We start from the raw sequence: 113003 nt of genomic DNA, 5'->3' as shown, positions 1-113003 counted from the left end.
ATCCGGTCCTGCGCGTCCCTGACGAGAATGAACGCGCAGCGGTGGCGCAGTCCGCGCACATACGCCTCGCCGCGCGGGGCCTGGCCGGTGACCTCGTCGTTCTCGTCCACGATGTCCAGGATTTCGTCAGTGGCAGTCATGCCTCCATCCAAGCAGCGGTCGTGATGGCCGTAACTGTTGACTAGTTACTGGTGCGTACCGAAGATCGGATCCATCGCAGTCCGGCCCGCTCCCCGACCGAGGATGGAACCCATGGCGTACGACGCTGACGTGATCGTGATCGGGGCGGGGCTCGCGGGCCTCGTGGCCACGGCTGAGCTGGTGGACGCCGGGCGCAAGGTCATCCTGCTCGACCAGGAGCCCGAGCAGTCGATCGGCGGGCAGGCGCACTGGTCCTTCGGCGGGCTGTTCTTCGTCGACTCGCCCGAACAGCGCCGGATGCGGATCAAGGACAGCCGGGAACTGGCCCTCCAGGACTGGTTCGGCACGGCGGGCTTCGACCGGGAGGAGGACCGCCGGCCGCGCGAGTGGGCCGAGGCGTACGTCGACTTCGCGTCCGGCGAGAAGCGGGCCTGGCTGCACGCGCAGGGGATGCGGTTCTTCCCGGTGGTGGGCTGGGCCGAGCGCGGCGGTTACGACGCGAGGGGCCACGGCAACTCCGTACCGCGCTTCCACATCACCTGGGGGACGGGGCCCGGGGTTGTCGCGCCCTTCGAACGGCGGGTGCGGGAAGGCGTCGCACGCGGCCTGGTCCAGCTGAAGTTCCGGCACCGGGTCACCGGCCTGACCGGCAGCGCGGGCGCGCTGGACACGGTGAACGGCGAGATACTCGAACCGTCCGGCGCCGAGCGCGGCACCGCCAGCAGCCGCGAGGTGGCCGGGGCCTTCGAGTTCCGGGCGCAGGCGGTGATCGTCACCTCGGGCGGCATCGGGGGCAACCACGACCTCGTACGGGCACAGTGGCCCGAGCGGCTCGGCACCCCGCCGGAGAAGATGCTTTCCGGGGTTCCCGCGCACGTCGACGGGCTGATGCTCGGCATCGCGGAGGCGGCGGGCGCGAGCCATATCAACCGCGACCGGATGTGGCACTACACCGAGGGCATCGAGAACTGGAACCCGATCTGGGCGAGGCACGGCATCCGCATCCTGCCTGGGCCGTCCTCGCTCTGGCTGGACGCGCGGGGCAAGCGGCTGCCCGTCCCGCTCTTCCCCGGCTTCGACACGCTCGGCACGCTCGAACACATCATGCACTCCGGCTACGACTACACGTGGTTCGTGCTCGACCAGAAGATCATCGGCAAGGAGTTCGCGCTGTCCGGCTCCGAGCAGAACCCGGATCTGACGGGCAAGTCGATCCGCGACGTGATCGGGCGCGCGCGGGCGGACGTGCCGGGGCCGGTGAAGGCGTTCATGGACAACGGCGTGGATTTTGTGGTGGAGAACGATCTGAGCGCGCTGGTGCGGGGCATGAACGCGCTCACGAAGGAGCCGCTGATCGACGAGGCGGAACTCCGGCGCGAGATCACCGCGCGGGACCGGGAGATCGCGAACCCGTTCACGAAGGACCTCCAGGTCACGGCGGTCCGCGGCGCGCGCAAGTACTTGGGCGACAAGCTGATCCGTACCGCGACGCCGCACCGCATCCTCGACCCGAAAGCGGGTCCGCTCATCGCGGTACGGCTGAACATTCTCACGCGCAAGTCGCTGGGCGGGCTGGAGACGGATCTTTCGTCGCGGGTCCTGGGGGCGGACGGGGAGCCGTTGGGGGGTCTGTACGCGGCGGGGGAGGCGGCGGGGTTCGGGGGCGGAGGGGTGCATGGGTACAGGTCGCTGGAGGGAACGTTTCTCGGGGGGTGCGTGTTCTCGGGGAGAGCGGCGGGGAGAGCGGCGGCCCGAGCGGTGGGGTAGCCGCTGCGCGGGGCCTGTTCCCCACCCCGCCTCTTCCCGAACTGGGGCTCCGCCCCAGACCCGTACCGCCCTTCGGGCGGTGTCCTCAAACGCCGGACGGGCTGGATTCTCCAGCCCCGCCGGCAAAAACCAGCCCCTCCGGCGATTGAGGAGCTGGGGGTCCCCCCACGCTCGCCAGGGCGTAGGGGGCGGGTTCGGGGGGGCAGCGCCCCCCGACAAGGGCCCGACAGATCAAGCCCCTCCGGCGATTGAGGAGCGGGATTCGGAGGCAGCGCCCCGACAAGGGCCCGAGGCCGCGCCCCTGACAAGGACCCGCACGCAGGTGTGACGGAATTCTGACGCCCACCCCCTCCCACTGGCATCCCGCACCGCCAAGTGTTCGAATCGGACCGTGACTCCACCCCACCCCGACACGGACGGCACCGGCGCCCCCATCGGCCGCCGCCTTGTTCTCTCCATGCTCGGGCTCGGCGCCGCCGGGCTCGTTGCCGCGCCGGCCCTTCAGCGCGGGCTCGAATCCTTCCTTGGCGCCGCCTCGGACAACGACCCCACCGGTCTGACCGGGCTCCTCCCCAACGGGGGCGGCTTCCGGTACTACTCGGTCACCTCCTCCGTACCGCACAAGAACGCGCAGAACTACCGCCTGACCGTCGACGGACTGGTCGACCGCCCGGCCACGTACACCCTCGACGCCCTGCGCAAGCTGCCGCAGACCCGCATCGTGCGAGATGTCCAGTGCGTCACCGGCTGGCGGGTCCCCGACACCCCCTTCGAGGGGGTCAAGCTGTCGCTGCTGCTGGACGCCGCAGGCGTACGCCCCGGAGCCAAGGCCATCCGCTTCACCTGCTTCGACGGCACGTACACCGAGAGCCTCACCCTCCAGCAGGCGCGCCGTGACGACATGCTGGTCGCCCTGCGGATGCAGGACAAGCCGGTCAGCCACTCCCACGGTGGGCCGGTGCGGCTCTATGCCGCGCCGATGTACTTCTACAAATCGGCGAAATGGCTCTCCGGGATTTCCGTCACCTCCGACGTCCAGCCCGGCTACTGGGAGGAGCGGGGATATGACATCGACGCATGGGTCGGCCGGTCCAACGGCCGCAGCGACACACCCACGGTCTGAACCACCTGCCCGCGTAAGCCGGTTCAGCCGCGGCGAGCGCTGGGTGCACCGTTCCACCGCCGCGCTCACGCTGCTGTGCGTGGCGACCGCCGCGGCGCTCTACGTACCGCAGTTCGCCGAACTCGTCGGCCGCCGCTATCTCGTCGTCACCCTCCACGAGTGGTCGGGGCTGCTGATACCGGCGCCGTTCCTCCTCGGGCTCGCCTCGCGCGCCTTCCGGGCCGATCTGCGCCTGCTGAACCGCTTCGGGCCGCACGACCGGACGTGGCTGCGCGCGGCCCGGCGGCGCGATCGGCGGCCCGAGTCGCGGCCCGCGGGCAAGTTCAACGCCGGGCAGAAGGTTCACTCGGGCTGGATCGCGGGCGCGGTGCTGGTGATGCTGGGGACCGGGCTGATGATGTGGTTCACCCACCTCACCCCCCTGGTGTGGCGGACCAGCGCGACCTTCGTCCACGACTGGCTGTCGCTCGCCGTCGGCATCGTGCTGGCCGGGCACATAGGAATGGCGCTCGCCGACCCGGAGGCACGCAGGGGCATGCGCACCGGATCGGTCGAGCGCCCGTGGGCGGAGCGGGAGCACCCGCTCTGGCTGAAGGAGCCGAAGGAGCCTAAGGAGCTGAAGGAGCCTAAGGAGCCGAAGGACTGAGCTCTCAGGAGCGCTCAAGTCGGCGCAGCGCGGCGACGGCTCGTTCGGTGATCTCTTCGGGCGTTCCGGACACATCGACGGCGACCCCCGCCTCGTCGTCCCCCAGCGGCTGCAACGTCGCGAACTGCGAGTCCAGCAGCGCGGTCGGCATGAAGTGGCCCTTGCGCTCGGCCATCCGCTGCTCGATGAGCGCCCGGTCGCCGGTGAGATGCAGAAAGACGGCATCGGGCGCGGCGGCGCGCAGGCGGTCGCGGTAGCTCCGCTTGAGCGCGGAACTGGAGACCACTCCGCCCAGTTCCGCCCGGCTGTGCGCCCACCGCCCGATCGCGTCCAGCCAGGGCAGGCGGTCGGCGTCGTCCAGGGGAGTGCCGGCCGACATCTTGGCGATGTTCGCCGGGGGATGGAAATCGTCGCCCTCGGCGTACGGGACGCCCAGTGCGGCGGCGAGCAGGGGACCGATCGTGGTCTTGCCGGTCCCTGCGACGCCCATCACCACAACGACGTGGGGGGTGCTCATGAGATGCCTCGCTGTCTTCGGTGTCGGCGTCTTCGCCGACATCGGTCCGTCGCGCTACTGAAACCCATTAGATACGACATATTCAAGAGCTGTCGCCATAAACGTCATACTTTTCGTTCCCTGGAGCGGCACCGTACGCTTAGCCCATGACCACAGAGGGCCAGGGGCTCCATACGCAAGTGCTGGACGCCCTCGGCCTCGCGATCACCGCCGGCGCGTACCCGCAGGGCAGCGTGGTGCGTACCGACGAGGTGGCGCGGCGCTTCGACGTCTCGCGGACCGTCGTACGAGAAGTGGTCCGCGTCCTGGAGTCGATGCACCTGGTGGAGTCCCGGCGCCGGGTCGGCGTCACCGTGCGCCCCACCGAGGAGTGGAACGTCTATGACCCGCGGGTCATCCGCTGGCGGCTGGCCGGCGCCGACCGCCCGCGCCAGCTGCGCTCACTGACCGTGCTGCGCTCGGCCGTCGAACCGGTCGCCGCGGGCCTGGCCGCCAAGAACGCCACCGCCGAGCAGTGCGCCGCCCTCACCGAGTGCGCTCTCGGAATGGTCGCCTCCTCGCGCGGTCACCAGCTGGAGCGGTACCTGGAACACGACATCGCTTTCCACCGTGTGGTGCTCGACGCGTCCGGCAACGAGATGTTCGCGCGGCTCGGCGATGTGGTCGCCGAGATCCTCGCGGGCCGTACGCACCACCAGGTGATGTTCGACGACCCCGATCCGGCGGCCGTGACCCTGCACGTCCAGGTGGCCGAGGCGGTCCGCGAGGGCGACGCGGACCGGGCGGAGAGGATCACCCGCGAGATCGCGGTCGGCGCGCTCGCCGAGCTGGACGTACTGGCGCCCTGAGCAGACCCGCGAACGTAGGGCCCCCGCGGGAGCGGGAGCCCCTACGTTCGCTTAAGCGTGGTGCGGGCCGTGGCCCGTTCCGTGGTCGAACTTCTTCCAGCCCTGCTCGTTCGGCGGGAGGGGGATCTTCCTGTTCGGGTCGTACGACACCGGCGTACGGGTGCCGCCGAGCGCCGGGTCGAAGCCGCCGACCTGGTACGCCTCCCGTGCCACCACCTGGAAGTCCGCCAAGTGGATGTGCATCGGATGGGTCGGACCGCCCAGGCTCAGGAAGGACCACACCTCGTAGTCGCCCTCGCCGACGGTGATGCCCAGCCCGTCGTTGAAGGTGCGCGACGTACGCCGGTAGGTCTGCAGCTTGCCGTCCGGGCCACGGAGCTGGATCACGCCCTCCGTCGGCACCTGGACGTCAACGCCCTTGAGCTCCGCCATCTCCCAGATCTCCGGGTGGCCGCCGCCCCCGACCGTCCCGGGTGACGTCAGCACGATCAGCCGGTGCCCGTGGCCGATGTGGTCGTGGTCGTAGCGCCAGAAGGACCCGGAGAGGGAGTTCCGGGGTGATCTGGCCGGAAAACCCCGTACGTCCGTTGATCGGCACGGCAAACCGGCCATGGCGGCGCGCGCCGCCGTGACGGTACATAGTGGTGTCACTTCAGGTGCGAAGAAGGGCAGGTTCTCGATGTCGCAGCAGGTGCAAGGCGTGGTCGCGCCCGGCAAGAACAAGCAGGTCAGGGTTGAGACGATCATCATCCCCGACCCGGGGCCCGGTGAGGCCGTGGTGAGGGTGCAGGCGTGCGGCGTCTGCCACACCGATCTCCACTACAAGCAGGGCGGGATCAACGACGACTTCCCGTTCCTTCTCGGCCATGAGGCCGCGGGCGTGGTCGAGTCGGTCGGCGCGGGGGTCACCGAGGTTGTGCCCGGGGACTTCGTCGTACTGAACTGGCGTGCCGTCTGCGGACGCTGCCGCGCCTGTCGGCGTGGGCGACCCCAGTACTGCTTCGACACCCACAACGCCCGCCAGAAGATGACCCTGACCGACGGAACCGAGCTCTCCCCGGCGCTCGGCATCGGCGCTTTCGCCGAGAAGACCCTGGTCGCGGCCGGTCAGTGCACGAAGGTCGACCCTGCCGTCTCCCCGGCCGTCGCGGGCCTGCTGGGCTGCGGCGTCATGGCGGGCATCGGCGCCGCCATCAACACCGGACAGGTCGGGCGCGGCGACTCCGTCGCCGTCATCGGCTGCGGCGGCGTGGGCGACGCGGCGATCGTCGGCGCGCGTCTTGCGGGCGCGGCGAAGATCATCGCCGTCGACATCGACGACCGCAAGCTGCGGACGGCGACGACGATGGGGGCGACGCACACCGTCAACTCCCGCTCCACCGACCCCGTCGAGGCGATCCGGGAGCTCACCGGCGGCTTCGGCGCGGACGTCGTCATCGAGGCGGTCGGCCGCCCGGAGACGTACAAACAGGCCTTCTACGCCCGCGACCTGGCCGGGACGGTCGTCCTCGTCGGCGTGCCGACGCCCGACATGCGGCTGGAACTGCCGCTCCTGGACGTCTTCGGCCGCGGCGGCGCGCTCAAGTCCTCCTGGTACGGGGACTGCCTGCCGTCCCGCGACTTCCCCATGCTCATCGACCTGCACCAGCAGGGCCGTATCGACCTCGCCTCGTTCGTCACCGAGACCATCGGACTCGGCGACATCGAGAAGGCCTTCGCCCGGATGCACGAGGGCGACGTACTGCGTTCGGTGGTGGTGCTGTGATGACCGCCGCCGCCCGCATCGACCACCTCGTCACCTCCGGCACCTTCTCGCTCGACGGCGGGACCTGGGACGTCGACAACAACGTCTGGATCGTCGGCGACGACAGCGAGGCGATCGTCATCGACGCGGCCCATGACGCCGCCGCGATCCTTGCCGCGCTCGGCGGCCGTACGCTGCGCGCGATCGTCTGCACCCACGCCCACAACGACCACATCGACGCCGCCCCGGAGCTCGCCGCCGCCACGGGCGCGCCCATCCTGCTCCACCCCGACGACCTGCCGTTGTGGAAGCAGACCCACCCCGACCGTGCCCCGGACGGCGAACTGTCCGACGGCCAGGAACTGACCGTGGCCGGGACCCGGCTGCGCGTGCTGCACACCCCCGGGCACGCGCCCGGCGCGGTCTGCCTCTACGCGCCCGAGCTGGCCACGGTCTTCACCGGGGACACCCTGTTCCGGGGCGGCCCGGGGGCCACCGGCCGGTCCTTCTCACACTTCCCGACGATCATCGACTCGATCCGGGGCCGGCTGCTCACGCTGCCGCCGCAGACGGTCGTCCGTACGGGACACGGTGACGCGAGCGCGATCGGCGAGGAGTCGCCGCACCTGGAGGAGTGGATTCAGCGGGGCCACTGAGCCAGCCGCAGCCGGCTCTCGAAGCGGTACGCCACCCCTGTCACCGGATCGGTGAACCGCAACACCTTCGCGAGGAGCTGAAGGGGCCGCGAGTAGTCGTCGGCCCCTTCAGCTCTTTCAGCCTGGACGACGGGATAGAGCGGGTCGTCCAGGATCGGCAGACCCAGCCCGCTCATATGGACCCGCAGCTGATGAGTACGCCCGGTGGTCGGCATCAGCCGGTACCGCCCCAGGCCGCCGCGGTGCTCCAGCAGCTCGATCCTGCTCTCGCTGTTCGGCTCCCCCGGCTCCTCACGGGCGGCGGGCACCCCGCGCTCCTTCACGATCCGGCTGCGTACGGTCCGGGGCAGCGCCACCGCCGGGTCGTACGGGGCCACCGCCTCGTACTCCTTGCGTACCAGCCGGTCCCGGAACAGCGACTGGTACGCGCCGCGGTCCCCGGGCCGTACGACGAAGAGCACGAGCCCCGCCGTCAGCCGGTCCAGCCGGTGCGCGGGCTGCAACTCCGGCAGCGCCAGCTCGCGGCGCAGCCGGGCGAGCGCGGTCTCGGTGATGTGCCGGCCGCGCGGGGTGGTGGCGAGGAAGTGCGGCTTGTCGGCGATCACCAGCCGCTCGTCCCGGTGGACGATCCCGACCTCGAAGGGCACGCGCTCCTCGGGCGCGAAGTCCCGGTGGAACCAGAGATGGCGCCCCGCGGTGTACGGCTCGTCGGCGTCCACGGGCCCCTCCAAGGAGGCGACGCGCCCCTCCCGGAACATCGCGTCGACGGCCCCGGCGCCGATGGCATGGCCGTACCGCGAGACGAGATGATCGCGCACCGTGGCCCAGACTCCGTCCGGATCGACGGGCAGCCGCAGCCGCACCGGGTCGATTCCGTCGCGCTGGGGGAGCGGCGCGGGCGGGGTCTTCTGTCTGCGTCTCACCGGCGTGACTGTATGGCACAGCAGGGCACGGGGCCGCTCCCGCCCGGTCAACTCGACGCTCGTGCTCCCGCACACCGATTCGGTGAACCTCCACCAGCGTTTGCGCTGGTCGGAAATGCCACCCGCGTCCTGCTGTCCTGGCCCGGGGCTGTGCCGCCGCCAGGTCCTTCTAGGGTCCGGTTCATGAGCATCCCCACCGAGCCGATCGGCAGCATCCCCCGGCCGCCCGCCCTGCAGACCGCCCTCGCCGAACACGCCGAGGGACGGCTGACCGATGTCGAGGTGACGACCCTTCAGGAGCAGGCCACGGCCGACACACTGGCCAGGCTGGAACAGCTGGGCTGTCCCGTCCTGGTGGACGGGGAACAGGCCAAGCCCAGCTTCGCCACCTACCCCGTCACGGGGCTTGCCACCCTCGACCCGCACGGCGCCGTCATCCCGTTCGCCGACGGCCACACCCGGCAGCTGCCCCGGCTGACCTCGGGGCCGTTCCGCTACCAGGTCCGTGCGGAAACCTACCTGCGCACTGCCCGGCGCCACACCGACCGGCCGGTCAAGCAGGCGGTCATCGCGCCGTCCGCCCTCAGCCTGCTCTACCCGGGCGAACCCATCGACGGCTACCCCCGCGAAGCCTTCCTGCGCGAGCTCGCGGACGAGGCCGAGGCCGACATCCGCGGCTGTCTGGAGGCGGGCGCCCACCGTGTGCAGCTGGACTTCACCGAAGGGCGGCTGTCTCTCAAGCTGGACCCGGCCGGGGGCCTGCTCGACGACTTCATCGCCCTCAACAATGAAGTGCTCGGCCGGTTCGGCGAGGCGGAACGGGATCGCCTCGGAGTGCACACCTGCCCCGGAGGGGACCACGACTCCACCCACAGCCTCGACGTCGACTACGCCGGTCTGCTGCCCAAGCTCTTCCAGCTGAAGGTCGGAAACTTCTACGTCCAGCTGGCCAGCGAGACCGAGCCCGAGCAGGTGCTCCGTATCATCGCTGGCCAACTGCGTCCGGGCATCCGGGTGTTCATCGGCGTGACCGACCCGATCTCCTCCACCGTCGAGACGCCGGAGGAGGTACGCGACCGGGTACTGCTCGCGGCCAGGTACATCCCGGTCGACCAGCTGGGCACCTGCGACGACTGCGGATTCTCGCCCTTCGCCGACGACACCTCCACCTCGCGCGACCTCGCCTTCGCCAAGATCGACGCACGGGTACGGGGAACCGCCCTGGCCTCCCAGGCCCTCGGTCTCTGAACGTTCAGAGGGCGCCGGCGAGGGCGACGTTGACCGCCGTGCCGCTGAGGATGGACAGCGTCACGTTGCGCCGCCACAGGTGCAGGGCCACGGTGAAGGCGAGAGCCAGGACGGTCGGCCATGCCGTTTCGGGGACGTACGGGCTGAAGGCGCGCAGCGTGTAGACGGTGAGGATGACCATCACGCCGACCGGCATCGACGCGTTGAGACAGGCGATCAGCGGGCTGGAGCGCAGCGGCGCGAGCGCGGCGAGGGGCAGGGCGCGCAGGGCCCAGGTGACCGCGACGGCGGTGGCGACCGCGGTGAGCAGATAGCCGGTGTCAGGCATGGGCGGTTCTCTTCCGTGTGGCGACGTAGCGCGTCATCAGGCCGGTGGTGAACATCAGGAAGGCGGCCAACAGCAGTTGGCCGGGGAAGACGAAGCGCGCGAGCAGCGCGCAGCCGAGGGCGAGGACGGCGGTGGGGATGTCGCGGCGCGCCCGGACGGCGTCGATGGCCAGGACTGTGAACAGCGCGGTCACGGCGAAGTCCAGACCGGTGATCCGGGCGGGGACGACCGAGCCGAGCAGAGCGCCGGTTGTCGCGCCGCCCGCCCAGTAGAGGTGGATGAACACCTGTAGCCACAGGATGCGGCGGCCGGAGAAGGACTGCGCCGCCGGTCCTGTGGTGACCGCGTACGCCTCGTCGGAGAGCGCGAAGGTGCTGTACGTCTTCGCTGCCCGGCCCTTGACCTGGTGCAGGGGGAAGGACAGCGCGTAGAACACGTGCCGGAAGTTCACCAGGAACGAGGTCAGGGCGATCTGGGCGAGGGGCGCGGTGGCCAGGACGAGGCCGAGGAAGAGGAACTCCAGTGACCCGGCGTAGATGAGGCTGGAGAAGACGCTCGCCCACCACCAGTCCAGTCCGGAGTGGACGACCAGGACGCCGAAGGCGGCGCCCATCGGGAAGGCGCCGAGCCCGACCGACCCGGAGTCCTTCAGCGCCCGCGTCATGTCGGACCGCAGCCTTTCGGCCAGAGGGGTTGCCATAGGGGCAATTCTAGGAAGAATTCCTCCTTATATGGTTTCGAAATATGACCCTAGAATCGCGGTATGGGCAATGAACGGGCACTGGATCAGGTAGATCGCGACATCTTGTTTCATCTCCAGCAGGACGGTCGGCTGACCAATGTCGAGCTGGCCAGACGGGTCGGCCTGACGCCTCCTCCGTGCCTGCGGCGGGTGAAGCGGCTGGAGGACTCCGGGGTCATCACCGGCTACCGGGCCCGCATCAATCCCGCGGCGGCCGGGCTGGGACTGGAGGTCATGGTCTCCATCGAGGTCTCCGTGAGCGACCTCAAGACCCTGGAAGGGCTGGAGACCACCATCGCCGCCTACGAGGAAGTCATCGAGCTCCGCCGCCTGTTCGGCACTCCCGATTACCACCTGCGTGTCCTGGTCGCCGACTACGCCGCGTACGAGACCTTCCAGACCAGCAAGATCATCGGCATCCCCGGCGTCGCACGCGTGATCTCCCAGCCCACGATGAAAAAGATCAAGGTCACCGACTGAGGGCCGCATCGAGGGCCTTGGCCGGAGCGGTGTCGTCGGTGTCGGCGATCAGTCGGGTTGACGACGCCGGGGTCTTGACAATCAGGCGGCGAAGAACCTAGATATATACTTGTCGTCCCGGAGTTCGCCTTTTGCCAACTTGGCTCAATGTCGGCGACATTCATACCGCAGCGGCATCGTCCGCTGCGGTTGCGCGTGGTGACGGGCCGTGGATTTCCCAGCCCGGGTGACGCCGTGATGGCCAGATTCCATGACGGTGATCACGCGCCAGATGAACCTCTTCTGCCTGGGCCACATCCACCGCCGGGCCCTGCCCGAGGATGAGCTGGACAGGCCGGCCTCAGCAGCTTCGCCCGGCCGCCGCCGATGGGTTACGTCGATCCTCGACGTGGGCGGTGGCTCGGGTATCCACTCGGCCAGCTGGCTGGAGCGCAACCCCGCGGCCCGCCCTTCCCGCTGATCCGCGCCTCGGAAATGCTGCTCAAGAGTGCACGGCCTGGGACGTGGTGACGGGCCGACGGGCCGACTGTCAGGCCCGGCTCGCCAAGGCCGGCTTCGAGACGCCTTGTTCCAGCCCGCTCCTGATTCAAACGGACGGCAAGATCTACGCTTGGAGGAAGAATGTCGGAAAATGCTGAGTTGGCAAGTCTTTACTCGGCCATTGAGGAATCAGCTGGGCTGCTGGACATAGCCTGCTCGCGGGCCAGGGTCTGGCCCATCCTGACCGCGTACGGGGATGCGGTCCCGAGGGCCATGATCGCATTCAGAGTGGCCACTGACGCGCGCCATGAAAAAGAGTTCGACTGCCGCATCTCGCTTCCCAAGGATATCGATCCATACTCCCGCGCGCTGTCGGAGGGCCTCATCACGGAGACCGGCCATCCCGTCGGCGCCCTGCTCTCGGACATCCAGGAACGATGCCCCATCGACAGTTATGGCATTGACTTCGGGGTCGTTGGCGGATTCAAGAAGATCTGGGTGTTCTTCCCGGAGGATGACCTCCAGAAGCTGGCAAGCCTTGTCGGCATCCCGTCGATGCCCCGTAGCCTGGAGGAGAATGCCGGTTTTTTCGCCCGTCACGGCTTGGAGGACCGAGTGGGCTTGATCGGGATCGACTACCACGCCAGAACGGTGAATGTGTACTTCGGCGATTTGCCCGGTGCATGCCTTGAGCCGAAGTCCATCCTGTCGATGCACCGCGACATCGGACTGCCGGATCCGAGCGAGCAGATGCTGAAGTTCTGTGAGCAGGCGTTCGGCATCTACACCACCTTGAGCTGGGATTCTCCGAAGATCAAGCGGATCTCGTTCAGCGTCATAACCCCGGATCCGATGGCGCTTCCCGCTCGACTCGGCCCAAAGATCGAGCAATTCGTGCGGAGTGTTCCGTACGGCGCTGACGACCCCAAGATGGTCCACGCCGCCGTGACGTCGACCGGCGAGGAATACTACAAACTCCAGTCGTACTATCGCTGGCGGCCTCGCAAGGTGAACCTGATGTCGTCGGTCGACTCCGCCAAGGACCCCGCATAGCACGTCGGGTTTCCCGCACGTTTCACGCTCGCGCCCGGCTCATCGGGCGGTGACCGCGCACGTCGTGGATCCGCACCAACCGGACCCGGGCAAGCCCTGTACGAGTGGGCGGCCGGCCTCGCCCCGCGCGCGGACACACCCCCGGTACGCGCCCGGTTCTCCGCCGAGATACTCGCCGAGGCACGGCGGGGGGGCACATGCCGGCCCGGCCCACGCGGGAAGTGCGCGCACTGGCGAACGCCGCGGCTGCGAACGGCCTGCCGTACCGTCGCGGCGACGTGCTCGCACTACCGGCCATCGAGCCGCGGCTGCTCACTCTCCAGGTCGTCGCCCGGCTGCACCCGCGCGCCGCGGACGGCGCCCGGCTGGGTTTCGCCACCGACCTGTGGCCGCTGATCGCCAAGGCGCGGGCAGCAGCGCGAACCCTCCCGCGCAGGCGCCCGCCGAGCCCACCCCCTCATCTCAAAGGCGGTCGCCTGCCGCGAGTTCGCTACCGGGCGAAGACCAATGCGGCCGGCGACGCTGTGGGCTGGAACGAGACGTCGTCGAAGCCCGCCTTGGCGAGCCAGGCGCGGTAGTCGGCGCGCCGCCAGGTCCCTCCTTGCTTGCTCTTGAGCAGCATCTCCGCGGCGAACATCAGCGGGAAGGGCGGGCCGCTGCGGTCGTCGTCCACGATGTAGTCACAGATGACCAGTGTGCCGCCGGGCTTGAGAGCGCTCCGGATCTTGGCGAAGATCGCTACGTTGTCCTCCGGCCCTTCCTGGTGCGCGATGTGGGAGTACACCACGATGTCGTGAGCGGAGGTGCCGAAGTCGGTGGTGTGGAAGTCGCCGTCGATACGGCTGAACCGGTCAGCCAGCCCTCGCTCGGCGAGCAGCCGGTAGGCGATCGCGTTGATTGGTCCCCAGTCGGCCTGGGTCGAGCGGGCGGCGGGGTTGCGCTCGAGCCAGACGGCCGAGTAGATGCCCGATCCGCCTCCTATGTCGAGGATCGAGATCTCCCCGGCATCCGCCAGCCGCAGCGTGTCGGCTGCGATCTCCGCCACGGGAGCCGACTGCGCGGCGAGGGCCTGGACCAACTCCTCCCAGTGAGGGTTGTCGGCCACCTCCACCGTCGCATCCGCCAACGGCCCCCCGGCGCGGACGACATCAGGAAGGCCTGCCATGGCCTCCATGTGAGCCAGCTTGAGTTGGGCGAAGCCGCTCAAGCACGTGGACCGGCCTTCCACCAGGAAGGTGGATGCTTCGGCGGTGTTGCGGTAATGACCGTCGCGCAGCTCAACCAAGCCGAGGCTGACGAGACCGTCAAGGAGGGTTTGCGCGCCCCGCTGCGAGATCCCGGCGCGGGCGGCCAGTTGGTCGGCGGAGGTCGCGCCGTCCTCGAGGTGGGTGAACAACGAGTGGCTCGCCGCCGCGCCCAGGGTGCCGGTGGCCCAGTAGCCAGTGATGAGCCCCATGATTCGATCCGACGTTGGTTGGCCGCTATTCATGCTGTTCCTCCCGGGATCCTTGCACTCGTCCTCGACAGGAGGGGTGCGAAATTTCGCTTCACATAGGGCGCCGATGCGCCCGGCTAAGCCGGTGTCGCGCACGGCGTCGTCATCGGGTTGGTAGCGCAGCTCGCATGAGACGATCAAGACATTGCTCTCAGGGTGCGCCATGCATAAATCGTGGGCGCGGTTGATCGCCGCTCGTCTTTTCAATAGGGCTGGACAATGTGCCGTTACCGCACTCCTGTGTTCTGTTTCAGTCGAAGTGCCGGCGGCAGCTGTAACGCCTGCCACCCCAGGGTGTACGCCCCGTAATTTCCCTCATCTCGCTTGCGACCGGCTTGGTGTCGACTTGGCCTCCGGTGGCCACAATGCCCGGCTGCCGGGCGGCGGCAGGGCCCAGACCTGTGCCGGAGCGGATCATCACCAGGCGATACGCCCTGGATAAACCGGTGAAATGCAGAGGAGTTCAAAGATGACGATCGAGGAAACCAACTACGACACGATAGTTGCCGGCGTCGGCGCCGGGACAGGCGGCAGCCGCAGGATGCAGATCGTTCGTGCGCAACGGCCGGGAGGCAGTACTGGGGATGCGCGGCGCATCGCTGAACTGGAGCACGAAGTGCGGGAGCTCCGGCGCGCAAATGAGACATTGAAGATATATTTCGCGAAGGCTCTCGAACTCGACCTCAGACCTTCGCCCTCCGATATTGGTGTCGATACAACAAGCGACAGGAATAACGCACAAGTTGCTGCGACCTCACATCGCATTCCGCCGGGTCCTAGCCGATGGACCGCGGCACAGCCGCTGGAGATTCCGGGTACGCCACAGCCCATGGCGGAGTTCCGGGTGCTGGGTCCGGTAGAGGCAACGGTCGCCGGCCGACGGGTAGATCTGGGAGCGCCGAAGCAGCGTGCGTCGCTTGCGCTGTTGGTCGGCCGGGTTGGTCAACCGGTGTCGGTCGACGCGATGCTGGAGGAGTTGTGGAAAGGATGTCCGCCGCCGTCGGCGATAACCTCGCTGCACGCGTATATAGCCAATTTGCGGAGGGTGCTGGAACCGAATCGGGCGCCACGGACGCCGGCGACGGTGTTGCGCACTCGCGGCCGGAGCTACCTGCTGGACAGTCGCGTTGTCGAGGTCGATGTTCAGCGCTTCGGTGAACGCGCGACGTCCGGGTGGCAGGCACTGGATCGGCGTGATCCGCAGCGGGCGCTGAGCGAGTTCGAAGAGGGGCTGGCGTTGTGGCGTGGGCAGGCCTATACGGAGGTGGCCGATGCCACGCATGTGGCGCCGGAGGTGGTGCGGCTGGAGGAGTTGCGGCTCTCGGTGGTTGAGGGGCGCTGCGCGGCGCTGATAGCTGTGGGTGCCCACGAGGTGGCAGTGGCCGAATTGGCGGCCTTCACACAGGCCCATCCGCTGCGCGAATACGGCTGTGAGCTGTTGAGCTTGGCGTTGTACCGGGCCGGGCGGCAGGCCGACGCACTGGTGGTGCTGCGGACCAATCAGAAGCGGATGGCAGAGGAGCTGGGAATCGACCCGAGCCCAGCGCTTCGGCACCTTGAGCGCGAGATCCTGAACCAGGCTCCGGCGCTGGACTGACACCCCCGGTCAGGCTCCCCGCCAGATACAGCACGGGTGGTGGCGGTCGGTTCCGGACGGGGACGGGAGCGGCGGAAGTGGCCTGCGGCCCCGGCGTCCTCGCCCGACCGCCACCCTTCATGACAAGGGGCCGCCAAGCCGGCGCCAACTAGTCGCACAGTCCCGGCCAAGGCGTGCGGCGAATGCTGTAGGTGCAGACGTTCAAGATCGACACGTGGAGGGTTCAATGTCCGGATCCGGTGAAGTCGAACGTGTATATTCGGCCATGGAGGAAGCGGCTCGGCTGCTGAATATAACCTGCTCACGTGACAAGATCTGGCCGACCCTGACCGCGTACAAGGACGTACTCGCGGATGCCGTGATTGTTTTCTCCATGGCGAGCGGTCGGCACGCGACGGAGCTTGACTTCAGCATCTCGGTGCCTTCGGGGCACGGTGACCCGTATGCCACTGCTCGATCGAACGGCCTCACCGCGGAGACGGATCATCCTGTCGGCACCTTGCTCTCGGACACCCAGGAGCGGTGCCCCGTTCACATGTACGCCATCGACGGCGAAATCACTGGCGGCTTCAAAAAGACCTACGCGTTCTTCCCTACAGATGACTTGCAGGGGCTGTCAAAGCTTGCCGACATCCCGTCCATGCCGCGCAGTGTGGCTGAGAATGCCGGTCTTTTCGCCCGCTACGGCCTGGACAAAGTGCAGATGACCTCGATCGACTACAAGCGCCGCCAGGTGAATTTGTACTTCGGCGATCTTTCCCCTGAATCCCTCCAACCGGAGGCCGTCCTGTCGATGCTTCGTGAGATGGGACTGCAAGAACCGGATGAGCAGGGGCTGGAGTTCGCAAAGAGGTCGTTCGCAGTTTATCCCACCCTCAGCTGGGATTCTTCGAAGATCGAGCGGATGTGTTTTGCCGTGATAACCACGGATCCTACGATAGTCCCCGCTCGGACCGAACCGGAAATAGCGCAATTCTCGAAATACGCGAATAATGCTCCGTACGCGTACGCCGGTGAGCGGCGTACGCTCGTATACGGCCTCACTCTTTCGCCCAGCGAGGAATACTATAAACTCGGGTCCTACTATCAAATAAGCGATCACCAGCGGAAGCTGTTGAAAGCGTTCGACGCTCTCAAGGATTAGGTCAGTGATCGCCGGTGTTCCCATTTCATGGGAACACTGGCCGAAGCTCAGCGCATAACGATGTCGAGGCCCGCCAGTTCGGCCTGGACGTCGATGGCGGTGATCTTGCCGTCGTCGATGGTGAAGCGGAACACCACGCGCGGTTGGCCGCCTTCGGCCCAGACCAGGCCGGCGGCCCCGTTGATGAGGGCGGGGAGCGGGGCCCAGGCGCGTCCCGCGAAGACGCGGGTGACCGCGTCGGCGCTGCGGATCTCGGCGGCGACACCCATCTGGACGGCGGCCTGATCGGCGCGGAGCACGATATCCGGGTCGAGCATGGCCAGCAGCGCCTCGAAGTTGCCCTCGCGGGAGGCGGCCAGGAAGGCGTGGACGAGGTCGGCCCTGCCCGTCTGGGCGGTGTCTGTGACGTCGTCGTGCGCACTGGCGCCATGAGGGCCGGTGCCTTCGGTGCTCAGGCCTTCGAGCTTCGTGCCTTCGGGGCTCATGTCCGAGCCGGCCTGCTGGACGCGGCGGCGGGCGCGGCTGGCCAACTGGCGGGCCGCGGCGGGGGAGCGGTCCACGATGTGCGCTATCTCCTGGAACGGGACCGCGAACATGTCGTGCAGTACGAACGCCAGCCGCTCGGCAGGCGTGAGGGTGTCCAGGACGACGAGCAGGGCGAGGCCGACCGAATCGGCGAGCAGCGCCTCCTGCTCCGGGTCGACTGTCCGGTCCACGACGCGTGGCTCGCCGGCCTCGGCCGTGTCCAGGAGAGCCTCGCGGCGGGACTTGCGGGACTGGAGCATGTTCAGGGAGATCCGCGCAACGATCGTCGTGAGCCAGCCGCTCAGGTTCTCCACGGCACCGGTGTCCGAGCGGCTCACCCGGATCCAGGTCTCCTGGACGGCGTCGTCTGCCTCGTCCAGTGAGCCGAGCATCCGGTACGCAGCCGCACGCAAGCGGGGGCGATCGGATTCGAATCGTTCGGCCAGCCAGTCGTGTTCGTTCATCTGGTCGCATCCTCTCACCGGCACCTGTCATGCAACTGACCGACGGGAAGCCGCCGATGTGACGATCTCGCCTGCTTGACCCAGCTGTATCCACCTTCGTGGTGGAGGGCCAAGCCGGCGCCAACCCGCTCATCAGTCCCAGGCAAGTCCGTCGGCCGATGCTGGATCACGCAACATCAGGAAAGGGACGCCGTCATGACTCAAGTCGACGGGGCTCACCGGGAGATCCGCTTCCAGGTTGCGGGAGGGGCGGCGCCTGAGGGTAGCCGACGACTCGACCCTGCTCGACAAGTCCTACAGAAGAGTCCACCTACATGGGAATACTAGAGAAGATTCAATGTCCGGAAGAACTGCGGACGCTGGACCCCTCGCAGCTGCCGGACCTGGCAGCCGAAATCCGTGACTTCTTGGTGACCGCGGTATCCAGGACCGGAGGACATATCGGGCCCAACCTCGGAGTTGTCGAGCTGACCATCGCGCTGCATCGGGTATTCGAGTCACCGCGAGACCGGCTGCTCTTCGACACGGGCCACCAGGCCTACGTCCACAAGATGCTGACCGGGCGCCGCGCGGGATTCGACCGGCTGCGCCAGCGTGGTGGCCTGTCCGGATACCCGAGCAGGGCCGAATCCGAGCACGATCTCATCGAGAACTCCCATGCCTCGACCGCGCTCTCCTACGCCGACGGGCTCGCGAAGGCCCGTCAGCTGCGCGACCTCGACGGATGCGTAGTCGCCGTCGTCGGAGACGGCGCACTGACGGGCGGCATGGCGTGGGAGGCGCTGAACAACATCGCGGCATGCCAGGAACGTCCGGTGGTGATCGTCGTCAACGACAACGGCCGGTCCTACTCGCCCACGATCGGTGGCTTCGCCAGTCACCTCTCGTCGCCCCGGCTGGATCCCGGCTACGAGAGCGCATTGAGCTTCGTCGAACGGGTGATGCCGCAGGCACCCGTGGCCGGTGCTGCTGTCTACGAAGCGCTGCACGCGCTGAAGAAGGGGCTCAAGGACGCCGTCACCCCGCAAGCGATGTTCGAGGACCTCGGCCTCACGTACGTAGGGCCGGTTGACGGCCACGACGTGCACAGTCTCGAGGATGCCTTCCGTGCGGCTCGCGCGTACGAACGCCCGGTGATCGTGCACTGCATCACCAAGAAGGGCTACGGATACCCTCCGGCCGAAAGCGACGTCGAGGACTGCCTCCACGGGCCCGGTGCCTTCGATCCGGAGACGGGCAAGCCGCGGGCGGCCTCAACCACCTCCTGGACCAAGGTGTTCGGCTCGGAGCTGGTGAAGATCGGAGCCGAGCGGTCCGACGTCGTGGCGCTGACCGCCGCCATGCTGCACCCGACCGGGCTCGCCGGCTTCTTTGACGCCTACCCGGACCGGGTGTTCGACGTCGGTATCGCGGAACAGCACGCCACCACATCGGCGGCGGGACTGGCGATGGGTGGCCTGCACCCCGTAGTGGCGATGTACGCCACCTTCCTCAACCGGGCGTTCGACCAGGTCCTGATGGATGTCGCGCTGCACCGGCTGCCCGTCACCTTCGTCCTCGATCGCGCGGGCATCACGGGCAGCGACGGGCCGAGCCACAACGGCATGTGGGACCTGTCGATCCTGCAACTGGTACCGGGTCTGCGGATCGCGGCCCCACGGGATGGAACGCGGCTCCGTGAGCTGCTCCGCGAAGCCCTGGATGTGAACGACGGCCCCACAGCGATCCGTTACCCCAAGGGAGCCGTGGGCGACGACATCGACGCCGTCGGCAAGCTCGGCGACATGGACGTGCTGACGCGAGTCGCAGGGCTGTCCCACGTCGACGGCGAACAGGCGGATGTCCTCCTCATCGGGGTGGGGGCCATGGCCGGTGTCTGTGTGGACGCCGGGCGCCTGATCGCGGCCCAGGGCCTCGGCGTCACCGTCGTCGACCCTCGATGGGTCAAACCCCTGGACCCCGCACTCATCGACGCGGCCCGCCGGCACCGGCTGGTCGCGGTCGTCGAAGACAACGGGCGCGTGGGCGCCGTCGGCGACGCGGTGGCCAGGAACCTGCGCGATGCCGGCGTCGCCACACCGGTACGAACCTTCGGCATCCCGCAGGAGTTCCTGGAGCACGCCGGCCGAGCGGAGATCCTGGCCGACCTCGGCCTGACCGCCCAGGACCTGGCCGGCGACATCACGCAGTTCTTCCAGAGCCCCCTCGAAGCCCCCGGTGAAAGCCGGTCCGCCCCCCTCCATGCCTGAGAGGAGACTCATTCGTGTCGAATGTAGACCTCGGGATGCCGCAGTCCCCGCGTCGGCCCATAGCCGAGCGGCGGCGGTCTCGCCCGATGCAGGTGGGATCGGTGGGAGTGGGGGGTGACCACCCCATATCGGTGCAGTCGATGACCACCACCCAGACATCCGACGTCAACGCCACTCTGCAGCAGATCGCCGAACTCACCGCCGCCGGCTGCCAGATCGTGCGGGTCGCGGTGCCCACGCAGGACGACGCCGATGCCCTGCCTCAGATAGCGGGCAAGTCGCAGATCCCGGTCATCGCCGACATCCACTTCCAGCCCAGGTACGTCTTCGCAGCGATCGACGCAGGCTGCGCGGCGGTGCGGGTCAACCCGGGCAACATCAAGAAGTTCGACGACCAGGTCAAGGAGATCGCGGCCGCTGCCGCTGCCGCCGGCACCCCGATCCGGATCGGCGTCAACGCCGGTTCGCTGGACAAGCGGCTGCTGGCCAAGTACGGCAAGGCCACCCCAGAGGCGCTGGTGGAGTCCGCGCTGTGGGAGTGCTCGCTGTTCGAGGAGTACGACTTCCGGGACATCAAGATCTCGGTCAAGCACAACGACCCGGTCGTGATGGTCGCCGCGTACCGTCAGCTCGCCGCCCAGTGCGACTACCCGCTGCACCTCGGCGTCACCGAGGCCGGTCCCGCCTTCCAGGGCACCATCAAGTCCGCCGTCGCCTTCGGCGCGCTGCTCAGCGAGGGCATCGGCGACACCATCCGGGTGTCGCTGTCCGCGCCGCCGGTGGAGGAGATCAAGGTCGGCATGCAGATCCTGGAGTCGCTCGACCTGCGTCAACGGGGCCTGGAGATCGTCTCCTGCCCCTCCTGCGGCCGCGCCCAAGTGGACGTGTACAAGCTGGCCGACGAGGTCAATGCGGCGCTGGCCGGCTTCCCGGCGCCGCTGCGCGTGGCGGTCATGGGCTGCGTCGTCAACGGTCCGGGCGAGGCGCGCGAGGCCGACCTGGGCGTGGCATCGGGCAACGGCAAGGGCCAGATCTTCGTCAGGGGGGAGGTCGTCAAGACCGTGCCGGAGTCGAAGATCGTCGAAACGCTGATCGAAGAGGCCATGCGTATCGCCGAGGAGATGGGGATCGACCCCCTCGGCAGCGAAGCTGCTCCATCCGAAGCGAACTGAGGGGGAACCATGCCGCCTGTCCAAGGCCGAGTCCTGCTCGCCGAGCCGCGCGGCTCCTGCGCCAGTGTGCTCAGGGCCGTTGAAATCGTGGAACGCGCGCTCGAGAAACATGGCGCGCCGGTGTACGTACGCAAGCGGATCGTGCATGACGAGGACACTGTTCGTCAGCTTGAGGCGCGGGGTGCCAGGTTTGTCGATTCGGAGACCGAGATACCGGACGGGGCGGTGTGCGCCCGCGACGAGCGGACGCTGATCCTCGTCGGACACGCCGATCATGAGGAGATCGAGGGCACCTACGGGGAGGCGCCGGACCGTACGGTCATCGTGCGGAACGCGGACGAGGCCAGGCGGCTTGACCTCGCGCCGGGGACGTCCGCCGCCTGTCTCACCCTTCGGGCCACGTTGTCGGTGGACGACACGGCCGAGATTCTGTCCATTCTCCGCGAGCGGTTTCCCGGGCTGGCCGGCCCCGGCGACGAGGACATCCGCTGCGGCGGCCAGAACCGGGAGAACGCGGTGAAGGCGATGGCCGGGCGCAGCGACCTTGTGCTCGTCGTCGGGTCGGCCGACTCGACCAACGCGGCCCGGATGGTGGACGTCGCGCGGGCCGCCGGAGCCCGGGCCCGGCTGCTGCCCGACGCGGACCAACTGGACCCCGAGTGGCTGACCGACGTCCGCACCGTGGGGTTGAGCGCCGGCGCGAGCGTGCCGGATGTGCTGGTCGAGCAGGTCATCGAGCGGCTCGGGACCCTCGGGTTGACCGACATCGAAACCGAGGTGTGCGCCGACGAGAACGTCGTGTTCAGACCGCCGCCGACGCTTGAGCGGTCGGCGCGGGGCGGCACCGGCGACGGAGCTTCCGGCGACGCTTCCGGCGACGATGCCTGCGCCAAGTTGCTCGCCCGGGCCGGCGCGCGCATCGAGGATCTGCTGAGCGCCGAGTGCTCGCGCTGGGGGGCCGTCGACGCCCGCGCGGCGGTGCCGGTCGAGGCGATCGCGGAGCTCGTCGCGGCGGGCGGCAAGCAGCTGCGCCCCACGTTCTGCATCAGCGGGTACCTGGCGGCCGACGGCACGACGGCCGGTACGGCGAGCGAGGACGCGGTCGTCGCCGCGGCCGCCGGGCTGGAACTGCTGCACGTCTTTGCCCTCATCCACGACGACATCCTGGACAACTCACCCACCCGGCGTGGGGTTCCGACCGTGCATGCCAAGTACGCCGGCATCCATGCGGAGCGCGGCTGGACCGGTGAGCCCCGCCGGTACGGGGAGGGCGTCGCCATCCTGGCCGGCGATCTGGCGTTCAGTTACGCCAACAAGCTCACCAGCGGGCTGCCCGGCCCGGCAATGGAGATCTGGACAGACCTCGGCACCGAGATGCTCATCGGCCAGCACCTGGACATGGCCCTTGCCGCAGCGCCGGCGCCGGACCCGGACCTCGCCCGCTGGATCGCCGTCTGCAAGTCCGGTCGCTACACCATCCACCGGCCCCTCGCACTCGGTGCGTCCATTGCCGGGCGGCCCGACCTGCATACGGCGTTCGAGGCGTACGGCGTCTCGGCGGGCGAGGCGTTCCAGCTGCGCGACGACCTGCTCGACGCCTTCGGCGATTCCGCGGCGACCGGCAAGCCGGCCGGCCTGGATGTCAGCGAGCACAAGATGAACCTGGTGCTCGCCCTGGCGGCAACCAGGGACGGCCGGGTGGCCCGCCTGGTGGCGGACGGCCAGAACGGCGGCGACTGGGACCCGGCCGGGCTGCGCGCCGCGTTGCTCGCCTCCGACGTACGCCAGGAGATCGAGCAGCGGATCGATCAGCTCGTCACGACCGCCCGCACGGCGCTCGAGGCAGCGCCGCTGGCGGACGACTGGCAGCAGCGCCTGGGCGAGATGGCGGCGCGGGTGGCCTACCGCGACCGCTGACGGCACACGGGGAACGGGGAGGGACCGGGTGGGCCGGAGGCTGCGGGTCACCGGCACACACGGCCCGATCCACCTGGTCGCGACCCCGCTCGTGGTCGGGGGCCAGGTCAAGAGCGGTGCTGCTGCTGGCCGGAGACGGGAACCGGGCTGCCCAGACGGAGGGGGAAGGTGGTCCGCCGACCAGTCGGGCTCGGTCATCTGTCACATTCCGGCGCCGCGGCCTGTCATATGGGTGAGGCCGCAGGACCGCGACCCGGATGCTCCGCATCCGTCTCAGTGACACGGGAGAGATCATGAGCGGCAAGCTCGATATGTCGTTGATGTACGCGATGCACAACGCGCTGCGGCGCGATCTGGAATTCATCGCCAAGATCACCGCACGCACCGATGACGACCCCCGGCAGATCCTCGCCACCGCCGTTGGCTGGGAGATGTTCAAGAAGGGCCTGCACGTCCACCACAGCGCCGAAGATGAAGCGCTGTGGCCGGTGATGCGCCAGAGCCTGGCCGACCGGCCCGATGACCTGCTCCTGCTGGATGCGATGGAAGCCGAACACGAAGCCATCGACCCGCACATCGAAATGATCAACGCCGCGCTGGCCGACCGGGAGTCCGGACCGGAACGCGTCGCGGCCGCCGCCGAGGCACTGGCCACCACGTTGACCGGGCACCTCAAGCATGAAGAGGACGAGGCGCTGTCACTGATCGATGCGATCGTGACGCCAGAGCAGTGGCAGCACTACGGCCAGGTCCACGCCAGCAAGACCGGCCCCGACGGACCCCGCATGACCGCCTGGCTCTTCGACGGCGCCGACGAAAAGACAACCGCCACGTTTCTCGCGACCCTGCCCGAGCCCGTACGCGTGGCCTACTGGGACGAATGGCAACCCGCCTACGCCGCCCTCGACAGGTGGAACACCAAAGGCTGAGCCGTCCGACCAGCTCGACAGGCAGGTCCGCGCACCCGCGAGGCTCAGGGGTACGGCGCCGGGTGTGAAGAGCTGGACCGAGATCCACCAAGCCCGCGTCAAGTCGCTCAATAGCCATAGTCAAGGTTTGTGGCCAATGCTCGGTGCGTAGATCAGCGGGAGGCGGACACGAATAGTGACACTCCTCTTACTTTCGGCAATACGGCCTAATTTCGAGCAGAACGCTCAAGATCGACACTTGGAGGACGGATGTCCGAGACAACTGAGCTGGCAGGTCTTTACTCGGTCATCGAGGAATCAGCTCGGCTGCTGGATGTGGCCTGCTCGCGCGACAAGGTCTGGCCTATTCTGACCGCGTACGAGGACGTGATCCCGCAGTCCGCGATTGCTTTCCGGGCAGAGACCAGCGCACGCCGCGCAGGAGATTTCAGCTGCCGCTTCACGATGATTCCGAAGGGCGTCGACCCGTATGCCCTCGCTCTGTCGAACGACCTCATCGCCAAGACGGACCATCCCGCCGGCGTCCTGAGCTCGGAAATCGCGAAACGCTGCCCCATCGACAACTACGGTGTTGACTTCGGAGTCATTGGCGGCTTCACGAAGACCTTCCAGTTCTTCCCCCCGGATGACATGCAGCAGCTGTCAAAGCTGGCCGACATCCCGTCGGCGCCGCGCGCCCTGGCGGAGAATGCCAGTTTCTTCGCCCGCCACGGCGTGGACGACAAAGTGTGCCTGACCGGGATCGACTACGAGCACAAAACGACGAACGTGTACTTCAGGACACCGGATGGATATCTCGAACCGAAGACCATCACAGCGATTCTTCGCGAAATCGAGATGCCGGATCCGAGTGAGCAGTTGCTGAAGCTCGGCCAGGAAGCAGGCGGATTCTACGTCACCCTGAACTGGGATTCTCCGAAGATCCAGCGGATCTGTTTCAGCGCAATGACCTCGGATCCGATGGAAATTACCGGCGGCCAGCTCGATCCCAAAATCGAGCAGCTCGCGCGAAACGCTCCGTACAGTGGCGCTGCCGTCGACCGCAAGTTCATATGCTACGTCGCGTCGTCGCCCGCCGGGGAATACTACAAACTCCTGTCGTTCTATCGATCGCAGCCTGAGGTATTGAGCCTCTGGCACTCGTACGAGCGATAATTTTATGCCCGCGACATGAAACAGCTCTTCCCAATTTCAGCCGAGAAGCACCGATGGAAGGGAATCCCTTGTGACCGGCCCAGTGAAGGTCAGTGTCATCTATTACTCCGCGACCGGGACCATCACCGAGCTCGCCCGGACGCTGGCCGCCGAGGCGGAGAAGGCCGGCGCCGAGGTGCGGCTGCGCAAGGTTGCCGAGCTCGCTCCCGACGAGGCCAATCCCAGGTGGCGGGCCAACCTGGACGCCACCCAGGACATCCCCCAGGCAGTCGCGGACGACGTGGTGTGGGCCGACGCGGTGCTGCTCGGCACTCCGACCCGGTGGGGGAACGTCTCCGCGCCGCTCAAGCACTTCATCGAGACCCTGGCAGGCCCCGGGCTGAGGGGCGAGCTGCAGGACAAGGCATTCAGCGGCTTCACCGCCAGCTCCTCGACGCATGGCGGGCAGGAATCCACGCTGCTGGCGCTGTACAACACCGTCCATCACATCGGCGGGATCGTGGTGGCCCCCGGCTACACCGATCCTGCCAAGTACGCCGACGGCAACCCGTACGGCACCAGCCACGTCACTGCGCAGGGGAAGAACCCCGTCGGTGACGTCACCCGCGCGGCCGCGGCGGTGCAGGCCAAGCGCATAGTCCTGGTGGCCGGGGCGCTGCGCGACGGCTTGGCCCGGGGCTGAGGCCCTGGAAGCTCCGCGGGACATCTTGCTCACCCGGGCCTGCTGCGCCGACTGGCCGCAGCAGGCCCGGGTCAGTTGTCATCGCTGCCGCCGGCGGGCGCATGGCCGAGAATCTCGCGCGGCACCCGCTGCTCGCTGACCGACTTCGCGGCCTTGGCACCCGCGAGTTGGGCCAGTGCCGGCAGCCGGGCTCCGGTAGAGGGGAAACCTGCGGCACGTTCCCACGTCGGCCTCGGCGTGGGCGGGGTGCTGCCACCCATCTCGCGGTAGGGGCCTACTCGGCGTTCACCGCCGGGTACTCGTATGTGGACGTCCGCCTCCAGCGCCTGTACCAGCCGGGCGGCCACGACACCGGCGGCGGTGAGCTGCTCGGCCGAGCCGATCTTGATGACCTCTCCGGCATTCGAAGCAGGTTTGCCGCCGTACCCGAGTTGCCGTGTCCCCTGAGCTCGCTGACGTACACCGCGCCGTCCGGGCCGATGCGCACGTTCATCCTCCGGCCATGAACACAGCCGGAGGAATCGTGCGGTCCCCCGTCGCGGGCTGGGCCGGAGCAGTATGGCCGCAGCCCGCGACAGGATGACCGGACAGGCTCAGCCGATCTTGACGACCTCTCCCTCATCCCATCGGCCAGTGGTGCCGGGCGGCCACCAAATCGACTCGTTGGCCACGTAGATGGAGCCGTCGGGACCCGCCAGGAAGCCATGGGGCGCGAACAGCTTCCCCGCTCCCAGGACGGTGCGTGTGCGGTCCTTGCCGATCTGGATGACCACACCCTCGGGGTCGCCGGTCGGCAGGAAGCCGGTGGTGTCGAGTTCGGTCACGTAGAAGTCACCGTTGGCACCGAAGCCGCAGCCGGTGATGGCGCTGAAGCCCTTCTCCCAGACCGCCAGGCGGCCACTCCAGGGCTCGTACCGGTACACGTCGGCCTCAGTGGCCGAGCTGCCGTGTCCCGTGAGCTCGCCGACGTACACCGCACCGTCCGGGCCCATGTCGAGGCAGGTGGGCACGGAGTCCTTGCCGCCCGAGGTGACGGGGAAGCTGGTGAGCACGCGGGCTTTGCCCCGCTTGCCCCGCACATCGATCGAACCCAGCGTGTTCGAAGCCGCGTCCACGTAGTAGAAGCCGCCGCCCGGCTTCGGTGTCAGCGCGTAGGGATTGGCGGTGTCCAAGTCATTGGGCGAGGCATCAGGGTTGTCCTGCACCCACTGGTAGTCGGCCTGACCGGCGTTCGCGACCACCGAGGGGGACCCGTCGGTGACGTCGAGCAGCGCCCCGAGCTGCTTCTTCAGCGTCCTCTTCAGGTCCTTGGGCAGCCACGACGGGACAGCCTGCGGTGCCCCCGCCTGCAGCACGTACAGCTTGCCGTCGACATACGACACGCTGTTGGGCCCGATCATGTCCTGCAGGTTGAGGGCTGACGGCAGCCCCTTGACGATCCGCTTCGGCGTGCCGGAAGAAACGTCCGAGATCGACCCGGTCTTGCCGAAGCACTTCATGTCAAGCGTGATTTCCTCGGAGTAGAAGTTGCACACCGAGGGGGCGGTCACCGGGGGGCTCCCCGTCTCGGCGACCAGCAGGCGGCCGCGCGGTCCCCAGGTCAGGCTCCGCGGTGAATTCAGCCCACTCGCCACGACGGTGACCGGTGAGCTGCTGGTGAGAGTGCCTGACTGAGGGGCCGCCTCGGCCACCGGCCCTGACGGTCCGGCACCTACGCCGACGAGCGCTGTCACCGCCGCGATGGCGAGCAACATCCGACTCCTTCTGAGACGTCGCATCTTCGACTCTCTCCTCCTGTAGTTCGGTGAGCTTCTGGTGCGTGAAAACTCTTCCTTGTGCTCTCTGCGCGAACATGAGCGCGCGGCCGGCGACGGCCGCCGCGGCAAGGGAGGCGTCGACCGGTTCCGCGGTCAACGACTCCCTCTCCGCGACGGGATCACCGGACGGGCTCAGCCGATCTTGACTACCTCTCCGGCATCCCATCGGTTGGTGGTGCCGGCGGGCCACCAAACGGTGTTGCTGGTCACGTAGATGGAGCCGTCGGGACCCGCCAGGAAGCCCTGGGGCGCGAACAGCTTTCCGGCTCCCAGGACGGTGCGTGTGCGGTCCTTGCTGATCTGGATGACCACACCCTCGGGGTCGCCGTCCGGGAGGAAGCCGGAGGTGGAGAACTCGGTCACGTAGAAGTCACCGTTGGCACCGAAGCCGCAGCCGGTGATGGCGCTGAAGCCCTTCTCCCAGACCTTGAGTTCGCCGCTCCAGGGCTCGTACCGGTACACGTTGGCCGCCGTACCCGAGTTGCCGTTTCCGGTGAGCTCGCCGACGTACACCGCGCCGTCCGGGCCCATGTCGAGGCAGGTGGGCACGGAGTCCGTGCCGGCGGGGCTGCGGGGGAACCAGGTGAGTACGTCGACGTTGCCCCGCTTGTCGATCGAACCCAGCGTGTTCGAAGCCGCGTCCACGTAGTAGAAGCCGCCGCCCGGCTTCGGCGTCAGCCCGTAGGGATTGGCGGTGGGCTCATCGGACGTGAGGTCCGGGTTGTCCTTCATCCACTGGTAGTCGGCCTTACCGGGGTTCGCGACCACCGAGGGGGACCCGTCGGTGACGTCGAGCAGCGCACCGTACTGCTTCTTCAGCGTCTTCTGCAGGTCCTTGGGCAGCCACGACGGGACGGCATACGTTACTCCCGCCTCCAGCGCGTACAGCTTGCCATTGACATATGACAGGGAGTTGGGCCCGACTACCTCGGCGTTGTTGACGTTTGACGCCAGTCCCTCGACGATCCGCTTCGGCGTGCCGGAAGAAATGTCCGCGATCGACCCGGTGAGGCCGAAGCACTTCATCGCAAACGGGTCAGCGTTGTCGCACAGCTGGTTGGGGGTCCCCGCCTCGGAGACCAGCAGGTGGCCCTGGGGTCCCCAGACCAGGCCCCGCGGTGAGTGCAGCCCGCCCGCCACGAGGGTGACCGGTGCGTCGCTGGTGAGAGTGCCCGAGTGAGTGGCTGCCTCGGCCACCGGCCCTGACGGTCCGGCACCCACGCCGACGAGCGCTGTCACCGCCGCGATGGCGAGCAACATCCGACTCCTTTTGAGACGTCGCATCTTCGACTTTCTCCTCCGGGTTGGCTGAATGTGTTCTGGAACGGCCCCTCACGGTTGCGACAGGCGCACGCCGCACTGCTCCAGGCACCTGAGGATTGGCTACATGCCTTGACTGGGACTGTTCGGCTGGTTGGCGCCGACTTGGCGGGCCCTCGTCAGGACAGTGATCAGCACCGTGCGCGGGGCGTCGGCGACGCGCTGCCGGAGGCCGACTCGGCACAGGTGCGGCGGTGGACATCCCGGGCGGTCCAGCCGATGGTGCCGGGCCGCGGCCGGCCCGGCGGGCTCGGCATCCCGCCGGCCGGCTTCCCGGGCCGCTGCGGGGCTCACCCGCGCCGCGGACGACGGTGTCGTCCGCGGCGGTACGTGCTGGTGACCGGCGGGCCTGGTAGGACGCGCGTCAGGATCGCGCGGCTTCGGCCTCCTTGGACGGCTCCTTGCCCCAGGCGCCTTCGCGCGGGGGCAGCGGGCCGCGGCGCAGCAGCGCGGTGCAGATGACGGCACCGACCGCGAAGATGCCGCTGCACCACCAGAACGCCGTGGTGTAGCCGTCGATCGCCGCGAGGTTGAGCTGCGACCGTGTCGGCTGCCCCTGTACGTGGTCGTCCAGGTAGCTGGTGGTGGCACCGGTCGCGATCGTGTTGAGCAGCGCGGTGCCGATCGCGCCGCCAAGCTGCTGACCTATTTGGAGACTTGCCGAGGCGATCCCCGCGTCCTGTGGTCCCACGCCGGAGGTGGCGCTTTGGAGCGCCGAGGCGAAGACGAGGCCCATGCCGGCACCGATGACCATGGTCGGCCCGAGCAGGGCCGCCGCGTAGCTGGAATCCGCGCCGATCCCGGTCAGCCAGGCCGTGCCGGCCGAGCCGAGCGCCAGGCCGGCGAAGGCCAGCGGCTTGGGGCCGAACCGCGGCATCAGCACGATGTTGCCCACGTTGGCCCCTACGGCGGTGAGCACCACCATCGGCAGCAGGGCGACGCCCGAGGTGATCGCCGAGTATTCCAGGGTGGTCTGCATGTAGTAGATGACGAACAGGAAGAGGCCCAACATGGCGGCCCCGAGGATCAGCATGCTGAGGTAAGCGCCGCCGCGGTTGCGGTTGAGTACGATCCGGGGCGGCAGCAGCGGCTGCGCGGCGCGCGTCTGCCAGAAGGCGAAAACGATCAGCAGCGCGCCGCCGACGGCGAGGAAGCCCCACGTCGAGGGCGTGTCCCAGCTGTGCGTCGCGGCGTTGGAGAAGCCGTAGACGAGGCAGAACATCCCGCCCGACACCGCCACCACGCCCGGGATGTCCAGCCGGGCGCCCGGCGTCCTGGGCCGTTTGCCCATCGGCAGCGCGGCTCCGAGCATCGCGATTCCGGCGAAGACCAGGTTGATGTACATGCACCACCGCCAGGACAGGCCGGAGGTCAGCGCACCGCCGATGACCAGCCCCAGGCCCGCGCCGCTGGCCGCGACCGCGCCGAAGGCGCCGAAAGCCTTGCCCAGTTCCTTCGGGTCGGTGAACGTCGTGGCCAGCAGGGCCAGGGCGGCCGGCGCCAGCAGCGCGGCGAAGACTCCCTGACCGGCGCGCGCCGCGACCAGCATCTCGAAGCTGGTCGCGGCGCCGGCGACAGCGGAGGCGGCCGCGAAGCCGGCCAGCCCGACGAGGAAGGTCACCTTATGGCCGAACAGGTCGGCCAGCCGCCCGCAGAACAGCAACAGGCTCCCGAAGGACAGCATGTATGCCGTCATGATCCACTGCCTGTCGGCGTTCGTGAATCCCAGATCCTCCTGCGCCGGCGGCAGCGCGAGGTTCATCACGGTCACGTCGAGGACCACCATGAGCTGGGCGACGCAGATGACGGCGAGGATCAGCCACCGCTTCGGGTCCCCGCCCGCCGCACCGGCCGCCCCCGGGTCCGGCCCGGCCGTCGGGGTTGCGCTCCGTGCTGCCACGATCATCTCCTTGTCGCATCGAACGGACGTGAGTCGTCACTCATATGACAAGCACGGCGGTTGGAATGTGACGGACCGTCCGAGCCGGACTGGCCGGACGAGCCCCGCGGATCTAGCTGCTGAAAGCGGCATCCTGGTCAAGGACGAGGGAGATGGCATTTCTCAGAGCGCCCGCTGGATCCTCGCTGCCGCTCATGCTGCGCCATGCCACGTGGTTGTCCGGGCGCACCAGGACGGCGCCCTCGTCGCTTATCTCCCGGACGGCCGCCCAGCTGCCGTCGACGTCGGCGCATTCCGCGCCATTCCCGATGCGGGCCGCGGTGATCGGGATCGAGAACTTCTCCGCGACCTCCGCGGCCGCCTCGCACCACGGCGTCCCTGCCGGGCCGGTGAGCAGCGCGAAGCCGGTCGCGGCGCCGGTCAGGTCGTGGGTTGACAGGCGGTGCCCGTCGCGTTCGATCCAAGCGTGTGGCAGCAGGTGCCCAGGGCGGGTCGTGGGGTGATACACGTTGCCCATGGGCGCGCGGGTTGGCGGCTCGCTGCCGTCAGGGATGACCGCGCCCTCCTCGTAGGCGAAGCCGATCTCCAAGTCGTGCGCCTGGCATTCGGCGCGGTGGGTGCGGAAGATCTCCGCCGCCCGCGCCCGCACGGCCGCGCCGACCGGAGACGGGTCGAAGTACGCGGAAAACGCCGACGCCCGGCGCTGCGGCGGGATGTGCTGGCCGAGGCCGATGGCGGCCTCGGTCATCACCCTGTGGTGGAACCACGTGGACAGTCCCCAGTCGACGTTGTTCTTGCCCAGGGGCCGCCGCTCCGCCTCGTATGTGTCGAGCAGGCTGTCGTGCGCGCGACCGGTGAGCACCGCGGCCAGCTTCCACGCGAGGTTGTGCACATCCTGGATCCCACCGTTCAGACCGAGCCCCGTGGTGGGCGGCTGGCGGTGCGCGGCGTCGCCGACGAGCAGCACCCGTCCTGCCCGGTAGCGCTCGGCGAGCACACCCTCCACGGTCCACTGCGTCACCTTGTGCAGGGTCAGGTCCAAGCCGGGCAGGCCGAGGACCTCACGAATCCTGGAGACGACCGCCTGCTCGTCGGAGCGGTCCGCGTCGCCTGCGACGAAATGCAGGCCCCATTCCTCGCAGGCTTTTCCCCAAGTGGGTCCCATCTCAAGCAGGGTGCTGGAAAGGTCCGGGCGGTATGGGTTGACGAACCACGTCATGATCGTTCCGTCGTGCCACCACGCCGACAGGTCGGCGGAGAAGTACGCGGTCGTGACGTCGACCATCCCAGGCACGCCCTGCATCTCCACGCCGAGAGCGGCACCGATCGTGCGGCCGCCATCGGCTGCGACGAGGTATCGCGCTGCGACCGTGGTGATCTCCCCGGTCTCGGTGTCGCGGACCTCGGCGATGACGCGGTCACCGTCGTCGGAGAAAGCGGCCAGTTCGTGGCCGAACAGGATGCGCCCGGGATTGCGCTGCTCGGCGTGACGGCGCAGGATCGGCTCCAGCCGGAGCTGCGGCAGCTTGGTGGGCAGGATGGGTCCGGCCGCTGCGTACGTCTCGCGCAGCGCACCGCCGCCGAAAGCGTCCATCTCGTGGATCACCCGCGCATCCAGCGGTCCGTCGCCGGTGAGCGAGGTCTTCCAGAGCACCTTCCCGAACTTCTCCAGCGGCGCCGCCTGCTCGGCCACCGCCCCGTCAAGCCCGTGCTGGCGGAAGATCTCCATCGTGCGCTGGTTGAGGTAGTGCGCCTTCGGCACTTTCGACGTGTCCGCGTGCCGTTCTACCAGCAGGTGGCCGACGCCGTGGTCGGACAAGAAATTGGAGGCGGACAGGCCGCATCCGCCGCCGCCCACGATCAGAACCGGAACCTCGATTGCTCCCATGTTCGTCCTTCCAGAGGTAACAGCCCAGAGGCGAGCATCAGGTGGTCTTGGACAGCCCCGGCCGCTTGCCGCCGAGCCGCAGAGAACGGCAACCGAGACCGAGCCGTTGCCACCGAAACTCGACAAACCCGCGCTGGCGTTCCGTCATCGGGATAAGGGGGTGAGGCTGCCGTATCTCCATCCAGACCAGCCACTCCCCGGTATTCGACGGAATGCGTGCACTCCCGCAACCTGGAAGGGGATCTTCCGGATGGTCCCCTCGGCACCGTCATGACGACGTTTCTTTGCCGATGCTGCGTGCACCCAGCATCGGCAGAGGATTTGGCTGGGACTGTTCAGCGGGTTGGCGCCGGCTTGGTGGCGTCCGACCGTCTGAGGCGCAGCCGGGCTTCCTGGACAGCGTCATCGGCCTCGGCCTCGGCGAGCGAGCCGAGCATCCGGACCTGGGACTCAAGCCGATCTACGAGCCCGGAAAACAGCTTGTGCGGGCCGAGGCTCGCCTCGACCCGCACAAGTTGGGGTTATGAGAAGTGTCCGAGGGGGGACTTGAACCCCCACGCCCGATAAAGGGCACTAGCACCTCAAGCTAGCGCGTCTGCCATTCCGCCACCCGGACAAGGTGTTTGTCTCGCGGCCCTGGGCCGTTCCGACGTGGAAAACCATAGCAAACATTCGGCTGTGCCCGATCACGCCCCAATCCGGGTGACGGCCCCACCGCGATGGACGGCCGCCCTTGGGCAGCGGGTCCGATCGCGGGAGGATGGACCGGCAACGACCAGCGGCGACAGTGGGAGGAATCAGCGTGAGCGAGTCGAACAGAGGTGGAAGGGGCAAGCCCGTCTCGGGTGAGGAGGAGGTTGTCGACCTCTGCCGTGAGCTGATCCGGATCGACACGAGCAACTACGGCGACCACTCGGGTCCGGGGGAGCGCGGCGCCGCCGAGTACATCGCGGAGAAGCTCGCCGAGGTCGGGCTCGAACCGCAGATCTTCGAGTCCCACCCGGGCCGCGCCTCCACGGTGGCCCGCATCGAGGGCGAGGACCCCTCCAGGCCCGCGCTGCTCATCCACGGCCATACCGACGTCGTACCGGCGAACGCCGACGACTGGACGCACCACCCCTTCTCCGGCGAGGTCGCCGACGGCTGTGTCTGGGGCCGCGGCGCGGTCGACATGAAGGACATGGACGCGATGACCCTCGCGGTCGTACGGGACCGGATGCGCAGCGGGCGCAAGCCCCCGCGCGACATCGTGCTCGCCTTCCTCGCCGACGAGGAGGCCGGCGGGAAGTACGGGGCGAAGTACCTGGTCGACAAGCACCCGGGTCTCTTCGAGGGCGTGACGGAGGCGATCGGCGAGGTCGGCGGTTTCTCCTTCACCGTCAACGAGAAACTGCGGCTCTATCTCGTCGAGACGGCGGAGAAGGGCATGCACTGGATGCGCCTCACCGTCGACGGCACCGCCGGGCACGGGTCGATGACCAACAACGACAACGCCATCACCGAGCTCTGCGAGGCCGTAGGGCGGCTCGGCCGCCACACCTGGCCTGTCCGTACGACCAAGACCGTACGGTCCTTCCTGGACGAGCTCTCGGACGCGCTCGGCACACCGCTCGACCCCGAGGACATGGAGGCGACGCTCGCCAAACTCGGCGGCATCGCGAAGATGATCGGCGCGACCCTGCGCAACTCAGCCGCGCCCACCATGCTCGGCGCCGGCTACAAGGTGAACGTCATCCCCGGGCAGGCCATCGCCCATGTCGACGGGCGTTTCCTGCCGGGGCACGAGGAGGAGTTCCTGGCCGACCTCGACCGGCTGCTCGGCCCGCGGGTCAAGCGGGAGGACGTACACAGCGACAAGGCCCTGGAGACCAGCTTCGACGGGGACCTGGTCGACGCGATGCAGGTCGCGCTGCGGGCCGAGGACCCGATCGCCCGGGCCGTGCCGTACATGCTCTCCGGCGGCACCGACGCCAAGTCCTTCGACGACCTGGGCATCCGCTGCTTCGGCTTCGCGCCGCTGAAGCTGCCGCCGGAGCTGGACTTCGCGGGCATGTTCCACGGGGTGGACGAGCGCGTGCCGGTCGACGGCCTGAAGTTCGGCGTGCGGGTGCTGGACCGATTCCTCGACGAGTGCTGATCAGCGCCGACCAGCACGAAAGCAGATGAAACGACACTCCAATAATCGCCAGCGTGTGCAACACCTGACTGAGAAGAGTGAAAGGGGTCAGGGGCTCGTAGCCCCTTTGGCTCCCCCTCGTTACAGGTGATGCGGTCCGCGGCTGGGATCGCATTGCCAACGAGGAGGAATAATGATCAAGAAGGTTGTCGCTGCTGCGGCTGCCACCGGCGGTCTGATGCTCGCAGGCGCGGGCGTGGCCGTGGCCGACGCTGGGGGGCACGCTGCTGCTGTCGGCTCCCCCGGCGTCATCTCGGGTAACGCCGTCACGGTGCCGGTCCATGTGCCGGTCCAGGTCTGCGGCAACACGGTCGACATCATCGCGCTGCTGAACCCTGCCTTCGGCAACACCTGCGTCGCCGACTGACGTTGAGGCTCACATCCATAAGGGTCTGAGCCCGTAGGCCCCGGAGCGCGCGCCACGCGCTCCGGGGCTGTCGGGCATTCCTCTCCCGGGCCTCATTGACGCCCGGAATTTCTCAGCTGGAAGGCAGGGAATCAACCTATGCGACAGGTCACTCGCAAGGGCCTGATCACCATGGCGGCTGCGGGCGGCGTACTTGCCCTCGGCGGTGGTTACGCGCACGCGGACGCCGGGGCGAACGGGTTCGCGTCGGATTCGCCGGGCGTCGTGGCCGGAAATTCGGTCCAGGCTCCCGTGCATGTCCCCGTGAACGCGTGCGGGAACACCGTGAACGTCGTCGGACTGCTCAATCCGACCACCGGCAACAACTGTGGCAGCGGGTCGGATACCGGTGAGCAGGGCGGTGGGTCCCAGGCCGATGGACGGACCAGTAACTCTCCTGGCGTCGGCTCCGGCAACAACGTCCAGGCACCCGTCGAGGTCCCCGTGAACGCCTGCGGGAACAGCGTCACCATCGGCGGACTCGGCAACCCCGCCTTCGGCAACAACTGCCGCGACGACTCGGGTGTCGTCACCCAGCCCGAGAAGCCGGACCGGCCCAACGACGGCTCCGCGGATTCCGGCGACCGGGGCGACCGGGGCGAGCCCCGGGATCCCGAAGGGCCCGGCAAGCACGGCAAGCACGCCAAACATGGCAAGCACGCCAAGCCCCACGGGAAGGAGACGGTCTCCCCACGCGAACTGCCGAACACCCCGGGCGCGCAGACCGTCATCCCGTCCAGGGGCACCGACGAGCTCGCGCAGACCGGTGTCGGCTCGGTCGACCTGCTGGCCACGGCCGGCGCCGGGATGCTGCTGGCGGGAGCGGTGGTGTACCGCCGGGCCCGCTCCTCCGCGCAATCGCGGTAACTGCGGTAATCGCGGCAATCGCGGCAATCGCGCGGTCGTGTCCGCACCAAGCGATCACGCTGAGCAGTCATATGAGTACGAAACGGAGCGGGTCCCGTCTGTGCGGGGCCCGCTCCGCCTTGCTCACCCGCTCACCAGGTGGCGCGCACCTGACGGATGATGCGCCGGCGCAGCCGCACTCTTCGGCTGCCGTCCCGGTGCATACTCAGCCGCTCCAACTCCCAGTGTCCGTACTCGGCGTGGTCGGTCAGCAGGCGGGTCGCCTCCTTGCGGGAGACCCCGCGTGCCACGTACAGGTCGACAAATTCGTATTCCGGCATCGCATCTATTGTGCGGGCAGAGGCCAGGTACGGATAGCGTCTGCACTATGTCTGATGCTGCGCAGCCCACCGCTGCCGAGGTACGTGCCGCCGCCGAGGCAGTCAAAGCCGCACTGGACCGTCACCTTGAGGCGGTCGAACACCGCTCGGGCGAGGACGACCCGGCCGTTTATGACGCGTTCAACGCTCTCGCCTCGGCGGCGGAGGCGTACGACGAGCGGCTCTACGACCGCTACGACGAGGTGACTCCCTTCGAGATCCCGGGAGCGGACGATTCGCTTCCGCCCTATGCGGGGCCCGAGGAGCCGAACGCGCTCAGCGTGCTGATCCGTCGGGATTACGCGGTGGTGGAGCCCCAGAGGCTGCTCGCACAGGCACAGCGCATCGCCGACCTGGACCCCGACGACGACCGCCCGGCGAACGGGCCGGTGGTCGGCGCGAGCGTGCACGCGGCGCTCGGGGTGCTCTTCGGCGAGTACGAACCCGATGAGATCGCTTCCCGGCACAAGGAGTTCGGCCTGGAGGAGGGCGATTCCACGCTGTGGGTGTCGGCCGCCGACGAGCTTCCCGAACCGGGTGAGTGGCTGTCCACTCCCTTCGACCAGGCCGATCCGCAGCGGGTCGTCTGCCGCTTCGACGTCAGCTCGGTCTTCGACGAGGACGAGGACGAGCTCACCGAGGAGCTGGACGACCTCGACGAAGTGGAGTCCTGACACCACTGACACCACACCGGACGGACGCGGCCGGGTTTCCGCCTCGATCATGAGGCGGGAACCCGGGCTGTTTTACCGATCTTTACCGATCTCCTTACCGATCCTTACGGAGTCGGGGCGAGCAGCCCTTCGAGCAGTGTCCGTAGCCGCGTGGTCCGGTCCTGCGAGACGACCTCGGCCACCGCGCGAGGCAGCGCCTGGTCCGCGCCGTGCACCACGGACAGATGGCGCTCCCCGCGGCTGAACGCCGTGTACACCCACGGGCGGCTCAGCCCCCGCACCGCGTCCCCCGGCAGCACCACGACCGCCGCGGGCCACCGCATCCCCGCCGCCTGGTGCGCCGTGAGCGCCCAGCCGTGCCGTACGGCCGACTCGACCCGCTCCTTCGGTACGACGACGGGCGTGCCCTCACAGTCGAGGTGCAGGCCCTCCGCGTCCGCCGAGACGACTGTGCCCGGCAGTGTCCGGCCGAGGGCCGGTGTGTAGGCGGCACGGTCGCCCGGGTCGAAGCCGCCGAACCGGCCGGGGCCGGGGTTCAGCCGCTGCTTGAGCGCGGCGTTGAGCGCGCGGGTGCCCGCGGAGCCGCCGTGCCCCACGGCGATCACCTGGGTCTGCTCCGGCTGCACCCCGATCGCCCGCGGCACCGAGTCCGCGACGAGCTGCACCGTACGGTGGACCGCCTCGCCCGCGTCGCGCACCGGGATGATGACGACTTCCTTGCCTGGCGCGTCCACCTGGTTCAGCTCGCCGACGCCGATGCCCGAGACCAGCTCCCCGATGGGGCCGGGATCCGGCGTACGGGAGGCGAGCTGCGGGCACACCCGCGCGGCCAGCACATCGGCGAACACCCGGCCCGCGCCCGCCGAGCTCAGCACACCGGGGTCGCCGCTGAGCACCAGGCGGCTGCTGTCCGGCATCGACTCCACCAGCATCGCGGCGGTCTCCACGTCCAGCTGAGGCGCGTCGAGCACCACCAGAAGGTCGAGCGCGAACGCTCCGTCCGCGTCCCTGCCGGGCCCCTCGGCGCCGGAGAGCAGCCCGGAGACGGTGACCGCGTCGTGCCCAAGCCGCCGCCTGCCGTTCTCGCTGTGGACCGCGACGACCACGCGCAGGCCGAGCGCACCGGCGGCCTCGGCCAGGGTGACCGGCTCGGCGCGGGCCGCCTCGCCGCCCGTGTGCACGACCAGGCCGCTCGCCGCGAGGGCATGGGCGAGCTCGGCGGGCCGCGTCGTCTCCGCCGCTGCCTCCCACCTGGGGTCCGCGCCGGACTTGGCCAGCCGCGCCAAGCCGTCGGCGAGGCTCTCCTCGGCCAGTGCGTACCGGTCGAGCCCCAGCAGCACGGGCACCGCCGCCTGCTGCCCGGCGCCTTCCTCCTCCTCCTCCGCGAGGTCCTCCGCGAGCTCTTCCTCGACGCCGTCCTGGAACACCAGCACCGCGCCCTCGGCGATGGCCTGTTGCAGCGCCTCGTCCGGATCGGGCACGGAGTGCTCGGTCAGCGCCGCGCGCACGGCCGAGGACTCCAGCGCCGTATGGCCCTGGAGCGCCGCGCGCTCCAGCTGCCAGCTCACCAGCGCCGCCGCCCGGCGCTCGTCACCCGGACCGCACTCCGCGCCGAGCAGTGCCCGCGCGAAGCCGTCGGCCTGCTCCGGCCGGACTCCGGGCACGGACAGCAGCTGCCAGGGGTCCTCGCGCAGCAGCTCCGCCGCCTGCTGCCCGAGCACGGCCGCGACCTGCGCCGCGAGCCCTTCGGGTGCGCCACCCTTGGCGAGCACTGTCTGTACGGCTTGTACGGTCGCTCCGGGCGGCGTCGCCGGTGCCTGGTCGGGGGGCGCGAGCCGGTGTCGTACGGGCTCGGTGGCCGGGGGAGCGGGGCGTCGGGGGCCCGGCGTGGTGGAGGACCCCGAAGGGGAGGCGGAGTCGAAGAACGCGGCGGGCTTCTCGCCGCCCTCCACCGCCCGTACTGCCGCGAGTAGATCGGCGGCCGTCCCGCTCAGCTTGGTGCCGCTGTCGATGGGCCCGGCCTTCTCTGCCTTCCGCTGCTCGATCCGGGCCTGCAACTCGCGCTGCGCGGCAAGCTCGGTCTCGGCTTCGGACAGTACGGGGGCCTTCTCGCCCTTTGCACCCTCCGCGGTCTCAGCTTCAGCCGCGGTCTCAGCTTCAGCCTCGGCCTCAGTGGCGACGACAGCCTCGTCCGCCGCGTCGACGTCGACGTCGACGTCGACGGCGCGGTCCTCGGCCGGAGGTCCGGAAGGGACAGTCACAGCGTGCTCCAGTCCTGGTCGGGATAGCGGTGCACGGGCGCCGACACATCGTCGAGCGCCTGGCAGATCTCGTCAGGAAGAGTAAGGGTTTCCACTGACAATGCTGCCGTGAGCTGCTGCGCATTGCGCGCGCCGACGATCGGGGCCACCACCCCGGGCCGGTCCCGCACCCACGCCAGCGCCACCTGGAGCGGTGTTGTGGCGAGCCCGTCCGCCGCCGTCGCCACCGCGTCCACGATCCGGCTCGCGGCCTCGTCCAGATACGGCTCCACGAACGGCGCCCACTGCTCCGAAGCGCCCCGCGAATCCGCCGGAGTCGCATGCCGGTACTTCCCCGTGAGCACTCCGCGCCCCAGAGGCGACGACGGCAGCAGCCCGACCCCCAGGTCGAGCGCGGCCGGCAGCACCTCCCGCTCCACTCCCCGCTGCAACAGCGAGTACTCCATCTGCGTACTGGCCAGCCGCGTCCGCACCCCGGGCGACGCGAGCTGCCAGGTCGCGGCCTTCGCCAGCTGCCAGCCGCAGAAGTTCGACACCCCCGCGTACCGCGCCCGCCCGCTGCTGACCGCGAGGTCCAGCGCCTGCAGCGTCTCCTCCAGCGGGGTCCGCGTATCGAAGGCGTGTACCTGCCACAGATCCACGTAGTCCGTGCCGAGCCGCTCCAGCGAGTCGTCCAGCGCCGCGAGCAGATGCCCCCGCGAGCCGTTGAAGCGCCGGTCCGGATCGGGCACGCTGCCCGCTTTCGTCGCGATGACGAGATCGCGCCGCGGTACGAGGCGCTCGGTCAGCTGTCCCAGCAGATATTCGGCATCCCCGCCCCCGTACACGTCAGCGGTGTCGACGAGTGTCCCGCCCGCCTCCCAGAACGCCTTCAACTGGTCGGCGGCGTCGTGCTCATCGGTGTCCCGCCCCCAGGTCAGGGTGCCGAGCCCGATCCGGGACACGCGCAGGCCGGTACGGCCGAGATGCCTCTGCTCCATGGTGGCTGAGATTACTGGCCAGGGGCCGACCCTGAGCAGGCCAGTGGGCAACCTGCCCCTGACGCGACGTACGAACGCGCGCTAGGCTCCCCGGAACAGTGACGTTACTGATCAGTAAGAGGGAGCGGTTATGCGGCTCGGTATCAACCTCGGCTACTGGGGCGCGGGGATGGACAGCGACAATCTCGCCGTCGCGAAGGAGGCCGACGCCCTCGGCTACGACGTCTGCTGGGCCGCCGAGGCGTACGGATCCGACGCCCCCACCGTGCTCGCCTGGATCGCGGCCCACACCGAACGTATCGACGTCGGCTCCGCGATCATGCAGATCCCGGCCCGCCAGCCCGCCATGACCGCGATGACCGCCGCCACCCTCGACTCGCTCTCCGGCGGACGCTTCCGGCTCGGCCTCGGCGTCTCGGGCCCGCAGGTCTCCGAGGGCTGGTACGGCGTCGCGTTCGACAAGCCGCTCTCCCGCACCCGTGAGTACGTGGAGATCGTCCGCAAGGCGATGTCGCGCGAGCGCCTCAGTTACGAAGGCGAGCACTGGACCCTCCCGCTGCCGGGCGGCCCCGGCAAGCCGATCAAGCTCACCGTCCACCCGGAGCGCGAGCACATCCCGCTCTACATCGCCGCGATCGGCCCGAAGAACCTTGAGCAGACCGGCGAGATCGCCGACGGCGCCCTGCTGATCTTCCCGTCCGCCGACCACATCGAGGACACCGCGATCAAGTATCTGCGGGCGGGCCGTGAGAAGGCCGGAAAGACGATGGAGGGGTTCGACGTCTGTCCGACTCTACCGCTGGCGGTCGGCGGGGACAGCGAGGACGAGGTGCGGCGGCTGGCCGACACGTTCCGTCCGTACACCGCGCTGTACGTCGGCGGCATGGGCAGCCCCAAGCAGAACTTCTACAACCAGCTGGCGCAGCGCATGGGTTACGAGAAGGAAGCCGCCGAGATCCAGGAGAAGTACCTCTCCGGCGACAAGCAGGGTGCGGCTGCCGCCGTCCCGCAGCAGCTGATCGACCAGACCACGCTGCTGGGATCGGTGGAGCGGATCGCCGAGCGGATGCGGGCGTACGCGGTGGCCGGTGTCACCACCCTCACGCTTGCCCCGGCGGGCTTCACGCTCGACGAGCGGCTCGCGGCGCTGCGTACGGGCACCGAGGCGCTGGAGCGTGCCGGGCTCGCGTAGCCACCGCCGCCGACACCGCCACCGGCTCCGACACCGCCTCCGCCGTCCCCCATTCGGCGGAGATTTGCCGCATACAGGTTGCCTCCAACGCCGCGCCGGAATTGACTATTTCTTTGCGACGCTCTCACGGAGGTGGCAGTGATGCTCTCGGCTCGTAGTCTCTTCCAGGAAATCCTTGACGACGACGGTTCCTTCCAGCTCTTCTGCTCCATCGCGGCCAGCGGTGAGGCCCAGGGGGGCTGGGAGAACGCCCGTATCGCCGCTCTCGTGCCCGAGAGCATGCGCGACCTCGCCCCGAAGATCACCCGGCACGGCGCGGACGAGGACAAACACGGCCGGCTCTTCAACGCCCTGCTCAAGAAGCGCGGACTCGCACCGGTCGACGTCCCGCCCGACACCGACTACACGATGCTGCTGGAGCGACAGGGCATCGGCCTCGCCCACGAGAAGCTGCGCCGCGACGAGCCGCTGAGCGAAGAGGACATCGTCGTCTACCTCTCGCACAGCAGGGTCACCGAACAGCGGGCCGCAGGCCAGATGGACATGCTCGTGAAGTACTTCGGCGACCACCCGGAGATCGGCAGGGCCATCACCATGATCTGCGACGACGAGGACAACCACCTGGCGTACTGCCACGAGGAGCTGCTCCGGCTGGCCGCCGAGGGACACGGCCGTACGATCCAGCGGGTCCTGCGCGAGAGCGCGCTCGCCGAGATCAAGGTCTACCGCGATGTGAGCCTCGCCGTGATGGCCCACATGGGGCGGCTGTTGCACTGGCCCAAGGCCAAGTCCGCGGCGCTGGCCGCCGGTATCCACGCCATGTACGCGTACGAGCGGTTCGGCGGCTGGCACCGGATGGTCAGCCTGCGGATGCCGGAGCGCCGGGGCGCCCTCGACGGGCCGGTCACCGAAGCACCCGCGTTCTGATTCGGGTGATCAGAGCCAGCCGCGGCGCTTGAACAGCCGGAAGAGCCCGAAGACGGCGGAGGCCATCAGCGCCAGCAGAGCCGGATACGCCCACGTCCACCCCAACTCCGGCATGTGCTCGAAGTTCATGCCGTAGATTCCCGCGAGCATCGTCGGGACCGCCGCCATGGCCGCCCATGCCGAGATCTTCCGCATGTCGTTGTTCTGCCGCACGCCCATCTGCGCGAGGTGCGCCGACAGGATGTCCGACAGCAGCCGGTCCAGCCCCTCCGCCTGCTCGTTCGCACGCGCCAGATGGTCGCTGACGTCCCGGAAGAACGGCTGCGAGTGCTCATGCACGAACGGCACGCCGTTGCCGGCGAGCCGCTCCATCGGAGCCGACAGCGGCCCGGCGGCGCGGCGGAACTCCAGCACCTGCCGCTTGAAGGTGTAGATCCGCGCCGCGGTGTTGTTCGCGTCGCCGCCGCCGGGTGCGAAGACCTCGGCCTCCAGCTCCTCCAGGTCCACCTGGAGCTCCGCGGCGACATCGATGTAGTGGTCCACGACCGCGTCGCTGATCGCGTACAGCACCGCCGTGGGCCCGTGCTTGAGCACCTCGTGCTCGGCCTCCAGCCGTCCGCGTACGGCGCGCAGTGGCGCGCCCTCCCCGTGCCGGACCGTGACGACGAACGAGTCGCCGATGAAGACCATCAGCTCGCCGGTGGTGACGGTGTCCGATTCCGGTTCGTAGACAACCGGCTTGAGGACCGCGAACAGCGAGTCGTCGTACACCTCCAGCTTGGGGCGCTGATGCGCGGTGAGCGCGTCCTCCACGGCCAGCGGATGCAGCCCGAACTCGCTCGTGACAAGGTCGAACTCCGCCTTCGTCGGCTCGTGCAATCCGATCCAGAGAAACGCGTCACCGTTCGCCCGGGCCTCGTCCAGGGCATCGGAGAAATCGGCGGGGCCGTCGGTGCGGCGCCCGTCTTGGTAAATGGCACAGTCCACGATCACGGCGCGCATTCTTCCCTGCCCGTGGCCCGGGCGCACCCCCCGCCCCCCGGGCCGCTTAGGCTGATCGTCATGGCCACGCTGATCCTCGTACGGCACGGACGTTCCACCGCCAATACCGCGGGGGTGCTCGCAGGCTGGACGCCGGGCGTCTCCCTGGACGAACGCGGCACGGCGCAGGCCGCCGGGCTGCCGGAGCGGCTTGCCGCGGTGCGGATCGCCGCCGCCGTCACCAGCCCGCTGGAGCGCTGTCTGCAGACCATGCGGCCGCTGCTGGACGCGCGGCCGGAGCTTGAGCTGCGGACCGACGAGCGCATCGGCGAGTGCCACTACGGCGACTGGTCGGGGCGCAAGCTCGCGGAGCTCGCCGATGAGCCGCTGATGGAGGTGGTGCAGAGGCATCCGTCCGCGGCGGCGTTCCCCGGCGGGGAGTCGATGCGGGCGATGCAGGCGCGGGCCGTCGACGCCGTACGCGACTGGAACGAGCGCATCGACGCGGCGCACGGCGAGGACGCGGTGTATGTGATGTGCTCGCACGGAGACATCATCAAATCCCTGGTGGCGGACGCACTTGGCATGCACCTCGATCTCTTCCAGCGGATCCACGTGGACCCGTGCTCGGTGACCGTGATCCGTTACACCCGTACCCGCCCGTTTCTGCTGCGCCTCGGTGACACCGGGGACTTCGGCTCGCTGGCGCCGCGTGAGAGCGGCGGGGCCGGGGCGGCGGAGGCGGGGGCGGCCGGGACCGGAGTGGTCGGGGCCGCGGTGGTCGGGGGCGGCGCGGGCGCTTCCTGATCGTTCCGTGATCGCTCCGTGATCGCTCCGCGCAGTAGGGTGGACGGGCCGAAAAACCCGTACACCCGCACGACCACGTCCGTAATCTCAAGGGAGACAGAAACGTGCCCCGTCAGGTGTTCCTCTACGATCCACCGGACCGCTTCGTGGCCGGTACGGTCGGGCTGCCTGGGCGCCGTACGTTCTTCCTGCAGGCCTCGGCGGCGGGGCGGGTCACCAGCGTCGCGCTGGAGAAGACCCAGGTGGCAGCGCTTGCCGAGCGGATTGACGAGCTGCTGGACGAGGTAGTACGCCGTACCGGGGGCAACGCGCCGGTGCCGGCCGTGGCGCCCGGCGACGTGGTGGACACCGCGCCGCTCGACGCGCCGGTCGAGGAGGAGTTCCGGGTCGGGACGATGGCGCTGGCCTGGGACGGCGAGGAACAGCGCATGATCGTCGAGGCGCAGGCGCTCGTGGAGCTGGAGGCGGAGTCCGAGGAGGACCTCGCGGAGGCCGAGGAGAGGCTGCTCCAGGACGAGGAGAACGGTCCGCCGATGCTGCGCGTACGGCTGAGCGGAGCGCAGGCAAGGGCCTTCGCCAAACGCGCGCTGGACGTGGTGAACGCCGGCCGGCCACCGTGCCCGCTGTGCAGCCTGCCGCTCGATCCGGAAGGACATGTATGCCCGCGCCAGAACGGATACCGCCGGGGCGCGTGAGCGCGGCGGCCCCGGTCGACCCTCTGCTGGTGCTGACGGAGGGCCAACTCGCCGTGCGCGGACGGATTCGCGAGGCGTCCAACGCGGTGCTGTACTGCTCCGCCTCGTACGAGGGCGAAGAGGTCCACTGCGTCTACAAGCCGGTCGCGGGGGAGCGACCGCTGTGGGACTTCCCGGACGGGACGCTCGCGCAGCGCGAGGTGGCGGCGTACGAGCTGTCCGAGGCGCTGGGGTGGGGCCTGGTGCCGCCCACGGTGCTGCGGGACGGCCCGTACGGCGAGGGCATGGTCCAGCTCTGGATCGAGACGGACCCGGAGGCGTCGCTGCTGGCTCTTGTGGAGACGGAGGAGCCGGAGGAGGGGTGGAAGGCGATCGGCTTCGCGGAAGTGGGAGAGGGCCGCACGGCGCTGCTGGTCCACGCGGACGACGAGCGGCTGCGGCGGCTGGCGGTACTGGACGCGGTGATCAACAACGGCGACCGCAAGGGCGGGCATCTGCTGCCGACGGCGGCGGGCCGGCTGTACGCGATCGACCACGGGGTCACGTTCAACGTGGCGGACAAGCTGAGGACGCTGCTGTGGGGCTGGGCGGGGGAGCGGCTGCCGGGGGAGGCGACGGAGGCACTGACGGCGCTGACGGCATCGCTGGTGGCCGGCGGCCCGCTGGCCACCCGACTGGGGGAACTGCTGACGCTGGCGGAGGTGGAGGCGGTACGGGGGAGGGTGAAGGCCCTGCTGGAGTCGGGTCGGTATCCGGTGCCGTCGGGGGAGTGGCCGTCGATTCCCTGGCCACCGGTATAAGCCCCGGTCCCGGGGCCTCGGCCCCAGGTTGACGCCCCGCGTCCGTGGGGTGGCGCGCGGATTTGCGGGGTGACGGGGGTACACCTGGCGCGGGCCTCGGGGTGACGGCCCCGGGTCGGCTGGGGTGCGTCGGGGTGGCGGGGGGTCCGCGTGCCCGGGACCTAGGGGGCGTGATGCCCCCGGGCTCCAGTGCTCAGGTTTCGGGGCGTGCTGGGCCCGCGCCCCGTGGGGGCGCCGGCTTCGTGGCGCGTGAGTTTCCGTTCGCCGAGGGATGTTCGGCCCTCGGCGCGAGGATGTCCTGGCGGTGTCGCACCGTCCGTCCCAGGGCCTGCCTGCGGGCGGACAGGCGGTGTCCGGGCCCCGCCCGCCAGACGGACGGGACCCGGCCGTGCGCGCCCCGTGGGTGCGCAGGCTTCGCGGCGCCTGTGTCCGGCGCGGGTTGCGTGATGTTGGGCCCCACGGCGTGTTGGGTCCCGCCCCCGGGCCACGGGTAGGGGAACTCGGGGACTGACGCCCCGCGCCCCGTGGGTGCGTCGGCTTCGCGGTGCGTGAGTTCCCGTTCGCCGAGGGGCGTTCGGCTCCGCAGCGCAGGTGCTCCGCCCTGCGCGAGCCCGTAGCCCCGTGGAGGCGTCTGCCTGCCGGCGAAGCCCGGTGCGCGGCCGGCTGATGTCCCGCCCGGGCCCAGGGCAGGGAGACGCCCGCAGGGCCCGCCTGCGGGCGGACAGGCGCCGCCAAGGGCCCCGGGCGGTGGCAGTCCGCACGAGGCCCCAGCCTGCCCCAGCCGCAGGCGTTACCCGTGGTCCCGGACCGGCGAACCAGCCAAGCGCGTCATCCGGTTCGTATGTGGAACATCCATCCGGTTAGGCTCATGACATGCATGCCTGGCCCGCTTCTGAGGTCCCCGCCCTGCCTGGCAAGGGCCGCGACCTCCAGATCCACGACACCGCGACCGGTCGTCCTGTGACCCTCGACCCCGGTCCCGTCGCCCGTATCTATGTCTGCGGCATCACGCCGTACGACGCGACCCACATCGGTCACGCGGCGACCTACAACGCGTTCGACCTCGTACAGCGCGTGTGGCTCGACACGAAGCGGCAGATTCACTACGTCCAGAACGTCACCGACGTCGACGATCCCCTCCTCGAACGGGCCATCCGCGACGGGCACGACTGGACCGAACTCGCCGAGCGGGAGACCGCTCTCTTCCGCGAGGACATGACCGCTCTGCGGATGCTTCCGCCGCAGCACTACATCGGCGCCGTCGAGGCGATACCCGGCATCGTGCCGCTCGTCGAGCGGCTCCGGGACGCCGGAGCCGCCTACGAGCTCGAAGGCGACGTCTACTTCTCCGTGGAAGCAGACCCGCACTTCGGGGAGGTGTCCAACTACACCACCGAGGTGATGCGCGCCCTGTCCGCCGAGCGCGGCGGCGACCCCGACCGCCCCGGCAAGAAGAACCCCCTCGACCCGATGCTCTGGCAGGCCGCCCGTGAGGGCGAGCCCAGCTGGGACGGCGCCACCCTCGGCCGTGGCCGGCCCGGCTGGCACATCGAGTGCGTGGCCATCGCCCTGGACCACCTGGGGATGGGGTTCGACGTACAGGGCGGCGGCTCCGATCTCATCTTCCCGCACCACGAGATGGGCGCCTCGCACGCCCAGGCGCTCACCGGCGAGCACCCCTTCGCCAAGGCCTACGTCCACGCGGGCATGGTCGCGCTCGACGGCGAGAAGATGTCCAAGTCCAAGGGCAACCTGGTCTTCGTGTCGGCGCTGCGCCGTGACGGGGTCGACCCCGCCGCGATCCGGCTCGCGCTGCTCTCGCACCACTACCGGGCCGACTGGGAGTGGACCGACGCCGTGCTCGAAGAGGCGGTGGAGCGGCTCGGGCGCTGGCGCGCGGCCGTCTCGCGGCCCGACGGGCCGTCAGCCGACGCCCTGGTGGAGGAGATCCGCGGCGCTCTCGCGAACGACCTCGACGCCCCCGCCGCGCTCGCCGCCGTGGACCGCTGGGCCGTACGCCAGCAGACCGCCGGCGGTACGGACGAGGGCGCGCCCGGCCTGGTGTCCCGCGCCGTCGACGCACTGCTGGGCGTAGCGCTGTAACCCATTAACGACCCAACCAACCAACGAAGTCGGGGCGGCGCCCCTGAGGGTGCCGCCCCGACTTCATACCCTCGTACGTCACTCCTCCGATGAATCGTCCTCATCGTCGGTCCCGGCATCGGTCCCAGTCTCCGGCTCCGTGCGCGGCGGCAACGGCGGCCGCGGCCGCCCGCTCGACGTGTCGCGCAGATACGTGCCGCTGCCCTCGCTCCCGTCGGTCGCATGCGGACCGCCGTCGCGCCGCCGCAGATACCGTTCGAATTCGCGCGCGATCGCCTCGCCCGACGCCTCCGGCAGCTCCGCCGTGTCCCGCGCCTCCTCCAGCGTCTGGACGTACTCCGCCACCTCGCTGTCCTCGGCGGCCAGTTGGTCGACACCCAGCTGCCACGCCCGCGCGTCTTCCGCCAGTTCGCCCAGGGGAATGCGCAGCCCGATCAGATCCTCGAGGCGGTTGAGCAGCGCCAGCGTCGCCTTGGGGTTGGGCGGCTGCGACACATAGTGCGGCACCGCGGCCCACAGACTCACCGCGGGCACACCCGCATGGGTGCACGCCTCCTGGAGGATGCCGACGATGCCCGTGGGCCCCTCGTACCGCGTCTCCTCCAGATCCATCGTCCTGGCCAGATCCGGATCCGACGTGATCCCGCTGACCGGCACCGGCCTGGTGTGCGGAGTGTCGCCGAGCAGCGCGCCCAGGATCACCACCATCTCGACGCCCAGTTCATGGGCGAAGCCGAGGATCTCGTTGCAGAACGAGCGCCAGCGCATGGACGGCTCTATGCCGCGGACCAGCACCAGATCGCGCGGCTTGTCGCCGCCGACGCGGACCACGGAGAGCCGGGTCGTGGGCCACGTGATCTTCCGTACCCCGCCGTCCAGCCACACCGTGGGCCGGTTGACCTGGAAGTCGTAGTAGTCCTCGGCGTCGAGCGCCGCGAACACCTCGCCCTTCCATTCCCGGTCCAGGTGAGCGACCGCGGTGGAGGCGGCGTCGCCGGCGTCGTTCCAGCCCTCGAACGCGGCCACCATGACCGGGTCGATCAGCTCGGGTACGGCCTCGAGCTCGATCACCCAGTGCCTCCTTCCGAAGTTCCCTTTCGTACGCCCCAACCTTACGGCTTACCCGGTGTCTCTCCGCAGCCCCCTCGCATGCCCGGGTGAACTTCCGCGCTATCGGGCATACGTCGGACAGCGAACCCACCCAATCGGCGATAGACCCGAGCTGTGGGGATTTTTTTCGTCCGGGCCCTGGACCTTTCCGCGTGTGCGGCGCTATACATGCGGAATACATCGGATGACTAAGAGGTCCGATGTCTTCTGCCGGGGGTGCGTGCATGAGTCAGACGGTGACCGAGTTCGAGGTCCATGATGTCCGGTTTCCCACCTCGGAACAGCTCGACGGCTCGGACGCCATGAACCCCGACCCGGACTACTCGGCCGCCTATGTGGTGTTGCGCGCGGCCGACGGGGCCGAGGGGCACGGCTTCTGCTTCACCATCGGCCGAGGCAACGATGTCACCGCCGCCGCCATCGAGGCGCTGCGCCCCTATGTGATCGGACGCCCCGCGCCCCGTACCGCCGCCGACCTCGCCGCGCTCCACCTCGACCTGACGCATGACTCGCAGCTGCGCTGGCTCGGCCCGGAGAAGGGCGTCATCCACATGGCGGCGGGCGCGGTCATCAACGCCGCCTGGGACCTGGCGGCGAAGCGCGCCGGGCAGCCGGTGTGGGAGTTCCTCGCCGCCATGACCCCCGAAGAGCTCGTCTCGCTCGTCGACTTCCGCTATCTGACGGACGCGCTCACCCCCGAAGAGGCCCTGGCCATCCTGCGTACCGCCGAACCCGGCAGGGCCGAGCGGGCCGCGAACCTGCGCGAGCGGGGCTACCCCGCGTACACCACCTCGCCCGGCTGGCTCGGCTACTCCGACGAGAAACTCGTCAGGCTGGCCAAGGAGGCCGTCGCCGAAGGCTTCACCCAGATCAAACTCAAGGTCGGCGCCGACATGGACGACGATCTGCGCCGGATGAAGCTGGCGCGCGCCGCCGTCGGCCCTTCGATCCGTATCGCCGTGGACGCCAACCAGCGCTGGGACGTGCCCGACGCGCTGCGCTGGATGACGGCACTGGCCCCGTACGAACCGCACTGGATCGAGGAGCCGACCAGCCCCGACGACATCCTCGGCCACGCCGCCGTCCGCGCCGGACAGCCCGTCAAGGTCGCCACCGGCGAGCATGCCGCCAACCGCGTCGTGTTCAAGCAACTGCTCCAGGCCGGGGCCGTCGACTTCGTCCAGATCGACGCCGCGCGCGTCGCCGGCGTCAACGAGAACCTCGCGATCCTGCTGCTCGCCGCCAAATACGGCGTCCCGGTCTGTCCGCACGCGGGCGGGGTAGGACTGTGCGAGCTCGTACAGCACCTGGCCATGTTCGACTACGTCGCAGTCTCCGGCAGTTGGGAGGGGCGGGTCATCGAGTACGTCGACCACCTCCACGAGCACTTCAGCGACCCGGTCGAGATCGAGTACGGGCGCTATGTCGCGCCGCGCGCGCCGGGCTTCTCCGCCCGCATGCTTCCCGAGTCGATCGCGTCCCACGTCTACCCGCACGGGCCCGTCTGGCAGGCCCGCCGTACCACCGAGGAGGCCGCCACATCATGACGGGAACCACGAGGGACCTCAGGGACTTCGATGGGCTGTCCGCCCTGGTGACCGGTGGCGCCTCCGGCATCGGCGCCGCCGTCGCGACGCTCCTGCTCAGCCGCGGCGCGCGGGTCGCCGTACTCGACCTGGAGACCGCGGGCGCGCCCGACGGCGTACTCGCCCTCAAAGCCGACGTCACCGACGACGCGGCGGTACGCGCGGCGGTCGACCGAGCGGCGAACGAGTTCGGCGGACTGCACACCGTCGTCTCCAACGCGGGCATCGGCGCCATCGGCACCGTCGCCGACAACCCCGACGAAGAGTGGCAGCGCGTCCTCGACATCAATGTGCTGGGCATGGTGCGCGTCGCCCGGCACGCCCTGCCGCATCTGCGCCGCGCGGCCACCGAGCGCCCCGGCCAGGTCTCCATCACCCAGACCTGCTCCATCGCCGCCACCGCCGGCCTGCCCCAGCGCGCCCTGTACAGCGCCAGCAAAGGCGCGGTCCTCTCCCTCACCCTCGCCATGGCCGCCGACCACGTACGCGAGGGAATCCGCGTCAACTGCGTCAACCCCGGCACCGCCGACACCCCGTGGATCGGCCGCCTGCTCGACCAGGCGGACGACCCCGCCGCCGAACGCGCGGCCCTCGAAGCCCGCCAGCCAACGGGACGGCTGGTCACGGCGGACGAGGTGGCCGCTGCCGTCGTCTACCTCGCCAGTCCCGCCGCGGCGGCCGTCACGGGCACGGCGCTCGCGGTCGACGGCGGAATGCAGGGACTGCGCCTGCGCCCCACGAACTGAGTTCCCACTGAGTTCCCGCTGAGCCGAGCCGACACCATGAAGGACGGGACCATGAGAGTGCGTACGACAAGTGCCGCGGCGGCGTGCACAGTGCTTCTGGCCGTGACCGCGCTCGCGGGCTGCAACCGCGAGTCGGGCAGCGGGTCCGCCGCCGACCAGGGCAAGGTCGGCATCGATCTGCCGCGCAGCGACACCGACTTCTGGAACTCCTACCAGCAGTACATAGAGAAGGGCGTCAAGAGCGGCGACGTCGACGCGCTGTCCCTGACCAACTCCCAGAACGACATCGGCAAGCTCGTCGCCAACGTCCAGACCTTCACCGACCAGGGCGCCAAGGCCGTCATCATGGCCCCGCAGGACACCGGGGCGGTAGCCGAGTCGCTGCGGACCCTGGAGGAGAAGAAGATCCCGGTCGTCAGCGTCGACACCCGGCCCGACAAGGGCAACGTCTACATGGTGGTCCGGGCCGACAACCGGGCGTACGGCGAGAAGGCCTGCCAGTTCCTGGGCCGGCAGCTCAAGGGCAAGGGCAAGGTCGCGGAGTTCCAGGGCGACCTGGCCTCCATCAACGGCCGCGACCGCTCCGAGGCCTTCAAGTCCTGTATGACCAAGAACTTCCCCGGCATCAGGATCTTTGAGCTCGCCACCGACTGGAAGGGCGATGTCGCCTCCGCCAAACTCCAGTCCACACTGGCCGCCCACCCCGACCTCAACGGCATCTATATGCAGGCCGGCGGCGCCTTCCTGCAGCCCACCCTCGCCCTGCTGGAGCAGAAGAAGCTGCTGAAGGCCCCCGGCGCCCCGGGCCACATCACGATCATCTCCAACGACGGCATCCCCGAGGAACTCGAAGCCATCAAGGCCGGGAAGATCGACGCCACCGTCTCCCAGCCCGCCGACCTGTACGCCAAGTACGCGCTGTACTGGGCCAAGCAGGCGCTGGACGGCAAGACGCCCAAGGCCGGTCCGACCGACCACGAGTCCACCATCATCAAGATCCCGAATGGGTTCGAGGATCAGCTGCCCGCGCCGCTGGTGACCAAGGACAATGTGGACGACCCCAAGCTGTGGGCCAATCAGCTGGAGAAGTAGCCATGGGAACGGCGTCAGTACCCGCGCCCGCCGCCGTACACGCGGAAGGCATCGTCAAACGCTTCGGGCCGACCCTGGCGCTGGACGGCGTACGCCTCACCGTCGCGCCCGGCGAATCGCACGCACTCGTCGGGCGCAACGGCGCGGGCAAGTCCACCCTTGTCAGCGTCCTCACCGGGCTGCACAAACCGGACGGGGGCACCGTCACCTTCAGCGGCGAACCCGCCCCCGCCTTCGGGGACACGGCCGCCTGGCAGTCCAAGGTCGCCTGCGTCTACCAGAAGTCGATGGTCGTCCCCGATCTGACCGTCGCCGAGAACCTCTTCCTGAACCGTTTCGAGGAAGGCAGCCGCTTCATCAGCTGGCGGCAGTTGCGCACGCGCGCCGAGGAACTGCTCGCCGGGTACGGAGTGAGCGTCGACCCCACCGCCCGCGCGAAGGACCTCGCGGTCGAGCAGCGGCAGTTCGTCGAGATCGCGCGAGCGCTCTCGTTCGGGGCGCGGCTGATCATCCTGGACGAGCCGACCGCCCAGCTCGACGCGCGCGGCATCGAGCGGCTGTTCACCAAACTGCGCGAACTGCAGAGCCAGGGAGTGGCGTTCCTGTTCATCTCGCACCATCTGCAGGAGGTGTACGAGCTGTGCACCGCGGTCACCGTCTACCGCGACGCCCGCCATGTGGTCACCGCGCCGGTCGCGGAGCTGTCCAAGGACGACCTGGTCGCGGCGATGACCGGTGAGTCCACGAGCGCTGCCTTTTCCTGGCATGCGGCGGGTGGTGCGGTCCGTGAGGAGGCACCCGTGCTGCGTACGGAAGGCCTCACCGTGGCGGGCGAGTTCGAGCCGCTCGACCTCGAGGTACGCCCCGGCGAGGTGCTGGGCCTGGCCGGGGCCGCGGCCAGCGGCAACACCGCGCTCGGCGAGACCCTGGTCGGCATGCGCAAGGCGAGCGCGGGCCGGATCACCGTACGGGGCACGGTGGTGAAACCCGGCAGCGTCCCGCACGCGCTCGACGCGGGGATCGGCTACATCCCGGAGGACCGCCACCGCCAGGGCCTGGTCACCGGCCGCAGCGTCGCCGAGAACGCCACGCTCACGGTCACCGACCAGCTCGGCCCCTGGGGGACCGTACTGCCGTCTCGTATAAGGGAATTCGCCCAGTCCGTGATTTCCTCACTGGACATCAAGACGCAGGGCCCGGAGCAACTGGTCTCCGGCCTCTCGGGCGGCAATCAGCAGAAGGTCGTGGTCGCCCGAGCCCTGGCCCGCAAACCGAGCGCGCTGGTCGCGGTCCGGCCCACGGCGGGCGTGGATGTGAAGTCCAAGGACGCGCTGCTCGGTGTCGTACGACGGGTGGCGGACGAGGGCAGCGCCGCCGTGATCATCTCGGACGAACTGGACGACCTGCGGGTGTGCGACCGGGTGCTCGCGCTGTTCCACGGGCGGGTGGTCGCGACGTTCGGCAGCGGGTGGACCGACCGCGAACTGGTCGCCGCCATGGAAGGTGTGGGGGAGCAGGAATGACCGGGACACTGCGGCCGCTGACGGCCGACGATCTGAAGGACACGGGCCTGCGCGGCAGCAGGCTGAAGCTGATCCGGTGGAGCGACTTCTCGCTGGTGCCGGTGATTCTGGTGCTGATGGTGATCGGCTTCATCGTCTCGCCGGTGTTTCTTACGTCCAGCAACCTAATCAGCGTGGTCCAGCAGTCCTCCGAGCTCAGCCTGCTGGTGCTCGGCCAGGCGCTGATTCTGATCTGCGGCCGGATGGACCTGTCACTGGAGTCGACGATCGGCATCGCGCCGGTCATCGCGATGTGGCTCGTCCTGCCGACGGAGGGCGGGCGTTTCGCGGGCCTGGAGCTGCTGCCCGGCTGGATGGCGATCCCCATCTGCCTGCTCGTTGGCCTGGCGATCGGTGGGATCAACGGCTTTCTGATGCTGAAACTGCGGGTCAACGGCTTCATCGCGACGCTGGGCATGCTCACGATGCTGCGCGGCCTGCATATCGGGATCACCGAGGGCAAGTCGATCACCGATGTCCCGGAGTCCTTCCGCTACTTGGGCAAAACGGACTGGCTCGGCGCGCCCGCGGCGGTGTGGATCTGTCTGGCGCTCTTCGCGCTGGGCGGCGCGGCGCTGGCGTACCTGCGGCACGGGCGGGCGCTGTACGCGATCGGCGGCAACCCGGAGGCGGCACGGGCGGCGGGCATCCGGGTGGACCGGATCACGTGGATCGTGCTGGCGATCGGGGGCCTGCTGGCGGCGTTCGCGGGGATTCTGTACACGGGGCACTACGGGTCGGTGGCATCGACGCAGGGGAACGGCTGGATCTTCCAGGTGTTCGCGGCGGCGGTGATCGGGGGGATCAGCCTGAAGGGGGGCAGGGGGACGCTGTTCGGGGCGCTGACGGGGGTGCTGACGCTGCAGCTGGTGGTGAATGTGATGACGCTGGGTGGGGTGCCGGCGTTGTGGAACCAGTTCCTGAACGGAGCGATCATTATTGTGGCGCTGGTTATTTCGCGGTTCGCGAGTGGGGAGAAGCAGGACTGAGGGGGGCGGGCGGGCGTGCGGGGTGCGGTGCGGGTTGCGGTGGTGCGGGTGGCGCCTGCGGCGGGCCTTTCCCCACCCCGCCCTTTCCCGTAACTGGGGGCTCCGCCCCCAGACCCTCCCCCTACGCCTAGCGGCGTGGGAGGTACCCCCAAGTCTTCAATCGCCGGACGGGCTGGAATTGCCGGGCCACCGGCAGCCTAAGCCTCGCCGGCAAAAACCAGCCTCGCCGGCGTTTGAGGCGCGGGGGTCTGGGGGCGGAGCCCCGAGGTTTTAAGCCCCTCCGGCGATTGAGGAGCTGGGGGTCCCCCTACGCCCGCCAGGGCGTAGGGGGCGGGTTCGGGGGCAGCGCCCCCGACAAGGGCCGGACGCGTACCGCTAAAGCGACGCGCGGAGCCACTGCTCCACGCTCGCGATATGCACCGTCGCCCACGACCTCGCCGCCTCCCCGTCCCCATCCCGCAGCGCCGACAAGATCGCCCTGTGCTCATGCAGCGTCCGGCTCACCGCGTCCTCCTGCGTCAGGCCCCGCCACACCCTCGCCCGCGTCGTCGGCCCCGACAGCCCGTCCAGCAACGAGCACAGCACCGAATTCCCCGCGGACCGCACGATGCCCCGGTGGAACTCGAGGTCCGTGGCGACCAGCTCCTCCACCGAGGGCTCCGGGCCCAGCGCGTCCAGCTGGGCCGTCAGCGCGTCCAGCTCCGCCTCGGTGATGCGGGCCGCCGCCATCGCCGTGGCCGCGGGCTCCAGGATGCGGCGTACGGCCAGGAACTCCAGCACCGTGTCGTCGCGGTGGAAGTCCACCACGAAGCTCAGCGCCTCCAGCAGCAGCTGCGGATCCAGGCTGGTGACGTAGGTGCCGTCGCCCTGCCGCACGTCCAGGATGCGTATGAGCGACAGCGCCCGTACCGCCTCCCGCAGGGAATTGCGCGACAGGCCGAGCTCGGCGGCGAGCTCGCTCTCCTTGGGAAGGCGGTCGCCGGGGCGCAGCGCGCCCGAGACGATCATTCCCTTGATCTTCTCGATGGCCTCGTCGGTCACGGCCATGGTGTCCCCCTTGTCGCGCGGTCCCGAAGACATCGGAGACATCGGATCTCTGAGCGTACAACGAGGGCGGCCCCCAAAGGGCCGCCCTCAAGGCCGACAACGGTCGGCAACGGTCAACAACCGGTTCAGTCCTCGACGGCGAGCAGCCTCTCCACCCCGCCCCTGACCTCGTCCGTCGCCAGACCTCGGATCGTCAGCGTCGTACGGCGGCGCAGCACATCGTCCGCGGTCTCCGCCCACTCGTGGTCCCGCGCGTACACCACCTGCGCCCAGATCTCCGGGGCGTCGGGGTGTATCCGCCCCGCCAGCGCCGGATCGTCCTCCGCCAGCCGCGCTATGTCGAAGGCGAGCGAACCGTAGTGCGTGGCCAGGTGGCGGGCGGTGTCGGCCGCCATTCGCGGCCCCTCGCCGCCGCCGTCCACCAGCAGCCGGTGCGCGACCGCGTTCGGGTTCGCGAGGCCCGGCAGCGGCATCTTCTTCGGCAGCCGCCCCATCGGCTCCATGTCCCCGGCCAGCGGGCGCCCCGGCAGGGCCGCCAGCTTGTTCATCACCGTACGGCCGATGTGGCGGAAGGTCGTCCACTTGCCGCCGGCCACCGACAGCATGCCCGCGCGCCCCTCGGTGACGACCGTCTCGCGCTTGGCCTTGGAGGTGTTACCGGGCCCGCCCGGCAGCACCCGCAGCCCCGCGAAGGAGTACGTGATCAGATCCCGCGACAGCTGCTGGTCCCGGATGGAGAACGCCGCCTCGTCCAGGATCTGGGTGACGTCCTTGTCGTTGACCGCGACGTCCGCCGGATCGCCCTCGTACTCCTCGTCGGTCGTGCCGAGCAGCAGCATGTCCTCCCAGGGCAGCGCGAAGGTGATGCGGTACTTGTCGATGGGCGTCGCCAGCGCCGCCTTCCACGGCGAGGTGCGCTTGAGCACCAGGTGCGCGCCCTTGGAGAGCCGGATGGACGGTGCCGCTTCCGGGTCCTCCATCCGCCGCAGGTGGTCGACCCACGGCCCGGTGGCGTTGAGGACGAGCCTGGCGCTCACCCCGAACTCCGTACCGTCCCTGCGGTCCTTCAGCTCCGCGCCCGTGACCCGGCCCTTGGTGAAGCGGAGCCCGGTGACCTCGGCGTGGTTGAGGACGGTGGCCCCCGACTGGACGGCCGCGCGCACCGTCATCAGCGCCATGCGGGAGTCGTTCATCTGGTCGTCGCCGTACACGGCGACCGCCTTCAGGTCCTTCGTACGCAGCTCGGGCACATCGCGCTGCGCCTTGGCCGCGCTGATGACATGGCCGACGCCGTCACCGAACGCCGAGAGCGCGGAGTAGGCGAAGACGCCCGCGCCGAGCTTTGCCGCGCCGTGCGGCCCGCCCTTGTACACCGGCAGATAGAAGGTGAGCGGATTGGCCAGGTGGGGAGCCACCTGACGGGAGACCGCACGGCGCTCGAAGTGGTTCTCCGCGACCAGCTTGACCGCGCCGGTCTGCAGATAGCGCAGACCGCCGTGGAGCAGCTTGGAGGAGGCGGAGGAGGTGGCGCCGGCGAAGTCGCCGGCGTCCACCAGGGCCACCCGCAGCCCGGACTGCGCCGCATGCCAGGCGGTGGAGATGCCCAGAATGCCGCCGCCGATCACCAGGAGGTCGTACGTCGCCTTGGAGAGCTGCTCCCGAGTCTCGGCGCGGCTCGAAAGGGAGCCGGAGGCCGGGTGCGTCCCCTGGGGCCGGTGGGCGGGGACGCTCTGCAGGGTGGTCATCTCGAATTACTCCTCGTCAGCTTCGTCTTCGAGCCAGCCCATGGTCCGCTCGACGGCCTTGAGCCAGCTCTTGTACTCACGGTCCCGCTGGGCGGCGTCCATGCGGGGGGTCCACTCGGCGGCCCTGCGCCAGTTGGCGCGCAGCGCGTCGGTGTCGGGCCAGTAGCCGACGGCCAGACCGGCGGCGTAGGCGGCGCCGAGGCAGGTCGTCTCGGCGACCATCGGACGTACCACCGGCGCGTCCAGGAAGTCCGAGAGGGTCTGCATCAGCAGATTGTTGGAGGTCATGCCGCCGTCGACCTTGAGGGCGGTCAGCTCGACGCCGGAGTCCTTGGTCATGGCGTCGCTGATCTCACGGGTCTGCCAGGCGGTGGCCTCCAGCACGGCGCGCGCGATGTGCGCCTTGGTGACATACCGGGTCAGACCGGCGATCACACCGCGGGCGTCGGGACGCCAGTACGGGGCGAAGAGCCCGGAGAAGGCCGGGACGAAGTACGCGCCGCCGTTGTCCTCGACGGAGGAGGCCAGCGTCTCGATCTCCGCCGCGGAGTTGATCAGGCCCATCTGGTCGCGCATCCACTGCACCAGCGCGCCGGTGACGGCGATCGACCCCTCAAGGGCGTACACCGGAGCCTCGTTGCCGATCCGGTAGCCGACGGTCGTCAGCAGTCCGTTGTACGAGTTGACGGGCTCGCTGCCGGTGTTCATCAGCATGAAGGTGCCGGTGCCGTACGTCGACTTGGCCTCGCCCTCGGCGAAACAGGTCTGGCCGAACAGCGCCGCCTGCTGGTCCCCGAGCGCCGAGGCGACCGGGATACCGGCCAGCGCGCCGCTCTTGGCGTGCCCGTACACCTCGGCGGAGGACCGGATCTCGGGCAGCACCGCGGCGGGCACGCCCATCGACTGGAGGATCTTCTCGTCCCACGCCAGGGTGTGCAGGTTCATCAGCATGGTGCGCGAGGCATTGGTGACGTCGGTGACGTGCACGCCGCCGTCGACGCCCCCGGTCAGATTCCAGATGACCCAGGAGTCCATGGTGCCGAAGAGGATGTCGCCGCGCTCGGCGCGCTCGCGCAGGCCCTCGACGTTGTCGAGCATCCAGCGGATCTTGGGGCCCGCGAAGTACGAGGCGAGGGGCAGACCCGTCTCGCGGCGGAAGCGGTCCTGGCCGACGTTGCGGCCGAGCTCCTTGCAGAGCGCGTCGGTGCGGGTGTCCTGCCAGACGATGGCGTTGTGGACGGGTACGCCGGTGTGCTTGTCCCAGAGCAGCGTGGTCTCGCGCTGGTTGGTGATGCCGATGGCCTTGACGTCGGCGGAGGTGATCCCCGCCTTCGCGACGGCGCTGTCGACGACTTCCTGGACGTTGGTCCAGATCTCGGTGGCGTCGTGCTCGACCCAGCCCGGCTTCGGGAAGATCTGCTCGTGTTCCTTCTGGTCGACGGAGACGATCCGGCCGTCCGTGTCGAAGACGATGCAGCGGCTGGAGGTGGTGCCCTGGTCGATGGCCGCGATGAACGGGCCGGTGGTGTGGGTGTCGGTCACGGTGTACTCCCGGTGGTCTGTGGAGGGGCGGCCGTACGGCTCAGAAGGCGAGGTTGTAGATGCCCGCGGCGAGCGCTCCGCCGGCCAGCGGTCCCGCGACCGGTATCCAGGCGTAGCTCCAGTCGGAGCCGCCCTTGTTCGGCAGCGGGAGCAGGGCGTGCACGATGCGCGGGCCCAGGTCGCGGGCCGGGTTGATGGCGTAGCCGGTCGGGCCGCCGAGCGAGAGACCGATGGATACGACGACGAGCGCGACCATCAGCCCGCCGAGGTTGCCGAGACCCTTGCCGCTGTCGTTGAGGCCCTGCGTCAGGACCGCGAGGACGAGCACCGTGGTTCCGATGATCTCGGTGGCCAGGTTCTGCCACACATTGCGGACCTCGGGTCCGGTGGAGAAGATCCCGAGCACTGGTCCGGCCTTCGGGGCGGCCTTCTGGTCGACCAGCCCTTCCTCGTGCGGGGGCGCGGCGGTGATCTCCGGGTCCGTGAGGTGGGCCTGGAACTGTCCGTAGTACGCGATCCACATCAGCGTGGCACCGAGCATGGCGCCGAGCAGCTGACCGGCGAAGTAGACCGGAACGTCGCTCCAGTCCCCGTCCTTGATCGCGATGCCGACGGTGACCGCCGGGTTGAGGTGGGCGCCGGAGAGGCTGCCTGTCATATAGACCGCGGTCAGCACCGCGAAGCCCCACCCGAAGGTAATGGCCAGCCAGCCGGCGTTCTGGGCCTTCGAGCGCTTGAGTACGACCGCGGCGACGACGCCACCGCCGAGCAGAATGAGTACGGCGGTACCAATGATCTCGCCGATGAAGATGTCGGAGCTGGACACCCGCGACTCCTTTGTCCTTCGTCCAGGATGAAGGCGAACCCCGGGTCCCACCGGATGGTCCGCACCCTCAGGTGAGGGCGTTGTCGGCTCCGGCCTGCCACACACTAACGCGTATTGCCGTTAGCTGTTCGGCAATGCCGACCGATGAACGGCAGTTTTGCGTCACGGTTAACAGCACGTCAAGGGTGTGGTGGCCGGAAACCCGATCGTTACCGCGATTTCCGCTCACCCGGGGCCGCCGTGCTGGTCAGAGAGCCGGTCAGAAGCGCCGGGCGCCCAGATCCCGGGAAACGGCGCGGGCACAGTCCCGTACCGCCGCGATCAGCTCGGACCGCAGCTCACCGCCACCGTCGCAGACCCGCTCGACCGCGCCCGTGATGGCGACGGCCCCGACCGGCATCCGCCGCCGGTCGTGGACGGGCGCGGCCACCGAGGCGACGCCCTCCCAGGTCTCCTCCACATCCGCCGCCCAGCCGCGCGCCCGGGTGTGGTCCAGCACCGACTCGAACTCCACCGGGCCCGTCACGGTCCGCGGGGTGAAGACCTTCCGCTCGACCTCCATGACCTCGGTGTGCGCCACCGGGTCGTACGCCGAGAGGACCTTGCCCAGCGCGGTGGAGTGCAGCGGGTGCATGGCCCCCACCTCCAGGACCTGGCGGCTGTCGTCGGGCCGGAAGACATGGTGGACGATCAGTACGCCGTGCTGGTGGAGCACCCCGAGGTGGACGCTCTCGCCGCTGGACCGCGCCAGGTCGTCCGTCCAGACCAGCGCGCGGGCGCGCAGCTCGTGCACGTCCAGATAGCTGTTGCCGAGACGGAGCAGCTCCGCCCCCAGCTGGTAGCGGCCGGACGCCTGGTCCTGTTCGACGAAGCCTTCCGACTGGAGCGTGCGCAGAATGCCGTGGGCGGTGCCCTTGGCCAGCTCCAGCGAGGAGGCGATGTCGGAGAGGCCCAGCCGGCGTTCCCCGCCCGCGAGCAGTCGCAGCATCGCCGCCGCCCGCTCCAGTGACTGGATGTTCTTAGCCATCGGTATCGGCCCTTCTCCCCTACGGTTCGACAATGCCGAACACTAGCGCTCCAATGTCGACCATGGTCACAGCAGCGCGCGAACACGGGAGGCCGTCCGACCCGTGGAACGCCTCCGCCCTCCGGCTGCCCGCCCCGCTACTCTGGCTCCGTGCGCCTTCCATCACGGAGACGCAAAGCCGACAGCCGTCGCACCCCTGGGAGCTCATCCATGGCCTCGTTGCCGACCCCGCCCGCCGATAGCCGGACCCGTATCGACGCCCTCCGCGAGGCCCTCGCCACCCGAGTGGTCGTGGCCGACGGCGCGATGGGCACGATGCTCCAGGCGCAGGATCCGACGCTGGAGGACTTCGAGAACCTCGAAGGCTGCAACGAGATCCTGAACGCGACCCGTCCCGACATCGTCAGGACCGTCCACCAGGAGTACTTCGCGGTCGGCGTCGACTGCGTGGAGACGAACACCTTCGGCGCGAACCTCGCGGCGCTGGGGGAGTACGACATCCCCGAGCGGGTCTTCGAGCTCTCCGAGTCCGGGGCGCGGATCGCCCGCGAGGTCGCGGACGAGTTCACCGCGTCCACCGGGCAGCAGCGCTGGGTGCTCGGCTCCATGGGCCCCGGCACCAAGCTGCCGACCCTGGGCCACGCCCCGTATGTGAAGCTGCGCGACGCCTACCAGCAGAACGCCGAGGGCATGATCGCCGGCGGCGCGGACGCCCTGCTGGTGGAGACCACCCAGGACCTGCTCCAGACCAAGGCCGCTGTCCTGGGCGCCCGCCGCGCGCTGGAGGCGACCGGCGCCAACCTCCCCGTGATCTGCTCCGTGACGGTCGAGACGACCGGGACGATGCTCCTCGGCTCGGAGATCGGCGCCGCGCTCACCGCGCTGGAGCCGCTGGGCATCGACATGATCGGCCTGAACTGCGCGACCGGCCCGGCCGAGATGAGCGAGCACCTGCGCTACCTCGCCCGCCACTCCCGTATCCCGCTGTCCTGCATGCCGAACGCCGGGCTGCCCGTCCTCGGCCGGGACGGCGCGCACTACCCCCTGACGGCAGGCGAGCTCGCCGATGCGCAGGAGACATTCGTACGTGAGTACGGTCTTTCGCTGGTGGGCGGCTGCTGCGGTACGACCCCGGAGCACCTTCGCCAGGTCGTGGAGCGGGTCCGCGGTCTCGTGCCCCCCGCGCGGGACCCGCGTCCCGAGCCCGGCGCCGCCTCGCTCTACCAGACCGTGCCCTTCCGCCAGGACACCGCGTACATGGCCATCGGCGAGCGCACGAACGCCAACGGGTCGAGGAAGTTCCGGGACGCGATGCTGGAGGCGCGCTGGGACGACTGTGTCGAGATCGCCCGCGACCAGATCCGCGAGGGCGCGCACATGCTCGACCTCTGCGTCGACTACGTCGGGCGCGACGGCGTCGCGGACATGGCGGAGCTCGCGGGCCGGTTCGCCACCGCCTCCACCCTCCCCCTGGTGCTGGACTCCACCGAACTGGACGTGCTGCGCGCCGGCCTGGAGAAGCTCGGCGGCCGGGCCGTCATCAACTCCGTCAACTACGAGGACGGGGACGGGCCCGAGTCGCGGTTCGCCAAGGTCACCGAGCTCGCCGTCGAGCACGGCGCCGCGCTGATCGCGCTGACCATCGATGAACAGGGCCAGGCCCGTACGGTCGACCACAAGGTCGCGATCGCCGAGCGGCTCATCGAGGACCTGACCGGCAACTGGGGCGTACAGGAGTCGGACATCCTCATCGACACCCTGACGTTCACCATCTGCACCGGTCAGGAGGAGTCCCGCAAGGACGGCGTCGCCACCATCGAGGCGATCCGCGAACTCAAGCGCCGCCGCCCCGACGTACAGACCACGCTCGGTCTGTCGAACATCTCCTTCGGCCTCAACCCGGCCGCCCGGGTCGTGCTCAACTCCGTCTTCCTGGACGAGTGCGTCAAGGCCGGACTGGACTCGGCGATCGTGCACGCGAGCAAGATCCTGCCCCTCGCACGCCTGGAGGAGGAACAGGTCAAGGTCGCGCTGGATCTCATCTACGACCGCAGGGCCGAGGGCTACGACCCCCTCCAGCGCCTGATGGAACTCTTCGAGGGCGTCAACACCAAGTCGGTGAAGGCGGGCAGGGCCGAGGAACTCCTCGCGCTGCCGCTGGACGAGCGCCTCAAGCGCCGCATCATCGACGGCGAGAAGAACGGCCTGGACGCCGACCTGGCCGAGGCCCTGACGACCCGTCCCGCCCTCGACATCGTCAACGAGACGCTCCTCGACGGCATGAAAGTGGTCGGCGAGCTCTTCGGCTCCGGGCAGATGCAACTGCCGTTCGTGCTCCAGTCCGCCGAGGTGATGAAGAAGGCGGTGGCCTATCTGGAGCCGCACATGGAGAAGACCGACGCCGACGGCAAGGGCACTATCGTCCTTGCGACCGTGCGCGGCGACGTGCACGACATCGGCAAGAACCTGGTCGACATCATCCTCTCCAACAACGGCTACAACGTCGTCAACCTCGGCATCAAGCAGCCGGTGTCGGCGATCCTGGAAGCCGCCGAGGAGCACCGGGCCGATGTCATCGGCATGTCCGGTCTCCTGGTGAAGTCCACGGTGATCATGAAGGAGAACCTCCAGGAGCTCAACCAGCGCAGGATGGCCGCCGACTATCCGGTCATCCTCGGCGGCGCGGCGCTCACCCGTGCGTACGTCGAACAGGACCTGCACGAGATCTACGAGGGCGAGGTCCGCTACGCGCGCGACGCCTTCGAGGGCCTGCGGCTGATGGACGCGCTGATCGCCGTCAAACGCGGCGTCCCCGGAGCCGTACTGCCCGAACTCAAGCAGCGCCGGGTCAGGCCGACCGCCGGCGCGGTGGTCGAGGAGCGCCCCGAAGAGGGCACGGTCCGCTCGGACGTGGCCGTCGACAACCCCATCCCCACCCCGCCGTTCTGGGGTACCCGGGTGATCAAGGGCATCCAGCTGAAGGAGTACGCCTCCTGGCTGGACGAGGGCGCGCTCTTCAAGGGCCAGTGGGGTCTCAAGCAGGCCCGCACCGGCGACGGCCCGACCTACGAGGAGCTCGTGGAGACCGAGGGCAGGCCCCGGCTGCGCGGCTGGCTGGAGCAGCTGCAGACCAGAAACCTGCTGGAGGCGGCCGTGGTCTACGGCTACTTCCCGTGTGTGTCCAAGGGCGACGACCTCATCCTGCTCAACGAGGACGGCTCCGAGCGCACCCGGTTCTCCTTCCCGCGCCAGCGCCGCGGCCGCCGGCTGTGCCTGGCCGACTTCTTCCGCCCCGAGGAGTCCGGCGAGACGGACGTCGTCGGCCTCCAGGTCGTCACCGTCGGCTCGAAGATCGGTGGAGCCACCGCCGAGCTCTTCGAGTCCAACTCCTACCGTGACTATCTGGAACTGCACGGCCTGTCCGTGCAGTTGGCCGAGGCGCTCGCCGAGTACTGGCACGCCCGCGTCCGTTCCGAGCTGGGCTTCGCGGGCGAGGACCCGGCCGACGTCGAGGACATGTTCGCCCTCAAATACCGGGGCGCGCGGTTCTCCCTCGGCTATGGCGCCTGTCCCGATCTGGAAGACCGGGCGAAGATCGCCGACCTGCTGGAGCCCGGCCGGATCGGCGTCGAACTCTCGGAGGAGTTCCAGCTCCACCCCGAGCAGTCCACCGACGCGATCGTGATCCACCACCCCGAGGCGAAGTACTTCAACGCGCGTTAGGGAGCGCTTCAAGGCGCGTTGGCCGGACACGTCGTACACTTGTCGGTCCAGCGCAGGCCGGTCGCCTGTCCTTGCGGGAATGCCGCAAGAACAGGGGACCGGCCTTCTCGTCCCCTACGGAGGTGTGCCGGATGACCAGTACGGTCCCCGTGTCCTTGACCCGTATGGCCGCAGGCTCTGCCCTTCAGGCTGTCCTCCTCGACATGGACGGCACCCTCGTGGACACCGAAGGCTTCTGGTGGGACGCGGAAGTGGAGGTCTTCGCCGACCTCGGCCATCAGCTGGACGAGAGCTGGCGGGACGTGGTGGTCGGCGGCCCCATGACCCGCAGCGCCGGCTATCTCATCGAGGCCACCGGCGCCGACATCACCCTCGCCGAGGTCACCGGGCTGCTCAACGACCGCTTCGAGAAGCGGATCGGGCAGGGCGTGCCCATGATGCCGGGCGCCGCCCGGCTGCTCGCCGAACTCGCCCGGCACGATGTGCCCACCGCCCTGGTCTCCGCCTCGCACCGCCGCATCATCGACCGGATCCTCGACTCGCTCGGCCACCGGCACTTCGCGCTCTCGGTGGCGGGCGACGAAGTGGAACGTACGAAACCGCACCCCGACCCGTATCTGCTGGCCGCGAAGGGGCTGGGCGCCTCCCCCGGGCGCTGCGCCGTCATCGAGGACACCGCTACCGGTGTGGCGGCTGCCGAGGCGGCGGGCTGCCCCGTGGTGGTCGTGCCGTCGGTCGCGCCGATCGCACCCGCCGCGGGCCGCGTAATCGTACGATCACTCGAACAGGTCGACCTGGCGTTCCTGCGCTCGCTCATCACGTCAACGAACTGAGCGCGTACTGTCCGTATTCCTGGTTGATCAGAGCGCAAGAGTTTGGCACGTGACCTTAGTCACCCTAATCCCTCTTGTTATCTCGATTCGGAACGTTTCATGGCCCTGTGTGGGGCTTCGGATGCGCCATTGTGTCCGTATTTGGGGAGCGGTGTGTGAATGATTCCATGCCCTACCCATCTACTCTCCGACATAACTGATCACTGAGCGAATACGCCCAACTCGGGCCCGGTCGAGCCGTTCTGACGCTCCCGACTAACCTCGTCGCGAGAGCTCCGCCGCATCATTGATGCGCCCCGTGCGGCCATCAGCCGGCGTGAACCCGGAACCGATCGTTCTGTTCCGCGGCCCGATCGCACTGCCCCGAACGGGCGGTCGCGGCGGAGTACCTCGCACCACCGCTGTACCCCAGTGACCGTATGAGGGAGAACGTCCACGATGAACCGTAAGACTTTGGTGCTGCCGGCCACGATCGGCCTGCTCGCCTCCGCGCTCGTCGCCTGCGGCGAGTCCGGCGGTGGGTCCGGCGGCGGCGATGCCATCGTCGTGGGCACCACGGACCAGTTCACCGCTACGGAGGATGCCCCCGCGCCCTTCGATCCGGCCTACGCGTACGACACCGGCTCGTGGGCTGTGCTGCGGCAGACCGTCCAGACGCTGACGCGCAACCCGCGCGGCGGCGGCGTGCCGGTGCCCGAGGCCGCCGAGTCCTGCACCTTCACGGACAGCGCGAGCGAGAGCTACCGCTGCAAGCTGCGCAACGGGCTGAAGTTCGCCGACGGCACCCCGATCACCGCCGACGACGTGAAGTTCTCCATTCAGCGTGTCCTGGACATCGACCCGGACAGCGGTACGACCGCCCTCCTGTCGAACATCGACAAGATCGAGGCCAACGGCGCCGAGGTGATCTTCCACCTCAAGACGCCGGACGCGACCTTCCCGTACAAGCTTTCGACGCCTGTCGCCGGCATCGTCAGCAAGAAGAAGTACGAGGGCAAGAAGCTCCGCGAGGGCTTCGAGGCAGAGGGCTCCGGCCCGTACACGATGAAGGCCGAGACCAAGAACGACACCGTTTCGAAGTTCGTCTTCACCAAGAACCCCGAGTACAAGGGCGAGATCAAGCTTCGCAACGACAAGATCGAGCTGCGGTCGTTCCCGGATGCCGCCGCCATGGGGAAGGCGCTGGAGGCCGGTGACATCGACATGATGGCCCGCTCGATGGCGCCCGAGCAGATCAAGGACCTGTCCGAGAACCCCAAGGAAGACATCAAGCTCACCGAAGTACCGGGGCTGGAGATCCGCTACCTGGCCTTCAACACCAACGATCCTTCGGTGAAGGACAAGGCGGTCCGGCAGGCCATGGCCGCGATCATCGACCGTGGCGAGATCGCCGGCCAGGTGTACGGGTCCACGGCCGAGCCGCTCTACTCGCTCATCCCGACGAGCATCGCCGCGCACACCAACTCCTTCTACAACAAGTACGGCGAGCCGAGCCGCACGAAGGCCGCGGACATCCTCGCCGACGCCGACATCACCTCGCCGGTGGCGCTGAAGCTGTACTACACGACCGACCACTACGGCGCGGGTACGGCAAAGGAGTTCGAGGCGCTCAAGGCGCAACTGAACGCCAGCAAGCTCTTCGAGGTCACCATCGAGGGCCTGGAGTGGTCGAAGTTCCGCCCCGCAGGGAAGCGTGGCGACTACGCGGTGTACGGAATGGGCTGGTTCCCCGACTTCCCCGACCCGGACAGCTACATCGCGCCGTTCCTGGACAAGGACAACTTCCTCAACTCCCCGTACGTGAGCACGAAGGCGCGGGAACTCATTCCGCAGTCGCGGCGTTCCGCCGACCGCAGCGCCGCCTCTCCGGCCTTCACGGAGATCCAGGAGATCGTCGCGACCGACGTCCCGGTGCTGCCGCTGTGGCAGGGCAAGCAGTACGTCGCCGCCCGCACCGGTATCACCGGTGCCGAGTGGGTGCTGAACTCCAGCTCGGACCTTCAGCTGTGGGAGCTCGGCCGCGCGTGACCAGCGCGTGACCGGTAAATGACCGAAGCGGTCGGTGGCGGGCCTCAAGCCCACCACCGACCGCTTCGGCGTTCACCGTATTCTCTGCTCACTGAGCGCCGGGGCGCACCAGACCGCTCTCGTACGCGTACACCGCGGCCTGGACGCGGTCGCGCAGACCCAACTTCGTCAGCACATGTCCCACATGCGTCTTGACAGTCGTCTCGCTGACAAACAGATCCGCCGCGATCTCGGCATTGGACAGCCCCCGCGCCACCAGCTTGAGCACCTCCACCTCGCGCTCGGTCAGCGTGTGCAACGCGTCCGGGACCGACTCCTCGCCGGACGGCAGATGGCTCGCGTACTTGTCGAGCAGCCGACGCGTGATACTCGGCGCCAGCATCGCCTCGCCCGCAGCGACCACCCGGATCGCCTGCACCAGCTCATTGGCGGGCGCGTCCTTCAGCAGGAACCCGCTCGCACCGGCGCGCAGCGCCTCCACCACGTACTCATCGAGGTCGAAGGTGGTCAGCACCAGCACCTTCGCCGGACCGTCCCGGCCCGGACCGGTGATCTGCCGGGTCGCCTCGACGCCGTCCATCCGGGGCATCCGGATGTCCATCAGCACCACATCGGGCTGCAGTGCGCGGACCTGATCGATGGCCTGGAGACCGTCCCCGGCCTCGCCGACGACCGCGACGTCCTGTTCGGCCTCCAGGATCATCCGGAAGCCGGTGCGCAGCAGCGGCTGGTCGTCGACCAGTAGGACGCGGATAGCCACAGGTACTCCTTCAGTTAGACCGGGCCCATTCTGCCCTGACCATCCTCTGCCGCCGTGGCCGGGGAGATGCTGAGCGGATATACCGGGGGAGTGCCGCCGAATTCCGGACAGGCCGCCTGGTGGTCGCACCAGCCGCACAGCTTCGTCGGCCGGGGCCGCCAGTCACCCGTCTCGGTCGCCAGCCTGATCGCGTCCCACAGCGACAGGAGCTTGCGCTCCATCCGCTCCAGGTCCGCCGGGACCGGGTCGTACGTCAGCACATCCCCGCTGCCCAGATACACCAGCTGAAGCCGGCGCGGCACCACGTTCTTCAGCCGCCAGATCACCAGCGCGTAGAACTTCATCTGGAACAGCGCGCCCTCGCTGTACTCCGGACGCGGGGCCTTGCCCGTCTTGTAGTCGACAATCCGCACATCCCCGGTGGGGGCCACATCCACCCGGTCGATGACCCCGCGCAGCCGCAGCCCCGACTCCAGCTGCGTCTCCACGAACAGCTCCCGCTCGGCGGGCTCGAGCCGGGTCGGATCCTCCAGCGAGAACCACCGCTCGACCAGCCGCTCCGCCTCCCCCAGCCAGCCGGCCAGCCGCTCACCCTCCGCGTCCCCGGCGAACAGCTCGCCCAGCTCAGGCTTCGTCTCCAGCAGCCGCTCCCACTGACCCGGAACCAGCGCCCTGGCGCGCGGAGCCGTACGCTCAGCGGCCGGGGCGTCGAAGAGCCGCTCCAGCACGGCGTGCACCAGCGTGCCCCGAGTGGCTGCCTCGCTCGGCTTCTCCGGGAGCTTGTCGATCACCCGGAACCGGTAGAGCAGGGGACACTGCATGAAGTCGCTCGCCCGCGACGGTGACAGCGACGTGGGCTGCTGGCTCGTACTCATGACCAAGACCCTACGGCCCACCACTGACAGCGAGCGGAATACCATCAGGCCAGACACATACGCGACGGGACACTTACACAGCGAAGGAAACCCGTGAAGAAGGACGACACCAGCGGTGAGCGCGAGCGACCGCGGTCCGGTACGGGTGGCACGAACCCCGCAGGCAGAAAGCCCCGCCGCTCAGACCGGCCGGGCGGCGGCATCCTCATGGGCCGCCCGTTCGGCGTGCCCGTGTACGTCGCCCCCAGCTGGTTCGTCGTCGCGGCCCTCATCACCTGGGTCTTCGGCGGACAGCTCGACCGCGTCCTCCCCGAACTCGGCGGCGCCCGCTACCTCGTCTCGCTCTTCTTCGCGGTCGCCTTCTACGCCTCCGTACTCGTCCACGAACTGGCCCACACGGTCGCCGCGCTGCGCTTCAAACTGCCGGTGCGCCGCATCCAGCTCCAGTTCTTCGGCGGCGTCTCGGAGATCGAGAAGGAGTCCGAGACCCCCGGCCGCGAATTCATCCTGGCCTTCGTCGGCCCGCTGCTCTCCCTGGTACTCGCCGGCGTCTTCTTCCTCGGCATGCAGGCCGTCGAGCCCGAAACCGTGCCGGGAGTGCTGGTCGCGGGCCTGATGATCTCCAACCTCATCGTCGCCGCGTTCAATCTGCTGCCCGGCCTGCCGCTGGACGGCGGCCGGATGCTGCGCGCGGTCATCTGGAAGCTCACCGGCAGGCCCATGGCGGGCACCATCGCCGCGGCGTGGGTCGGGCGGGCGCTCGCCGTCGCCGTCCTCATCGGGCTGCCGCTTCTCACACACACCGGCGCCCTCGGCAACGCCAGCGAGGACATCGGCGGCATGGAGACCGTCACCGACGCGCTGCTCGCCGCGATCCTCGCCGCGATCATCTGGACCGGCGCGGGCAACAGCCTGCGCATGGCGCGCCTGCGCGAACACCTCCCGGAACTCGCGGCCCGCACACTCACCAGGCGCGCCGTCCCCGTCGAGTCGGACACCCCCCTTTCCGAGGCACTGCGCCGCGCGAACGAGGCCGGCGCCCGCGCGCTCGTCGTGGTCGACGGCCACGGCGAACCGACGGCACTGGTCCGCGAGGCGGCGATTGTGGGCGTCCCGGAACACCGCCGCCCCTGGGTCGCTGTGAGTGGCCTGGCGCAGGACCTCACAGAGGGCATGAGGGTCTCGGTGGAACTGGCGGGAGAGCCGCTCCTGGACAAGCTGAGGGAGTCCCCGGCAACGGAGTACCTGGTGGTGGAGGAGACGGGCGAGATCTACGGCGTACTGTCCGCGGCGGACGTGGAACGAGCGTTTGTGGCGGCGATGGCCCGGCCAGGGGCTTCTTGATTAAGGGCTCGGTTCTCCTCCGGGGCGCCTGAGACGCTGTCGACGGTCGACCGTGCTCGACCCCCTCGTTCCTCGGGGGCCTCCGCGCGCTCTCCACTTTCGACAGCGCCGCGCCCCTTCGGCTCACTCGCCGGCAACTTCAGCCCCGCCGGCGATCGAGGCGCTGGGGGTCCCCCCACGCCGCTAGGCGTAGGAGGAGTAGGGGGCGGGTTCGGGGGCAGCGCCCCCGACAAGGACCCGACACCTTCAGCCTCGCCAGCGATTGAGGCGCGGCTCCGGCTCACTCGCCGCCGCAGCGGCGTACGGGCGGCCCAGGCACCCACCCCGCGGCGGAGCCGCCGGAGCAGGCGGGGCCCGGGGGCGCAGCCCCGGTTACGGGAAAGGGCGGGGCGGGGGAAACGCACGCCGCGCACCACCCCAAGCCGCCGTGGTCCTTGGGATCCGTCAAGCCCGGTACGCTGGTCACATGTCCGAACCGACCGGTGCCGCCCGCCGACGCGGGCCCTTCAAGGTCGGGGACCAGGTCCAGCTCACCGACCCCAAGGGCCGCCACTACACGTTCACGCTCGAAGCCGGGAAGAATTTCCACACCCACAAGGGTTCCTTCCCGCACGACGAGCTGATCGGCGCTCCCGAGGGCACCGTTGTCCGTACCACCGGAAACGTCGCCTATCTCGCGCTGCGCCCCCTGCTCCCCGACTATGTCCTGTCCATGCCCCGCGGCGCCGCCGTGGTCTACCCCAAGGACGCGGGGCAGATCCTCGCCTTCGCCGACATCTTCCCCGGCGCACGCGTCGTCGAGGCGGGCGTGGGCTCCGGCTCCCTCAGCAGCTTCCTGCTGCGCGCCGTCGGCGACCACGGCATGCTGCACTCCTACGAGCGCCGCGAGGACTTCGCCGAGATCGCCCAGCAGAATGTGGAGCGCTACTTCGGCGGCCCGCACCCCGCCTGGCAGCTCACTGTCGGTGACCTCCAGGACAACCTGACCGACGCCGACGTCGACCGCGTCGTCCTGGACATGCTCGCCCCCTGGGAGTGCCTGGAGGCCGTCTCCAAGGCCCTCGTGCCCGGCGGCATCCTCTGCTGCTACGTCGCCACCACCACCCAGCTCGCGCGCACCGTGGAGTCCATCCGAGAGATCGGCTGCTTCGCGGAACCGCAGCCCTGGGAGTCGATGATCCGCAACTGGCACGTCGAAGGCCTGGCAGTCCGCCCGGACCACCGGATGATCGGCCACACCGGCTTCCTCCTCACCGCCCGCCGCCTCGCGGACGGCGTGGAGCCCCCGATGCGCCGCCGCCGCCCCTCCAAGGGCTCGTACGGCGATGACTACGACGGCCCCAACAAGGGCTGACACCCGCCCAGCGCACCCGCCCAGCGCACCCGCCCAGCGCACCCGCCCAGCGCAACCGCACAACGTACCGACGCCGCCGCCGAGTTCCCGTGCCCTCCCCCTGCGCCCACCAAGGCGCAGAGGGAGTACTCCCCACGGAACTCGGCGGCGGCGTCTTCGCGTTGCCCGCCCCGCGACCGGGGTTTACGCCCAGCTCACCCCTGCTGTCTTTACGTCAGCTTTACGGACCCTGCTGTCCCGTACCCCTGTGACGTATGGCACTATGCAGGCCACCTTCCACCGCCGTCACAGGAGACTTCCCGCGTGCAGACCCCTGCCGTCCCGGACCTCGCGCACACCCGGACCCGCCCGGTGCACTGGCTCGCCACGGCGACCGCGATGGCGGCGGTCGTCGCCGCCGCCGGACTGCTCCAGCCCGAGGCGGCCACCGCCTCCCAGGCCGGCGGCCCCCCGGAAACCGCGACCGTGGCCCTCGCACCGGATCCGGCCACCGTGGAGCTGCCGCTGAAGTGCGTCGGCGCGAAGATCCTGGTGACCGAGAAGGCATCGGGCGACCTCGACGGCGACGGCAGCCCCGAGACCGTCGCGGTGGCACGCTGTGACGCCGGCATGGGCACCCCGCCGAACGCCGTCTACGTACTCACCCAGGGTGGAGACGCGGGCGCGCGCGTCGTCGCGACGCTGCTGGAGACCACGGAGGCGATGAACGTCAACGGCCTCGCCCTGAGTGACGGGACGATCACGGCAAAGCTCTTCGGCTACTCCTCGCCCGACGTGCCGCGGAGCAATCCCGACCGGCAGGAGAACGTCAAGTGGCAGTGGAAGGGCGGCAAGTTCGTCCGCACCACCCAGCCCGGAGCGCTCCGTATGTGACCCGTCACTCCCCGTCGCTCAAAGACTCGTTTACTCTTGTTGAAACCTTTACCCGGCGTCGGGTCCGTAGACTTCAACCCTGTCCGAAACTCGACGTACATGGATGCAGTCGCCCGGACACTCCTTCGCCGAGTCGACGACGTCCTTCAGCAGCGGAAGCGGTACGGGCGTTGTGGCGCCCGGGTTCTGGAGCAGTTCGTCACCGGAGCTCTTCACATACGCGAGCCCGTCGATGTCCAGCTCGAAGACCTCGGGGGCGTACTGCGCGCAGATCCCGTCCCCGGTGCACAGATCCTGGTCGATCCAGACCTCCAGGGCTTCCCCGGTGCCTTCAGCGGAGACCTCGTGCCGCACGGTCATATGTCCTGCCGTTTCCCTCGTCGGGTGAAGTAATGTGAAGCAAGTCGTGCCAGCCCTGACGGGTGTTGAACGCTTCGACGATACAGCCGCCGCTTTCCGATGTTGTTGGGTGGGTATTCCCCTGGCGTGAGGGAGAGCGCAAGGGTGAAGATCGGACACACCTCTACCGTCTTTGTGATCTAGGGGTTTCAATCACCACCCACCCAGGTAGGGTCAGGAAGCGTCCAGCTCCCCTTGGAGGAGGTGAGGACCGTGGCAGCCCACGACGACGACATCAACCGCGGCATCCGGCCGGGGCGGGGGTCTGAAGACCCCGCCGGCCAGGTTGCCTATCTCGAGCAGGAAATCGCCGTCCTGCGCCGCAAGCTCGCCGACTCTCCGCGCCACACGAGGATTCTCGAAGAGCGGATCGTCGAGTTGCAGACAAACCTGGCAGGCGTGTCCGCGCAGAACGAGCGGCTCGCCAATACACTCCGTGAGGCCCGCGACCAGATCGTGGCCCTCAAGGAGGAAGTCGACCGGCTTGCCCAGCCACCGGCCGGCTTCGGTGTCTTCCTGCAGGCGAATGAGGACGGCACATGCGACATCTTCACCGGGGGCCGCAAGCTCCGGGTGAACGTCAGCCCCAGCGTCGAGCTCGACGAGCTCCGGCGCGGCCAGGAGGTCATGCTCAACGAGGCGCTCAATGTGGTCGAGGCCATGGAGTACGAGCGCGCCGGGGACATCGTCACCCTCAAGGAGATCCTTGAGGACGGCGAGCGCGCCCTGGTGATCGGGCACACCGACGAGGAACGGGTGGTGCGGCTCGCCGAGCCGCTCCTCGACATCAACATCCGTCCCGGCGACGCCCTGCTGCTCGAACCCCGCTCCGGCTACGTCTACGAAGTGGTGCCAAAGAGCGAGGTCGAAGAGCTCGTCCTCGAAGAAGTCCCCGACGTCGACTACACCAAGATCGGCGGTCTGGGCGGCCAGATCGAGATGATCCGGGACGCGGTGGAGCTCCCGTACCTCTACCCCGACCTCTTCAAAGAGCACGAACTGCGACCGCCGAAGGGCATCCTGCTCTACGGCCCCCCCGGCTGCGGCAAGACACTGATCGCCAAGGCCGTCGCCAACTCCCTTGCCAAGAAGGTTGCCGAGGTGACCGGCCAGCCCGCGGGGAAGAGCTACTTCCTCAACATCAAGGGCCCCGAGCTCCTCAACAAGTACGTCGGTGAGACCGAGCGGCACATCCGCCTCGTCTTCCAGCGTGCCCGGGAGAAGGCGAGCGAGGGCACCCCCGTCATCGTCTTCTTCGACGAGATGGAGTCCCTCTTCCGCACCCGAGGCTCCGGTGTCAGCTCGGACGTGGAGAACACCATCGTCCCGCAGCTGCTCGCCGAGATCGACGGTGTGGAGGGCTTGGAGAACGTCATCGTCATCGGCGCCTCCAACCGCGAGGACATGATCGACCCCGCGATCCTGCGGCCCGGCCGGCTCGACGTCAAGATCAAGATCGAGCGTCCGGACGCGGAGGCCGCGAAGGACATCTTCGCGAAGTACATGACAGCCTCCCTGCCGCTGCACGCGGACGACCTGTCCGAGCACCACGGCTCCAAGGAAGCCGCGGCACACGCGATGATCCAATCGGTCGTCGAGCAGATGTACGCGGAATCCGAGGAGAACCGCTTCCTGGAGGTCACGTACGCCAACGGCGACAAGGAAGTCCTGTATTTCAAGGACTTCAACTCCGGCGCGATGATTCAGAACATCGTCGACCGGGCAAAGAAAATGGCCATCAAGGCCTTCCTCGACCATAACCAGAAGGGCCTTCGGGTCTCCCATCTCCTCCAGGCCTGCGTGGATGAGTTCAAGGAGAACGAGGACCTGCCCAACACCACGAACCCGGACGACTGGGCCCGGATCTCCGGCAAGAAGGGCGAGCGGATTGTTTTCATCCGCACCCTTGTCACCGGAAAACAGGGCGCGGACACCGGCCGTTCCATCGACACGGTGGCAAACACCGGTCAGTACCTGTAGATCGCAGACCGGCTGCGGATGCCCGGTACCGGGCATCCGCAGCCGATTGCTTTCTACGAGGTCAAGCCATACCGGAGCAATGACGAAATTGATCTCCCCAGCAGTGCAGAGGCGTTCTAGGCTCTTCGGTACCACCGAGTCGCCCAGTGCGGGGACGGGCACCGCACAGACACAGGAGACGCAGCGGTACTTGAGCGCCGTTCCCGCAGGGGAGCGCCGCCGGGCAAGGAGGGCCGCATGACCGTACGGCGAGTAATGGGCATCGAGACGGAGTACGGCATCTCCGTCCCGGGCCACCCGAACGCCAATGCCATGCTCACCTCGTCCCAGATCGTCAACGCCTACGCGGCGGCGATGCACAGGGCGCGGCGCGCCCGCTGGGACTTCGAGGAGGAGAACCCGCTGCGGGACGCCCGTGGCTTCGACCTCGCCCGCGAGGCCGCCGACTCCAGCCAGCTCACCGACGAGGACATCGGTCTGGCCAATGTCATCCTCACCAATGGCGCCAGGCTGTACGTCGACCATGCCCATCCCGAGTACAGCTCTCCCGAGGTCACCAACCCGCTCGACGCCGTGCTGTGGGACAAGGCCGGCGAACGCATCATGGCGGAGGCGGCCGAGCGCGCAGCCCAGCTGCCCGGCGCCCAGCCGATCCACCTCTACAAGAACAACACCGACAATAAGGGCGCGTCCTACGGGACGCACGAGAACTACCTGATGAAGCGGGAGACCGCCTTTTCGGACATCGTGCGCCATCTGACGCCGTTCTTCGTATCGCGGCAGGTCGTCACGGGCGCGGGACGGATCGGAATCGGCCAGGACGGCCACGAGCACGGCTTCCAGATCAGCCAGCGCGCCGACTATTTCGAGGTCGAGGTCGGCCTGGAGACGACGCTGAAGCGGCCCATCATCAACACGCGCGACGAACCCCACTCCGACGCCGAGAAGTACCGCAGGCTCCATGTGATCATCGGCGACGCGAATCTGTCGGAGATCTCGACGTACCTGAAACTGGGCACCACAGCCCTGGTCCTGTCGATGATCGAGGACGGCTTCATCGCCGTGGACCTGGCGGTCGACCAGCCGGTGCGCACCCTGCACCAGGTGTCCCACGACCCCACACTGAAGCGACTGGTCACGCTCCGCAGCGGCCGGACACTCACCGCGGTCCAGCTGCAGATGGAGTACTTCGAGCTCGCCCGGAAATACGTCGAGGAGCGCTACGGCGCGGACGCGGACGACCAGACCAAGGACGTTCTGATCCGCTGGGAGGACACTCTCAACCGGCTGGAGAACGACCCGATGAGCCTGTCGGGCGAGCTGGACTGGATCGCCAAGAAGGAGCTCATGGAGGGCTACCGCCGACGCGACAACCTGGAATGGGACGCGCCTCGGCTGCATCTCGTGGACCTCCAGTACGCCGACGTGCGCCCCGAGAAGGGCCTCTACAACCGGCTGGCGGCCCGCGGCAAGATGACGCGGCTGCTGGACGAGAGCGACGTCGAAAGGGCCAGGACGAAGCCTCCGGAGGACACCCGGGCGTACTTCCGCGGTCGCTGCCTGGAGCAGTACGCGGACGATGTGGCAGCGGCCTCCTGGGACTCGGTGATCTTCGATCTGCCGGGCCGGGACTCGCTCCAGCGGGTACCGACACTGGAGCCGCTGCGCGGCACGCGCAACCACGTCAAGGAGCTGCTGGACCGGTGCCGCACCGCGGAAGAGCTGGTCCGGGTGCTGTCGGGGGGCTGAAACGGTTCTCGTCCGGGAATCATGAAGGTGGGCCTCGTACGTTGAACCAAGTGCGGGGCCAATGTCGGACCCCGCTTGTAGGGTCTGATCAAGTGCAGCGAACCGAGCGGGGTGAGGGATATGGCGACCAAGGACACCGGCGGCGGACAGCAGAAGGCCACACGTTCCACTGAGGAGGTCGAGGAGCAGACGCAGGAGGCGCAGGCTTCCGAGGACCTCAAGGAGCGCCAGGAGAAGCTTCAGGACGACGTCGACTCCGTACTGGATGAGATCGATGACGTCCTGGAGGAAAATGCCGAGGATTTCGTGCGTTCATTTGTCCAAAAGGGTGGCGAATAGTTCGCAGATGTCCGAATCGGATCAGGGCAAGAAATGCTCTCGGTGTCAGCGGACGTTGGCACGCGAGGCATTCGCCAGCAATCGTTCGACGCGTGATGGTCTCGCGGCGTACTGCAAGGAGTGCGCCGCTCAGTACTACCGGCAACGCCAAGAAGCGAAGGGCCGCGCGGTGCGGGTGAAGGTTCCCGTACCGCGTGGACACAAGCGATGCCCACAGTGTGGGGAGATCAAAGCTCACTCTGAGTGGGAACTGAACGCGACCACGCCCGACGGCTATGCGAGCTATTGCAAAGTGTGCCGGGCCGCTCGGCTCCAGGAGAACTACTTCAAGAGGAAGTACGGCATCACCATGGCCGAGCGGGACGAGATGATCTCGGCGCAGATGGGTGTCTGCTCGATCTGTCTGGCTGCTCCGGCAGTGCACGTGGATCACTGCCATGAGACGGGTAGGGTCCGTGGCGTACTGTGCTTCAACTGCAATTCGGCCATCGGCGTGTTGGGAGATGATCCCGACATCATTCGTCGTGCTATCGCATACCTGGAGGGAAACGCGTGGAAGCCAACACTCGTAGCACCGGGCGTCTACCAGCTCCCTTCCTGACGCCCGGTTCATCCTCGTTCATGGATTTCCTGGGGCAGCACTCCCCGGACCTGCTGCCCGGCAAGCGCGTGCTGCCGGCCGTGCAGGGTGCCTTCGAGGCGCCTCACGGTACGACCATCATCGCGGCGTCCTTCGTCGGCGGTGTGGTGCTCGCCGGTGACCGGCGGGCCACCATGGGCAACGTGATCGCCCAGCGCGAAATGGAGAAGGTCTTCCCCGCCGACGAGTACTCGGCCGTGGGCATCGCGGGTACCGCGGGCCTCGCGGTGGAGATGGTCAAGCTCTTCCAGCTCGAGCTGGAGCACTTCGAGAAGGTCGAAGGCGCCCAGCTCTCCCTGGAGGGCAAGGCCAACCGGCTCTCCACCATGATCCGCAGCAACCTCAGCATGGCCATGCAGGGCCTGGCCGTGGTGCCGCTCTTCGCGGGGTACGACGTCGACCGCGAGAAGGGCCGCATCTTCTCGTACGACGTGACGGGCGGACGCTTCGAGGAGCGCGGCTTCGCGGCCACCGGCTCCGGGTCCATCTATGCCCGCGGGTCGATGAAGAAGCTCTACCGCGAGGACCAGACGGAGCAGCAGGCCATCACTCTGGTCATCCAGGCGCTGTACGACGCGGCAGACGACGACTCGGCGACCGGCGGACCGGATGTGGCCCGGCGGATCTATCCGATCGTCACCGTGATCACCGACGAGGGCTTCAGGAAGCTCACCGAGGCCGAGGCCTCCGAGGTGGCCCACTCGATACTGGAACGCCGCCTCGAACAGCCCGACGGCCCGCGCGCCGCGCTGCTCTGACGTACTCGGGCACTCACCTCGTGTACTCACCACTGAAGACCACTGACAGAAAGGGACGGATAGCCGGTGTCGACGCCGTTCTATGTCTCACCCCAGCAGGCGATGGCCGACCGGGCGGAGTACGCCCGCAAGGGCATCGCCCGTGGTCGCAGCCTGGTAGTGCTGCAGTACTCCGACGGCATTGTCTTCGTCGGCGAGAACCCGTCCCGTGCGCTGCACAAGTTCAGTGAGATCTACGACCGTATCGGCTTCGCCGCGGCCGGTAAGTACAACGAGTACGAGAACCTCAGGATCGGTGGTGTGCGCTACGCCGACCTGCGGGGATACACCTACGACCGCGGCGATGTGACCGCGCGCGGCCTGGCCAACGTCTACGCGCAGACGCTGGGCACGATCTTCTCCAGCGCGGCCGAGAAGCCGTACGAGGTGGAGCTGGTTGTCGCCGAGGTCGGCGAGACTCCGGAGGGTGACCAGATCTATCGGCTGCCCCACGACGGTTCGATCGTGGACGAGCACGGCTCGGTGGCGGTCGGCGGCAGCTCCGAACAGATCAGCAGCTTCCTCGACCAGCGCCACCGCGAGGGGATGTCGCTCGCCGAGGCGCTGAAGCTGGCCGTGCAGGCGCTGTCGAGAGACACCAACGGCACCGAGCGGGAGATCCCGGCGGACAGGCTTGAGGTGGCGGTCCTGGACCGTACGCGCCCGCAGTCGCGCAAGTTCAAGCGGATCGTCGGCCGCCAGCTGGCGCGGCTGCTGGAGGCGGACGGCGCGGCGTCGACGCCGACGGACGCGCCGTCGGACACCGAAGACGCCGAGTCGACCGAGTCCACCGAGGCGACGGAACAGACGGCCGAGACGGCCGAGGGCGAGGAGTCGGGGGACTAGGGCGTGTTTTAGAAGTCCCGCCTGCCCCGCGACGCCTGGCACGCACACTCGCGGTGTTGTCGGAGTCGCCCAAGTACGTCCAGTACGAGGGCGATCCTCCGCCTTGCGATTGCACGCACCAGACGCCGCAGGGCCCGCCCTACCGGGCGGACGGCGCTACTTCTAAAACACGCCCTAGCCCGCAAGCACGCCCTGCGCCCCGGACCGCATCGCATGGTGCGGGCCGGGGCGTCGGCGTGTCAGCCCGTGGTGTCCGGGGCGGCGGCCGAGGAGTCGCGTACGACCAGACTCACCGGGAGGTCGCCCTCCTCGGGCGTACGGCCGTCGAGCACCGCGAGCAGCGCGGACATGCCGCGCTCGCCCACCCGTTCCGCGGGCAGGCTGACCGTCGTCAGCTCGGGCTCCACGGCGGTGGCGAGCGCGAGGTCGTCGAAGCCGGTCACGGACACGTCCTCGGGCACTCGCAGGCCAAGCCCGCGTACGGCCTTGAGGGCGCCGGCGGCCAGAATGTCGTCGTCGCAGACGAGAGCCGTGGCGCGCGGGCCCGGGCCGGTGAGCGCCCGCTCGGCGGCCTCACGTCCGCCGCGTACGTCCAGGGGCGCGCGGACGGTCCGTACGACCGCGTCGGGAACGCCGCGCAGGGCGTCCTGGAGCGCCCTCGCCCGTACGTCGAAGGTCCACGAGGCCACGGCCGATGCGAGGTGGACGAAGCGGCGGTGGCCCAGCGACAGCAGGTGATCGGTCAGCTGCCGCATGCCGTCCGCCAGGTCGAGGTTGACGCGGGCGGCGGCACCGGGGTCCGCCGGGTCGCTGTCGAGCATCACCAGCGGCAGGTCACTGCCGCGGATGGCGGTCAGCGTCCGGGCGGCCATGGAGGAGGCGATCACCCCGTCGAGCGCGGCCCGCGCCGAGGCGAACGGGTCCCTGGCGGGACCGACGCCCCCGGGAGAGGGGTAGAGGACCACCCCGAAGTCGTGCTCGGCGGCGACGGTGGCCGCGCCGGTGTAGACGCGGGCGAAGAACTCATTGGTGAGCGCGGGAACGACAAGCAGCGCGGTCCTGGTCCGCCCGAGCCGCAGACTCCGAGCGGCGAGATTCGGCCGGTATCCGAGCTCGCGGGCGGCGTCCCGCACCAGCTCGGCGGTGCGCGGGGAGACCCGGCCGCGCCACTTGTCCCCGAGGACGAGCGAGACGGTGGCCTGCGAAACCCCGGCCAGCCGGCCCACATCCCGACTGGTGGGGCGCGCGTCCTCCCGTGGTCGTCGCGAAGGGCCCGCCGCGCCGGTCGGTCGTCCGGGCCCGGGAGCGTCGGCTGCGGTGCCGCCCGGGCGGTCCGGGGCGGATGCGGGGCGTCCCGCCGGGGGGCGTGGCCCGGTACCGCCGGAAGCCGGGTCGGCCGACCCGTCGCGTACGGGCCCATCGGCCCCGGTGGACCGGGTGGAGCCCGCGCCCGCAGCCGGGCCGCCCGCCCGCCCCGCCGTGGGCCCGTCCGGCTCCGCCGGGTGTGCCATGGGTGCCGTCCTCAGCCGTTCGTCCGGAGAGCCCGCGGCAGCTCGGTGGACCCGCGGGCTGTCCACATGGTACGTATGACGCATCCACGTTATACGTAAAACCAGGCCGCGAGCCGAGCCAGAAAAAGGGGGGCGGAACATGGCCGGGGCAACCACAGCGACCACCGGCTACGGGGACATACTGAGGTCGCCGCACGCCGCGCGGCTGCTCACCGGCACCCTCGTGGGCAGGCTGCCGAACGCCACCGCCCACATCGCCATCGTCCTGTTCACCCGCGCCGAGGGCGGCAGCTACACCCTCGCCGGTGCCCTCACCGCCGTGTACGGGCTGGCGACCGCGGTGGGCCAGCCCCTCCTCGGGCGTGCCGTGGACCTGTACGGGCAGCCCCGCGTACAGCTTCCGGCGGCCGTCGTCTCCGCCCTCGGCATGGTCCTCTTCGCGGCCACCGACCCGGGCGGCACGGGCACGGGTACAGGCACGGGCGCCGGCCCGGGCTCGCTCATCGTCGCGTACGCCGCCGTCACCGTCGCCGGGCTCTTCACCCCGCCCCTCGAAGGCGGCCTGCGCGCCCTCTGGCCCAGCGTCCTGTCCCGCGAGGACCAGGTGCACCGCGCCTACGCGATGGACGCCGTCGCGCAGGAGATCATGTTCACCATCGGCCCCCTCCTGGTCACCGTGCTCGTCTCGCTCTGGTCGCCCGGCGCCGCTCTCCTGGTCATCAACGCCATCGGCGTGCTCGGCGCGCTCTCGGTCGTACTGTCCGAGCCGTCCCGCGCCTGGCGCAGCGCACCCCGTGAGGCCCACTGGCTGGGCGCACTGCGCTCTCCCGGCCTGCTCGCGCTCCTGGGGGCGCTCTTCTTCGTCGGCCTCGCTCTCGGCTCGATCACGGTCGCCGGAGTCGCGTACGCCGACGACCACGGCCGCGAGTCGGTGTACGGCTGGCTGATGGCCGCCATCGGCCTCGGCGCGCTCATCGGCGGCACCGTCTACGGCGCCCGCCAGTGGGCCGGAGCCCCCGAGAGCCGCCTGCGGGTCATCGTCGGCCTCCTCGCGCTGGGCTATCTGCCGCTCGCGCTCACGCCCGGCGTGGCCGCCATGACCGCGCTCTGCGCCGTCGCCGGAGTCTTCCTCGCACCCGCGCTGGCCTGCGCCTTCATCGTGGTCGACCGGCACGCCCCGAGAGGCACGGTCACCGAGGCGTTCTCCTGGGTCGTGACGACCTTCGGCGTCGGCACGGCGGTCGGAACCGCCGTCGCCGGCCCGGCCGTCGAGCTCGGCGGGACCGCCTGGAGTTTCGCCGTCGCGGGGGCGGGAGGCGTCGCCGCCTTCCTCGTCCTGATGGCCACTCAGCGGGTCCTCGCAGTTCCCAGCCGTACGAAGGACATTGCGGGCGACATAGCGGGCTCATTGGAAAATGATCGAAACGGTGCAGCCGAACCCGGTTTCAGCACAGGCCTTGAGGCGTAATGTTCAGACATGGACCGCCGCATTTTCGGGCTGGAGAACGAGTACGGCGTCACGTGCACGTTCAGGGGACAGCGCCGACTGTCACCTGACGAAGTGGCGCGCTACCTCTTCCGCCGTGTTGTCTCATGGGGCCGCAGCAGCAATGTCTTCCTGCGGAACGGCGCCCGCCTCTATCTCGACGTGGGTTCGCATCCGGAGTACGCCACTCCTGAATGCGACAATGTGACCGAGCTGGTCACCCACGACAAGGCCGGCGAACGCATTCTCGAAGGCCTGCTCGTCGACGCCGAACGCCGCCTGCACGAGGAGGGAATCGCGGGCGACGTCTATCTGTTCAAGAACAACACCGACTCGGCGGGAAACTCCTACGGCTGCCACGAGAATTATCTCGTCGCCCGCCACGGAGAGTTCTCCCGGCTCGCGGACATCCTCATCCCCTTCCTGGTCACCCGTCAGCTGCTCTGCGGCGCGGGCAAGGTGCTGCAGACCCCGCGCGGCGCGGTCTACTGCGTCAGCCAGCGGGCCGAGCACATCTGGGAAGGCGTCAGCTCCGCCACCACCCGCTCGCGCCCGATCATCAACACCCGCGACGAGCCGCACGCCGACGCGGAGCGTTACCGCCGTCTGCATGTCATCGTCGGCGACTCGAACATGTCCGAGACGACCATGCTGCTGAAGGTCGGCGCGACCGACCTCGTCCTGCGCATGATCGAGGCGGGCACGGTCATGCGCGATCTGACCCTGGAGAACCCCATCCGGGCGATCCGCGAGGTCAGCCACGACATAACAGGTCAGCGCAAGGTGCGCCTGGCCAGCGGGCGGGAGGCCTCCGCCCTCGAAGTGCAGCGCGAGTACTACGAGAAGGCCGTGGACTTCGTCGACCGGCGTGGCATCCGCACCGGCACGGTCGCGCAGGTCCTCGAACTGTGGGGCCGCACGCTGGACGCGATCGACGAGGGAGACCTCGACCGGATCGGCACCGAAATCGACTGGGTGATGAAGTACAAGCTCATCGAGCGGTACCGCGCCAAGCACAACATGACCATGTCGCATCCGCGGGTCGCCCAGATAGACCTCGCGTACCACGACATCCACCGCCGGCGAGGGCTGTACTACCTCCTGGAGCGGAAGGGCCAGGCCACCCGGATCTGCAACGACCTGAAGATCTTCGAGGGCAAGTCCGTGCCCCCGCAGACCACCAGGGCGCGGCTGCGCGGCGACTTCATCCGCCGGGCGCAGGAGCAGCGGAGGGACTTCACCGTCGACTGGGTGCACCTCAAGCTCAATGATCAGGCGCAGCGCACCGTGCTGTGCAAGGACCCGTTCCGTTCGGTCGACGACAGGGTGGAGAAGCTCATCGCCGGGATGTAGCGGAGATGTAGCGGACAGGGGCGGGAAGCAGCCAAACGGCCGGTGTGAACGCCACTCGGGCCCCGCACGTTCCTCGTGTGGGGCCCTTGGCACGCCCTAGAGTGTTGGGAAACTACTGTGCCGTCTGAGATCTGAGGAACACGTGCGCCGACTTGCCGGCCTTCTCGTCGTCCCCTTGCTGCTGTTGTCGACAGTGGCCTGCGGCAGCGACGACAAGGACTCCGACTCCACTTCCGCTTCCACCGCCCCCTCGTCGAAGGGCGGGCTGCCCGCGATCACGGCCGGCGCCAAGTTCGGTGAGAAGCCGACTCTGGCGAAAGGCGCCGGCACCCCGCCCAAGGAGCTGAAGGTCGAGGCGATCAGCGAGGGCAAGGGCGCGGCGCTGAAGAAGGGCGACCCGGTCCAGGTCCACTACCTCGGCCAGACCTGGGACGGGACCAAGCCGTTCGACAACAGCTTCGACCGCAAGCAGCCCTTCGACCTGACGCTCGGCGCCGGTGGTGTCATCCAGGGCTGGGATCAGGGTCTGGTGGGCCAGAAGGTCGGCAGCCGTGTCGAGATGTCGATCCCGCCGGAGCTCGGCTACGGCGCGCAGGACAAGGGTGACATCAAGCCGAATTCCACCCTCGTCTTCGTCATCGACATTCTGAAGGCGACTCCCGTGCCGCTGTCCGCCAAGGGCACCACGGTCGCGCAGGAGAACGCCGACCTGCCGAAGATCGGCGTCAACGCCGACGGCAAGGCTCCCTCGGTCACCTTCCCGAAGAAGAGCGACCCGCCGAAGAAGCTCGTCTCGAACTACGTCCTGGAGGGCACGGGACCCGTGCTCACCGACAAGGACACCGTCGTCGTGAAGTACGAGGCGTTCCTCTGGGCGGGCGGCAAGAAGTTCGACAGCACCTATGACGCGGGGAAGACCCAGTCCTTCCCGTTGGCGCAGGTGACGCTCAAGGGCCTCAAGGACGGTCTCGTCGGCAAGAAGGTCGGCAGCCGTGTGCTGCTGGTCATCCCGCCGGACCAGGCCTTCGGGGCCAAGGAGCAGGAGGGCATCCCGAAGAACTCCACGCTGGTCTTCGCCGTGGACCTGCTGACCAAGGTGTAACACTGTTCCGGTTACGCGTTCATCATTTAAGAGGAGCAGTTCAGTGAGCATCGAGAAGCCCGAGATCGACTTCCCCGGTGGCGAGCCGCCGGCGGAGCTGGAGATCAAGGACATCTGGGAGGGCGACGGACCGGTGGCCAAGGCGGGCGACACCGTCTCCGTCCACTATGTGGGCGTGGCCTTCTCCACCGGCGAGGAGTTCGACTCGTCGTGGAACCGCGGCAATCCGCTGGAGTTCAAGCTCGGTGTCGGCCAGGTCATCTCGGGCTGGGACCAGGGCGTACAGGGCATGAAGGTCGGCGGACGCCGCGAGCTGATCATCCCCGCGAAGCTCGCGTACGGCGATCGTGGCGCCGGTGGCGGCGCCATCGCGCCGGGCGAGACGCTGATCTTCGTCTGCGACCTCGTCGCTGTCTGAGTCTGTTGGCGTCTGTCGGCGTCTGTCGGCGTCTGTCGGGGGTTGCCCCTTCGTAGAGTGACCAAAGCTGACAAGGGCCCATGTCCGGAGAATTCCGGCCATGGGCCCTCCGCTTTTGTCCCGACACCCCGGAGCGGTACGGTCACAGGGCAGAAGTGACTTCGGCTGGAGGGTGTAGGGCGTCCATGGCCATTGCCAAGGCCGAGCGGTTGATGAATCTGGCGTTGTGCCTGCTCGGAACCCGCCGCCCACTCAGCAAGCGCGAGCTGCGCGGGTCCATCGAGGCCTACCTGGAGGCCGGCTCCGACGACTCCTTCAACCGGATGTTCGAGCGCGACAAGGACGATCTACGCGAACTCGGCCTGGTCATCGAGACCGTCGAGAACCTCGAAGGCGACACCGGCTACCTCGCCCGCCGTGACTCCAACCGGCTGCCCCCCATCACCCTGGACGGCGAGGAGGCCGCGGCCCTCGGCCTCGCCGCCAAGGTCTGGCAGCAGGCGCGCCTCGCCGGAGCCGCCAGCGGCGCCCTGCAGAAGCTGCGCGCGGCCGGCATGCCCGAGGCCGAGGATTCGTACGAAGCGCACCACAGCGCGCTGGAGCCCCGCATCCCGGTCCACGAGGCCGCCTTCGAGCCGCTGATGCTCGCCTGCCGCGACCGCCGCCCCATCGTCTTCGACTACCGCAAGGCGACCGCCGCCCGCCCCGAACAGCGGCACGTCGAGCCGTGGACCCTGGAGTGCTGGCGCGGTCACTGGTACCTGGCGGGCTGGGACCGGGACCGGGCCGCCGAGCGCGTCTTCCGGCTCTCCCGCATCACCGGCAAGGTCCGCTCCCGTGCCGGGTCCTTCACCGCGCCCGTGCCCGATGTCGTCACCGTCCGTGAAACCGTCGAGAGCTGGGCGGGCGAGACCGCGACCCGCTCCGCGCTGATCCGGCTGCGGACGGGCTGCGGCTACCCGCTGCGCTCACGCGCCCAGACCGTGCGGGAACTCGGCGACGGCTGGGAAGAGTTGGAGATTCCGTACGGACACGGCCTGGACGCCTGGCTCGTGGAGTTCGGCCCGGACGTGGTCGTACTGGAGCCCGCGGATCTGCGGGCCGATGTGGTCGACCGGCTCCGTGCCGTGGCCAAGGGCTGAGGGGGACTCGTACAACCATGGCCGCCAATGCCATTGACCAGACCAGGCGGATGCTCTCGCTGGTGACCTATCTGCGTGAGCGTCCCGGCGCGCACGTCAGCGATGTCGCCCGCGCCTTCGGGATCACCGAGGACGAGCTGATCTCCGACCTCGACGTGCTGCCGATGTGCGGGACCAGCTTCCGCGGCGGCGATCTGCTCGACATCGACACGGACGGCGACCGCATCTGGTGGCACAACGCGGACGATGTCGCCGAGCCGCTGCGGCTCGCCGCCGACGAGGCGACCGCCCTGCTGGTGGCCGCGCGCGCCGTCGCCACCCTGCCCGGGCTGCGCGAGAGCGACCGGGACGCGCTGCTGCGGGCCACCGCCAAGCTGGAGGCGGCGGCCGGCGAGGCGGCGGGCGCGAGCTCGCGGCTCTCGGTGACCTTCGAGTCCGAGGGCGGCGTCTTCGCCGACGTGGACCGGGCGATCTCGGAGCGGCGGCGGCTGTGGCTGCGCTACTACTCGCCCGCGCGCGACGAGCTCACCGAGCGCGAGGTGGACCCCATCCGCCTGTTCGCCGTGGGACATACGTACATGGAGGCCTGGTGCCGTCTCTCCGAGGCGCGCCGCACGTTCCGCCTCGACCGGGTCGCCGAGATCAAGCTGCTCGACGAGCCCGCCGCGCCGCCGGAGCTCGAACTGCGCGATCTATCGGAGGGGCTGGTGCAGCCCTCGGCCGACGACCCCGAGGTCGAGATCGAGGTGGGCCCCGGCGGGCGCTGGGTCGCCGAGTACTACCCGCACGACAGCGCGGAGGAGCTGCCGGACGGTGGCCTGCGCATCACTCTGCGTACGCCCGCCCCCGCGTCGCTGCGACGGCTGGCGCTGCGGCTGGGGCCGGACGGGCGGATTGTGTCGCCGCAGGATCTGGCGGACAGCGCGCGGCTGGCGGCACGCGAGGCGCTCCTCGCCTACGACGGTCAGGAATAAGGAGATTCAGGGCGAATGTCTCTGGCGTCTGGAATCCCGGCCCCGGTCGGACCGGTCCTCTTCAAGGCGGCGTGCCCCGAGTGCGGCGCCCGCTTCGAGCTCTCGGCGGGGGCGCTGCGGCTGGCGATCGGCGCCAGCCGCCGTACGACCTTCTACTCCTTCACCTGCCCCGAGTGCGAGACGGCCGTCCGCAGGCCCGCGGGGGAGCGCATCATCGAGCTCCTCACCGGCGGCGGGGTACGGACGCTGCGCCTCCACTCCACGGTCTAGGCTCTGCGCATGTTCTGGCCCATGCTCGCCATCGCCCTCGGCTTCCTCGGGATCGCCGTACTCGGCATCCTCGGCATCCGGGTCTTCATCGAGGCCCAGCGCCTGGGCCGCGAGGTGACCCGCACGACGGAGCGGATCAACAGTGCCGCGGAGGAACTGGAGCGGGCGGCGGCGGATCTGGCCCGCACCGGCGAAACCTTGCGGTAGCGGGTAGCGGGTAGCGGGTGGCCGGTGGCCCAAGGCACCCCATAGCTAACCGATAGCCGATCGTGGTCTGATGGCGTGCGTGCCCGGAAGGTACGCTGCTGGCAGCGGCCCAACAGCGAGGTGTCGCCGCCAACGGGAGTATGCACGGGCATTGCCCCGCGTTTACTCCTACAAGTTACGATCGCTGTCAGCATGGTGATCGGGCGCCTGTCCGACCGACCGGGCAGCCCACCCTCCAGCCGCCTCAGTGAGAAGGAAGTCGCACATGATCGGCAATCTGAAGCCCCTAGAGATTCTCCTGATCGTCGTCGTCATCCTGTTGCTGTTCGGTGCCAAGAAGCTTCCCGACATGGCTCGTTCGCTCGGCAAGTCCGCTCGCATTCTCAAGAGCGAGGCCAAGGCGATGAAGAAGGACGACGAGCCGACGGCCGGCACGGCCACCGCGTCGACCACCGCTGAGCAGACCGCGGCCCCGCAGGACGCGCCGCGTACGATCCAGGCCGCCCCCGGTGATGTCACCAGCGGCCGTCCCGTCACTGAGCAGAACCGCAGCGCGCAGGGCTGACCGACCCGGTTCCCGACGAATTCGCAGACGGACTTCGCACGAGACGAGGGAGTGGGTTGCTCAAGTCTGCCCGCAAGCAGGAGAAGGACACCGAGGGACGAATGCCCCTCGGGGAACACCTGCGTGAGTTGCGCAACCGGCTGCTGAAGTCGGTCCTGGCCATCATTGTGGTGACAATCGGCGCTGCCTTCTTCCAGAAGCAGATCTTCGAGTTTCTGATGGAGCCGATCCTCAGCTCGGTCGGCTGTGTGAACGGCGCCACGACGATGGTCAACGGCAAGCCCTGTGCCGAGATGACCACCCAGGGTCTGTTGTCGCCCTTCACCATCGCGTTGAAGGTCGCCCTGATGACGGGTGTTCTGGCGGCCACCCCGGTCTGGCTGTACCAGCTCTGGGCGTTCGTCGCCCCGGGCATGCACACGCACGAGCGGCGCTACGCCCTGAGCTTTGTGGCGGCGGGTGTTCCGCTCTTCCTGCTCGGCGCGTACCTCGCGTACTCGATCCTGCCGCAGACCGCGTCGATTATGCTCGGCTTCACGCCTGAAGGCGCGAAGAACCTGCTGCCGCTCGACGACTATCTGGACCTGATCACGCGGATGGTGATCGTCTTCGGTCTGGCTTTCGAGCTTCCCTTGCTGCTCATCCTGCTCAACCTGACCAATGTGCTGACCGGCAAGCGGATGCTCAGCTGGTGGCGGGGCATGATCATCGGGCTCACCGCGTTCGCCGCGATCGCCACCCCCGGCGGCGAGCCGATCTCGATGCTGCTGCTGGCCGGTCCGCTGGCGATCCTGTACTTCTTCGCGGTCGGTTTCTCGTTCCTCAACGACGCACGGCGGCGCCGCAAGAACCCGGACGCCGAGCTGGACGACGACGAGGCCTCCGACCTTGATCTCGTCCCCGAGGACATCGGCGAGATCGAGCCCCTGCCGGCCGGCCGGGCCGGGCTGCCCGAGCAGGCCAGTGGCGCGGCGGACGGCGGACGTTCGAACCGGCTCAACGGGTACGACGACATCACCTGAGGCGCGGAACAGAGCGGTCAGGACAGGGCAGGGCAGGACAGGGCAGGACAGGATGGGGCGACGCTGCGTGCAGGCGTCGCCCCGCTCCCGTTCGGCCCAGGGCCAGGTGCTCCGGTTGCCTCGGTTGCCCCGGTCAATTAAAGATCGGCTCACTGTCAGAGGCGACGGGTAGGCTCGTATTCAAGATGACCGAGTATCTTTCGCCCGCTGAGCGCTACGCCGCCGCCCGTATACGCGCCGCTGAGGAAGCCACCGCGCTGGCTCCCTTCCGCGCGTTGTACGAATTCGATCTGGATCCGTTCCAGATCGAGGCCTGTCAGGCCCTGGAAGCGGGCAAGGGCGTGCTCGTCGCGGCGCCCACCGGTTCGGGCAAGACCATCGTCGGTGAATTCGCCGTCCACCTGGCCCTGGAGCGGGGCCGCAAATGCTTCTACACCACCCCCATCAAGGCTCTGTCCAACCAGAAGTACGCCGACCTCGCCCGGCGCTACGGTCCGGACAAGGTCGGCCTGCTCACCGGGGACAACACCGTCAACCCCGGCGCGCCGGTGATCGTGATGACCACCGAAGTGCTGCGCAACATGCTCTATGCGGGCTCGCAGGCGCTGCGCGGCCTCGGCTATGTGGTCATGGACGAGGTGCACTACCTCTCCGACCGCTTCCGCGGGGCCGTGTGGGAGGAAGTGATCATCCACCTCCCCCAGTCGGTGACCCTGGTGTCACTGTCGGCGACCGTGTCCAACGCCGAGGAGTTCGGCGACTGGCTGGACACCGTCCGCGGTGACACCGAAGTGATCGTCTCCGAGCACCGGCCCGTGCCGCTGTGGCAGCACGTCCTGGCCGGCCGCCGGATGTACGACCTCTTCGAGGAGGAGACCGACCACGGCGGCCGTGGCACCACCAGGCGTGAGGTCAACCCCGATCTCGTACGCCTGGCGCGGATGGAGAACCAGCGCACGTACAACCCCGCCGACCGCCGCCGCGGCAAGATGATGCGAGAGGCGGACCGGGAGCGCGAGCGCCGCCAGCGCAGCCGCGTCTGGACGCCCACCCGGCCCGAGGTCATCGAACGGCTCGACGCCGAAGGCCTGCTGCCCGCGATCACCTTCATCTTCAGCCGGGCGGGCTGCGAGGCCGCCGTACAGCAGTGCATGTACGCCGGACTGCGGCTCAACGACGAGGAGGGCCGCCGGCAGGTCCGCGAGATCGTGGAGACGCGGACCGAGTCCATCCCCGGCGAGGACCTGCAGGTCCTGGGGTACTACGAGTGGCTGGAAGGCCTGGAGCGGGGCATCGCCGCGCACCACGCGGGCATGCTGCCGACCTTCAAGGAGGTCGTCGAGGAGCTGTTCGTACGCGGTCTGGTGAAGGCTGTCTTCGCCACCGAGACGCTGGCGCTCGGTATCAACATGCCCGCACGCTCCGTGGTCCTGGAGAAGCTCGTCAAGTGGAACGGCGAGCAGCACGCCGACATCACCCCCGGCGAGTACACCCAGCTCACCGGCCGGGCCGGGCGGCGCGGCATCGACGTCGAGGGTCATGCGGTGGTGCTGTGGCAGCGGGCCATGGACCCGGAGGCGCTCGCGGGCCTCGCGGGCACCCGCACGTACCCGCTGCGCTCCAGCTTCAAGCCCTCGTACAACATGGCCGTCAATCTGGTGCAGCAGTTCGGCAGCCACCGCTCGCGCGAGCTGCTGGAGACGTCGTTCGCGCAGTTCCAGGCGGACAAGTCGGTCGTCGGCATCTCCCGCCAGGTGCAGAAGAACGAAGAGGGGCTTGAGGGCTACCGCGAGGGCATGTCCTGCCACTTGGGGGACTTCGAGGACTATGCGCGGATGCGCCGCGAGCTCAAGGACCGTGAGACGGAGCTGGCCAAGCAGGGCGCGGCACAGCGGCGGGTCGCCGCGGCCTCCGCGCTGGAGAAGCTGAAGCCCGGTGATGTCATCCACGTCCCGACAGGCAAGTTCGCGGGTCTGGCGCTGGTGCTGGACCCCGGGATCGCCGCCGGACGCACCAACGGGCACCGCGGATTCGAGCACCACGACGGTCCGCGCCCGCTCGTCCTGACCGCCGAGCGCCAGGTCAAGCGGCTGGCGTCGATCGACTTCCCGGTGCCGGTCGAGGCGCTGGAGCGGATGCGGATCCCGAAGTCGTTCAACCCGCGCTCGCCGCAGTCACGGCGCGATCTGGCGTCGGCGCTGCGGACCAAGGCCGGGCACATCGTGCCCGACCGGCATGGCAAGCAGCGCTCCGCCGCTGCCGACGACCGGGAGATCGCCCGGCTGCGTACGGCGCTGCGCGCGCACCCCTGCCACGGCTGCGACGAACGCGAGGATCACGCGCGGTGGGCGGAGCGCTACCACCGGTTGCAGCGTGACACCCGGCAGTTGGAGCGGCGCATCGAGGGCCGGACGAACACCATCGCCCGTACCTTCGACCGGATCGTGGCGCTGCTGACCGAGCTGGACTATCTGCGCGAGGACGAGGTCACGCAGCACGGCAAGCGGCTCGCGCGGCTGTACGGCGAGCTGGATCTGCTGGCGAGCGAATGCCTGCGCGACCGGGTGTGGGAGGGGCTCAATCCGGCCGAACTGGCCGCGTGCGTCTCGGCGTTGGTGTTCGAGGCGCGACAGTCGGATGACGCGGTCGCGCCCCGGGTCCCGGCGGGGAAGGCGAAGATCGCGCTGGGCGAGATGGTGCACATCTGGGGTCGGCTCGACGCACTGGAGGAGCAGTTCAGGATCAACCAGGCGGAGGGGGTCGGACAGCGTGAGCCCGACTTCGGTTTTGCCTGGATCGCGCATCAGTGGGCCCTGGGCAGAGGGCTCGACGAGGTGTTGCGCGAGGCGGAGATGCCCGCGGGCGACTTCGTACGCTGGTGTAAGCAGGTGATCGATGTGCTGGGGCAGATCGCCGCGGCGGCGCCGCGCGAGAACAGCACGGTCGGGACCAATGCGCGCAAGGCGGTCGATGCGCTGCTGCGGGGTGTGGTGGCGTACAGCTCGGTGGGCTGAGTAAGTCCTGAGTAGGTGGGGAGGCCCTGTTTCACCGGTCGTGGTCGGTGAACAGGGCCTCAGCAGCTGCGTACGGTCAGGCCCAGAACCTGTCCGCCTCGTCGATGTCCTCGTTGCACTCGTCGATGTCGGTGATCTTTCCGCCGACGATCGTGAAGAAGAGCCCCTCGCGTATCTCGATCCCGTGGTCGCCACGGTCGGCGCGGGTCGTGTGGAAAGACATGACATGCCCGCGGCCGTCGGCGAGTACGGCTTCGAGCTGGACCTGCATGGTGCCGTTGGTCAGCTCGCCCAATCGGCGGTACAGCTGGAGCACGGCGTCGCGGCCCTTGTGGTGGCCGGAGATCTGGCTGTTTCCGGGCACGTGGTGGACGACATCCGCCGTCATCAGGGAGGCAAGTGTCTCCATGTCACCTTCGCCGAACGCTACGTATCCCCGGCGGACCAGGGCGCAGTCCGGGTGTTCAGCCATAGCGATTCACACCTTTCATCCGCTCATCCGCAGAACATCCGTATAATCCCGTCTTCTCTCCATCATCTGCCGGGCCCGGAGAGCTGTCCATGCAGGGCCGCGGCTGATGGCTCCGGGTGTTTCGCCGGGCGCTTTGCCGTGCCCGCGCCGCGCAGCAGTACGAGCGAGAACAGGGCGGCTCCCGCCATGACGACGGCCGCGCCGAGAGCGGCGAAGCCCATCCCGTGGGTGAAGGCCTCGCGTGCGGCCGTCAGTACGGTGTCGGCCGTCGCGGCCGGGAGTTGGTCCGCCGACGCTGTCGCGCCGCCCAGGGTCTCGCGTACCGCTTCGGCGTGCGGCAGACCGGTCGGCGGCAGCGCGTCGGTCATGTCCCGGCTGTAGACCGCCGCGCCGATGGAGCCGAGGATCGCCATCCCCAGCGCGCCGCCCAGCTCCTGGCCCGATTCGAGCACGGCCGCGGCCGAGCCCGCGCGCTCCGGCGGGGCCGCGCCGAGAGCGAGTTCATTGGCGAGGGTCATGGCGGCGACCAGGCCGCCCGCGTAGACGGACGCGCCCACGAGGGTGAACCAGAGGGGCGAGTCGGTCCGTATCTGGGTCAGCCAGAGGAATCCGCAGGCGGAGACGGCGAAGCCGCCGCCCATGACGTACGCGCGGTCGGTGCGCTGCGCGAGTGCCGCGCCCGCCGGGGCCATGACCGCCACGCCCGCCGCCGGGACCAGGCTCCACAGTGCGGCCTCGAACGGGCTCATGGAGAGGACCGACTGCAGATACTGGGTGAGGAAAACAGCCATCCCCACGGTGGCGAACATCGCGAGGAGATTGGCGAACACCGGCCCGCCGAAGGCGCGTCGGCGCAGCAGACCGAGATCGATCATCGGGTGCGTGAGGCGCTGCTGACGCCGTACGAACACGAAGCCGAGGACAAGTCCGACGGTGATGGTGAGGGCGGGCAGGGGCGCGTAGCCGTGGCTCGCCAGTTCCTTGATGCCGTGGATGACGGTCAGCAGGGCGGAGAGTGAGAGGGCCGCGCTCAGCAGGTCGAACCGGCCGCTCTGCGGAGACCTGAACTCGGGTACCAGGAATGGCACCAGCGCGAGCAGCAGCACCATCGCGGGCAGGTTGATCAGGAAGACCGAGCCCCACCAGAAGTGTTCGAGGAGCAGCCCGCTCACCACCGGGCCGAGTGAGATGCCCGTGGTCATCACCGCCGTCCACACGGTCACCGCTCGGCCGCGCTGCTTCGCGTCGCGGAAGAGGTTGCGGATCAGGGCGAGGGTCGACGGCATCAGGGCGGCGCCACCGAGCCCGAGCAGCGCGCGTACGGCGATGAGCGTTTCGGCGGAGTGCGCGTACGCGGCGGCGACCGAGGCGGCGCCGAAGACGGCGGCGCCCCCGAGAACCAGCGCGCGCCGGCCGATCCGGTCGCCCAGCGCGCCCATGGTGATGAGCAGTCCGGCGAGGACGAAACCGTACATGTCGAGGATCCAGAGCTGCTGCGTGGCGCTCGGCTCCAGGTCCTGGCTGATGAAGGGAATCGCGAAGTAGAGGACCGAGATGTCCATCGACACGAGCAGTAGCGGCAGCATCAGGACGCCGAGGGCGATCCATTCCTTGCGGCCCGCGCGGGGACCGGGGGTGTTCTCCATGGCGGACACGGAATCGGGTCGCCGCGTACACCGCAAACAGCTGCCTAGTGCGGTCGCGGTCAGATGGCCTCTGACCATGGGGAATGGACCATGAGTGCACTAGTACAGTAAGGCCATGACTGTCGAACCGCCCTATCTCCGGATCGCCGGAGACATCGGCCATCGCATCGCCGTGGGAGAGCTCGCGCCCGGCGACCGCGTCCCCTCCACCCGGCGCATCACCCAGGAGTGGGGCGTCGCGATGGCGACCGCGACGAAGGCGCTGGCCGCGCTGAACCAGGAAGGTCTGGTACGGGCCGTGCCCGGGGTCGGCACGGTGGTGGCGGCCCCGGACCGGGACCGGGAGTTCCGGGCGGCCGCCGGACGGGCGGGCCAGGGCCTGACGCGCGAGCGCATCATCCGAGCGGCCATCGCGCTGGTCGATACGGAGGGCCTCGCCGCGCTTTCCATGCGCCGCCTGGCCACCGTGTTCGGTACGTCGACCATGGCGCTGTACCGCCATGTGCCGAGCAAGGGGGAGCTCGTGAGGCTGATGTCGGAGGCGGTGTTCAGCGAGGGGCCGCCGCCGGGCCCGCGACCGGCGGGGTGGCGCGCACAACTGGCTCGGGAGGCGCGGTGGTTGTGGGGACAGTACGAGCGCCATCCCTGGCTGGCGCGGGCGATGGCGGCCCTGACCCGGCCGATGGCCTCGCCCCATGCCATGCGGTTCACCGAGCGGGTGCTGAGCGCGCTGAGCGGGCTGGGGCTCACGCCGTATCAGATGATCCATGTCCATCTGACGCTCCTCGGGTACGCGCAGGGCGTCGCGCTGGCCATTGAGCTGGAGTCGCAGGCGCGGCAGGACACCGGGATGACACCGGAGGAGTGGATGGCGTCCAACGAGCCGCGGATGGAGGAGATCCAGACCAACGGGGCGTATCCGACCCTGTCCACGCTCTTCGGTCAGGACGAGTTCGACCTCGAACTCGGCGCGCTCTTCGAGTTCGGTCTTGAACGGATGCTGGACGGGGTCGCGGCGCTGATCGAGCGACCGGGCTGAGCCGTCGGCCCCGGGCCGGGGGCGGAGCGCGTTACTTTGCCAACCGCTCCGTCAACCGCTCCGCGCGCCACGCCAGTTCAGGTAACCGCAGCACCTGGTTCCCGTACCCCGGGAGCGGCACACGCAGCGGCTCCAGCCACCGGGGCGGGATCGCCCCGACCCCGTACACCGCTCCTGCCGGCATCCCCGTCACCGCCGCGACCGTGTCGGTGTCGCCGCCCGGAGCGATCGCGTCGACCTCCCGTAGCGCGGATTCCACCGCGGCGAGCGGATCCGCGCCGTCCAGGGCCACCCGTACCAACTCGTGCAGGACGGCTGTGCCATCCCAGGCCGCGCGGTCGCCGTGGGTCAGTGCCGCGATCCGGCGGGCCGCCGCCCCCGCGCAACTCGCCCACTCCGTCGGGGAATTCGGTGGAGTACACGCCACGCTCGCGGAACTCGAAGGGCGCGCCCAGCGCGTCGCCGACCGCCGAGCCGACAACCGACCCGACGACTCGATCCATGCGGCGCATCCGGCCAGTTTACGGAGCTGATCAAAGAGCGGAGGGAAAGATTCGCCTGCGACCAATCCGGCGGCCCCGCCGCACCGAATGCACAGCGAAGGCCGGTGCCTGCCAGCTGCCCCAGGAGGGTGTGAAGTGAGCGTGTCCGTGTCCCCGCCGTCATCGAAGGTGTCCTCGAAGGTGTCCTCGCGAGCCGCGTCCGTCGATCCACAGCGCTGGCCCGACGTGGCTCGCCTGCCCCAGGCCTCCTCCAGGCTGCGGACCGCCGGTATTGAGCGGCGCGTCCAGCGGGCACTGGGGAAGCTGCCGCTGCGGGTACGCCTCGGGCGGCGTGAGGCGGTCGGGCTCGGCGGGCCACTCATGGAGGTGTACGAGCCGCGCGCCTTCTTCCGGCGCGTCGGCGCCGACGGGCTCATCGGCCTCGGTGAGTCGTACATGGCGGGCGAGTGGGACGCGTACGACCTCGTCGGCGTGCTGACCGCCCTCGCCGAGGACCCCGCGGCCCTCGCGCCGTCCCGGCCGGCCGTCGCCCGGCGCGACACCAGGCCCCGTGGCGGTCTGCCGAGTGGGCTGTTCCCGCTCTTCCTCGATCAGACCATGTCGTACTCTGCCGCCCTCTTCAGGACCTTTCCCGCCGAACAGAATCTGCTGCCCGCCGCACAGCACCGCAAGATCGACCGGCTGCTCGACCTGGCGGAGGTCGGGCCCGGCACTCAGCTGCTGGAAATCGGCACCGGTTCCGGCGAGTCGGCGATCCGGGCGGCGCAGCGCGGAGCGCGGGTGCTGACCGTCACGCCCTCGCGGGCGCAGTACGAGTCGGCGCGGGTCCGTGTCCGCGACGCGGGGCTGGAGAACCGGGTGACCGTGCTGCACCGCGAGTACCGCAGGATCCTCGGGCGCTTCGACGCGATCGTCAGCGTGGAGACGGTAGAGGCCGTCGGCGAGCAGTCCTGGCCGGAGTACTTCATGATGCTGGACCGGCTGCTCGCGCCCGGCGGGCGCGTCGCTCTCCAGGCGGTCACCCAGCCGCACAAGGAGCTGCTGGCCGCCCGTACCGGTCCGACGTGGCTGGGGAAGTATGTCCTGCCCGGCGGGCTGGTGCCCTCGATGGAGGCGATCGACCACATCGTCAGCGGCTGCACCGGACTGAGCGTGGCCGCGCGCGACGGTTTCGGCCCGCATTACGCCGAGACGCTGCGGCTGTGGCGCGAACGCTTCGCCGCGCATGCGGGCGATGCGCACGGTTTGGAGGAGACGCTTCGGCGGATGTGGACGTTCCATCTCGCCCTGTGGGAAGCGGGCTTCCGCTCGGGCTCCCTGGATGTGCGGCAACTGCTCCTGACCAAGGGCGAGCCGGGCCCCGGGGCGACGGCCTGAAGCGCCGCCCGAGCCTGCACTGTCCCTGGGCCTGAAGCGCCGCCCGAGCCTGAACTGCCGCCGGGCCTGAACCGCCGCCCCCGACCCGTAGGGTCAGCCGTCCTGCGACACGTACAGCCCGCGCGCCCGCTCGAACCGGGCACGCCCCTCCGACTCGTCCACCAGCGGATCCGGATAGTCCAGCCGAGCCCGCTCCAGCCCGTCGAGCTTCCACGGCTCGTGCACGGCCGGCCCCGCCAGCGGCGCGAGCTCCGGAACCCACCTGCGTACATACTCACCGCGCGGATCGAACCGCTTCGCCTGCGCCGACGCACTGAGCACCCGGTCGGGCCGCGGTCCGGTCCCGGTGCCCGCCGCCGACTGCCAGTTGAGCTGATTGCTGGCGAGATCCCCGTCCGCCAGCAGCTCCAGGAAGTGGCGGGCGCCGATGCGCCAGTCCACGTACAGCGTCTTGGTGAGATAGCCCGCCGCCAGCAGCCGCCCGCGGTGGTGCGTCCAGCCCTCGTGCAGCAGCTGGCGCATCGCCGCGTCCACGATCGGGCAGCCGGTGCGGCCCTCCTTCCAGGCCTCGATCTCCTTCTCGTCGCTGCGCCATTTGTCGCCGCGCGTACGGTAGTCGGCGTGGGCCGCGGCGGGCCGGGCCGCCAGCACCTGGTGGTGGAAGTCCCGCCAGGCCAGCTGCCGTACGAAGGAGGCCGCGCCCGGACCACCCTTGTCGCGCGACCGCTGGACGAGTTCGGTGGCGGAGAGCGTGCCGAAGTGCAGATGCGGTGAGAGCCGGGACGTGGCGTCGGCGGACAGTTCGCCGCGCCCGTCTTCGTACATGCTCATTCCGCCGCTCTCGTCGGCGAGCCAGGCGCTCAGCCGCCGGCGCCCCTCCACCTCCCCGCCCATGGCGAGCCCGGGGGACAGCCCGGTCACGGCGGCGCGCCGAGGCAGCGGATGGCCGGCGAGTTCCGGGACCTCCACCACATCCGGCGCGGCGATGGTCTCGCGCAGCCCGGCAGCCTCCCAGCTGCGGAAGTACGGCGAGAACTCCGCGAAGTGGTCACCGTCGGCGGGCGCCACGCGCCCCGGAGGCAGCGCGGTGACCACCCCGTCATGGACGTGCAGCGCGCACCGCAGCGGTTTCAGTGCTATGCGCAGCCGCGCCTCCCTGCGCATCGCGTACGCGCTGACCCCGGCGGCGATATGCACCGCGCGGGCCCCGCTCTCGTCGACCACCCGGCAGACCTGCTCGATGACATTGCCCGTACGGATGATCAGCCGGCCGCCGCGCTCGCGCAGCCCGGCGTTGAGGGAAACCAGGCAGTCGGCGAGGAAGGCACGGCGGTTGGGCGCGCCGCCGCCCGCCTCGCGTATGTCCCGGTCCAGCACGAACAGCGGCACCACCGCGTCGGCTCCGCGCAGTGCCGCATGCAGCGCCGGCTGGTCGTGCAGCCGTAGATCGGAGGTGAAGAGCATGACCGCAACACTCATGCGCGCCGTCCTTCCTCAGGCCTCAAGCGGGGAAATTCATCAGGGCAAGGGGATCGGTGGTCGGTTGGGCGGAGCCGCCCGCAGGCTCGACGGTGATGCCCATGCCCGAGGCGGTGTCCACCGGTCCGTCCATCATTACGGCGTTGTCGGGTTTCGCCGCGTCCATCAGACCGGCCGAGCGGAACTTTCCGTCGCTGCTGAACCAGAGTTGGTAGACCTTGCCCTGCGGCGGCTTCGGCAGCCCCGAGGTGAGGAACGCGGCCCTGTTCCGGCTCTGGGAGACGACGACGGTGCCGGTCGCCCCGTCCGCCCCGTCATTCCCGTCCGTCCCGCCCTTGAGCTTGGCGGACGTGAGCCTGGCGTCCGGCGCCGCGAGCACCGAGGCAAGCGCCTCGACCTGCTGCTGGGAGCGCTGTGCGTCGGCGCGATAGTCCTGCGCCGACTGGTTCTGCCAGAACGCCACCCCGCCGAAGCCCACCGCGGCGGCCAGACACGCCGCCAGCGCGAAGCGCGACCAGCGCGACGGCGCCCGGGTGGGGCGGGCCCGGCGTGAGACCCGCGGCGGATCCTGGCGTTCCGCGGAGACTTGTCGCATGACGCGCTGCTTGAGCGCGGGCGGCGGCGTCATGGCCACGGCGAGACCCAACCGCCCGACGGTGGCGGCCAGTTCCCGCACCTCCTGGGTGCAGGCCGGGCATATCAGAAGATGCTGCTCGAACTCGGCGCGTTCGTCGGGTGCCAGCGAGTGCAGCACATAGGCCCCGGTCAGTGTGTGCAGATCAGCGGTGGTCATACGGTCACCCCGAGGCAGTCGCGCAGCCGGATGAGGCCGTCGCGCAGTCGTGTCTTGACCGTGCCCAGCGGCACGGAGAGAAGTTCGGCCACTTCCCGGTAGGCGAGCCCCCGGTAGTAGGCGAGGGTCACCGACTGCCGCTGAAGCTCGGTCAGTGAGCTCAGGCAGCGACGTACTTGCTCGCGTTCGAGGCGGGCCTCGACCTGTTCGGTGACCTCGTCGTACGCGGGAGTCTGGTCGAGCAGCGCGGCCCGCCGCTCGCGGTCGCCGGCCGCCTGGGCCGACCTGACCCGGTCCACGGCCCGCCGGTGGGCGAGCGTGAGTATCCAGGTCATCGCCGAGCCGCGGGAGGGCTGGAAGCGCGCCGCCGTACGCCAGATCTCGATCATCACTTCCTGGGTCACCTCTTCCGACTGGGCGGGGTCGCGCAGCACGGCGCGTACGAGCCCGAGGATCGGCCCGCAGACCGAGTCGTACAGCCGGGAGAAGGCGTCCTGGTCTCCTCTGGCCACCAGGCCGAGAAGTTGATGCAGCTCGGGGCCCGCCGGGGCGGGGCCACCGAGTGGTACGGCTTGTCTCACGCGGTTATTTCCTTCATGGTGCGGACGAGTTGGTGGTCCGACAGATTCCATCAGTCATTCGGAGCCGGTGGCCAGGCGGATTGGTCGGAAATCGCAGTTGGTGGCCAATTGGTTCGACGGGTGCTGCCGCCCGGCGAGGTCACGGCGCTGCGGGAGGGCCCCCTCGCCGCGGACACGTGGTCCCTAGACGGAAAAGCCCCGGCGGGCGCTGTGGGAACAGCTCCACGCCGGGGTCTCGAATTCCGGGCACGCCGCGCTCGGCGCACGGGATGCCCGCCTAGCCGTTGATTTCGGACAGTTCGGTCGCTTTGGTCACTTCAGTCGCTTGGGACGTTCGGGTCGCTTGGGTCGTTCGGGTCGCGGACCGGAGCTTCACCGCGCGCACCACCAGGAATACGGGCAGCGCGAACGGCGACAGCAGGATCGTCGCGACCAGCAGCGGTCCCATCACCAGCGGATGGATTCCCAGCCGCCGCGCCTCGAGGAACATCCACTGGCCGAGCAGCAGATCCCAGGCGATGAGCTGCGCCCAGACGGCCCCGGCGCCGTTGGCCAGGACCGTCAGGTCCCGGAATCCGTCGAGATCGGGGCTGCGGACGGCCGCCCACAGTTCGGGAAGTACGGGGATCGCCAGGGCGGAGTAGACCACCAGGACCGGGATGACGGTCAGGGGCGAGGCGGCGATCCGTGCCGTGACGCGCGCGTGCGGCGCGAAGATCAGCAGCAGCCAGACGGGTGTGACGAGCCAGAAGATCAGCTCGAAGAGGAAGCCGGTCATGCCACAAGCTCCTTGTCGTGGTCGACGTCGGTGGCGTCGGATACGGGGGTGGTGGGTCGCAGCGCCGTGAGTACGCCGATGGCGCAGCCGACCAGGATCAGTGCAGCGGCGCCGAGCGTCGCGCCGTCCGGGTGGATCAGCGGCTGGCCGCGCAGCGCCTGCCAGGTGAGGAGGGCGAGCACGGCTCCGTACGTCCCCGCGGCCACGAATACGAGTCGCAGCCGTACGCGCTCGTCGCGCAGCCGGGCGAAGCGCGGCGCGAGGACGATCAGCGCGAGGAGGAGGAAGGGGAGCACCTGGAGCGCGTGCATGCCGACGAAGTGCGGGATGCGTAGATCGCCGCCTGTGGTCGACCAGCCGGTCAGCGGCATCGAGGGCCCGCCGTCGACGGCGCCGACGCTGTGCGCCCCGATCACATCATCGACGCCGGCTTCGGCCGCCGCCTCCTGCTCGGGAGTGGGGCGCGTCATCAGAAAGCCGAGGCCCGCGCCGATCAGTGCGAGGGCCGCGCCGAGCCGTATCGCCCAGGCGGACGCCCGGTCGGCTATCCGCGCCCGGAACAGCAGCAGCGCGATGACCAGGGCGCCGATCCACAGGATGACGACGGACGCGCCCATCACGTTGAACACCAGCGAGTCGAAAGGTGTCTCGTTGTTGAAGTGGCTGCGCTTGCCGCGGATCACCTGAGTGGTGATGGCGACCATCTCGATGAGGCTCGCGCCGACGACCACGGTGCCCGCCCACCAACCGGCCCGCCGGGCGCGGGTGAGCAGCGAGAGCATCCAGGCCAGCGACGTCGAGTAGGCGACGAACGACACCGAGAACTTGAACGGCTTGGACCAGATCGGTGCGTCAACCAGGACCCGGTCGTCCACCGCCATGCCAACGGCTGAGACCACGGCCAGTACGGCCATGGACGCGGCGAAGGCCATCAGTGGCCGGTGCCAGGACTTCCAGGACATAGCGGTACCCCCATCGGATTATGGATAGCGGCACTCTCTGCTATCCGATAGTGAAACTATCTATGATGGGCGGTAGGGCTGGCAAGAGCGAAGAGGTGAACGCGCTGTGCGCATCGGGGAGCTGAGTCGCAGGACCGGGGTTCCGGTGCCGACGATCAAGTACTACGTACGGGAGGGGCTGCTCCCGGCAGGACGGCTGACGAGCCCGAACCAGGCGAGCTACGACGACGCGCACGAGCGGCGGCTGCGGCTGATCCGCGCGCTGCTCGATGTGGGCGGGCTCAAGGTGGCGGCCATCGCGGAGGTCCTGGCGGCGGTGGACGACCCCGGCAGGTCGGTGCACAAGGTGCTGGGCGAGGCTACGGACCGGACCGTCCCGCGCTACCCCGGCGCGCAGGACGACGAACTGGAGGCCGCGCGCGAGGAGGTCGCCGAGCTGATCGGGCGGCGCGGCTGGCGCGTCGACCACAACAATCCGGCCGCGGAGGCACTGGCGGGCGCGCTGGCCACGCTGGAACGGATCGGGCACGGGGAGTTCGCCGAGCTGCTGGACGACTACGCGGACGCGGCGGAACGGGTCGCGCGGGTCGACATCGCGTACGTAGGGCGCTGGGCGGGCCTGGAGGATGTGGTGGAGCGGGCGGTGGTGGGCACGATGCTGGGGGAGGCGGTGTTCACATCCCTGCGCCGCATGGCCCACGTCGACGTCTCGGCACGCGCTTTCGGCAACGAGGACGGGGAGCGTACGGACCCTCCGGCGGACGAATGAATTGAGGGGCCGGAGGCCGGCGAGGGTGGTGGTCGTGCTTCCCGGAGACGCCTCCGGGAAGCCCCGAAACTCTCGCGGCCCACGCGGCAACCTCCCGCACGCGTCCGCCCAGCCACGGGTTGCCCCGTGGCGGAGTCACTGCGGGCAGGCCGCTGGAATTCTGGCCTTGCCGCAGGGGCGCGGGTAGCGCGAGTCACCACGGAAGGCCGGCGGGAGTCTTGGCGGTGCCGCATGGAGCGGGGCGCGGCCAGGACGGGCCGGGTTGTCTCGGGTACGCACCCGCCCCTTGCCGGGCTCGCGCCGGGCCGCGTCCCCCGGGGCCGCCTTCGGGCGGGAGTCGTCTTGGGCGGGGGCGGCTGGAATCTTGGCTGTGCCACATGGAGTGGCGGCCACATGGAGTGGCGCGGGCGGCGGGCCGTGTCCATCCAGGCCGCCTCGCGGGAGTCGCCTTGGGTAGACGGCCGGGACCTTGGCCGTGCCATACGAAGCGGGGCGGGCCGCGCCGGGCCGCGGCCACCCACCCGGTGCCGAGGCCGTCCTCAGGCCGAGGCCGGAAACCTGGCCGACGGCGCGCCGCGCCGGGCCGGAGCTGTGCTCGGCGAGCGGTGGAAGCGTAACGAGCGCGGACGAGTCCGGGCCGGTCCTTGGGCAGAGCACTACCGCCCCGCCGGACGCTGGGCCAGTCACCTCGGCGCGGGGACCGGGCGCATTTCGAGCACGCGGCGGGTAGGCCGGGGAGAACGACAGGCGACTCATATGGGCTACGCCCCGGCCTTGCCCAGCCTCAGGGAGCCTCCTGAAGCCAATCACTGCGCCGCTGAGCACCCTCGCCCGGCCGAGCAGGGGCCGAGCAGGGGCCGAGCAGGGGCCGCGCAGGGCCGACCAGGGCCGACCAGGCGGGAGCCCCCGGCATACACAACGGCCGGAGGCCGGTCGCTGTCAGCGTGTCAGGTGGTCTGCTCCTGCTCCCGCTCCACCTGCTCGTTCCATTCGCGCTTCGCCGCGCGCCACCCCTCATCGTCCTGGCCCAGCCGCCAGTAGCCGGAGACCGACAGCTGCTCACGCGGAATCTGCCGCTCCAGCCGCAGATGGCGCCGCAGGTCCTTCACGAACCCCGCCTCACCGTGCACAAACGCGGAGACCTCGCCCGCCGGGAACTCAAGCCCCGTCACCGCGGCGACCAGCAACTCACCCACCGGGCGGTCCCCGCGGTGCAGCCAGGTGATCTCCGTCCCGTCGGGCGTGACCACCTTCTGCTCCTCCTCGGAGCCCTCGACCTCCACGAACGCATGCACAACCGCGCCCGCGGGCATCCGCTCCATCGACGCGGCGATCGCGGGCAGCGCGCTCTCATCGCCCACCAGCAGATGCCAGTCCGCCGACGCGGACGGGGCGTAGTCACCGCCGGGCCCCGCGAAGTGAATCGTCTCGCCCACCTGGGCCCGGGCCGCCCACGGCCCCGCCAGACCCTCGTTGCCGTGGACCACGAAATCAACCGTCAGCTCACCCAGGGCCGCGTCCCAGCTCCGTACCGTGTAGGTGCGGAGTATGGGCCACTGCTCGCGCGGGAACTCCTTGCGGACCCGCTCCATGTCGAACGGCTCCGGGTAGCTCACGCCCTCGGGTGCGAACACCAGCTTGAGGTACTGGTCGGTGCACTCGCCGATGGCGAACCCGGCGAGCCCCTCACCGCCGAGCACGACACGCACCATGTGCGGCGTGATCCATTCCGTGCGCACTACCTGCGCCTCGTAGGGCTTCATTCCCTTGCGGGCCGGCTGTTCTGCCACGGCGGTCTCCCTGAAGTCGTGCAGCTGGAGCGGTGCTGGTGCATTGCTTAGGCTTACCTAAGCTAACACCTCAGCCCTGGAGCACGGTCAGTAGACGCTTCAGCGAGCCGCCAAGCCCCCACTGGGCCGCGAGCTCGTCCAGCGAGGCCGGATCGCGCGGCTCGGACGGCAGCGCGGGGTCGAAGTCCGGCAGCGGCACGTCCGAGGCGACCCGTACGACTGTCGGTGCGACCGCGAGGTAGCTCCGCGCCTCGTCCAGCCGCTTACGCTGCGACGGCGTCAGCTTCGCGGACGGGCTGTCGACCGCGGCCATGATCCCGGCCAGGTCGCCGAACGCGTCCAGCAGCTTCGCCGCGGTCTTCTCGCCGATCCCGGGGACCCCCGGCAGCCCGTCGCTCGGATCGCCCCGCAGCAGCGCCAGATCGACATAGCCAGGACCGGTGACGCCGTACCTCTCGCGCAGCCACGCCTCGTCTGTGACCTGCAACGACCCCACGCCCTTCAACGGGTACAGCACCCGCCTGCCACGCGCGTCGTCCACCAGCTGGAAGAGGTCGCGGTCGCCGGTGATGATGTCCACCGGGCCGGTGGCGCGCGCGGTGAGCGTGCCGATGACGTCATCCGCCTCGTACCCATCGGCGCCGACGCGGGCGATCCCTATCGCGTCGAGAACATCCTCGATCACCGGGACCTGAGGGGCCAGCGCGTCCGGAGTCTCCTCCTCGTCCGGTCCGAGCTCCCGCTCCACCGCGACGCGATGCGCCTTGTAGGAGGGAATGAGTTCGACCCGCCACTGTGGCCGCCAGTCGTTGTCCCAGCAGGCCACCAGATCATCGGGCCGGTGGTCCTGGACCAGCCGGGCGATGAAGTCCAGCAGGCCGCGCACGGCGTTCACCGGAGTGCCGTCCGGGGCCCGTACGGAATCGGGGACCCCGAAATATGCGCGGAAATAGAGGGAAGCGGTGTCGAGGAGCATCAGGCGTCGCGTCACAACCCTGATGATGCCGTACGCCACTGACAGTCACCCGCCGTCGCACTCGCCGCTCTGTGAACACCGGCAGCGGGAAGCTGCGTAAGGTGAGACAGGACCAGGGAAGGGGAGCCCGGCAGATGGACGCGATGGACGCGACGGACGCGATGGACGCCATGGATGCGATGGACGCGCGAGGTCCGAAGGACCAGGACCAGAAGGACCCGAAGGAGACCGAGCCTCTTCGGGTGGGCGCGGCTGTCCGCAGACGCCGACGGGCCCTCGACCTCACGCTCGCCGCGGTCGCGGCGCGCAGCGGCCTCTCCGTGCCTTTCCTCAGCCAGGTCGAGAACGAGCGGGCCCGCCCCAGCAAGCGTTCGCTCCAGCGGGTCGCCGACGCGCTGGAGACCACGGCCGTCCAGCTGCTCGCCGCCTCCGACCCGGCGCGCACCGTCGATCTCGTACGCGCCGATGACGACACCGAGTTCCCGCCCGGCACCGGCGTCCGCCCGCTCATACGCGGACATCATCAGCTGCACGCCATGGAATTCACCGGGGAACACGACACCGGCCGCGAATTCCAGCACCCCAACGACGAGCTGATGTACATCGCCGACGGCGCCGCCGAGGTGGAGGCGGAAGGCAGGGCCTTCCGGCTGGAGCGCGGCGACAGTCTCTTCCTCTCCGGGGGCGTACGGCACCGGTGGCGGGCCACCGCGCCCGACACCCGCATTCTCGTCGTGGCCGTGGCCGACCACATCGAGGCAAAGCAGGCGTGACGCGGGTCGTCTCGCTGGTCCCTTCGCTGACCGAGGCCGTGGCCGTCAGCGCGCCGGGGCTGCTGGTCGGGGCCACCGAGTGGTGCGACCATCCGGCCGGCCTCGACGTCGTACGGGTCGGGGGCACCAAGAACCCGGACGTGGCCGCCGTGATCCGGCTGCGCCCCGATCTCGTCATCGCGAACGAGGAGGAGAACCGGGAATCCGATCTTGCCGAGCTGCGGGCGGCGGGCATCGAGGTGCTCGTGACGGAAGTACGTGACCTGGGGCAGGCGTTCCGCGAGCTGGAACGGGTGCTCGTGGCCGGGTGCGGGGTGGCGCGGCCGCGCTGGCTGGACGAGGCGGAGGCGGCGTGGGCGGCGTGGGACGCGGTCGCGCGGCCCGCGATCGTGCGGCGCGCGGTTGTGCCGGTCTGGCGGCGGCCGTGGATGGTGCTCGGCCGGGACACCTTCGCCGGTGATCTGCTCGCCCGGCTCGGCGTCGCCAACGTCTACGCGACGCACACCGAGCGCTATCCGCGTATCCCGCTCGACGAGCTGCGGGACTGCGGCGCCCAGTTGGTCGTCCTGCCCGACGAGCCGTACCGCTTCACGGCGGACGACGGGCCCGAGGCCTTCCCCGGAGTGCCTGCAGCCCTGGTCAGCGGGCGCCATCTGACCTGGTACGGGCCGTCACTGGCCGAGGCGCCGGCGGTACTCGGCGCGGCGCTGCGATCGGCCCTCCCATAAGCTGGCTTTATGAGCGAGACGGGCGGGGACGAGAACCGGAACCAGAACGAGGTACGTGTCCCGCTCGCGCACCGGGTGCCCGACCTCGGGGGACTGGAGCTGCTGCTCGCCGTGGCCAGGCACGGCAGCATGGGACGCGCGGCGCGCGAGCTCGGCATCACCCAACCGGCCGCGAGCAGCCGGATCCGTTCGATGGAACGGCAACTGGGCGTGGCCCTGGTCGACCGGTCCCCGCGCGGCTCCCGGCTTACGGACGCGGGGGCGCTGGTCACGGACTGGGCGCGGCGCGTGGTGGAGGCGGCGGAGGCGTTCGACGTCGGCGCGCAGGCACTGCGCGGGCGGCGTGACTCGCGGCTGCGGGTGGCGGCGAGCATGACCATCGCGGAGTACCTGCTGCCGGGGTGGCTGATCGCGCTGCGGGCGGAGCGCCCCGGCACGGCGGTCTCGCTGCTGGCCGGGAACTCGGCGATGGTGGCGCGGCGGCTGCTCGCGGGCGAGGCGGACGTGGGGTTTGTGGAGGGCCTGTCCGTGCCGGAGGGCCTGGACGGGACGGTCATCGGGCACGACCGCCTCGTGGTGGTGGCGGGGCCGAGTCATGCGTGGGCCCGCCGCCGTGCGCCGCTGGCGGCGGCGGAACTGGCGGCGGCGCCGCTGATCCTGCGGGAACGGGGCTCGGGCACGCGCCAGGTCCTCGACTCGGCGCTGTCCGCGCACGGCGGCCTCGCGGAACCGCTGCTCGAACTCGCCTCCACGACGGCGGTGAAGGCGGCGGCGGTGAGCGGCGCGGGCCCGGCGGTGCTGAGCGAACTGGCGGTGCGGGAGGAGCTGGCGTCGCGCCGCCTGGTGGAGGTCGCGGTGGAGGCGATCCGCCTGCGCCGCGACCTGCGGGCGGTCTGGCCGACGTCCCACCGCCCAACGGGCCCGGCGCGCGACCTGCTGACGCTGACCCGAAGGGGCCGGCCGACGGAGTAACCCGGTAACCCGGCTCATGGGCCTCTGGCCCCCGGCGGGTGCCGCGCCTGCGGCCGTGCGGGCCCTTGTCGGGGGCACTGCCCCCGAGCCCCCGCGCCTCAATCGCCGGCGAGGCTGAACGCGTCGGGGCTCCGCCCCGAACCCCGCTCCTCAATCTCCCCCACAGCCTTCGGCATGGGAGCTACCCCCAGAGGGGCTGGTCTTTGCCGGTGGCCCGGCAATTCAAGCCTGGCCGGGAGTCCCGGCGCGCGGCTCGTGACCGATCAGCGAACCCACGGGCTCAGGCCGCCGACCGGACCAGCCCCGCCACCACCCTCGTGTCCTGGCCCATCTCCGGATGCCACTGCACCCCGAGCACCCACTGGCCGGCCTCGGCGGCCCTGAGTTCCAGTGCCTCCACCGTGCCGTCCTCCGCGTACGCGCTCGCCGTCAGCGCGTCGGCCAGGCGGTCCACCGACTGGTGGTGGTACGTCGGGACGGACGACTCCTCCGGGACAAGCTCCCCGTACAGCGTGCCCGGGACCGGCTTCACCGTGTGTTCGCCGAAGACGCCCACACCCCCGGTGTGCCCGTCCAGGTGCTGGACCAGCGTCCCGCCCAGGGCCACGTTCAGCAGCTGCATGCCCCGGCAGACCCCCAGCAGCGGTGTCCCGGACTCCAGCGCCGCCCGGATCAGGGCGAGTTCCCAGGCGTCACGCTCCCGTGCCGGCGGGCCGGTGCGGGGATCGGGCTCGGCCCCGTACCGTACGGGCTCGACATCCGCGCCGCCCGCGATGATCAGGCCGTCCAGCCGGGACACGGCCGACGCCGCCACGGCCGGGTCGTCCGGCGGGAGCAGCGCGGCCATGCCGCCCGTCGACTGGATCAGGCGGGCGTACCCGGCCGGGAGCAGCGCCGCGGGCATCTCCCACACGCCCCACTTGGCCGACTCCGAATATGTCGTGACGCCGATGAGGGGCCTGGGCACAGCGTGCTCCGTTCCTTTCGAGCCAGTTCGGTTTGAGTCAGTTCATTCGGTCAGTTCGGTTCGGTCAGTTCGGTACGGGTCAGGTCAGGTCACGTCAGGTCAGGTCCGTTCGAGTTCCGCCTCGGCCGCCGCCAGCGCCGCGAACTCCTCCTCCGGCGCCCTCGCGACCAGATGATGCCGACTGTAGAACGCGAAGTACGCGAGGGCGACGGCATAGACCCCCACCGCGATGAACGCCGCGTCCTTGTCCACCAGGAACGTCGCCACCAGCGCGGACAGCGCGAGTACGAACGCGACCGACGAGGTGACGACACCGCCCGGCGTGCGGTACGGACGCGGGAGGTCCGGCTCCCGGCGCCGCAGCACGATGTGCGACAGCGCCATCAGCGCGTACGAGATCGTCGCGCCGAAGACCGCGATGTTCAGCATCCGCGCGGCGTCCCCCGTCCCCGCCGCCAGCGCGAAGCCGATCGCCCCCGGAATCAGCAGTCCCAGATACGGCGACTTCCGCCGGCTCGTCAGCGACAGGAACCGCGGCAGATAGCCCGCCCGCGAGAGCGCGAAGAGCTGTCGGGAGCCCGCGTAGATCAGCGAGAAGAAGGACGCCACCAGGCCCGCCAGGCCCGCGTAGTTGACGAAGCGGCTCAGCGGCGTCGGGTCGCCGTCCCCCTGCAACGCCACCACCAGCGGGTTTCCCGCCGCCTGGATGGCGTTGGAGCCACGCGCGCCGGTCGCGGCGAAGAAGGTCAGCAGTGCCAGCAGCGCCAGGATGCCCATGGAGATGGCGAGCGCACGTGGCATGGAACGCACCGGGTCCTTCGCCTCCTCCGCCGCCAGCGGCACGCCCTCGACGCCCAGGAAGAACCACATGCCGAAGGGGAACGCCGCCCAGATGCCCAGCAGGCCGAACGGCAGCCAGGAGCCGGAGCCGAACGCGTCCTTGTCGACGGGGATGTCGTCGAGGTTGCCCGCGCTGAAGTCCGTGAACGCGCCGACCGCGAAGATCAGCAGCGCCGCGACCGCGATCGCCGTCACCACCAGGCTGAAGCGCAGCGCCTCACCGACACCCCACAGATGGATGCCGATGAAGATCACGAAGCAGCCCAGATAGACCGGCCAGCTCGACTCCAGGCCGAACAGTTTGAGCGATTCGACGTAGTCGCCGATGAAGATGGAGATCGCTGCGGGCGCGAGGATGTACTCGATGAGGATCGCGGTGCCGGTCAGGAACCCGCCCCAGGTGCCGAGCGCGCGGCGGGCGAAGCCGTAGCCACCGCCCGCCGTCGGCAGGATCGCCGACAGCTCGGCGAGCGCGAAAACCAGACAGGCGTACATCGCGCCCATCAGCAGGGTGGCGATCGCGAGCCCGCCGAAGCCGCCCTCGGCCAGGCCGATGTTCCAGCCGGAGAAGTCTCCGGACACGACGTAGGCGACGCCGAGCCCGGTGAGCAGCAGCCAGCCGGCGCTGCCGCTGCGCAGGGCGCGCCGTTTCATATAGGCGTCGTCGGCGGAGGAAGGCGGGGGAGTCGCGGGGGACGGGGTGGGCGGCGTGGACGGCGTGGTGGTGCCTTCGGCCATGAGTCGCTCCTGGCAGAGGTCAAAGGTTTGTGCGGACACCTTTGCGGTAGGCATCGCCGGTGCGCAAGCCCTCTGCGTAAAGCTGCGGTTACAGTTCGGCCGGTTCGGCCGGTTCGGTCCGCGCGGGAGCCGTACGCGGCCGGCCGGAGCCGCGCCTCACGGCAAGAAGCCCCGCAACAGCGCCGCCGTCCCCTCGCAGTGCTCCCGCATCACCTCACGCGCCGCGTCCGCGTCCGCCTCCAGCACCGCGCCCACCAGTGCCTCGTGCTGCTGCTGCGAGTGCTCCAGATTCCGTACGAGCAGCGGAATGCAGTCCAGCAGCTCGTTCAGCGTCGCCCGCACCGCCGCGTACTGCGAGGTCAGCGTCGCCGAGCCGGACAGCTCGGCCAGCGTGAGGTGCAGCAGCGTGTCCTGCCTGCGGTACTCCGCCAGCGGGGCGTCGTGCGTCGCGGCGAGCGCCGCCCGCAGCCGCCGCGCGTCCTCGTCCGTCAGCCCGGGCGGCGCGGCGCACAGCCCCGCCGCCCCCACCTCCAGCACCTCCCGGAAGCGCAGCGTGTCCTCGACGTCCACCGCCGCCACGCGCCGCCTCAGCTCGTCCTCGCCGTGGGTGTCGGGGCGGTGCAGCACGAACGTACCGCCGTACCTCCCGCGCCTGCTCTCCACCAGACCCTGCTCCGTGAGGACCTTCAGCACCTCGCGCAGCGTGACCCGGCTGATCCCCATCCGGTCCGCGAGCTCCCGCTCCGCGGGCAGCCGGTCGCCGCCGGAGACAAGGCCGAGGCGCAGCAGCTGAAGAATCTGTTCCAGCGCCTCCTCGAAGCCGTTGCCCGCGCGCACCGGGCGCAGTACAGGTGTCAGCCGGTCGGCCGGTTCACTCATCTGCGCCACACCCGTCTCCATCACGTCGCGGTTCCCTCTTCCCATGCAATGGTCTTGGGTAATACCTTATGGCTTCCGGCTGACCCAAGGAGGAGCAATCCCGTGGCAGACCTGGCAGATCTGGCAGACCGCAAACCCCCGCTCGGGATCGAGGAGCTCCGCGCCCTCGTCGCGAGCGGCGAGATCGACACTGTCGTCCTGGCCTTCCCCGACATGCAGGGGCGGCTTCAGGGCAAGCGGTTCGCCGCGCCTTTCTTCCTCGAAGACGTCCTGGCCCACGGCACCGAGGGCTGCAACTACCTCCTCGCCGTCGACACCGAGATGAACACCGTCGACGGCTACGAGATGTCCTCCTGGGAGCGCGGCTACGGCGACTTCGCCATGCACCCGGACCTCTCCACGCTGCGCCGCGTCCCCTGGAACGAGGGCACGGCACTCCTCATCGCCGACCTCGCCTGGAACGACCGCTCACCCGTCGTCGCCGCGCCCCGCCAGGTCCTGCGCCGCCAGCTGGAGCGCCTCGCCGAGCACGGTTTCACCGCCCACGTCGGTACGGAACTCGAGTTCATCGTCTTCAAGGACACGTACGAGGAGGCCTGGGACCGCAACTACCGCGACCTCATCCCGGCCAACCAGTACAACATCGACTACTCGGTCCTCGGTACCGGCCGTATCGAACCGCTCCTGCGCCGCATCCGCAACGAGATGACAGCGGCGGGCCTGGTGGTCGAGTCCGCCAAGGGCGAGTGCAACCCGGGCCAGCACGAGATCGTCTTCAAGTACGACGAAGCCCTGGTCACCTGCGACCAGCACGCGGTCTACAAGACCGGCGCGAAGGAGATCGCCGCCCAGGAGGGCGTCTCGCTCACCTTCATGGCCAAGTACAA

103 protein-coding genes, 1 tRNA gene and 2 pseudogenes (2 of these 106 only partly in view) are annotated in these 113003 nt (G+C 69.3%); 63 read left to right on the top strand and 43 right to left on the bottom strand.

Annotated elements, in window-relative coordinates; translation table 11 throughout:
- Positions 1-140: the start of an NUDIX domain-containing protein gene (locus ACIHCQ_RS08485; protein ID WP_399659062.1), read on the bottom strand. 421 nt of this gene lie to the left of the window's left edge; 140 of the gene's 561 nt are visible here — the first part of the coding sequence; the start codon lies at positions 138-140; its stop codon lies beyond the left edge, outside the window.
- A gap of 112 nt (positions 141-252) precedes the next feature.
- On the opposite strand from ACIHCQ_RS08485, the gene ACIHCQ_RS08480 reads away from it, so the two are divergent.
- From ACIHCQ_RS08480 to ACIHCQ_RS08470, 3 genes are all read left to right on the top strand, one after another.
- Entirely contained in the window at positions 253-1908 is a 1656-nt protein-coding gene (locus ACIHCQ_RS08480) for an FAD-binding dehydrogenase (protein WP_399659061.1), read from the top strand.
- A gap of 457 nt (positions 1909-2365) precedes the next feature.
- The gene (locus ACIHCQ_RS08475) at positions 2366-3031 is read left to right on the top strand and encodes a molybdopterin-dependent oxidoreductase (RefSeq protein WP_399659185.1); all 666 of its coding nucleotides are present in this window, start codon (positions 2366-2368) and stop codon (positions 3029-3031) included.
- The gene (locus ACIHCQ_RS08470) at positions 2973-3677 is read left to right on the top strand and encodes a cytochrome b/b6 domain-containing protein (RefSeq protein WP_399659059.1); all 705 of its coding nucleotides are present in this window, start codon (positions 2973-2975) and stop codon (positions 3675-3677) included. The genes ACIHCQ_RS08475 and ACIHCQ_RS08470 overlap by 59 nt, the downstream gene beginning before the upstream one ends.
- A gap of 4 nt (positions 3678-3681) precedes the next feature.
- Here ACIHCQ_RS08470 and ACIHCQ_RS08465 read toward each other — a convergent pair whose 3' ends face one another.
- A complete protein-coding gene (locus ACIHCQ_RS08465) occupies positions 3682-4194 on the bottom strand; it encodes a gluconokinase (protein WP_399659057.1) in 513 nt (170 codons plus the stop codon).
- A 146-nt stretch (positions 4195-4340) separates the two neighbouring features.
- Between ACIHCQ_RS08465 and ACIHCQ_RS08460 the strand changes: the two genes are divergently transcribed.
- Entirely contained in the window at positions 4341-5042 is a 702-nt protein-coding gene (locus ACIHCQ_RS08460) for a FadR/GntR family transcriptional regulator (RefSeq protein ID WP_399659055.1), read from the top strand.
- Positions 5043-5093: 51 nt separating this feature from the next.
- Here the strand turns inward: ACIHCQ_RS08460 and ACIHCQ_RS08455 are convergent.
- Positions 5094-5588 (bottom strand): annotated as a pseudogene (locus ACIHCQ_RS08455) (multicopper oxidase domain-containing protein); the annotation flags it as partial.
- Positions 5589-5721: 133 nt separating this feature from the next.
- Here ACIHCQ_RS08455 and ACIHCQ_RS08450 point away from each other — a divergent pair.
- Positions 5722-6807, top strand: coding sequence for an S-(hydroxymethyl)mycothiol dehydrogenase (locus ACIHCQ_RS08450; protein WP_399659054.1), 1086 nt, complete (start codon positions 5722-5724; stop codon positions 6805-6807).
- Positions 6807-7442, top strand: a complete 636-nt coding sequence (locus tag ACIHCQ_RS08445) for an MBL fold metallo-hydrolase (protein ID WP_399659053.1) — start codon at positions 6807-6809, stop codon at positions 7440-7442. The genes ACIHCQ_RS08450 and ACIHCQ_RS08445 overlap by 1 nt, the downstream gene beginning before the upstream one ends.
- On the opposite strand, the gene ACIHCQ_RS08440 is transcribed toward ACIHCQ_RS08445, so the two are convergent.
- Complete coding sequence (locus tag ACIHCQ_RS08440; RefSeq protein ID WP_399659052.1) at positions 7427-8365, bottom strand: pseudouridine synthase; 939 nt, start codon at positions 8363-8365, stop codon at positions 7427-7429. The genes ACIHCQ_RS08445 and ACIHCQ_RS08440 overlap by 16 nt on opposite strands.
- A gap of 183 nt (positions 8366-8548) precedes the next feature.
- Here ACIHCQ_RS08440 and ACIHCQ_RS08435 point away from each other — a divergent pair, with 183 nt between their 5' ends.
- Positions 8549-9613, top strand: coding sequence for a cobalamin-independent methionine synthase II family protein (locus ACIHCQ_RS08435; RefSeq protein ID WP_399659051.1), 1065 nt, complete (start codon positions 8549-8551; stop codon positions 9611-9613).
- A gap of 4 nt (positions 9614-9617) precedes the next feature.
- Here the strand turns inward: ACIHCQ_RS08435 and ACIHCQ_RS08430 are convergent, their stop codons facing one another.
- Entirely contained in the window at positions 9618-9941 is a 324-nt protein-coding gene (locus ACIHCQ_RS08430) for an AzlD domain-containing protein (protein ID WP_399659050.1), read from the bottom strand.
- Positions 9934-10641: an AzlC family ABC transporter permease gene (locus ACIHCQ_RS08425; RefSeq protein WP_399659049.1), complete on the bottom strand. Its 708-nt coding sequence runs from the start codon at positions 10639-10641 to the stop codon at positions 9934-9936. Before ACIHCQ_RS08425 ends, ACIHCQ_RS08430 begins: the two co-directional genes overlap by 8 nt.
- Before the next feature lie 63 nt (positions 10642-10704).
- Between ACIHCQ_RS08425 and ACIHCQ_RS08420 the strand changes: the two genes are divergently transcribed.
- From ACIHCQ_RS08420 to ACIHCQ_RS08410, 3 genes are all read left to right on the top strand, one after another.
- Complete coding sequence (locus tag ACIHCQ_RS08420) at positions 10705-11163, top strand: Lrp/AsnC family transcriptional regulator (protein ID WP_399659047.1); 459 nt, start codon at positions 10705-10707, stop codon at positions 11161-11163.
- Positions 11164-11413: 250 nt separating this feature from the next.
- Positions 11414-11623: a hypothetical protein gene (locus tag ACIHCQ_RS08415; protein ID WP_399659045.1), complete on the top strand. Its 210-nt coding sequence runs from the start codon at positions 11414-11416 to the stop codon at positions 11621-11623.
- Between the two features lie 161 nt (positions 11624-11784).
- Entirely contained in the window at positions 11785-12696 is a 912-nt protein-coding gene (locus ACIHCQ_RS08410; protein ID WP_399659044.1) for an aromatic prenyltransferase, read from the top strand.
- A 490-nt stretch (positions 12697-13186) separates the two neighbouring features.
- On the opposite strand, the gene ACIHCQ_RS08405 is transcribed toward ACIHCQ_RS08410, so the two are convergent.
- On the bottom strand, positions 13187-14152 hold the full coding sequence (locus ACIHCQ_RS08405; RefSeq protein WP_399659042.1) for a methyltransferase: 966 nt from the start codon (positions 14150-14152) through the stop codon (positions 13187-13189).
- 580 nt (positions 14153-14732) lie between these two features.
- Here ACIHCQ_RS08405 and ACIHCQ_RS08400 point away from each other — a divergent pair.
- Both ACIHCQ_RS08400 and ACIHCQ_RS08395 read left to right on the top strand, forming a co-directional pair.
- Entirely contained in the window at positions 14733-15788 is a 1056-nt protein-coding gene (locus tag ACIHCQ_RS08400; protein ID WP_399659183.1) for a BTAD domain-containing putative transcriptional regulator, read from the top strand.
- A 226-nt stretch (positions 15789-16014) separates the two neighbouring features.
- The gene (locus ACIHCQ_RS08395) at positions 16015-16932 is read left to right on the top strand and encodes an aromatic prenyltransferase (RefSeq protein ID WP_399659041.1); all 918 of its coding nucleotides are present in this window, start codon (positions 16015-16017) and stop codon (positions 16930-16932) included.
- Positions 16933-16979: 47 nt separating this feature from the next.
- Here the strand turns inward: ACIHCQ_RS08395 and ACIHCQ_RS08390 are convergent, their stop codons facing one another.
- Positions 16980-17921 carry a sigma-70 family RNA polymerase sigma factor gene (locus ACIHCQ_RS08390; protein ID WP_399659040.1) on the bottom strand — a complete coding sequence of 314 codons (942 nt, stop codon included), beginning with the start codon at positions 17919-17921 and terminating at the stop codon, positions 16980-16982.
- A gap of 314 nt (positions 17922-18235) precedes the next feature.
- On the opposite strand from ACIHCQ_RS08390, the gene dxs reads away from it, so the two are divergent.
- From dxs to ACIHCQ_RS08360, 6 genes are all read left to right on the top strand, one after another.
- The gene (dxs, locus tag ACIHCQ_RS08385; RefSeq protein ID WP_399659038.1) at positions 18236-20170 is read left to right on the top strand and encodes a 1-deoxy-D-xylulose-5-phosphate synthase; all 1935 of its coding nucleotides are present in this window, start codon (positions 18236-18238) and stop codon (positions 20168-20170) included.
- Between the two features lie 35 nt (positions 20171-20205).
- Positions 20206-21342: a flavodoxin-dependent (E)-4-hydroxy-3-methylbut-2-enyl-diphosphate synthase gene (gene ispG / locus ACIHCQ_RS08380; RefSeq protein WP_399659180.1), complete on the top strand. Its 1137-nt coding sequence runs from the start codon at positions 20206-20208 to the stop codon at positions 21340-21342.
- A gap of 9 nt (positions 21343-21351) precedes the next feature.
- A complete protein-coding gene (locus tag ACIHCQ_RS08375) occupies positions 21352-23259 on the top strand; it encodes a polyprenyl synthetase family protein (protein ID WP_399659037.1) in 1908 nt (635 codons plus the stop codon).
- Positions 23260-23552: 293 nt separating this feature from the next.
- Positions 23553-24188: a hemerythrin domain-containing protein gene (locus ACIHCQ_RS08370; RefSeq protein ID WP_399659036.1), complete on the top strand. Its 636-nt coding sequence runs from the start codon at positions 23553-23555 to the stop codon at positions 24186-24188.
- A 249-nt stretch (positions 24189-24437) separates the two neighbouring features.
- Positions 24438-25343 carry an aromatic prenyltransferase gene (locus ACIHCQ_RS08365; RefSeq protein ID WP_399659034.1) on the top strand — a complete coding sequence of 302 codons (906 nt, stop codon included), beginning with the start codon at positions 24438-24440 and terminating at the stop codon, positions 25341-25343.
- 70 nt (positions 25344-25413) lie between these two features.
- A complete protein-coding gene (locus tag ACIHCQ_RS08360) occupies positions 25414-26025 on the top strand; it encodes a flavodoxin family protein (protein ID WP_399659032.1) in 612 nt (203 codons plus the stop codon).
- Between the two features lie 71 nt (positions 26026-26096).
- Here ACIHCQ_RS08360 and ACIHCQ_RS08355 read toward each other — a convergent pair whose 3' ends face one another.
- The 7 genes from ACIHCQ_RS08355 to ACIHCQ_RS08325 form a co-directional block, all read right to left on the bottom strand.
- Complete coding sequence (locus ACIHCQ_RS08355; RefSeq protein ID WP_399659031.1) at positions 26097-26372, bottom strand: hypothetical protein; 276 nt, start codon at positions 26370-26372, stop codon at positions 26097-26099.
- 246 nt (positions 26373-26618) lie between these two features.
- Positions 26619-27779, bottom strand: a complete 1161-nt coding sequence (locus tag ACIHCQ_RS08350) for a ScyD/ScyE family protein (RefSeq protein ID WP_399659030.1) — start codon at positions 27777-27779, stop codon at positions 26619-26621.
- Between the two features lie 195 nt (positions 27780-27974).
- Positions 27975-29102 (bottom strand): ScyD/ScyE family protein, encoded by a 1128-nt coding sequence (locus tag ACIHCQ_RS08345; protein ID WP_399659028.1) that lies wholly within the window; start codon positions 29100-29102, stop codon positions 27975-27977.
- Positions 29103-29526: 424 nt separating this feature from the next.
- Positions 29527-31068 (bottom strand): MFS transporter, encoded by a 1542-nt coding sequence (locus tag ACIHCQ_RS08340; RefSeq protein WP_399659026.1) that lies wholly within the window; start codon positions 31066-31068, stop codon positions 29527-29529.
- A gap of 106 nt (positions 31069-31174) precedes the next feature.
- Entirely contained in the window at positions 31175-32950 is a 1776-nt protein-coding gene (locus tag ACIHCQ_RS08335; protein WP_399659025.1) for an FAD-dependent monooxygenase, read from the bottom strand.
- Between the two features lie 335 nt (positions 32951-33285).
- Positions 33286-33462, bottom strand: coding sequence for a hypothetical protein (locus ACIHCQ_RS08330; protein ID WP_399659203.1), 177 nt, complete (start codon positions 33460-33462; stop codon positions 33286-33288).
- A 19-nt stretch (positions 33463-33481) separates the two neighbouring features.
- A tRNA-Leu gene (locus ACIHCQ_RS08325) sits at positions 33482-33566 on the bottom strand.
- 186 nt (positions 33567-33752) lie between these two features.
- Here ACIHCQ_RS08325 and ACIHCQ_RS08320 point away from each other — a divergent pair.
- The 3 genes from ACIHCQ_RS08320 to ACIHCQ_RS08310 all read left to right on the top strand — a co-directional run bounded on the left by ACIHCQ_RS08320 (position 33753) and on the right by ACIHCQ_RS08310 (position 36399).
- Positions 33753-35087: a M20/M25/M40 family metallo-hydrolase gene (locus ACIHCQ_RS08320; RefSeq protein WP_399659024.1), complete on the top strand. Its 1335-nt coding sequence runs from the start codon at positions 33753-33755 to the stop codon at positions 35085-35087.
- Between the two features lie 172 nt (positions 35088-35259).
- On the top strand, positions 35260-35493 hold the full coding sequence (locus ACIHCQ_RS08315) for a chaplin (protein WP_399659023.1): 234 nt from the start codon (positions 35260-35262) through the stop codon (positions 35491-35493).
- Between the two features lie 138 nt (positions 35494-35631).
- Positions 35632-36399: a chaplin gene (locus ACIHCQ_RS08310; protein WP_399659022.1), complete on the top strand. Its 768-nt coding sequence runs from the start codon at positions 35632-35634 to the stop codon at positions 36397-36399.
- Positions 36400-36530: 131 nt separating this feature from the next.
- Here the strand turns inward: ACIHCQ_RS08310 and ACIHCQ_RS08305 are convergent, their stop codons facing one another.
- Complete coding sequence (locus tag ACIHCQ_RS08305) at positions 36531-36719, bottom strand: DUF5703 family protein (RefSeq protein ID WP_399659020.1); 189 nt, start codon at positions 36717-36719, stop codon at positions 36531-36533.
- Between the two features lie 47 nt (positions 36720-36766).
- On the opposite strand from ACIHCQ_RS08305, the gene ACIHCQ_RS08300 reads away from it, so the two are divergent.
- Positions 36767-37432 (top strand): hypothetical protein, encoded by a 666-nt coding sequence (locus ACIHCQ_RS08300; protein WP_399659018.1) that lies wholly within the window; start codon positions 36767-36769, stop codon positions 37430-37432.
- Positions 37433-37536: 104 nt separating this feature from the next.
- Here the strand turns inward: ACIHCQ_RS08300 and ACIHCQ_RS08295 are convergent, their stop codons facing one another.
- Entirely contained in the window at positions 37537-39693 is a 2157-nt protein-coding gene (locus ACIHCQ_RS08295) for a helix-hairpin-helix domain-containing protein (protein ID WP_399659017.1), read from the bottom strand.
- Positions 39690-40673, bottom strand: a complete 984-nt coding sequence (locus ACIHCQ_RS08290; RefSeq protein WP_399659016.1) for an aldo/keto reductase — start codon at positions 40671-40673, stop codon at positions 39690-39692. The genes ACIHCQ_RS08295 and ACIHCQ_RS08290 overlap by 4 nt, the downstream gene beginning before the upstream one ends.
- A gap of 130 nt (positions 40674-40803) precedes the next feature.
- Here ACIHCQ_RS08290 and ACIHCQ_RS08285 point away from each other — a divergent pair, with 130 nt between their 5' ends.
- Together ACIHCQ_RS08285 and ACIHCQ_RS08280 are read left to right on the top strand one after the other, a co-directional pair.
- The gene (locus ACIHCQ_RS08285) at positions 40804-41865 is read left to right on the top strand and encodes an LLM class F420-dependent oxidoreductase (RefSeq protein ID WP_399659015.1); all 1062 of its coding nucleotides are present in this window, start codon (positions 40804-40806) and stop codon (positions 41863-41865) included.
- 141 nt (positions 41866-42006) lie between these two features.
- The gene (locus tag ACIHCQ_RS08280) at positions 42007-42792 is read left to right on the top strand and encodes a ferritin-like domain-containing protein (protein WP_399659014.1); all 786 of its coding nucleotides are present in this window, start codon (positions 42007-42009) and stop codon (positions 42790-42792) included.
- Positions 42793-42801: 9 nt separating this feature from the next.
- On the opposite strand, the gene ACIHCQ_RS08275 is transcribed toward ACIHCQ_RS08280, so the two are convergent.
- Positions 42802-43794, bottom strand: a complete 993-nt coding sequence (locus ACIHCQ_RS08275; RefSeq protein ID WP_399659012.1) for a magnesium and cobalt transport protein CorA — start codon at positions 43792-43794, stop codon at positions 42802-42804.
- Positions 43795-43854: 60 nt separating this feature from the next.
- On the opposite strand from ACIHCQ_RS08275, the gene ACIHCQ_RS08270 reads away from it, so the two are divergent.
- The 4 genes from ACIHCQ_RS08270 to mshC all read left to right on the top strand — a co-directional run bounded on the left by ACIHCQ_RS08270 (position 43855) and on the right by mshC (position 48178).
- The gene (locus tag ACIHCQ_RS08270; RefSeq protein ID WP_399659010.1) at positions 43855-44580 is read left to right on the top strand and encodes a histidine phosphatase family protein; all 726 of its coding nucleotides are present in this window, start codon (positions 43855-43857) and stop codon (positions 44578-44580) included.
- A gap of 104 nt (positions 44581-44684) precedes the next feature.
- Positions 44685-45275, top strand: a complete 591-nt coding sequence (locus ACIHCQ_RS08265; RefSeq protein ID WP_399659008.1) for a DUF3090 domain-containing protein — start codon at positions 44685-44687, stop codon at positions 45273-45275.
- Positions 45239-46075, top strand: a complete 837-nt coding sequence (locus ACIHCQ_RS08260; RefSeq protein ID WP_399659006.1) for an SCO1664 family protein — start codon at positions 45239-45241, stop codon at positions 46073-46075. The genes ACIHCQ_RS08265 and ACIHCQ_RS08260 overlap by 37 nt, the downstream gene beginning before the upstream one ends.
- An 873-nt stretch (positions 46076-46948) precedes the next feature.
- On the top strand, positions 46949-48178 hold the full coding sequence (gene mshC, locus ACIHCQ_RS08255; protein WP_399659004.1) for a cysteine--1-D-myo-inosityl 2-amino-2-deoxy-alpha-D-glucopyranoside ligase: 1230 nt from the start codon (positions 46949-46951) through the stop codon (positions 48176-48178).
- Positions 48179-48256: 78 nt separating this feature from the next.
- On the opposite strand, the gene ACIHCQ_RS08250 is transcribed toward mshC, so the two are convergent.
- Positions 48257-49249 carry a PAC2 family protein gene (locus tag ACIHCQ_RS08250; RefSeq protein WP_399659002.1) on the bottom strand — a complete coding sequence of 331 codons (993 nt, stop codon included), beginning with the start codon at positions 49247-49249 and terminating at the stop codon, positions 48257-48259.
- A 263-nt stretch (positions 49250-49512) separates the two neighbouring features.
- Between ACIHCQ_RS08250 and ACIHCQ_RS08245 the strand changes: the two genes are divergently transcribed.
- From ACIHCQ_RS08245 to ACIHCQ_RS08225, 5 genes are read left to right on the top strand one after another with little or no spacing between them, the layout of a single operon-like run.
- A complete protein-coding gene (locus ACIHCQ_RS08245) occupies positions 49513-50835 on the top strand; it encodes an enolase C-terminal domain-like protein (RefSeq protein ID WP_399659001.1) in 1323 nt (440 codons plus the stop codon).
- Positions 50832-51620: an SDR family NAD(P)-dependent oxidoreductase gene (locus ACIHCQ_RS08240; RefSeq protein ID WP_399659000.1), complete on the top strand. Its 789-nt coding sequence runs from the start codon at positions 50832-50834 to the stop codon at positions 51618-51620. Before ACIHCQ_RS08245 ends, ACIHCQ_RS08240 begins: the two co-directional genes overlap by 4 nt.
- A gap of 51 nt (positions 51621-51671) precedes the next feature.
- Positions 51672-52712: a sugar ABC transporter substrate-binding protein gene (locus ACIHCQ_RS08235; protein WP_399658998.1), complete on the top strand. Its 1041-nt coding sequence runs from the start codon at positions 51672-51674 to the stop codon at positions 52710-52712.
- Positions 52713-52714: 2 nt separating this feature from the next.
- Positions 52715-54235: a sugar ABC transporter ATP-binding protein gene (locus tag ACIHCQ_RS08230; protein ID WP_399658997.1), complete on the top strand. Its 1521-nt coding sequence runs from the start codon at positions 52715-52717 to the stop codon at positions 54233-54235.
- Positions 54232-55263 carry an ABC transporter permease gene (locus ACIHCQ_RS08225; RefSeq protein ID WP_399658995.1) on the top strand — a complete coding sequence of 344 codons (1032 nt, stop codon included), beginning with the start codon at positions 54232-54234 and terminating at the stop codon, positions 55261-55263. Before ACIHCQ_RS08230 ends, ACIHCQ_RS08225 begins: the two co-directional genes overlap by 4 nt.
- A gap of 375 nt (positions 55264-55638) precedes the next feature.
- Here the strand turns inward: ACIHCQ_RS08225 and ACIHCQ_RS08220 are convergent, their stop codons facing one another.
- The 5 genes from ACIHCQ_RS08220 to ACIHCQ_RS08200 all read right to left on the bottom strand — a co-directional run bounded on the left by ACIHCQ_RS08220 (position 55639) and on the right by ACIHCQ_RS08200 (position 61450).
- Complete coding sequence (locus tag ACIHCQ_RS08220) at positions 55639-56310, bottom strand: FadR/GntR family transcriptional regulator (protein WP_399659177.1); 672 nt, start codon at positions 56308-56310, stop codon at positions 55639-55641.
- Between the two features lie 125 nt (positions 56311-56435).
- Positions 56436-58055, bottom strand: a complete 1620-nt coding sequence (locus ACIHCQ_RS08215; RefSeq protein WP_399658993.1) for an FAD-dependent oxidoreductase — start codon at positions 58053-58055, stop codon at positions 56436-56438.
- Positions 58056-58061: 6 nt separating this feature from the next.
- Positions 58062-59597, bottom strand: a complete 1536-nt coding sequence (glpK, locus tag ACIHCQ_RS08210; RefSeq protein ID WP_399658991.1) for a glycerol kinase GlpK — start codon at positions 59595-59597, stop codon at positions 58062-58064.
- A gap of 40 nt (positions 59598-59637) precedes the next feature.
- On the bottom strand, positions 59638-60423 hold the full coding sequence (locus ACIHCQ_RS08205; protein ID WP_399658989.1) for an MIP/aquaporin family protein: 786 nt from the start codon (positions 60421-60423) through the stop codon (positions 59638-59640).
- A 259-nt stretch (positions 60424-60682) separates the two neighbouring features.
- Entirely contained in the window at positions 60683-61450 is a 768-nt protein-coding gene (locus ACIHCQ_RS08200; RefSeq protein ID WP_399658987.1) for an IclR family transcriptional regulator, read from the bottom strand.
- 210 nt (positions 61451-61660) lie between these two features.
- On the opposite strand from ACIHCQ_RS08200, the gene metH reads away from it, so the two are divergent.
- The 3 genes from metH to ACIHCQ_RS08185 all read left to right on the top strand — a co-directional run bounded on the left by metH (position 61661) and on the right by ACIHCQ_RS08185 (position 68034).
- Positions 61661-65173, top strand: a complete 3513-nt coding sequence (gene metH, locus ACIHCQ_RS08195) for a methionine synthase (protein WP_399658986.1) — start codon at positions 61661-61663, stop codon at positions 65171-65173.
- A gap of 131 nt (positions 65174-65304) precedes the next feature.
- Entirely contained in the window at positions 65305-66006 is a 702-nt protein-coding gene (locus ACIHCQ_RS08190) for an HAD family hydrolase (protein WP_399658984.1), read from the top strand.
- Positions 66007-66444: 438 nt separating this feature from the next.
- Positions 66445-68034, top strand: coding sequence for an ABC transporter substrate-binding protein (locus tag ACIHCQ_RS08185; RefSeq protein ID WP_399658983.1), 1590 nt, complete (start codon positions 66445-66447; stop codon positions 68032-68034).
- A gap of 88 nt (positions 68035-68122) precedes the next feature.
- On the opposite strand, the gene ACIHCQ_RS08180 is transcribed toward ACIHCQ_RS08185, so the two are convergent.
- Positions 68123-68794 carry a response regulator gene (locus tag ACIHCQ_RS08180; protein ID WP_399658982.1) on the bottom strand — a complete coding sequence of 224 codons (672 nt, stop codon included), beginning with the start codon at positions 68792-68794 and terminating at the stop codon, positions 68123-68125.
- Positions 68795-68808: 14 nt separating this feature from the next.
- Positions 68809-69669, bottom strand: coding sequence for a RecB family exonuclease (locus ACIHCQ_RS08175; RefSeq protein WP_399658980.1), 861 nt, complete (start codon positions 69667-69669; stop codon positions 68809-68811).
- Between the two features lie 93 nt (positions 69670-69762).
- Between ACIHCQ_RS08175 and ACIHCQ_RS08170 the strand changes: the two genes are divergently transcribed.
- From ACIHCQ_RS08170 to ACIHCQ_RS08160, 3 genes are all read left to right on the top strand, one after another.
- On the top strand, positions 69763-71013 hold the full coding sequence (locus ACIHCQ_RS08170; protein WP_399658979.1) for a site-2 protease family protein: 1251 nt from the start codon (positions 69763-69765) through the stop codon (positions 71011-71013).
- A 466-nt stretch (positions 71014-71479) separates the two neighbouring features.
- On the top strand, positions 71480-72367 hold the full coding sequence (locus ACIHCQ_RS08165) for a tRNA (adenine-N1)-methyltransferase (RefSeq protein ID WP_399658977.1): 888 nt from the start codon (positions 71480-71482) through the stop codon (positions 72365-72367).
- A 303-nt stretch (positions 72368-72670) separates the two neighbouring features.
- Entirely contained in the window at positions 72671-73240 is a 570-nt protein-coding gene (locus ACIHCQ_RS08160; protein WP_399658975.1) for a hypothetical protein, read from the top strand.
- Between the two features lie 48 nt (positions 73241-73288).
- On the opposite strand, the gene ACIHCQ_RS08155 is transcribed toward ACIHCQ_RS08160, so the two are convergent.
- Positions 73289-73600, bottom strand: coding sequence for a ferredoxin (locus tag ACIHCQ_RS08155; RefSeq protein ID WP_399658974.1), 312 nt, complete (start codon positions 73598-73600; stop codon positions 73289-73291).
- 252 nt (positions 73601-73852) lie between these two features.
- Here ACIHCQ_RS08155 and arc point away from each other — a divergent pair, with 252 nt between their 5' ends.
- The 6 genes from arc to prcA all read left to right on the top strand — a co-directional run bounded on the left by arc (position 73853) and on the right by prcA (position 79990).
- A complete protein-coding gene (gene arc, locus ACIHCQ_RS08150) occupies positions 73853-75619 on the top strand; it encodes a proteasome ATPase (protein ID WP_399658972.1) in 1767 nt (588 codons plus the stop codon).
- A gap of 237 nt (positions 75620-75856) precedes the next feature.
- Entirely contained in the window at positions 75857-77368 is a 1512-nt protein-coding gene (gene dop, locus ACIHCQ_RS08145; RefSeq protein WP_399658971.1) for a depupylase/deamidase Dop, read from the top strand.
- Positions 77369-77488: 120 nt separating this feature from the next.
- Positions 77489-77707, top strand: coding sequence for a ubiquitin-like protein Pup (locus ACIHCQ_RS08140; RefSeq protein WP_399658970.1), 219 nt, complete (start codon positions 77489-77491; stop codon positions 77705-77707).
- 7 nt (positions 77708-77714) lie between these two features.
- Positions 77715-78308 (top strand): endonuclease VII domain-containing protein, encoded by a 594-nt coding sequence (locus ACIHCQ_RS08135; protein WP_399658969.1) that lies wholly within the window; start codon positions 77715-77717, stop codon positions 78306-78308.
- Positions 78260-79105 carry a proteasome subunit beta gene (gene prcB / locus ACIHCQ_RS08130; protein WP_399658967.1) on the top strand — a complete coding sequence of 282 codons (846 nt, stop codon included), beginning with the start codon at positions 78260-78262 and terminating at the stop codon, positions 79103-79105. Before ACIHCQ_RS08135 ends, prcB begins: the two co-directional genes overlap by 49 nt.
- A 66-nt stretch (positions 79106-79171) precedes the next feature.
- Complete coding sequence (gene prcA / locus ACIHCQ_RS08125; protein ID WP_399658966.1) at positions 79172-79990, top strand: proteasome subunit alpha; 819 nt, start codon at positions 79172-79174, stop codon at positions 79988-79990.
- A 239-nt stretch (positions 79991-80229) separates the two neighbouring features.
- Here prcA and ACIHCQ_RS08120 read toward each other — a convergent pair whose 3' ends face one another.
- Positions 80230-81501 carry a LacI family DNA-binding transcriptional regulator gene (locus ACIHCQ_RS08120; RefSeq protein WP_399658965.1) on the bottom strand — a complete coding sequence of 424 codons (1272 nt, stop codon included), beginning with the start codon at positions 81499-81501 and terminating at the stop codon, positions 80230-80232.
- A gap of 139 nt (positions 81502-81640) precedes the next feature.
- Here ACIHCQ_RS08120 and ACIHCQ_RS08115 point away from each other — a divergent pair, with 139 nt between their 5' ends.
- From ACIHCQ_RS08115 to ACIHCQ_RS08065, 11 genes are all read left to right on the top strand, one after another.
- Positions 81641-82969: an MFS transporter gene (locus ACIHCQ_RS08115; protein ID WP_399658964.1), complete on the top strand. Its 1329-nt coding sequence runs from the start codon at positions 81641-81643 to the stop codon at positions 82967-82969.
- Between the two features lie 9 nt (positions 82970-82978).
- The gene (pafA, locus tag ACIHCQ_RS08110; protein WP_399658962.1) at positions 82979-84340 is read left to right on the top strand and encodes a Pup--protein ligase; all 1362 of its coding nucleotides are present in this window, start codon (positions 82979-82981) and stop codon (positions 84338-84340) included.
- Positions 84341-84482: 142 nt separating this feature from the next.
- Complete coding sequence (locus ACIHCQ_RS08105) at positions 84483-85442, top strand: FKBP-type peptidyl-prolyl cis-trans isomerase (protein WP_399658961.1); 960 nt, start codon at positions 84483-84485, stop codon at positions 85440-85442.
- 43 nt (positions 85443-85485) lie between these two features.
- Complete coding sequence (locus ACIHCQ_RS08100; protein WP_399658959.1) at positions 85486-85860, top strand: FKBP-type peptidyl-prolyl cis-trans isomerase; 375 nt, start codon at positions 85486-85488, stop codon at positions 85858-85860.
- A 185-nt stretch (positions 85861-86045) separates the two neighbouring features.
- Positions 86046-87002: a helix-turn-helix transcriptional regulator gene (locus tag ACIHCQ_RS08095; RefSeq protein WP_399658958.1), complete on the top strand. Its 957-nt coding sequence runs from the start codon at positions 86046-86048 to the stop codon at positions 87000-87002.
- A gap of 17 nt (positions 87003-87019) precedes the next feature.
- Complete coding sequence (locus tag ACIHCQ_RS08090; RefSeq protein ID WP_399658956.1) at positions 87020-87976, top strand: helix-turn-helix transcriptional regulator; 957 nt, start codon at positions 87020-87022, stop codon at positions 87974-87976.
- A 15-nt stretch (positions 87977-87991) separates the two neighbouring features.
- A complete protein-coding gene (locus ACIHCQ_RS08085; protein WP_399658954.1) occupies positions 87992-88246 on the top strand; it encodes a hypothetical protein in 255 nt (84 codons plus the stop codon).
- Positions 88247-88255: 9 nt separating this feature from the next.
- Positions 88256-88453 carry a hypothetical protein gene (locus ACIHCQ_RS08080; RefSeq protein ID WP_399658953.1) on the top strand — a complete coding sequence of 66 codons (198 nt, stop codon included), beginning with the start codon at positions 88256-88258 and terminating at the stop codon, positions 88451-88453.
- Between the two features lie 265 nt (positions 88454-88718).
- Positions 88719-89018, top strand: a complete 300-nt coding sequence (gene tatA, locus ACIHCQ_RS08075; protein ID WP_399658952.1) for a Sec-independent protein translocase subunit TatA — start codon at positions 88719-88721, stop codon at positions 89016-89018.
- Between the two features lie 56 nt (positions 89019-89074).
- Positions 89075-90040 (top strand): twin-arginine translocase subunit TatC, encoded by a 966-nt coding sequence (gene tatC, locus ACIHCQ_RS08070; RefSeq protein WP_399658950.1) that lies wholly within the window; start codon positions 89075-89077, stop codon positions 90038-90040.
- Positions 90041-90225: 185 nt separating this feature from the next.
- Complete coding sequence (locus ACIHCQ_RS08065) at positions 90226-93054, top strand: DEAD/DEAH box helicase (RefSeq protein WP_399658949.1); 2829 nt, start codon at positions 90226-90228, stop codon at positions 93052-93054.
- A gap of 76 nt (positions 93055-93130) precedes the next feature.
- Here the strand turns inward: ACIHCQ_RS08065 and ACIHCQ_RS08060 are convergent, their stop codons facing one another.
- On the bottom strand, positions 93131-93526 hold the full coding sequence (locus ACIHCQ_RS08060; RefSeq protein WP_399658947.1) for a nuclear transport factor 2 family protein: 396 nt from the start codon (positions 93524-93526) through the stop codon (positions 93131-93133).
- Positions 93527-93588: 62 nt separating this feature from the next.
- Positions 93589-95172, bottom strand: coding sequence for an MFS transporter (locus tag ACIHCQ_RS08055; protein ID WP_399658946.1), 1584 nt, complete (start codon positions 95170-95172; stop codon positions 93589-93591).
- Positions 95173-95287: 115 nt separating this feature from the next.
- Between ACIHCQ_RS08055 and ACIHCQ_RS08050 the strand changes: the two genes are divergently transcribed.
- On the top strand, positions 95288-96211 hold the full coding sequence (locus tag ACIHCQ_RS08050; protein WP_399658945.1) for a TetR/AcrR family transcriptional regulator C-terminal domain-containing protein: 924 nt from the start codon (positions 95288-95290) through the stop codon (positions 96209-96211).
- Positions 96212-96242: 31 nt separating this feature from the next.
- On the opposite strand, the gene ACIHCQ_RS08045 is transcribed toward ACIHCQ_RS08050, so the two are convergent.
- Positions 96243-96404 (bottom strand): hypothetical protein, encoded by a 162-nt coding sequence (locus ACIHCQ_RS08045; RefSeq protein ID WP_399658944.1) that lies wholly within the window; start codon positions 96402-96404, stop codon positions 96243-96245.
- Positions 96405-96621: 217 nt separating this feature from the next.
- A pseudogene (locus ACIHCQ_RS08040) lies at positions 96622-96714 on the bottom strand (hypothetical protein); the annotation flags it as partial.
- Between the two features lie 135 nt (positions 96715-96849).
- Between ACIHCQ_RS08040 and ACIHCQ_RS08035 the strand changes: the two are divergent.
- Positions 96850-98091, top strand: coding sequence for a class I SAM-dependent methyltransferase (locus ACIHCQ_RS08035; protein ID WP_399658943.1), 1242 nt, complete (start codon positions 96850-96852; stop codon positions 98089-98091).
- Positions 98092-98184: 93 nt separating this feature from the next.
- Here ACIHCQ_RS08035 and ACIHCQ_RS08030 read toward each other — a convergent pair whose 3' ends face one another.
- From ACIHCQ_RS08030 to ACIHCQ_RS08010, 5 genes are all read right to left on the bottom strand, one after another.
- A complete protein-coding gene (locus tag ACIHCQ_RS08030) occupies positions 98185-99570 on the bottom strand; it encodes a cryptochrome/photolyase family protein (protein ID WP_399658941.1) in 1386 nt (461 codons plus the stop codon).
- Between the two features lie 22 nt (positions 99571-99592).
- Positions 99593-100363: an anti-sigma factor domain-containing protein gene (locus ACIHCQ_RS08025; RefSeq protein ID WP_399658940.1), complete on the bottom strand. Its 771-nt coding sequence runs from the start codon at positions 100361-100363 to the stop codon at positions 99593-99595.
- Complete coding sequence (locus ACIHCQ_RS08020) at positions 100360-100995, bottom strand: sigma-70 family RNA polymerase sigma factor (RefSeq protein WP_399658939.1); 636 nt, start codon at positions 100993-100995, stop codon at positions 100360-100362. Before ACIHCQ_RS08020 ends, ACIHCQ_RS08025 begins: the two co-directional genes overlap by 4 nt.
- A gap of 226 nt (positions 100996-101221) precedes the next feature.
- The gene (locus ACIHCQ_RS08015; protein WP_399658938.1) at positions 101222-101722 is read right to left on the bottom strand and encodes an ABA4-like family protein; all 501 of its coding nucleotides are present in this window, start codon (positions 101720-101722) and stop codon (positions 101222-101224) included.
- Positions 101719-102684 carry a hypothetical protein gene (locus ACIHCQ_RS08010; RefSeq protein ID WP_399658937.1) on the bottom strand — a complete coding sequence of 322 codons (966 nt, stop codon included), beginning with the start codon at positions 102682-102684 and terminating at the stop codon, positions 101719-101721. Before ACIHCQ_RS08010 ends, ACIHCQ_RS08015 begins: the two co-directional genes overlap by 4 nt.
- A 106-nt stretch (positions 102685-102790) precedes the next feature.
- On the opposite strand from ACIHCQ_RS08010, the gene ACIHCQ_RS08005 reads away from it, so the two are divergent.
- Complete coding sequence (locus ACIHCQ_RS08005) at positions 102791-103453, top strand: MerR family transcriptional regulator (protein WP_399658935.1); 663 nt, start codon at positions 102791-102793, stop codon at positions 103451-103453.
- Between the two features lie 947 nt (positions 103454-104400).
- On the opposite strand, the gene ACIHCQ_RS08000 is transcribed toward ACIHCQ_RS08005, so the two are convergent.
- Together ACIHCQ_RS08000 and ACIHCQ_RS07995 are read right to left on the bottom strand one after the other, a co-directional pair.
- Positions 104401-105243 (bottom strand): siderophore-interacting protein, encoded by an 843-nt coding sequence (locus ACIHCQ_RS08000; RefSeq protein ID WP_399658934.1) that lies wholly within the window; start codon positions 105241-105243, stop codon positions 104401-104403.
- Between the two features lie 70 nt (positions 105244-105313).
- Entirely contained in the window at positions 105314-106219 is a 906-nt protein-coding gene (locus tag ACIHCQ_RS07995; protein ID WP_399659175.1) for a 5'-3' exonuclease H3TH domain-containing protein, read from the bottom strand.
- A 170-nt stretch (positions 106220-106389) separates the two neighbouring features.
- Here ACIHCQ_RS07995 and ACIHCQ_RS07990 point away from each other — a divergent pair, with 170 nt between their 5' ends.
- Genes ACIHCQ_RS07990 through ACIHCQ_RS07980 form a run of 3 tightly spaced genes read left to right on the top strand, consistent with a single transcriptional unit; the run spans position 106390 to position 108692 of the window.
- Complete coding sequence (locus ACIHCQ_RS07990) at positions 106390-106992, top strand: helix-turn-helix domain-containing protein (protein ID WP_399659173.1); 603 nt, start codon at positions 106390-106392, stop codon at positions 106990-106992.
- Complete coding sequence (locus tag ACIHCQ_RS07985; protein ID WP_399658933.1) at positions 106989-107720, top strand: helical backbone metal receptor; 732 nt, start codon at positions 106989-106991, stop codon at positions 107718-107720. The genes ACIHCQ_RS07990 and ACIHCQ_RS07985 overlap by 4 nt, the downstream gene beginning before the upstream one ends.
- Positions 107721-107729: 9 nt before the next feature.
- Positions 107730-108692 carry a LysR family transcriptional regulator gene (locus ACIHCQ_RS07980; RefSeq protein ID WP_399658932.1) on the top strand — a complete coding sequence of 321 codons (963 nt, stop codon included), beginning with the start codon at positions 107730-107732 and terminating at the stop codon, positions 108690-108692.
- A 280-nt stretch (positions 108693-108972) separates the two neighbouring features.
- Here the strand turns inward: ACIHCQ_RS07980 and ACIHCQ_RS07975 are convergent, their stop codons facing one another.
- The 3 genes from ACIHCQ_RS07975 to ACIHCQ_RS07965 all read right to left on the bottom strand — a co-directional run bounded on the left by ACIHCQ_RS07975 (position 108973) and on the right by ACIHCQ_RS07965 (position 112116).
- The gene (locus ACIHCQ_RS07975) at positions 108973-109659 is read right to left on the bottom strand and encodes a gamma-glutamyl-gamma-aminobutyrate hydrolase family protein (protein WP_399658930.1); all 687 of its coding nucleotides are present in this window, start codon (positions 109657-109659) and stop codon (positions 108973-108975) included.
- Between the two features lie 99 nt (positions 109660-109758).
- On the bottom strand, positions 109759-111237 hold the full coding sequence (gene eat / locus ACIHCQ_RS07970; RefSeq protein WP_399658929.1) for an ethanolamine permease: 1479 nt from the start codon (positions 111235-111237) through the stop codon (positions 109759-109761).
- Between the two features lie 156 nt (positions 111238-111393).
- Positions 111394-112116, bottom strand: a complete 723-nt coding sequence (locus ACIHCQ_RS07965) for a FadR/GntR family transcriptional regulator (protein WP_399659170.1) — start codon at positions 112114-112116, stop codon at positions 111394-111396.
- Positions 112117-112236: 120 nt separating this feature from the next.
- Between ACIHCQ_RS07965 and ACIHCQ_RS07960 the strand changes: the two genes are divergently transcribed.
- A protein-coding gene (locus ACIHCQ_RS07960; protein WP_399659169.1) for a glutamine synthetase family protein crosses the window boundary here: on the top strand, positions 112237-113003 show its 5' portion. 598 nt of this gene lie beyond the right edge of the window; only the first 767 of its 1365 coding nucleotides appear in the window; its start codon is at positions 112237-112239; its stop codon lies beyond the right edge, outside the window.

The organism is Streptomyces sp. NPDC052236 (genome assembly GCF_044548015.1).
Classification (GTDB): domain Bacteria; phylum Actinomycetota; class Actinomycetes; order Streptomycetales; family Streptomycetaceae; genus Streptomyces.
This window is presented reverse-complemented; position numbering and strand designations above follow the sequence as displayed.

Coding starts and splice junctions, on each gene's coding strand:
- ACIHCQ_RS08480 (WP_399659061.1), top strand. CDS start 253: ATGGCGTACGACGCTGACGTGATCGTGATCGGGGCGGGGCTCGCGGGC.
- ACIHCQ_RS08475 (WP_399659185.1), top strand. CDS start 2,366: ATGCTCGGGCTCGGCGCCGCCGGGCTCGTTGCCGCGCCGGCCCTTCAG.
- ACIHCQ_RS08470 (WP_399659059.1), top strand. CDS start 2,973: ATGACATCGACGCATGGGTCGGCCGGTCCAACGGCCGCAGCGACACAC.
- ACIHCQ_RS08465 (WP_399659057.1), bottom strand. CDS start 4,194: ATGAGCACCCCCCACGTCGTTGTGGTGATGGGCGTCGCAGGGACCGGC.
- ACIHCQ_RS08460 (WP_399659055.1), top strand. CDS start 4,341: ATGACCACAGAGGGCCAGGGGCTCCATACGCAAGTGCTGGACGCCCTC.
- ACIHCQ_RS08450 (WP_399659054.1), top strand. CDS start 5,722: ATGTCGCAGCAGGTGCAAGGCGTGGTCGCGCCCGGCAAGAACAAGCAG.
- ACIHCQ_RS08445 (WP_399659053.1), top strand. CDS start 6,807: ATGACCGCCGCCGCCCGCATCGACCACCTCGTCACCTCCGGCACCTTC.
- ACIHCQ_RS08435 (WP_399659051.1), top strand. CDS start 8,549: ATGAGCATCCCCACCGAGCCGATCGGCAGCATCCCCCGGCCGCCCGCC.
- ACIHCQ_RS08430 (WP_399659050.1), bottom strand. CDS start 9,941: ATGCCTGACACCGGCTATCTGCTCACCGCGGTCGCCACCGCCGTCGCG.
- ACIHCQ_RS08425 (WP_399659049.1), bottom strand. CDS start 10,641: ATGGCAACCCCTCTGGCCGAAAGGCTGCGGTCCGACATGACGCGGGCG.
- ACIHCQ_RS08420 (WP_399659047.1), top strand. CDS start 10,705: ATGGGCAATGAACGGGCACTGGATCAGGTAGATCGCGACATCTTGTTT.
- ACIHCQ_RS08415 (WP_399659045.1), top strand. CDS start 11,414: ATGACGGTGATCACGCGCCAGATGAACCTCTTCTGCCTGGGCCACATC.
- ACIHCQ_RS08410 (WP_399659044.1), top strand. CDS start 11,785: ATGTCGGAAAATGCTGAGTTGGCAAGTCTTTACTCGGCCATTGAGGAA.
- ACIHCQ_RS08405 (WP_399659042.1), bottom strand. CDS start 14,152: ATGGGGCTCATCACTGGCTACTGGGCCACCGGCACCCTGGGCGCGGCG.
- ACIHCQ_RS08400 (WP_399659183.1), top strand. CDS start 14,733: ATGCAGATCGTTCGTGCGCAACGGCCGGGAGGCAGTACTGGGGATGCG.
- ACIHCQ_RS08395 (WP_399659041.1), top strand. CDS start 16,015: ATGTCCGGATCCGGTGAAGTCGAACGTGTATATTCGGCCATGGAGGAA.
- ACIHCQ_RS08390 (WP_399659040.1), bottom strand. CDS start 17,921: ATGAACGAACACGACTGGCTGGCCGAACGATTCGAATCCGATCGCCCC.
- dxs (WP_399659038.1), top strand. CDS start 18,236: ATGGGAATACTAGAGAAGATTCAATGTCCGGAAGAACTGCGGACGCTG.
- ispG (WP_399659180.1), top strand. CDS start 20,206: ATGCCGCAGTCCCCGCGTCGGCCCATAGCCGAGCGGCGGCGGTCTCGC.
- ACIHCQ_RS08375 (WP_399659037.1), top strand. CDS start 21,352: ATGCCGCCTGTCCAAGGCCGAGTCCTGCTCGCCGAGCCGCGCGGCTCC.
- ACIHCQ_RS08370 (WP_399659036.1), top strand. CDS start 23,553: ATGAGCGGCAAGCTCGATATGTCGTTGATGTACGCGATGCACAACGCG.
- ACIHCQ_RS08365 (WP_399659034.1), top strand. CDS start 24,438: ATGTCCGAGACAACTGAGCTGGCAGGTCTTTACTCGGTCATCGAGGAA.
- ACIHCQ_RS08350 (WP_399659030.1), bottom strand. CDS start 27,779: ATGTTGCTCGCCATCGCGGCGGTGACAGCGCTCGTCGGCGTAGGTGCC.
- ACIHCQ_RS08345 (WP_399659028.1), bottom strand. CDS start 29,102: ATGTTGCTCGCCATCGCGGCGGTGACAGCGCTCGTCGGCGTGGGTGCC.
- ACIHCQ_RS08340 (WP_399659026.1), bottom strand. CDS start 31,068: ATGATCGTGGCAGCACGGAGCGCAACCCCGACGGCCGGGCCGGACCCG.
- ACIHCQ_RS08335 (WP_399659025.1), bottom strand. CDS start 32,950: ATGGGAGCAATCGAGGTTCCGGTTCTGATCGTGGGCGGCGGCGGATGC.
- ACIHCQ_RS08315 (WP_399659023.1), top strand. CDS start 35,260: ATGATCAAGAAGGTTGTCGCTGCTGCGGCTGCCACCGGCGGTCTGATG.
- ACIHCQ_RS08310 (WP_399659022.1), top strand. CDS start 35,632: ATGCGACAGGTCACTCGCAAGGGCCTGATCACCATGGCGGCTGCGGGC.
- ACIHCQ_RS08305 (WP_399659020.1), bottom strand. CDS start 36,719: ATGCCGGAATACGAATTTGTCGACCTGTACGTGGCACGCGGGGTCTCC.
- ACIHCQ_RS08300 (WP_399659018.1), top strand. CDS start 36,767: ATGTCTGATGCTGCGCAGCCCACCGCTGCCGAGGTACGTGCCGCCGCC.
- ACIHCQ_RS08290 (WP_399659016.1), bottom strand. CDS start 40,673: ATGGAGCAGAGGCATCTCGGCCGTACCGGCCTGCGCGTGTCCCGGATC.
- ACIHCQ_RS08285 (WP_399659015.1), top strand. CDS start 40,804: ATGCGGCTCGGTATCAACCTCGGCTACTGGGGCGCGGGGATGGACAGC.
- ACIHCQ_RS08280 (WP_399659014.1), top strand. CDS start 42,007: ATGCTCTCGGCTCGTAGTCTCTTCCAGGAAATCCTTGACGACGACGGT.
- ACIHCQ_RS08275 (WP_399659012.1), bottom strand. CDS start 43,794: ATGCGCGCCGTGATCGTGGACTGTGCCATTTACCAAGACGGGCGCCGC.
- ACIHCQ_RS08270 (WP_399659010.1), top strand. CDS start 43,855: ATGGCCACGCTGATCCTCGTACGGCACGGACGTTCCACCGCCAATACC.
- ACIHCQ_RS08260 (WP_399659006.1), top strand. CDS start 45,239: ATGCCCGCGCCAGAACGGATACCGCCGGGGCGCGTGAGCGCGGCGGCC.
- mshC (WP_399659004.1), top strand. CDS start 46,949: ATGCATGCCTGGCCCGCTTCTGAGGTCCCCGCCCTGCCTGGCAAGGGC.
- ACIHCQ_RS08245 (WP_399659001.1), top strand. CDS start 49,513: ATGAGTCAGACGGTGACCGAGTTCGAGGTCCATGATGTCCGGTTTCCC.
- ACIHCQ_RS08240 (WP_399659000.1), top strand. CDS start 50,832: ATGACGGGAACCACGAGGGACCTCAGGGACTTCGATGGGCTGTCCGCC.
- ACIHCQ_RS08235 (WP_399658998.1), top strand. CDS start 51,672: ATGAGAGTGCGTACGACAAGTGCCGCGGCGGCGTGCACAGTGCTTCTG.
- ACIHCQ_RS08230 (WP_399658997.1), top strand. CDS start 52,715: ATGGGAACGGCGTCAGTACCCGCGCCCGCCGCCGTACACGCGGAAGGC.
- ACIHCQ_RS08225 (WP_399658995.1), top strand. CDS start 54,232: ATGACCGGGACACTGCGGCCGCTGACGGCCGACGATCTGAAGGACACG.
- ACIHCQ_RS08220 (WP_399659177.1), bottom strand. CDS start 56,310: ATGGCCGTGACCGACGAGGCCATCGAGAAGATCAAGGGAATGATCGTC.
- ACIHCQ_RS08215 (WP_399658993.1), bottom strand. CDS start 58,055: ATGACCACCCTGCAGAGCGTCCCCGCCCACCGGCCCCAGGGGACGCAC.
- ACIHCQ_RS08200 (WP_399658987.1), bottom strand. CDS start 61,450: ATGGCTAAGAACATCCAGTCACTGGAGCGGGCGGCGGCGATGCTGCGA.
- metH (WP_399658986.1), top strand. CDS start 61,661: ATGGCCTCGTTGCCGACCCCGCCCGCCGATAGCCGGACCCGTATCGAC.
- ACIHCQ_RS08190 (WP_399658984.1), top strand. CDS start 65,305: ATGACCAGTACGGTCCCCGTGTCCTTGACCCGTATGGCCGCAGGCTCT.
- ACIHCQ_RS08185 (WP_399658983.1), top strand. CDS start 66,445: ATGAACCGTAAGACTTTGGTGCTGCCGGCCACGATCGGCCTGCTCGCC.
- ACIHCQ_RS08175 (WP_399658980.1), bottom strand. CDS start 69,669: ATGAGTACGAGCCAGCAGCCCACGTCGCTGTCACCGTCGCGGGCGAGC.
- ACIHCQ_RS08165 (WP_399658977.1), top strand. CDS start 71,480: ATGTCCGAACCGACCGGTGCCGCCCGCCGACGCGGGCCCTTCAAGGTC.
- ACIHCQ_RS08155 (WP_399658974.1), bottom strand. CDS start 73,600: ATGACCGTGCGGCACGAGGTCTCCGCTGAAGGCACCGGGGAAGCCCTG.
- dop (WP_399658971.1), top strand. CDS start 75,857: ATGACCGTACGGCGAGTAATGGGCATCGAGACGGAGTACGGCATCTCC.
- ACIHCQ_RS08140 (WP_399658970.1), top strand. CDS start 77,489: ATGGCGACCAAGGACACCGGCGGCGGACAGCAGAAGGCCACACGTTCC.
- ACIHCQ_RS08135 (WP_399658969.1), top strand. CDS start 77,715: ATGTCCGAATCGGATCAGGGCAAGAAATGCTCTCGGTGTCAGCGGACG.
- ACIHCQ_RS08120 (WP_399658965.1), bottom strand. CDS start 81,501: ATGGCACACCCGGCGGAGCCGGACGGGCCCACGGCGGGGCGGGCGGGC.
- ACIHCQ_RS08115 (WP_399658964.1), top strand. CDS start 81,641: ATGGCCGGGGCAACCACAGCGACCACCGGCTACGGGGACATACTGAGG.
- pafA (WP_399658962.1), top strand. CDS start 82,979: ATGGACCGCCGCATTTTCGGGCTGGAGAACGAGTACGGCGTCACGTGC.
- ACIHCQ_RS08095 (WP_399658958.1), top strand. CDS start 86,046: ATGGCCATTGCCAAGGCCGAGCGGTTGATGAATCTGGCGTTGTGCCTG.
- ACIHCQ_RS08090 (WP_399658956.1), top strand. CDS start 87,020: ATGGCCGCCAATGCCATTGACCAGACCAGGCGGATGCTCTCGCTGGTG.
- ACIHCQ_RS08085 (WP_399658954.1), top strand. CDS start 87,992: ATGTCTCTGGCGTCTGGAATCCCGGCCCCGGTCGGACCGGTCCTCTTC.
- ACIHCQ_RS08080 (WP_399658953.1), top strand. CDS start 88,256: ATGTTCTGGCCCATGCTCGCCATCGCCCTCGGCTTCCTCGGGATCGCC.
- tatA (WP_399658952.1), top strand. CDS start 88,719: ATGATCGGCAATCTGAAGCCCCTAGAGATTCTCCTGATCGTCGTCGTC.
- ACIHCQ_RS08065 (WP_399658949.1), top strand. CDS start 90,226: ATGACCGAGTATCTTTCGCCCGCTGAGCGCTACGCCGCCGCCCGTATA.
- ACIHCQ_RS08060 (WP_399658947.1), bottom strand. CDS start 93,526: ATGGCTGAACACCCGGACTGCGCCCTGGTCCGCCGGGGATACGTAGCG.
- ACIHCQ_RS08055 (WP_399658946.1), bottom strand. CDS start 95,172: ATGGAGAACACCCCCGGTCCCCGCGCGGGCCGCAAGGAATGGATCGCC.
- ACIHCQ_RS08050 (WP_399658945.1), top strand. CDS start 95,288: ATGACTGTCGAACCGCCCTATCTCCGGATCGCCGGAGACATCGGCCAT.
- ACIHCQ_RS08030 (WP_399658941.1), bottom strand. CDS start 99,570: ATGAGTGTTGCGGTCATGCTCTTCACCTCCGATCTACGGCTGCACGAC.
- ACIHCQ_RS08025 (WP_399658940.1), bottom strand. CDS start 100,363: ATGACCACCGCTGATCTGCACACACTGACCGGGGCCTATGTGCTGCAC.
- ACIHCQ_RS08020 (WP_399658939.1), bottom strand. CDS start 100,995: ATGGAATCTGTCGGACCACCAACTCGTCCGCACCATGAAGGAAATAAC.
- ACIHCQ_RS08015 (WP_399658938.1), bottom strand. CDS start 101,722: ATGACCGGCTTCCTCTTCGAGCTGATCTTCTGGCTCGTCACACCCGTC.
- ACIHCQ_RS08010 (WP_399658937.1), bottom strand. CDS start 102,684: ATGTCCTGGAAGTCCTGGCACCGGCCACTGATGGCCTTCGCCGCGTCC.
- ACIHCQ_RS07995 (WP_399659175.1), bottom strand. CDS start 106,219: ATGCTCCTCGACACCGCTTCCCTCTATTTCCGCGCATATTTCGGGGTC.
- ACIHCQ_RS07990 (WP_399659173.1), top strand. CDS start 106,390: ATGGATGCGATGGACGCGCGAGGTCCGAAGGACCAGGACCAGAAGGAC.
- ACIHCQ_RS07980 (WP_399658932.1), top strand. CDS start 107,730: ATGAGCGAGACGGGCGGGGACGAGAACCGGAACCAGAACGAGGTACGT.
- eat (WP_399658929.1), bottom strand. CDS start 111,237: ATGGCCGAAGGCACCACCACGCCGTCCACGCCGCCCACCCCGTCCCCC.
- ACIHCQ_RS07965 (WP_399659170.1), bottom strand. CDS start 112,116: ATGAGTGAACCGGCCGACCGGCTGACACCTGTACTGCGCCCGGTGCGC.